This is a genomic window from Methylophaga sp. UBA3192 (assembly GCA_002363955.1).
Classification (GTDB): Bacteria; Pseudomonadota; Gammaproteobacteria; order Nitrosococcales; family Methylophagaceae; genus Methylophaga.
On the sequence record DEXE01000002.1, the window covers coordinates 173,015 to 288,357 of the forward strand.

The window sequence follows — 115,343 nt, forward strand, 5'->3', positions numbered from 1 at the left end:
ATCGTCCATGTATGAACCGGGTGCTGAGCTCTCCCTTTAACGCCATCAGTCTGAAAGCCGTGTGCGGTTAAGATCGAAGAAGCATTCTCCGGTGCGTTGATACAGGTTTCAACAATCTCTTTTATGAATAACTGAAAGGTTTTCGATGTATCTGCCTGAGCGGTTGTGAGTGTACTAAGTGCAAAAGTTAAGATACATCCAAATGCAGCATTAATGAGTTTCATGGCGTCCCTTCCTTTTATAAAATAGTTTAAATCACATAGTATTCAAAAGGTTGAATGTAATAAACCCCTAAAGCACAAAAAGAGCAAATGAAGAGCGTTGAGTTTTACAGGCTTAACCAAAACTACGATAAAAAAGCTGGTTTAATCTGCTTGCACCACTGTTCAACGCGTTGAGCAGTAAGTTCTGGTTGGCAGTCTTCATCCAGTGCCAAACCCACAAACGAACTTTTGTCTTCGGTGAGCGCTTTGGATGCTTCGAAGTCATAACCCTCCGTAGACCAGTAACCGATAACATTGGCACCTTTTGCCACCACTTTATCGTGCAGCATACCCATGGCATCCACGAACCATTCTGCGTAGGCAAACTGATCGCCCATTCCGACAAAAGCGACCGTTTTATTAGTAAAGTCCGTGGTATCAATCTCATCCCAGACATCTTGCCAGTCGGCTTGAACTTCACCATAGTCCCAGGTGGGCAGGGCAAAAATGAATTTGTCGAAATACTCAATGGCCGCTAATCCGGCATCTTTCACATCAAATAATTCGGCTTTATCCGCGCCAAAGAATTGCTTAATTTTTTTGGCGGCGTCTTCGGTATTCCCTGTTGTTGACCCGTAGACAATTGCAACCATGATGCACCTCTTGGAATAATATAAAGATGCAAATGATAATTATTGCTATTTGCGGGGTCAACTGAAAAGTTACTCAGTCCTGCTGAATGTGAACACCTTGAACCAACAACAACTTCAGTTGCTGTTGTTCGGCTATCTCATTGATAGCAATGTGCATCAGTTCATGAACATTCGCATCCAGCCTTGCTGGTAACTGAGCAATCAGAAAGCTTCCTACCTGGGCAATACGTAAAGGTTTGTGAGGCTGGACACCACTAGTCGTTAACTGTGCATCAATTTGCGCACGAACCTCATCAGTCGGTGCGGCAAACAATATTTGCCGTAAAGCCTGGGCAATCATTCGAACCGGAATATAGGAAAAATAACCGGCAATGATAAGTACCATCAGTGGATCGGCGTAGCGAGCGTAATCAGCATAAGGCGTATGAATAATCACAAATGTGGCGATAAAGCCCAACAACACAGCCGTGCTTAACCAGGTATCCATCTGCCACTGACGCTGTTCAGCGTCGACCAGCGACGTTTTCACATCCTTTTTGCGGTGCTTGATATAAGCCCAGGTAATCGCACAACCGATAACATTGACGACGCCAAACACCAGGGCCAGATCCAGATTGACCTCTCTACCTCCCTGCAACAGGCTGATCACCGCAAAGATCATTGATACAAAACATACCAGGGCGATGACTACACCTTTTACCAAAATCGCAATCGGTTCAATGGTCAGTCGGCCAAAAGGATAGTCATTGTTCGCAGGTTGATTTGCCAGCTTCAAGGCCAGCAAAGACAAGGAGGCCAACGCTAACGACAGCAATGAATACGCACTATCAAATAAAATCATCACTGAACCGCTCAGTAAGCCTAGGATAAGCCCCGATATCGAAAAGCAGGCGGCGGATATTGCCGATACCATTAATACTTTCCGTTCACTATTTTTCCGCATAACTGTTCTCCAAGTAATGGCAGGTACTTTAGAGGCAAGCGGGTATTCGACAAAATCGCTCAGCGCCAATATAGTTGGTGCTAAACAAATTTTAAAGTGGACTAGCTATGCGTATTGAACAAGTTGAAGCGTTTGTGAAAACAGCAGAATGCGGGTCCTTCGCAAACGCCGCTATCGCATTAGGAATGAGACGAAGCACCGTAAGTGCAGCGGTTTCTGCATTGGAAGATGAGTTGGCAATTCACCTTTTTCAACGCTCTGGAAACAGTTTGCAGATAACCCCCATTGCACAATCTTTATTGGCGGACAGCCAGCGTTTATTGCAATCCGCCATCCGTATCAGACAACTTAGTAATCAGCATCTGGAAGGTATCGAATCAGAGCTCCGAGTTGCACGAGATGATGCCTTGCCAGAAGTCTTCTGGCATCAGTGTATGCATGATTTACACGTCGAGTTTCCGCAAACTTCCACCTCGGTATACCTGTTACCAACACAGGAACATCACGAGTTTATTGATAATGGAATTGTCGATATAAGCTTTGGCGTTAATAACGCGGTAGATCCCAATTTTCGGCTTGGCATGATCGAACAGCGAACGGTTGTCAGTCCAGTACATCCGCTAGCGAATCTGGCCCAGGTGACAGAAAGTGATTTAAGCCAGTACACGCAGATCTGTCTTACCTTCCTGCAAAAGGGGCAATTGGTCATTCAGAACCAGATTGGCCGGCAGTATTCAGGCCTCACAATGTATGAATTAATCAGAGACGCCGTATTACGTGGCGATGGCTGGGCCATATTACCCACAACACTGATTCAAACTCACCTCAAACAGCAACAGCTCGTGAGTCTGGCGACCGAAACGGCATTATCTGCAACTTACTTTCAATGCTTATCCCGGCAGGCAAACCGCAAGGTCGCGACCTGGTTAAAAAATCGTGTCACGCATGCGTTAACCCATGAATTTAAAGGCTGGTAGGTGTAAAGAATTTATCCGCAGATTACGCTGATGGACGCAGATTATTCATCAAGATAAATAAACCACAGAGACACAGAGAACACAGAGGTTTTAAAGGAATCTATCCGTAGATTTAAAGGTTTTTTGGTAGGTTGGGTTGAATGCAATGAAACCCAACAAATAACGAAAATTCAAACCAAAATGTTGGGTTTCGCCAGCTCAACCCAACCTACCTTACTGTTAACGATCCGACCATAAATACATGCTCGCTTTTTTATTGAGCACCTGTAATTCATATGATTTTGAACTGGCCGAGCCAGCAAATCCATAACAGACGTGAAGGGGAAGCAAGTGTTCTTCTCTTGGATGGCAATAGCGTGCAAAAGGTGCTGACTGCCAATTAATAAGTCTTTTTTCTCTTTCCGTTTCAGTCAGCTTTTCATCACAACATGTTTCAAGTAACCAGTCCTCAAATGACTCGTTCATGGTTTTTGCTTCATCCGTCTCCGGCGTGAAAAAAGCCCGCATATTGTGAAAGGAAAACCCGGAACCTATCAGCAGCAAGGATTGATCACCCAACGTTTGTAGAGCCTGTCCCATTTTGATATGTAGCTCAGGGTCGAGGTTGTTGACCAGAGACAATTGAACGCAGGGGATATCCGCTTCCGGATACATGATTTTCAACGGTACAAACAGACCGTGATCAAACCCTCGGCTATCATCAAGCTTTGCTTCAATACCAGCATCCTTCAACGCTTCAGCCATTGACTGCGATAATGTCGGAGCGCCCGGACAGGGATATTGAATTTCATAGGATTCTTTGGGAAAGCCGTTGTAATCATAGATAAGCGAAGGATTTTCACCAGAAGTAATGGTTGGAGATGATTGTTCCCAATGAGCGCTGACAACGATAATTGCAGATGGTCGATCTATGGATGCGGCGATATTCTTCAAACAACTCACCATCTCCTCATGACTTTTATCGCCCAGCAGCGGCATTGGTCCACCACCATGAGATAAATATAAAGCGCGACGTTGATTGTTCATTGGCATTCCTCGCTGGTAATTAACCACAGAGACACAGAGGACACGGAGGTTTCAAAGAAGTTTATCCGCAGATTACGCAGATGAACGCAGATTTTTAATTAATATTCATCAAGACTAATTAACCACAGAGACACAGAGGGCAAAGAGATTTCAAAGAAATCTATTTATAGATTATTAGGATATTTTTGGTAAATTGGGTTGAATGCAATGAAACCCAACAATTAAGGAAAAATCAAAATTAAAGGGAAGCGCCCCCTTTTATTTCTCCTTATGCAGTGGCTTGTTATGACGCATTTGCACCAGATGTTACGCTTGATATTTTACCCTTAATGTATTTTTCCAGAGTTTGGTTGATTTGTTCAAAAGCTTCCTTGTGCTTTTGATCCTGCTCCACCGACTGCCTCAAAGCAGAAATCTCCTTTGCGGAGTGGAATTGGGCCAGAATCTCCATGAGCTTGTTGTCTCCAAGCAGGTTCTTGAACGTGCCTCGCGATGAAACTAGCGAACCATTGTGTGGCCTAATCTTATAAGTATCTTCCATGATTTTGTAGAAATTCTTCATGTGACCAAGACCATACTCGCTCAATGCCCAATAGTTTCTACAAAGCGTGGAATCTGTTTCAAACCGCTGCCCTTCGGATCGGACTAGTTTTATGCACAATCCATATTGACCAGAGTAGTAAAGAGACTGCATTTTGTAGATAAAGCGATCTCTATCAATTGGCTTTCTATTAAGGACGATGGTTTGAAGCTTGCAAAATAGCTGATAGATCTCATAGAAATTGCGCCGACGATAACTTATCGTTGGGTCAACTGGACGGAGTATTTGCCCATTGATTATCGTTTCGCAGTTCTGATTTATATGGCGCTCTCCAAAATGGTAGATGCGAATTTTCTCTCTAATCTGTTCAAGCAAGAGAATTTCTTCGGCAGTGGCATACGTATGAAAACTAAGTATCTTATTAGCCAGTTCATTAAGCTCTAGCGAGCGATCCAATATTTCTTGTCCAATGACTAGAAGTCCATCCTTCACATGTGGGTCATATCGGTAAGATTCATTGAGGCATTTGTTTCGTAGCCCCAAAGCTATCGTATCTTCAGAAAGATTGCCGGACCGTATTTCGGATTGATAGAAAGACGGACTGTTATTACTATGGCGCATAATCAAGTCAAACAGTGAAAACAGCCGCTTATATGTGTCAAAAAGTGTGAGCTCAACAACTGGCCGAAGCTTTTTGCGGCGTTTTCGCTCAGGAAGGTAAGAGAACACCGTCCAAAAAACAAGCGCGGCAATGATTGAAAGCAAAATTGGAAGCAGTACGGTGCTGTCTTCGGCCCATTCTTCAAACCAATTCAAAAGACTATGTCCTATATTGCTCAGAAATCGGAAAAACTCTTCCCCTGCCTTCATGTCTGCACTTTCCGTCATTTACGACCTACATTGTGTTAATGAGATCTGCGATCTAATAATAATTTAGCAAACTCATCTATGCCCGTTAAGTAACTGAAATTATGCATTTTATATTTGGAAAACTATAACCGAAATAATTAACAGAGAATCATTCAAGAGTGATGGAAGGCTTTTCCGAAAAATTTTGGTAAGGATTTCGATGGCAAATCATCAGGAAACGAATGTAAATTAATCTTCACACCCTTGTATGAAACAGTAGTTTAAAAATTCATAATGAACTACTTAAGAACATAGACTTCAAGTATTCAATTTTAAATCTGCGCCATCTGCGAAATCTGCGGATAAATCTTTCTAACACCCAAAACTCCGTGCCCTCTGTGTCTCTGTGGTTAATTACTTTCAAAAGCCTGAATAGCCTTAGCCACATTATCCATAAGATGAACCGGATTAATCGTCCCAACCACCACACTAGCCACAGCCGGGTTAGCAAAGATCATTTCAAAGCTGGCACTGACACTGTCTTTAGTTGAATTAGCAGGCAAATGCCCACTGGCAAACGCTTTTTTGATAAAGATGGCTTTATTGAGCTGGTTGGCCGTATCAATCACGATTTGTTCGTCCTGATAGGCGAGGTTATGGGTGACCATGACGATATCGGACTGTTGCAGGGCGAGCAGGCCGCCTTCGACGGTTTTGCTGGAGATACCGGTGGCTGCAATCAGACCTTGCTGCTTAAGTTCATTGAGGGTTTCCAATGCCCGATGCTGTTCGATGATCGGTACATCGTTTCCGTCAGAGTGAATCAATACAATATCAACCATGTCTCGATTGAGTCGTTGCAGGCTTTGTTCAACACTTCTCATAATCGCATCACGGGAAAAATCGAAATGTGACTCGCCGGTAGTGGCGTCAAACTGTTCACCGGCTTTGGAGCAGATAATCCAGTCATGTGGCAGTTGAGGTAATAACTTGCCAAGGCGTTGTTCACTGTTGCCGTATGCGGGGGCAGTATCAATCAGATTAATGCCGAGATCCCATGCTTGTTGCAGTAAGGCAAGTGCGGCCTCGTCATCAGGAATAGTAAACGCTTCGGGGTATTTAACGCCTTTATCACGTCCCAGTTTTACTGTGCCGAGTCCCAGTACAGAAACATCAAGCTCGGTGCCGGGAATATTCTTTTTAGGTAACTTTTTCATTTAAGAAATGCCCGATCCCAGAGTGGTTCGGCAAGCTGGGCCAGGGGCAAAATATGCTGCTCGGAATGGGCTGTTTTTGCGGCATTTTGTTTTGCCAGGGCTTCAATAACTTTATCGGCCAGATCGGGGGCCAGGGCGAGTTTGGTCGGCCAGGCAATATGCAGATTGTTATGGCTGCTGACATAGGCGCTATCGGGACGCGCAAACCCGCTTTGTTTGGGTTCGGCGCGATTGACGTTATGAGTCGTCCACTCCAGTTCCGGCAGGATAAACCATGGCAAAATCTGTTTGAGTAGCGCCCGTGCTTCTTCAATCAAACTATCAGGATCTTTGCCGACACCTTCTTCCGCAATATTACCGCCGAGGTACCAGACGATATTGCCGGTTTTATCGGGATGGCTGCTGATGGTGGCGATCGGTTTGCTGCCACTGCCAAGACCATGAGCATAAATTTGCGGTAAAGGATTAGCCGGATCTTTGGCTTTGCAGAGCAGCATTTGCAAAGGCCGTTTCTGCATTTTGGGTTTGCTCAGTTGCAGGCTTTCTAACAATTCACCAGTTCCTTCACCAGAGGTGAGCACAAACTGCTGTGCCTGAATTTCCAGTTCATTACCAAACCGTATGGCGGTGATTTGGCCATCCTGTTTTTTCCATTCCGGTGTGCTGTCAGGTGTTTTTAAAATCGTTGCGGCATAGGGTTTGATTAAGGCTTCAAGCAAACTGCTGACATCCAGTACCGGTTCATCCAACTGGTATAACGTGCCTTTAAAACCATTATCGGCAAACAAACCGCTGCGCTCTGATTTGGGAATATTCTGCATCCGGCTTTGCAGCGCTTTGCTGGCAAAGAATGACACCATTTTGGAAGACAGACTTTGGGTGGACCAGAGCAGTTGATGTTCGGTAAACACATTGACGCTGGATAAATCAATTTCGCCTTTACCTTGCAGACAAGCTTTCCAACGGGCTGGCATGCCGCTGATGGTTTGCGCGGCGTTAGATAAAATGCCATTTAATGCATATTTGCTGCCGCCATGAATAATGCCCTGAGCACTGAGGGTTTGGGCATGGCCTATTTTCTGATTTTCCAGCAACAGACAGTGATAACCCAACTGGCTCAGCCGATTATGCAACCATAATCCGGCAATGCCGGCGCCAACAATAACGACGTCTGCTGTAATGATGTTTTGACTCATGCTTTGCTGAGTTTCTCGTCCAGTGCTTCACATAACCAGTGACCAATCAGGATATGGCCTTCCTGGACCCGGGCGGTTTCTGTGTCGGCGACACAGACACAATGATCGGCAATGGCTTTAAGCTGTCCGCCACTTTGGCCGGTAAAGGCAATGGTTGCACAACCCGCTTTTTTGGCAGTGTTAATGCCGTTAATGACATTGGCACTGTTACCGGAAGTCGATAAACCAATTGCCACATCGCCGGGTCGGGCCAGCGCCTGAATTTGCCGATCGAATACGGTTTCAAAGCTGTAATCGTTGCTGTGTGCAGTGAGAATTGAGGTGTCGGTAGTTAGCGCAATTGCGGCCAGCGGTCTGCGATCTTCTTTATAACGAATCACAAATTCCGCCGCCAGATGCTGGGCATCGGAAGCGCTGCCGCCATTGCCGAAGAACAAAACTTTATTGTCATTCAGCACGCAGTCGCTGATAAGGACCAGTAAATCATTTAATTGAGGCTCCATATCGAACAAGCTTTCAATCATCTTTTGGTGGCGCTGCAAGGTGGATTTAAATGACACGGCTTACCTCATTTCGGCTCTGGTGGTAGTATTTGTGGTTTCCTGCAAACAGTGTAACAAAACGCTGTGCGCGTTCGCACAACTCACTGCTTGGCATAGCCTTTAGATGGCCTTAATGAAAAAGAATTCCTGTTATTTGCGACAAGATTTGGCTCGGGCCTGGGCCGATAAGCCGGTATTTGATGCTGTGGCCAACATAGACGGCGAGATTTTTCGTGATAAAGAGGGCCGCCGGACCTTACGCTTTGAGCTGAATGATCGCTCGTATTTTCTGAAATACCATCAAGGTGTCGGCTGGGCGGAAATCATCAAAAATCTGCTGCAATTACGTTTACCGATTATCAGTGCCCGCAATGAATGGCAGGCGATTCACTTTCTCGAAAAGCACGGTATCGAAACCATGACGCTGGCCGGTTATGGCGAACAAGGCATTAATCCGGCGGCATTACGTTCGTTTGTAATTACTGATGATCTGGTGAATACCATGAGCCTGGAATATGTTGGTGAACAATGGCAACAACGGCCACCGGGTTTTGCCACCAAACAGGCGCTGATCCGCAAGCTGGCCAATATGGCGGGCACCATGCATAAAAACGGCATGAATCACCGTGATTTTTATCTGTGTCACTTTCTGTTGGATGAACGCTTTGCCGAGCACAATACCTTCGATGATAAAACGCCGGTTTATCTGATTGATTTGCACCGTGCGACTATTAGACATAAAACACCGAAACGCTGGCAGATTAAAGATTTGGGCAGCCTGTATTTTTCGGCTTCCAGAGTGCCTTTGACTAAACGGGACAAATTACGCTTTATGCAGATTTATTCAGGCTTACCTTTGCGTACGATGCTCAGTGAGCAGGCCGATTTATGGCGTGAGGTGGAACGTCGCGCGCAAAAGTTGCTGGCGGAATAATGGTTATGCTGAGTGCTCAAAATTTATTAAAAGAATTACCTGTCGCTTTTCCGGTTGAACTTGAGTTGGGTGGGACGAAATACCAAATCCAATCAATGTTACGTTTTCTGGCCGGACGGCGGATTGTTTTACATGCCAGCAATGACAGTGGCGAATTTGTGCTCAAAATCTTTGCCGCGCAAGGCAAAGGTCAGCAGGAATATCAACGCGAACTGAAAGCGCATCAACATTGCAGCCAGGCCGATATCGCCGTTGCGCCGATTTTGCAACATGCCGACGATCAGCAGGGCATCAGTTTTATCGTCTATGCTTTTTTACCTAAAGCGGTGACATTGAATGCTTTCTCCGAAGAAACGTTTCCGTTGACGGCCTTATTTGATTTGTTTGGCCGTTGCCATCAAAACCAGTGCTATCAGCAGGATCCGCATCTGGATAATTTTGTGTTTTCCAATAATACTTTATATCTATTGGATTTAGCCTCAGTCGTTTGCCCGAAAAAGCCGCTGAAAATGGCGACTTGCCTGAATAATCTGGCGCGGTTGATGGCACAGTTTCCGTTGGAACAGCAGGAATGGCTTTTGAACGGTTTACCTGCTTATTTCGCTGCGCGAAACATGGTGCTGGATCCTATTTTTGAGCAGCAATTACTCGGCAAAATCAAAAAAGCCCGCGACTATCGGCAAACGCATTATCTGAAAAAGCAGTTTCGATCCTGCACCATGACCCTTTATCGTAAATCGCTGATGTTTGAAGCGGCATGGCGTGGCAATTTATCTACCGCTTTAGCAGAGCAGCCGTTAACGGTATTAAATCAAGCCATGCAGGACGGAATTTCTCTGAAAAAAGGTAACTCTGCTACCGTGGTTAAAGGTGAACTGGCGGGACAACCGGTGGTGATTAAACGCTATAACATGAAAACACCATGGCATTTCTTACGACGTTGTCTGCGAAAAAGTCGCGCCAATATGTCCTGGTACAATGCCAATCTGCTGGAATTTCTGGGCATTGCCACACCGCAACCACTCGGTTTTGTCGAACAGCGTTTTTTCGGACTGCGGCAGAAAGCCTATTTTATCTGTGAGCATATTGCCGGTCGTTCGTTGGCGGACCTTTCTGACTCAGAAATTCAGCAACCTGAGATGCTCCAGCAAATCAGCGAATTGTTTGAGAAATTGCATCTGCATCGTATTTATCATGGTGATTTAAAAGCCAGCAATTTGCTGGTCGATGAACAACAAAAAATCTGGCTGATTGATCTGGATGCAATGCAGCAAATAACCAAAACTGGTTTTAAACGTTTACATAAAAAGGATCAGCAGCGATTTTTACGCAATTGGCCGGTAGGCGAAACTCGTCATCTGTTAACCAAAGCGATCAAAGCATAAAGGTAGTAATAAAGTGTTAAACGGAATGCATTTATGAAGCTGGCGGTATGCCTGTATAAATATTTTGCCTATGGCGGCCTGGCGCGTGATTTTCGGCGGATTCTGGAAATTCGCCGTGATGCCGGAGATGAAATTGATGTGTATTACATTGAATGGCAAGGCGATCCGATTCCCGGTTTTAACCAAATTCCGATTACCGTTTCAGGACTGACCAATCATGGCAAAGTACGCGATTTTTATAATAAATCGCAGCCATTAATCGCCGCCGGTAATTACGATCTGGTGATTGGTTTTAACAAGATGCCGGGCCTGGATTTGTATTACGCTGCTGATCCCTGTTATCTGGCGCGAGTCAGACAAGAACCCAGCTATATCATCAAACAGTTCTTTGGTCGGGTAAGGTTTTACGAAGCCTGGGAACGGGCCGTTTTTGGACCACAAAGCCATACGGTGTCGATGATGATCTCATCGGTACAACGCAAACTGTTTGAGCAGTATTATCAGACGCCACCGGAAAGACTGGTCGACCTGCCGCCCGGTATCGATCCAGATAGAGTGCGTCCGGATGACTGGCAAATACAACGTCAGCAATTTCGCCAGCAATTATCGTTAAATGCTGATGACTTTTTACTGCTGATGATAGGCTCCGGCTTTAAACGCAAAGGCGCTGATTTTGCCATTGAAGCCATGGCCGCTTTACCACAGGCGTTACGTGAAAAAACACATTTGTATGTGGTGGGTGAAGATAATGCCAAACCCTTTGAACAACTGGCACAAAAGCTGGATGTCGCTGAACGAACCCATTTTATGGGTGGACGCGATGATGTAGCGAAATGGCTGTTAGCGGCTGATGTGTTTTTACACCCGGCACGATCTGAAAATACCGGCACCGTGATTCTTGAAGCGATGGTGGCTGGCCTGCCCAGTATGGTCAGCAGTGCCTGTGGTTATGCCAATTATGTTGAAGACTCAAACGGTGGTGAATGTATCGACCAGCCGGAAGATACATCAGCTTTTACACAACAATTGGCTAAGATGCTTGATAAAAAACGTCTGCAGCAACTGTCACAAAATGCGTTGGATTATGCCGCCACACATGATTTGTATAGCATGCCACAGCGGGCTGCGGAGTTGATTTTAGAGCTGGCTGAGAAAAAGCGATAAAAAAATGACAAAGCCCTTATCGGGCTTTGTCATCCATTCATCAAACTTATTTGGTGACCAGAATATCTTCCATCACCAGATATTGCAGATCCGAACCATAGAACATATTCAATGCATCAGTAGGACTGCAAACCATGGGCTCACCACGACGGTTTAGTGAGGTATTGAGCACCACCGCATTGCCGGTGAGTTTTTCCATTTCTTCGATCAACTCGTAATAACGTGCATTGGTTGCACGGGTCACGATTTGTGCCCGGGCGGTACCATCTTCATGCACGACTTCCGGAATGCGGGATTTCCAGCTTTCTGCCACATCAAAGGTAAACGTCATATATGGACTTGGATGATCAGTCTGCAGAATTTCCGGCGCCACTTTATCCAGCATACTCGGGCAGAAAGGACGCCAGCGTTCACGGTATTTGATCTGGGCATTAATACGATCCGCCACTCCGGAATGGTTAGGTGAGCCCAATATGCTGCGATTACCCAACGCACGTGGTCCGAACTCCATCCGACCCTGAAACCAGGCGACCGGATTACCATCAGCCAGAATTTTTGCCGTGTCGGCACACACATCATTTAAATATTGCCAGCTGACCGGCTGTGTATAGCGTTCACAGGCTTCAATGCATTGCTGGGTGGTATAGGATGGGCCGAGATATACATGATCCATTTTTTCCACTGGCACACCAGCCAGTTGTGAAGCATAACTGGCCGCGCCAATGGCCGTACCGGCATCACTGGAAGCCGGTTGCACGAACAATTCTTTGACACCGGGTATGGCAATAATGCGCTGATTGAGTTTGACGTTTAATGCCACCCCACCGGCATAAGCGACTTTACCCGTTTCACGAATAATATCGCCCAGGTAAAAATCAATCAGATGCAAAGCACATTTTTCCAGCAATGCCTGAATGCTGGCGGCATAATCAATATAGGGCTCGTCCTTTTCATCACCTTCACGCATCGGGCCCAGCCATTCAATGAGTTCGGGGCTGAAGAAATAACCTTTACCATTTTTTTTATAGCGCCGGAAACCAACGGTATTGACCAGTTTGGTGTTGACCTTGAACTCGCCATTTTCACAATGAATCAAACGTGAGAAATCAAAACGGTTGGGATCACCATAAGGTGCCATGCCCATGACTTTAAATTCACCATCAAGCATTTCAAAACCGAGATATTCGGTCATCGCGCCATAAACACCGCCGAGTGAATCGGGATCATAGAATTCTTTGATTTTGTGTATTTTGCCGTTTTCGCCATAACCGAAAAACGTGGTGGCATATTCCCCTTTACCATCAATGCCGATAATCGCGGTTTTTTCCAGAAAACCACTCAGATGATAAGCGCTGCTGGCATGGGCCAGATGATGCTCAACCGGGACAAATTTAACGCGCTTTGAATCAATGCCTAAATCATCCAGCAGTTTCATCACGTTTTTGTGATTACGCCAGTAACGACGATTACCGGAAAATAAAGCAGTCAATGCTCTGTCAGGTGCATACCAGTGACGTTTGGCATAATGCCAGCGAGCAGGTGATTGCAGGCCAATCTGCGCATAAGGAAACGCGACGATATCTATCTCATCAGGGCGGATACCGGCCTGTTCAAGGCAGTATCTGGTGGCTTCATAAGCCATCTTGCCCTTGGCATGCTTGTCACGCAGGAAGCGTTCTTCTTCGGCAGCTGCCACCAGTTTTCCATCAATATACAAAGCAGCTGAGGCGTCGTGGTTTACCGCGCCGGAAAGGCCTAAAACGATCATAAATTATCTTCGAGTTGCGTAAAAATGTTGTTCAGTATATCAAGCGTGGAGGGCGGGAGACCATTTAACCTGTCAGAGGACCGTCATTAATCGGCGTAAACCCCTGCGGGGAGATCTGGAAACCATTTTGACGGGCCTGATTGATATCAATTTGCACCAGCTTATCCAGTGAAGACCATGCCGCTGGCGCATCACGTAGATTTTTAGGTAACCAGCGATTCGATTTCCAGTTCATGAAATGGAGATACATAAATTCCCTGTTATCTCTGTCATTGGTCAGGTGACCATCTTTCCAAAACCATTGTTGAGGATGATCTGAACTTCCATCAAGCCACTTAATTGGTGAGAGAACCGTACTAAACTGTTCCTTATATAAAACCCGTCTTTGATAAGGCGAGCTGAAAGACCACAACTTGCGTAACCACAATGGGTGATTTTTATGGCGAACAAACAACTTGGAAAATTTTGATTCATCCAGGCCGAGATGTTCGTCCATTTCCATTAATTTCTGCCAATCTGGGATTTTTCGAAAAGCTTGTCGATATTTATCCGTATTGCGGAAAATAGCGAAATGCCCTGAAAGACGGCGGTTATGTGTGCCGATAACATCATATTTTCGCAGTAAATCGTCAGTAATAAAGCTTCTTATCTGACCATAGATAATATCAATATCCCCAATAGCAAAAAAATCATAATCCTTAATATCTGATTCATGAATAAACCCTAAGGCAGGCTTCAAATCACATAATTTATAAGGGCTTGTAGGATTAAAATGGATAGCTAAACGATCACTTACCAAGCGTTTATATTCTTCAAAAGTCATAGGCACATAGCTGACATTTGAGCACTGATTTATCGGCTCACCACAGTCGGTGTAAAAAAGCCAGTGGATGCCCGGATTACGACTGCAGCTTTCGAGGTATAACTCGAACCATTCCGGCCATTGACCAAAATAGGGGATAACAATCACAATTGTCGGTTGTTTCAAAAAAGTTACCTATAAAAATGCTGATGATTAAATCGACTTCAAAAACAGTTTAATTTGTATGCTCTGGATGAACAGCTATGAGTTCTGCCAGCTTATTTTGCCAAGCTACCAGTATAAATAATATGAGATAATAACCTCTTTAAATGAAGTGTTTTCGTTTTAAACTAATTTGCTGGCATTCGTTTAAAACGTCAATTTGAATTAGGAACCGTTAGCGCCCAGATGATAAGCCTAACTTTCATTTAAACAGTGTGTAGAACCTCGAAATAATATGATGTTAATAAAATGCTGAATCGCTTAAAAAGTTTTCCTGCTGCTGAAAAAACTATTTTCGTTTTAATGAATATATGGCTAGCGGGTTTTTTTCTTTCTCCCACCGGCAAGCAACACTATCAATTCTTTATTCTATCAATCGTATTAAGTGCTTTCTGGCTGATTTTTGCTCAGAAAATTAACTACAGAAGCCTGTTAAACTCCAAAGTATTAATGTCAGCCTCATTTTATGCCTTGCTCTTCCTGATTAGTATCGCCTGGTCTAATGATCTCGGTTTTTCTGCTAAATTCAAAGACATCAAAACTTTTTTGTATTTGATTTTTTTTGCATTGGTCTTTTTGTACGTGATCAACGGCCAGTCAAAAAGGATGATTACTGTAGTCAACATTTTAATTGTTGCTGCTGTTATCAGTTTATTAATCAATTTGTTTGTTTTCTATGCAATCAATGGAGAAGACATGTCTGCCAGATTTTTTGGAATGGGCAGATTGTGGAATCCACTTTGGGCCGCAGCAATGTATGGGGCAACAGCATTAACCATACTGGCCATTTTGTTGGATAAGTTTAATCAGTTCAAGCCAGTATTCAGAGGTATGTTTTTACTCGCATATGTATTGATGTTGGGTGCGGTTGTTCTTACCCAATCCAGAACACCTATTGCAGCAACGATAATGCTCTCTTTGTTTATTGTGATGGTGTCGCAACAATCATTAAAAATAAAAATAAGTGTTATCTTAACAAGTGGAATTATTGGTGTAATAACACTGTTATATTCGCTCCCCTTTATTCAGGAACAGATGGGGAGAGGCCAGAGTTACCGGTTAGATCTTTGGTTTGGTTTTATAGAACGGGCGAAAGAACACCTTTTTCTCGGTCATGGTGGTGGGTCGAACGTACCCATTTCTTCACCCGTCGATTATGTTGATGGCTGGTATCACTATCATAGTACCTATGTTGCTTCTTTAGTTGAAATGGGGCTGGCGGGACTTTTTTTGCATCTGCTCCTCATCGTCACCACCTTGTCTGCTGCATGGAAAATGCGGAATATTTTTATTGTTAAAGTTGCCGCGATAGTCTTTATCTATACCTGTATTTTAGGTATCACATTTGGTCATGGCATATTGACGCGGATGAATTCACAATGGCTGATTTTCTGGATGCCGTTACTGGTTATTGCTATCTATGAAATCAGCAGCAATAAAATGTCAGTTCGGAATGACTCTCCGGATGTCCAATAAGAACGTAGCAGCTGATTTGTCTTAAGCGTTTAACAGGCGTGAAATCCGGGAATTAGACCAAAATGCCTGTTTAACAGCCGAGTCGGAGAATAAGGTTTCCAGTCTGCTATTAATGGCTTGTTTGTTGGCTATTGAGGTTTCGACGTTAGCTGTTTTGATTAAAGCATCGCTCAGTGCATCAATGTCTCTGAATTTAAATAACTGACCAATTCCATCAATGATTTCAGCGCCACCGCCACAATCGGTGCAAATTATGGGCAAGTCTGCTGCCATGGCTTCAAGAAGCACCATTCCGAAAGGCTCGCGGTCTGAACTCAAAGCAAATACATCGAATGCCTTAAAGTAGCGTCTGGCTTCAGCAACCGAACCAAGAAACAAAACATGGTTATCAATATCGAGTGCTAGCACTAGTGTTTTAAGTTCTGCTTCCAGTTTTCCTTTACCAATTAAACAAAGCTTTGCATTCTCTGGAAGAGAGGGTAAGGCTTTTGCAAATCCACGGATTAGGGTTTGTGGATCCTTGTCAGGGTGAATGCGACCGACACTTCCCACTATCCAATCATCCATAGAAAGATTGAGTTTTGCTCTGGCCTCAGGTTTTGGCAAAAGCTCACTTTGTACTAACTCAACATCAATACGATTGTAGAGCGTTTGGATCTTTTCTTCCGGCCAATCCGGCAAATGACCTCGGATTTCATCTCGCACTGCATTGGAAACTGCTAATAATGTTAAACGTGATTTAAAAAAGTTGACTAAAAAACGACGTCCGGGACGATCAAAGTCACCAAAAGAATGTCGGATACTCAAGATGGGCAAATGAGTCGCCAGAGCTGCGATGTAAGTTGGTTTCGCTCGGTGTGCGATGCAGGCAACAAAGTTGTATTGCTTGGCAAGCTGATGGATTTTTCTGATGATGCCAAGCTTGAGCCCACTTAATTGTTTGCTTTTGTAATTAAGGAATATCACTTCATCAGAACAGGCTTTTTCTGCCACGAGCGGATCGGGTTCACCTGATAAAAATACGGTAATCACTTTATAAGGTGTGTCTTTAAAAAGCACGGCATATTGGCGCGCGCAATCCAGAAAGGGGTCGTAGTAACTGTGACAGATATGCAGAATGTACGGGGTTTGCTTAGTGTTTTCGATGCTGGTCATAGTCTACGTTTCCGCTAATGCGTGCGTTGCTTGCGAGGCGTCAGTTTACGCCAGAGTTTTTTATCTTTGGCACGAAGCTTCTCGACTTGCAGATAGGCTTTAAAAAAATACAAACGATCCTTTAAAGTCCAGCGGTGATCTGCATGACGATTAAAACTGGATAAATCCCGTTTCATCGCCAGTTTTGAACTGAAACGCCAGCGCAGTTTTTCCAGATCAATCAGACGAATCTTCCATTTGCCTTTTTTGTTTAACTTAACAAACACGTGCTTGGGGTAAAAACAATTATGCACGTAATGTGAGCGGTGCAGCTTACGTGTCAGTTTGGCAAGCTTGCGAATAAGTTGATAGCGTTTTTCCTTGGTCAGCTGTGTCGGGTCAAGGTTATCCAGAGAGGTGTAGTTATCCAGCGCTTTGGTGATTAAAACGGCACGGTCATCTTGTTTGCCAAAATACAATGGGTTTAACGTGGGGATTTTCAGTTTTTTCAGTTGCTGAATATTTTCCAGCTCTTTTTGAAACGTGGGGATTCCTTTGAACGGATGCCGCCAGGTCCGGCTGTAGTAATTTTGCTGGCGTTTCACAAAAACCTTGGTTATGCCTTTACGGGTATCAAACTCCGTACGTGTCACGCCACTCCAGCCACCGCGTGCTTCATTAGGTGCATCAAACCAGTTTTTGGGTAAAGACCAAACGCGTTCAAAAGATAAAGCTCTGCGACTCGACCAATAAACACGATTGATAAAAGCGCTGGTTTTTTTATTGAAAATAGCCATCTTTCAACTCGTTGATGACTGCAGTTGTCGTAAAACCTGTTCAGGCTGGATATCTTGCATACATTTATGATGCCCTTCGGGGCAGGTGCGTTGAAAACACGGACCACAGTCCACGGGAATTTGCAGAATCGTGGCATTATCCGATAAGGGGGGCGTAAATGCCGGTGACGTTGGTCCATAAATAGCAATAAGCGGTTTTTGCAATGCAGCAGCGATATGCATTAATCCGGAATCATTACTGACCACCTGGTCGGCTGTGGCAATCAAATCAATGGCTTCACCCAACTGGGTTTTGCCGCACAAATTAATGACATTCTGTTTATCGGTAATGCCTGCGACAATTTGTTCACCTGTCACCGCATCGGCTTTGGAGCCCATAATCAATACTTGCCAGCCTTGCTGAGTAAGCAGCTCCCCTAAAGCAGCGTAATGCGATGTCGGCCATTGTTTGGCCGGACCAAACTCTGCGCCAGGACATAAAACCAAGCGTTTTTGCTCAGCCAATTTAGCTGGATTTAACTCACTGGAAACGGCTTCTGCAATCATTTTAGGTGGCAGAAAGTCGGGTGCTATATGTGCTTGGGAAGCAGGATGAGCCAACGCAACAAAGCGTTGCACCATAAGTGGTAATCTTTGTTTATTCAGTTTGCGGGGATCATTAAGTAGGCCATAGCGCATCTCGCCTAACCAGCCTGTGCGTTGTGGAATATTGGCAAACCAGGGGATTAGCGCTGATTTCCAGGAATTAGGCAACACAATGGATTGATCATAGTTCCTGTGACGCAGACCGAGACCAATCTGGCGCCGCTGTTTCCAGCCGAACACACCATGCGTTACCGGCATTTTTATCGCTTCACGGATTTCGGGCATACGGGCCAGTAATGGACGAGTCCATTCAGGTGCCAGCACATCAATATGAGATTGCGGATGTTGCTGTTTAAGTGCAGCAAATAACGACTGTGCCATTACCATGTCACCGACCCATGAAGGGCCAATGATCAGGATGTCGTGTTTAACGGACATAAATGATTAATGCAGCGTGCTGTGCGCCAGATAAATAAATATCACGCCAGCCGCAATTAATGAGATCTGCTGTAGTGTCTCTGAAGGTTTCACTTTGCTGTGCAAGCCAGGAATCAAATCAGCCACCGCGATATAAACAAAGCTGGAGGCTGCCACCACCAGAATGTAGGGCAAAAGATGCTGCATATCGGCCAGCAGGAAGTAGGCCAGAACGGCACCCACCACGGTTCCCAGACTGGAAAGCATATTGAAATAAAGTGCTTTGCGGCGCGTATAGCCACTGTGCAACAGGATCACAAAATCGCCCAGTTCCTGAGGGATTTCATGTGCTGCGATTGCCAGCGCGGTAACAATGCCCAGATGCACATCCGTTAAAAAAGCTGCAGCAATCAATACACCATCGACAAAATTATGAATGCCATCACCGATAAGAATTAACGCTCCTGCGGCTTTCTTAGGTTCTTCATGTTGGTGGTTATGATGATCTTCACCAAGTTCTGGAATGTTCTCATGGCCATGATGGCTATGGCAATGTCGCCATAACACCATTTTTTCCAGCAAAAAAAAGCTTAACAAACCAATGAGTAATGTCAGTCCAAGATGATGGGGATCGACAAAATATTCATGCTCAATCGCATGGGGAAGTAGCCCTAAAAACGATGCACCAAGCAATGCTCCAATTGCAAAGCTAACCAGATGGGGCACAGCATAATGACGGGTTTGAGTCGGTAATAGCAGAAAGCTTGAAGCAATTATGACACTTAGTAAGCCGCCGAGAATACTGAAGATGATTATCCAGAGTAATAAGTCCATATGCACCTGAAACAGAAAATGAATGCGCAAATCATACCTTATTCAGCCGCTATCCATATAAGCGACGCCATTCGCCCGGTGACGCCATCGCGTCTAAAGGAGAAAAAACGGTCTTTTTCGCTATAGGTACAATAATCCCCACCATAGATTGCGGTAACACCCTGCGCAGATAGGCGTTGTCTGGCAAGCAGATAAATATCGGCCAAAAAACGATCTGAATGTGTTGCAGTAAAAGCGGATTCTGCATTGCCATCACTGGCCATAAAAGCCGATTTTACTTCCGGTCCAACTTCAAAAGCCTGCGGACCAATCGCTGGCCCTAGCCAGACAATAATTTCTGATAATGGCATATTGAATTGAGCCAGCGTATTTTCAATGATTCCGGCTTGCAAGCCACGCCAACCTGCATGAATCGCAGCCACCTGCGAACCCGATTTATCAGTCATTAAAACCGGTAGACAATCTGCCGTCATGATGGCACAGACGGTATTTGCCGAATCACAGAAAATCGCATCGGCTTCAACATTGACTTGCCATTGATTTGCCTCAATAACATTGCTGCTATGAGTCTGTTTCAGCCATAACGGTGTAGCAGGCAGTGATGCGGACTGAATTAAGCGCTGTCGATTAGCAATCACTAAAGCGGGCTCATCACCGACATGATCGCCTAAATTGAGCGAATCAAAGGGAGCTCTGCTCTGCCCACCGTTTCGGGTAGTGGTTATTGCTTTAATATGCTTTGGAGCCGGCCAGTTTACCGTTAGAACAGAATCAGCCATCACAGCGCGGCACGTGCAGATAATCACGCCAGGCGGAAAACAAATTTTCGTCACTGGCTGCACAGGTAGAACGTGGCGTTAAACTTCGACTGAAAACGGCCTCGTTATCCAGAGTACAGGCAAAGGCACCTGCTTCTTTAATAATCAGCTGGGCCGCCGCATAATCCCAAATCTGCTGGCGACCATGCAGATACAGTTGAGCTCGGCCCGCCGCCAGCCAGCACAATTCCAGAGCAATAGACCCCAGGCTGCGTTGCGAACCATAAGGTTTTTCATCAACCAGCCTTTGGCAAAGCGATTTGGGTAAACGCTTAAAATCAATGATAGCCAGGGTCTGATTCAGTGCAAGGCCTGAGATCTCAGCATTAAGCCGCTGACCATTCAACCATGCACCAGCCCCTTTTTTAGCCGAAAAACATTCATTCATCACCGGGTCATAAACCACCCCGAGCGTGACCTCACCTTTTTCAATTAATGCCAGAGAAATGGAAAAGAAAGGCATGCCGGAGGCAAAGTTACTGGTGCCATCAATGGGATCCAGACACCATAAGGCTTCTCCGCTGTTCAACAGTTCAGCCTGCTCGTTTACGGTCATTTCTTCGCCGAGTAATTTAATCTCGGGAAAATCCCGCTGTAAAACCTCGGTCATTTTCTGCTGCATCAATTTGTCAGCGACGGTGACCACACTGCCATCGTGCTTATATTGACGACTGACAGTCGTAAATAAAGGCATCAAATGTTGCTGAACGGTCTCAGTCAGACATTGCTGCAGTTGGGCGAGGTCGGTATCCATGGATAAAAAGTATATCAGCGATTTAAGGATAATTATTCAAACTCTGCGATGCAGTCTGTAAACTGCTGATTCATTTTGTCAGTTGAAGCTTTTTTATGCGTGTTCCACGATTTTATTGCGCCTGTCTGGTGCCTGCGACATCACCAATGCTTTTACCGGATGAAGTGTTTCGCCATGCCGTACAAGTATTGCGGATGAAACCCGGCGCATTATTGAACTTGTTTGATGGACAGGGGCTTGAGTATCAGGCGCAACTGGAGCAGGTGGACAAACGTCAGGCCACTGTCATTCTTCAGCAGCCAATAACAACCGATAACGAATCTCCCCTGGATATTCTGTTGATGCAAGGCATTTCACGCGGAGAACGGATGGATTATGCCATACAAAAAGCCGTCGAACTGGGTGTAAAACGTATTATGCCTGTGGTGACGGAGCGTTGTAATGTACAACTTTCGGGCGATCGCGCCGAGAAAAGATTGAATCACTGGCAAGGTGTGATGATCAGTGCCTGTGAGCAAAGTGGTCGGAGTTATTTGCCGGAATTATTGCCAATTACTGCATTTAATGATGCTCTGGAAAATACCGATGATAAATGCAAACTGGTTTTGGCACCGGAGGCCAAACAGGGGTTTTCCAGTATGACTAAAGCCAGCCGCATTGCATTACTGATTGGACCAGAAGGCGGTTTAAGTGATGACGAAATTGCGCGGGCGAATGATGCCGGGTTTACCGGTATTTGTCTTGGTCCAAGAATATTAAGAACCGAAACCGCCTCTGCAGCCGCATTGGCCATGGTACAGGCTGGCTGGGGAGACATAGGATGAATGACGGTACTATCGTATTGCTGATTCTGGCCGTGATTGGCTGGTTATGGTGGGATAGCCGTGGGGTTGCGGAACATGCCAGTCGTGTTGCCAGTCAATACTGTCAGTCGATGGGGGTCAGTTTTCTCAATGATACGGTGGCCTGGAAAAAAATCCGTCTCAGGCGTGGTTCGAACGGCAGAATGCAATTTGAACGAACCTATTTTTTTGAGTTTGCCAGCGATATGCAACAGCGTTATCGTGGTGAAGTCGTTATGTTGGGAAAACGCGTGAAGTCGATCCAGCTGGATCCACACCGTTTCAGTTAAGTCATCAGAGGAAGAGGGTATGACAAACAAGCTTGCATTGGTCGTTGATGATTCACGTGTTGCCCGCATGATGTTATGCAAACTTTTGCAATCCTCTGGATTTGAAGTCGTCGAACAGGGCAGTGCCGACGATGCTTTGGCCTGGCTGGAAACCACGCAGCAGTCACCGTTAATTATCTTTATGGATTTGATGATGCCGGGAATGGATGGCCTCACTGCTACCCGCCAGATCAAAAACGATTTACGCTGGCAAGCAATTCCGGTGGTACTTTGCACCAGCAATGACAGTGAAGCCGATAAATTATCAGCCCATGACAGTGGTGTGCTGGCTTTATTATCGAAACCACCCGAAGCCCGGCAGCTGCAAATGATACTTAATGATTTACGTACTCCAGCAATAACGGGTGAAGCGGAACAATCAGTGGTACCTGCGCCTGCTGCTGACATTTCAGCAGCTTTAACAATGGATGAGGTGATGGCTCAGCTTGAGCAACAGGTATTACCTTCCTGGCTGCAGCAGTCACAAGATTCAGCGGAGCAGATCAGTCAGCAAATCGCCGAAAATATCGTCAGACAACTCATCGATGAAAGACTTAACGGATTATCCGAAAGGCTTTCAGCAGAAATAACAGAGCAGATAAGTGTGGGTGTGCAAGACAAGGTAGACCAACAATTGGCCACCCAGGCCATGCAAATGCAGACCGTACTGTCCGAAAAAGCCGCCGATGCTGCCGAAACAGCCATGCAAAACCTGAATCAGTCCAATCATTGGCAACAACAGGTGGCTTCTCAGACAGAGCATTGGCTGACCCGTCAGCAGCAGGATATTCAGCAACAATTGATGACCGCATTGCAACCGGAAATTGAAAAGGTGATTGCCGAACAGCTGGCAGCTGTTCCGGACTCAACCGCGCCAGCGCTGGAAACACTTCAGCAAGCATTGGCGCAACTGCAGCTCGTGCAGGATCAACTGGTTAAACGGCAGCGTATGACCAATGCATTACTGATGGTGGCACTGGCTGCCGGTGTATTGGCGCTGCTGCAAATCAATTTGTTTTAATGTGGTGTCGCCAAAAACGGTTTAAAAAAGTATGACCATTCAGGAGGCTCTGCAATGGGCCAGAGTTCAGCTGGATGTCAGTCCAACCCTGCGTAAGGATATCGAAAGCCTGTTATGTCATGTGCTGGGTTGTCAGCCGTTACGTTTAATCAGCTATCCCGAACAAACGCTTACGGCTGACGAGCAGCAGCAATTCGTTTCACTGATTGAAAAGCGCCGGCAAGGTGTACCGGTTGCGCATTTAACCGGTGTTCGTGGATTTTGGTCATTGGAAGTTGCCGTTAATCAACACACTTTGATACCGCGCCCTGATACCGAGTTGCTGGTGTCTTTGGCATTGGAAAAAATCCAGCCGGGGATGCGGGTGGCGGATCTTGGAACCGGCAGTGGCGCTATTGCCTTGGCCATTAAAGCTGAGCGTAATGATATCTGGATGCTGGCAAGCGATTATTCGCTGCAGGCATTAACTATGGCTAAATATAATGCTGAAAAAAATCAGCTTGCCGTGCAGTTTGTTTGCGGGCAGTGGCTGGAGTTAATGCACTCTTCAAGTCTGGATATCATCGTATCCAACCCTCCCTATATCCGTTCAGATGACCCACATTTAACCAAGGGTGATTTGCGGTTTGAACCATTGACTGCATTGGCTTCCGGGGAGGATGGTTTGCAGGATATCCGGCAACTGGTTCAACAGGCCGCCAGGGTGTTAAAGCCCGAGGGTTGGTTAATGATTGAACATGGTTATGATCAGTCTTCTGCTGTACAAGGTTTGTTTCAGCAATACGGGTTTAATGAGATACAAGCGTTTCAGGATTATGGGCAGCAGGATCGGGTAGTGATTGGCAAACGTGGCTAACGCTCGGCAAGCCTCGAATTGAGGTAACATACTGCAGATGAATGACGAACAATTACTGCGTTACAGCCGCCATATTTTATTGCCTGATTTTGATATCACCGGCCAACAGCGTGTTTTGGATAGCCGGGTGCTGGTAATCGGTTTGGGGGGGCTGGGATCACCAGTCGCTTTATATCTGGCCGCTGCCGGAGTCGGGCATCTGGTGCTGGTGGATGATGATAAGGTTGAGCTGACCAATCTGCAGCGGCAGATCGTGCATCGTCAGTCAACAGTGGGTAAGAGTAAAACCAGCTCTGCCGCGGCCACTTTGCAAAATTTGAATGACACGATTAAGGTTGAGACCATCGATCACCGCTTGAGTGAGTCCGAGCTCATCGAGCAAGCTGATCTGGCTGATGTGATCGTGGATTGTACCGATAATTTCAGTAGTCGTTTTTTACTGAATCGGGCCAGTAAAAAAACCAGAACGCCGATGGTTTCAGCGGCGGCCATCCGTTGGGAAGGACAAATTTCGGTATATGATGCTCGACAAGCTGACGCACCGTGTTATCGTTGCTTGTACGACGATAATGGTGGTGATATTCAACAAAGCTGTGCAGAGAGCGGGGTGCTCTCTCCATTGCTGGGAATGATGGGGTCGATTCAAGCGATTGAAACGCTCAAATTGCTCGCCAATACGGGTTTTTCGCTCAGTGGTCGTTTGATCATGGTAGATGCTCTGGCCATGCAGATACGGGAAATAAAATTAAAACAGGATCCGGCCTGCCCGGTATGTCACGATAATGAGAATAGCTAAATGACAGTTAAAACGACCATACGTTTACCTCGCACATTGGTGAATGAGCTATTACATCAAGCGCAACTTTCACCCAGCCAGGAAATCTCCGGGTTAATTGGTTGTCATGGGCAACGCTGTATGTGTTATCCGATAGACAGTGTTAAAACGGATGCCAGCGTTTTATTTGCCTTGAGTGCCAGTGAACAGCTGGCCGCACTGAAAGAAATGAAAGAACGCAATCAGGAGCTGTTTGCTATTTATCACTCCCATCCTGATGCGCCTGCCTTACCGTCGGTCATCGATGATGATGTGGCCGATTATCCACAGGCTTTGTATCTGATAATTTCATTGAATACACGTGGTGTTCTGGAAATGCGGGGCTTTCAAAAGCAGGGACAGAACATCGAAGAGGTAAATTTGATTATATGAGTAAACTGGACGCATCAACATTACAAACGGCAGCGCAACAGGCGCTGGATGTGGCTAAAAAGCTGGGCGCTACAGCCGCTGAAGTTGGCATCAGCCAAAGCCTGGGCTTATCAGTCAATGTACGTCAGGCTGAAATTGAAACCCTGGAACACAATAAAGATACCGGATTGGGTGTGACGGTGTATCTGGGGCAAAGTAAAGCATCTGCCAGTACATCTGATTTGCGGCCGGAAGCCATCCATGAAACGGTAGCGATGGCCTGCAGTATTGCCAAACATACTCAGGAAGACAAATTTGCCGGTTTAGCCGACGCAGAATTAATGGCCACCGCATTTCCGGACCTGCACTTGTACTATCCCTGGGCGTTATCTCCGGAACAAGCCATTGCATTGGCAATGGAATGTGAGCAGGCGGGACGTGATTTTGATCCACTGATAAGCAATTCAGAAGGCGCCAGTGTGTCATCGCACGAAGGTCAGCGAATTTATGCCAACAGTCACGGTTTTATCGGTCAGACGCAATCTACCCGTCATAGTTTGTCGTGCACATTAATTGCTCGTGATGCGGAGGGAATGCAGCGCGACTATTGGTACGATGTGGCGCGTGACAGTCAGGATTTGGCTTCGGCCATTTCTGTTGGTCAAAAAGCCGCCGAGCAGACATTGAAGCGTCTGAATGCCCGTGAAATCGAAACTGGCCATTATCCCGTGATTTTTGCCAGTGAAATTGCCTCCTCTTTGTTTGGTCAGCTGGTTGGCGGTATTCGTGGAAGTGCTTTATACCGTAAATCCAGTTTTCTGCTGGATAAACTGGGCGAGCAAATTTTTCCATCGTTTATCCATATTCACGAACAGCCGCATTTATTTAAAGCCTTAGGCAGTTCAGCTTTTGACGCCGAAGGTGTCGCAACGCAGAATCGTGACATTATCCGCGATGGTATTTTACAAGGCTATGTTCTGGATAGTTACTCAGCCCGACGTCTGAACATGACGACCACCGCCAATGCTGGGGGTGTGCATAACCTGACAGTGGATAGTAACGATTTGTCATTTAAAGACATGCTGAAAGCGATGGATAAGGGCGTGATTGTCACTGAAACCATGGGCATGGGTGTCAATATTGTTAACGGAGATTATTCGCAGGGTGCGGCGGGTTTCTGGGTGGAAAATGGTGAAATTCAGTACGCTATTGACGAATTTACTATCGCCGGTCAGTTGCAGGATATGTTTAAAGGCATTCAGGCCGTGGCGAATGATGTGGATTTACGCAGTAATATCCGTAGCGGCTCGGTCTGGATCGATAAAATGATGGTGGCCGCGTAAAACCAGTCACAACAGATGCGGTAAATGAGAGATTAACAAGTTCCTAGCTCTGCATGCTATCCCGGACAAACTGCGTGATATCTGTCAGATAGGCGACGGCAAATATTGAACCCAACATCTGTCGCAGATTTTTGATGCGATGCGCGCTATGACTGCGTAGTGCATTGATCTGGCGGATTAAATCCAGTTCATCATGGAGCCAGTCGGTTTTATTATTGACCAGCTGACAATGAAAGACGTAATGATGTTGAGAGCTGAACAGTCGGTGCAGTAGCAGGTTTTTGGCCTCTGTCGATTGCAGCTCATGCTCACAGATTATCTGCCATGGCTGCTGCCCGGAGCGGTAACAATACAATCCCATGGCCTGGGTCACCATGTTTTCAGTGTTGACGGTTTTCAGCTGCAGGGTAATCCGTGGAATCGCATTGGAGATGACCTGCCATAGTTTTTTGTCAGTTTCATCTATTACCTCGGAGTACCCTGCAACGGCTTGCAAAACGCGTTTTTGCTGAATATCCAACCCAAAAAACAGCGCTGTATCAAGCGGGGTATGGCTCAGCATATCCAGATACACGCGGCTATGCTGCATTTGAATTAGATCATCTTCCCGACGCGCTAATGAATGTTGGTTATCGTTGATCGCTTTTTCAAAAAACTGATTCACGGCCCATGGGCATTGTGTCACCAGTCGCTGCAATCCCAGCTCGGTCTGTCCGGCAAATTTTTGTACGCGTTTCACTTCATAGGGAACGCTGCGTAAATTTAACTGTGGTCGCTGTGCCTGCCAACGAGTGAAATGCAATGTCACACGACTGCCAATGGTCACCGGCAAATCAGCATCAACCGATAAAGACAAACCGTTGATAGAAACTTCGTTGGTTTGTGAAACAATCTCCTGGCTGTTTAAAAACAGGTTAACCGGTGTGAGCACCGTATAGCGGCTCTGTTGTCGTTGAATATAGGGCTTCAGATTGCTGACCGGAGGTAGCATACTCGTCTGACCTGACTGGTCGATATCAATACTGTCGGCAGCAAGTGATGTATCGTCATGGTGTAACTGATCCAGACAGGCTGTAATATCGGTTATATGCAGCAGACGTTTTAAACTGGATACCTTTCCGGAAAAATCGACCGCCATACGCGGATCGACCTGAGCAATCATGTCGAAATTCGGATGGTAATCTGCTTCATTGATTTTCAGCGGGATCATGCTGAAATGTAATAACTGCGTGTCAGCTGACCATGGCCAGCATTGTTTTAGGCGTTGCAGTTCATTAAGACCGATAATGCTCATGCGGTCTGCAGTCAATGCAAAAATGCCACTGGTAAATTGATTTTGTTCAATCTGCGAGAGCAGTATTTTTATTTGCTTGAGTAAGTTGGGTGTATGGATAAAAATCTGGTCACAAAGGGTACTGCTGTGAAGTGCAGTAACAACGGGTTTATTATTTTGTTCACCTATCCAGCAAAGCAGGCTGGGTATCTGTCGGCTGTATAAACGTAATAGTGAATTCTGGGTCAGGTTGAGAATTTCATTAGTCAGATCGGTGGAACTGTGTTTTTGCTTATTGCTGAGCCAGTTTTGCCAGGCTTGTCTGACATCATTACCAACAGAATCATTGAATCGTAATACAGCAAATGTACGCTGTTCATCCTGCTCCAGACGGATAATATCGAATGCAATCAGCGTGGATTCAGGGCTTTTCGCATCAGGAAAGTGTTCGAACCCCACCTCGACCGTATCGTTTTTTTCCAGTGTGGCTACCCGTTTCATACTGACGCGTATAGCATCAGTACTGACATCCAGTGTCATCGCATGATAACTCAGCTCAGCATTGCGGATCGTGACGGGCAACGTCAGTAACACCCGCTGTGCCAGCCGCCTTAACGACTGATCAAGACGGATAAGTAAAACGCCATTATCTTCAACTTCGAAAGCTGGTGGTGTTTGTTGCTGGAACTGACGAACAGCTTGTATCAATGCTTCATAAACCCCAACAGTATAATGCCCCTCCATCCGGTCAATTAACTGTTTCAGGATAAGATAGCTGCGGTCATCCAGATAATGGGTGACACCACCGAATTCATAAGGCTGGCATTCTCCAGTCACCTTGCCGCGTAAATCAATAATGCGTTGACAGGGTTTTTGTAAACGTTGACGTTCCAGTTGTGCCAGAAAGGTTTGGTTTTGAGATTTGCTGCTTTCCGTCGCCATTGGGCTGGTTAATTTAATTCACTGGGCGTTTTGGCTTTAATGCTTAGCGCATGAATGGCTGAAGGTAATAGTTCAGCTGCAGCGTCATAAACAAGCCGATGCCGTTTGATTAGTGAGAGCCCGGCAAAAGCTTCACTGACAATAAAAACCGTGAAATGACCACCGCCAGTATTGCCGGCATGACCAGCATGCAAATGACTGTCATCGGTAATTTGTAACTGTGTGGGTTGCAGCTTCAGTAAAGCCTGTTCCAGCTTTTGTTGGGTAGTGGCGCTCATGGAAAAACCTTACGAAACGGTTTGACGGTGACTTTGCTGTACACATCGGCTTCGACATAAGGATCTGCTCCAGCCCAGATTTGGGCACTGCGCCAGTCGTCAAACTCTGCGACCACAAGACTACCGCTGAATCCGGCTTCACCGGGATCTTCGCTATCAATAACGGGATGTGGACCCGCCAGCACTAAACGGCCTTCGTTTTGTAATTCCTGTAGACGGGCAACATGAGCAGGTCGTGCAGCCAGGCGTCGCTGCAAGCTATCGGGTTTATCTTCGCTGATGATGGCATATAACATCAGGATGCATCCTTCGAATTGGTATTGTCATTAATATGGCGAGACAGATAGATGGCCTGCCCGGCAATAAACACTACCGTAATGATTAATGATCCGAATAGTTTGAAGTTCACCCAGGTTTCTTCTGAGTAGTTATAGGCAATATAGATATTAAGAAAGCCGGAAAACACAAAAAACAGGATCCAGGCAGTATTTAATCGTGACCAGACCACCGTTGGCAACTGCAAGTGCGCGGCCATCAGACGTTCGAGTAATGTTTTATCAGTAAATATACGGGCGCCAAGAAAGGCTAAAGCAAACAACCAGTTCACCGCGGTCGGTTTCCACATCACAAATTCCGGATTTTGTAACCAGATGGTTGCCCCACCCAGCACCATGACCAGAATAAGCGTGATCATGTGCTGTCTTTCGACTTTGCCATGGCGTAACTGGCCCCATAGCACCTGTATCAGGGTGGCTACCATCATAACTGCTGTTGCAGCATAGATACCGGCAACCTCATACTCCTGACCATTCCAATGGTAGACGCCGCCACCGAATTTATAGGCAATGAAAAACAGAATAATGGGCAGAAAATCAGTAAATAGTTTCATCTTTTTTTTCAGTTATTACAGTGATGGCACATTCTAACGTAAAATCAATACCATGACGCACTATGACCTGCATTGCCATTCCACCGCCTCTGATGGCGCACTTTCACCTCAAGCACTTGTTGAACGAGCCATTCAGCAAGGTGTGGATGTGCTGGCGCTTACTGATCATGATGGGACAGAAGGCATTGTAGCAGCGCTTCGGGCGGCTGAAGAGCAACCATTAACGCTGATCCCCGGGGTGGAGATTTCGGTCAGCTGGTATAGCAGTACTATCCATATTATCGGGCTTAACATTGATATTGATAACGCAAAATTGCAAACCGGTTTAGCCAAAATCCGCGATTATCGCCAGCAACGAGCTGAAGAAATTGCGCACCGATTGGAAAAATCCGGCATTTCAGGTGCTTTGGAGGGCGCCGCTCAATATGCTTCAAAGACCATGCTGGGACGCATGCATTTTGCGCAGTTTCTGGTCGAACAAGGTCATGCGTCTGATACAAAAGACGTGTTCAAACGCTTTCTGGTTAGAGGCAAGCCCGGATACGTTCCGGGTCAGTGGACAGATCTGGAGTCCGCCGTTGAGTGGATAACCGGTGCGGGTGGCCAGGCGGCTATTGCCCATCCGTTGCGTTATAAAATGACGGCCAGCAAGCTGCGTCGATTGATTGATAATTTTAAAACCGCGGGCGGTCAGGCGATAGAAGTCAGCTCCGGACATCAACATCCCGATCAATTAAGAAATGTTGCGGCGCTCGCCAAACAATATGATTTGCTCGCTTCCTGCGGTTCTGACTTTCATAGTCCGGATCAAAGCTGGAGCGAACTCGGACGTTTTCTTCCACTGCCTGCTTCATGCAAACCGGTATGGACGTTGTGGCAGTAAAACAGGCACAGCACATGGATTATGGTATATCTGTCCTTAAATTAACTAAGAAGGTTTCAACGATTTCACATGAGTCAGTATTTTCAAATTCATCCGGATAATCCGCAACCTCGTTTAATAAAACAAGCCTGTCAGATCATTATGAGTGGCGGCCTGGTGGTCTATCCGACTGATTCGGGCTATGCACTGGGATGTTACTTGGGCGATAAAGCGGCGATGGATCGTATCCGTCGATTGCGTCAATTGGATGATGATCATAATTTCACGCTGGTCTGTAGAGATTTATCCGAACTGTCGGTCTATGCCAAATTTAATAATGCGGTATTTCGTTTGATTAAGGCACATACCCCTGGCCCTTATACCTTTGTATTGCCGGCCACCAAGGAAGTGCCTCGAAGATTGCAACATCCGAAACGCAAAACCATTGGTTTGCGGATACCCGTAAACAATATTGCCCTCGCTTTATTGGAAGAGCTCAATGAACCTTTAATGAGTTCAACGCTTATTCTTCCGGGTGACACCATGCCGATGACAGAGGCAGATGAGATCGCGGATCAGTTGAGTAAACACGTCGATTTAATTATTGATGGCGGTGCCTGTGGCCATGAGCCAACCACGGTTATCGAGTTTATCAATGATTTGCCAGAAGTGGTTCGTGTCGGTATGGGCGATCCAGCACCGTTTGAGGTGGAATGATCGTTTATCTGCTGGTCATTATTATTATTGCAGTCGCTATCTGGATTATCGGGCTGCAAAATGCCGAAGCTGATTGGGGCGGGCCTTCTGTTAACTGGTTAGATGGCTGGACGCGTCTTATCTGTCGATATATTCAGCGTTTGCCAGAACAAAAAATTAATTTACCAGAAACGGGGCCGGCGATAGTGGTGGCCAATCATGTGTCAGGTGCCGATCCATTGTTGTTAATCTCCGCCAGCAAAAGACCATTACGCTTTTTGATTGCGCGTGAAGAATATGAACGACCTTTGGTTAGCTGGGTGTTTAAAAAAGCGGGTTGTATTCCTGTTGATCGCAATGGTCGTCCGGAACAGGCTTTAAGGCAGGCATTAAGGGCCTTACAGAAAGGCGAAGTGATCGCATTGTTTCCCCACGGAAAAATACATCTGGATAGTGATCCTCCCAGAAAAATCAAAGGCGGTGTAGGCCGTCTGGCGAGCTGGTCAGCTGCGCCGGTGTTTCCGGTTCGTATTGATGGGGTGACTGCTGAAGGTAAAGTGTTTACCGCGCCTTTTGTGCCGAGTCGGGTACAGCTGACAATGACACCAGCATTAATCTGCTCACCTGAATCTATGCTGCAATGCCTGCAGGATATTAGTGTGGCGATTGAGACGCCTGTTAATAGTAAACATCCATAGCGAGATGTTTGGTTAATTGACTATAATCAAAATTAATTCAACAGCTTAGTTGTTTTTCAATATGGTCATCTTTTTCTGATGACGTTCACTTGATTTCTGATTCGATACCCCCCATTTTGTAATTAACTTATTTTTTACAGGGATATTACGACGATGCAAATCGATAAACTCACCAGCAAATTTCAGGAAGCACTGGGGGCGGCACAAAGTCTGGCCGTTGGCCGTGATCACCAGGTAATAGAGCCTGCTCATTTATTGTTGGCATTATTGAACCAGCAGGGGGGAACGGTAAAACCATTATTGGCGCAAAGTGGTGTCAATGTGCCAGCCTATCAGGCGGATCTTGAAGCCCAGTTAAAGCGTTTCCCTCAGGTTGAGGGCGGCAATGGTGATATTCGTATTTCATCTGATTTGAACCGCTTGTTAAATCAAACCGATAAGCTGGCGCAGCAACGTCAGGATCAATTTATTTCCAGTGAACTGCTGATTTTGGCTGCAGTTGAAGAAAAAAATCAGACCGGTGAGTTGCTCCGTAAACATGGTGCTAACAAAACCAATATTAATAACGTGATTGATAAAATTCGTGGGGGCGAACGCGTGACTGATCAAAATGCTGAAGAACAACGGCAGGCGTTGGAAAAATACACTATCGATCTGACGGCCCGTGCCGAAAGCGGCAAACTGGACCCGGTCATTGGTCGGGATGATGAGATACGTCGCACTATTCAGGTTTTGCAACGCCGCACCAAAAATAATCCGGTGTTAATAGGTGAGCCGGGTGTCGGAAAAACCGCGATTGTTGAAGGTCTGGCTCAGCGTATCGTCAATGGCGAAGTGCCGGAAGGCATGAAACACAAACGCGTTTTGTCACTGGATATGGGGTCCCTGATCGCGGGTGCCAAATTCCGTGGAGAATTCGAAGAACGCCTAAAGGCAGTGTTGAGTGATCTATCTAAACAGGAAGGACAGATCATTTTGTTTATTGATGAAATTCATACCATGGTCGGTGCCGGTAAAGCCGAAGGTTCAATGGATGCGGGCAATATGCTGAAACCAGCTTTAGCGCGGGGCGAATTACATTGTATCGGTGCCACCACGCTGGATGAATATCGTCAATATGTTGAGAAAGATGCCGCCCTTGAACGCCGGTTTCAGAAAGTGCTGGTGGGAGAGCCCAGTGTTGAATCAACCATTGCTATTTTACGTGGCCTGAGTGAACGCTATGAAGTGCATCATGGCGTAGATATTACTGATCCGGCTATTGTTGCTGCAGCCACCTTATCGCATCGTTATATCACCGACCGGAATTTGCCGGATAAAGCCATTGATTTGATTGATGAAGCGGCCAGTCGGATTCGTATGGAGATTGATTCCAAACCGGAGGTTTTGGATCGGTTGGAAAGACGTTTAATCCAATTAAAAATTGAACGTGTTGCCTTGCAGAAAGAGTCGGATGAAGCCTCCAAAAAACGCTTGGATACGCTGGAAACCGAGATGAAAAAGCTGGCGCGCGAATATACCGATCTGGAAGAAGTCTGGAAGTCGGAAAAAGCCGCTTTACATGGCAGTCAGCACATCAAGGAAGAGCTGGAAAAGGCACGTCTGGAGCTGGAATCGGCCAACCGAAGCGGTAATCTGGAAAAAATGTCCGAGCTGCAATACGGCCGTATTCCGGCATTGGAAAAGCAGCTGGATATTGCCACTCAGGCGGAAATGCAGGAATTCACGCTGCTGAGAAACAAGGTTGGTGAAGAAGAAATCGCCGAAGTGGTTTCCAAATGGACCGGTATTCCGGTTTCCAAAATGCTGGAAGGTGAGCGCGATAAATTACTGAAAATGGATGAAGCGTTGCACGAGCGGGTAATTGGTCAGGACGAAGCGGTGAATTCGGTTGCGAATGCTATCCGCCGCAGCCGTGCCGGTTTATCAGATCCGAATCGTCCGAATGGTTCTTTCCTGTTTTTGGGGCCTACGGGTGTCGGTAAAACCGAACTATGTAAATCTTTGGCAACCTTCCTGTTTGATACCGAAGAAGCCATGGTGCGCATAGATATGTCCGAGTTTATGGAAAAACATTCGGTGGCGCGTCTGGTGGGCGCACCTCCCGGTTATGTGGGGTATGAAGAAGGCGGTTATCTGACCGAAGCCGTGCGACGTAAACCCTATTCAGTCATTCTGCTGGATGAGGTCGAAAAAGCCCATCCGGATGTATTTAATATCCTGCTGCAGGTACTGGATGATGGTCGTTTGACTGATGGTCAGGGGCGCACCGTGGATTTCAGAAATACGGTGATTGTCATGACATCCAATCTCGGATCCAATGTGATTCAGGAAATGGCCGGTGAAGATAATTACGAGACAATGAAAAATGCCGTCATGGAAATTGTCGGACAACATTTCCGTCCGGAATTTATTAACCGTGTGGATGATGTTGTGGTATTTCATCCGCTGCAAAAATCGCAAATTCGTGCCATTGCCGATATCCAACTGGAACATTTGCGTGCACGTCTGGCAGAAAAAGAGATGGGACTGGAACTATCTGATGCGGCGTTGGATATGCTCTCCGAAGCCGGGTTTGATCCGGTTTACGGTGCGCGCCCATTGAAACGGGTGATTCAGCATGAACTGGAGAACCCGCTGGCTCAGGCTTTATTATCAGGTCGTTTCGTGGCAGGGCAAGTGATCAAAGTGGATGTCCAGGATGAGGAGCTGGTTTTTACCAGTGAGTTGAGACACTAAGTGAAACCTGGCGAATACCGGGTTGGCGAAATATTTCACAGCCCGGTATTTTTTATTCAACGTTCAGTTTTCTGTTGGAAAAATTAAAAAGCCCGGATTGTTCAGGCAGTAAACCTTAATAATCATCACTTATTCCGGGAAGGTAATTCCTGTAAAGCATTACAAGTCACTGATATAATGCCAAACTTTTCTCCCAATTCTCATAAGGCCCCAACTCATGTCTGATTTCGGCAAGTTTGTCGATGCCTTCACGCCAGCGGAAGTCGCGGAAAAAGTTAAAACCGTCGGTGTTGACAAGGCCAATATGTCACTCATTCCATTGGTCATTCTGTCGCTGATGGCGGGTGCGTTTATCTCGTTTGCTGCGATGTATTACACGGTAGTGATGACCGATGCCGGTGATGCCTATGGTTTGGCCAGGTTAGTCGGTGGGCTGGTTTTTGCGTTGGGCTTTATTCTGGTGGTCATTGCCGGGGCTGAATTATTTACCGGTAATACGCTGGTGGTGATGGCTTACGCCAAGGGACAGGTGAGTTTCAAATCCCTCATGCGGAACTGGGGCATTGTGTATGTCGGTAACCTGATCGGGGCGCTGGTGACAGTTTATCTGGTGTATTTATCGGGGTATTTGACCGATGGTGATTATGGAGTGGGGGTCACAGCGATAAAATCCGGTTTAGTTAAAGTCGATCACTCTGTCACCGAAGCCTTTGTCCGGGGGTTATTCTGCAATGTACTGGTCTGTTTAGGCAGCTGGATGGTTTATGCCTCTCGCAGTGTGACGGATAAGGTGATGGCCGTGTTATTCCCTATTTCAGGCTTCGTGGCTATGGGGTTTGAACACTGCGTCGCCAATATGTACATGATTCCAATTGCGATGATTGCGGCAACTGATCAAGCCATTGTGGCGGCAGGACATTTTGATGCGGCACAGCTGGCCACATTGGATTTTGCGGGTTTGATGGGTAATCTTATCCCGGTCACCCTGGGCAATATTGTCGGGGGAGCAGGCTTTGTGGCGATGGCCTATTATCTTGTTTATGTTTACGCACGGCCAAATCGCTAGAAATCAGGTGCACTGTTTATACAGTGCACCTTTCAGCATGATTACCAGGACTTATAAGGTAAAAATTTACCGTCCAGTGTAATCACAATCCGATCCCCTTTGGGATCGGGTTTTTTCTCGATATTCATCGCAAAGTCAATCGCGCTGACAATGCCGTCACCGCATTTTTCATGGACAATTTCTTTAATGGTCGGCCCATAAACCGACATCATTTCATAAAGACGATAAAGCAATGGATCGGTGGGCACGGTTTGCTCCCATTGTTTGTTAGGATACTTTTGCAAAGCCAGCTCGACTTCAGTACCCAGGTCCATTACCTGACATAGTTTTTTGGCTGTTTCGACTGGCATACTGTTCATGCCGAGACAGGCGGATGCCGTCCATTCCGGTGACATGCCAATGGCTTCACCGATTTTTTCCCAAGTCATTTCTTTAGTCTCTTTTGCCACCATGATGGCTTGCGTCATAGCAAGTTTATTCATTGTTACTCCAGGATGTCTGTTTGTATTTGGATAAAAAACCTGACACCCATAACAGATGCCAGGCCAACGAGGAAATTAATTCATTTTTTCTGAAAATTCGGCAGTAGGTGCACCGGTTTTGTAATGCGTCGCGTACAACATCCCACCAGTCAGTACCAGACCGCCAACCAGATTACCGAAGATAACCGGGATTTCGTTCCACAATAACCAGTCAGCGATAGTGATATCCGCACCCATCAGCATTCCCATAGGGAACAGGAACATATTGACTACGGCATGTTCGAACACCAATCCAAAAAACACTGCAATCGGTAGCCACATGGCCACCACTTTGCCGGCAACTGAATTGGATAACATGGCGCCAACCACACCCGTTGAAACCATCCAGTTACATAGAATGCCGGCGACAAAGACGGTTAACCAACCCGCGCCACCATGTGCTGCAAATCCTAAGGTTCGTGCTTCGGCTGCCTTGGCAATCGCCTGACCTGCGGCGCCCGGTTCAGTGGTGAATGCAAATGTCCAGGCGATGCCTACTAATAAAGCGGTGGTTAATGCACCTAAGAGATTACCCAAACCGACCAGCAGCCAGTTTTTCATCATCCCTTTGAATGTACAGCCGCGTCTTTTATCCAATAACGCTAATGGAACGAGGGCAAATACACCGGTCAACAAGTCAAAACCGAGTAAATTCAATAAGACAAAGCCAACAGGGAAAACTAGAGCACCAACAATCGGCAAACCCGTCTGAACGGCAGTGGTGACAGCAAATGCGACGGCCAGAGTTAAAATAGCTCCTGCCATATAGGATCGTATCAGTACGTCCCGGGTAGCCATTTTGAGCTTGGCTTCACCGGCATCGACCATTTTTTTGGTAAATTCACTTGGTATGAGATAAGACATAAAAACTCCAGATAGAATTGATGTAAACAGGTAAGCAGTTTGCATGTTTTATGCCTAACTTTATTTGTTTAACAATATCAATTGCTTATTGTTTTTATGTGCTACTTAAGATAGGGTGTTTGCACCAATTTGTATCGGATGAACGAAATGCATGCACAAGCATGAAGCGCAGTATCAGGAATACTATTGGTTTAATGAAGAATCAGTCCAGACAACGGTATCAAGCAAATCGGGCTGTGGCCGACCGATATAATATCCCTGTGCAAAATCAACCCCATAACCTCTGAGCAGCGCCAGTATGTCTGTGTTTTCAACAAATTCTGCAGTGGTTTTCCGGTTCAGTCCTTTGGCGACATCTACCAAGGCTTTGACAAAAAGCTGATCATCGGCATTTTTATCGAGATTTTTAATGAATATGCCATCAATTTTGATGATATCGACAGGCAGTTCACGCATGTAGTTAAATGACGAAAATCCAACTCCGAAATCATCCAGTGAAAATTGACATCCCAATGCTTTAATGGCGTGCATCATCGCTTTGGCCTGTTGCAGGTTGGAGACGGCAACGGTTTCGGTGATTTCGAAAATGATGCCTTTGGGATCCACAGCATAGTCAGTGATGGCATCTTCCAGAAGCGGCAATAATATCGAGGTATCAATCACCATCCCTGATAAATTGATTGCAAAGGTGACTTTTCGTCCGAGTTTTTGTAATGCGCCTAATTGTTTTAGCGCATGCCTGATAACGTAATGATCGATTTGCTGAATCAAACCGACTTGCTCGGCAATCTGAATAAATTTACCGGGTAGTCGCATCTCACCCGTCTGCGGATCCCGCATACGGATCAATACTTCGTAATGTTCTATTTTGTCGGATTGCAATTCGAGAATGGGCTGATAAAACAACACAAACAGATCCTGTTCAAGCGCCTGTTCAATCCGATGTTTCCATAAAACTCGAGCCTGGAGTTGCTCACGCGTGCGATCGTCAACCGAGAATGTATGGAAACTGCCTTTGCCAATCGCTTTAGCCTGATACATTGCCAAATCCGCAAACCCCATCAACTCATGGATACTGGCGTCCTGCAATGGAAAATGCACAATGCCGATACTGGTTGAGACTTTATGATGAACCATACCGTATTCAAGCTGAATGGTGCTTAGTTCATTGATTATTTTCTTTGCCAGAGTAATGGCACCCTCAGCATCACTTTCCGGCATTAATATTGCGAACTCATCTCCACCCAACCGGGCAACGAGATCGGTAAAACGAGTGACCCGTTTGAGCGACCGGGCCACCAGAATCAGCAGTTCATCCCCTGCGCGGTGACCACTGGTATCGTTAATATCTTTGAATTGATCCAAATCGAGATACAGCAAAGTATTGCGATGCTGATAACGAATCGCCATCCGCAAGGATTTTTCAAACTCCTCAATAAATTTTCTGCGATTGCATAAGTCGGTCAGCGGATCATGTTCGGCCATCCAGACGATACGTTTTTCAGCCTCTTTTTTATCAGTCATATCCAGGCCAACCGATAAAATTACGGCTTGTTGATTGTCGTGCTCCAATCGTGAATGCAACCAGGAAATCTGGCGGATAAGCCCGCTTTTATCAATGAGTTCGGCATCCTGTTGTGCAATACGCTGATGGCCCGCCAGTAATTCATTAAAATGGATATTGGCCTCAGTCCAGTGACTGGCAGGAAACATTCTGGCGACATTGGAATTGAGAACTTCAGTTTTGCTATATCCCGTTATTTTTTCGCCATAGTCATTAAACAGCGAAATTTCAAACTGTTTGTTGATGGTTATAACGATTAACTGGGCGGTATCGAGCAGGCTTTTAATGAAGTCACGATCTTTGCGCAGCTCACGATTTTTAATCTGTACCTGTTGGTTACGTAGCCGCCTGTGCTGATCAAGATGATCCAGCACATTTATCAGCTGGTGTGTAAGATGAGACAGGTCAACGACTTCCTGATCGAGGCTGCTGCTGATGTTTTCTGATAATAACTGGCGGGCTTGCTGATATTTTTTTGCTGACAGTAATGGTAATGCCAGCGATATCTGTTCAATCTTTGTTAAAGGTTGGGAGAGTCGGTGTAATACCCACCACGTTAATGCCATTGAAAAGCCTGTAATAAGCAAAAATGGCAGTAGATAAATGCGGGTGATCTGTGACGCTTCAAAATGACCATGCTGAAAGTGTAAATAGCCAATCAGTATCAGAATAATAAGCCCGGTCAAATAGCTGCCTAAAAAAATACTCAGAGCGGTTTTCCACTGAAGTTGGCGTTTTGACATCCTGGCCATTTTAATCACGTCCATGGGAAGTATTATGCCGACGATTATGGCATATCAATTAGCTGAAAAAATATAGACTACTTAACGTTGTTCACCACGAGAAACCCGATTCAATACCCAATCTAAACCACTGGCCGGCAATACGCGTTTGAGATAGGCAAATAAGTAGGTCGGAAAGGTAACGTAGTAACGTATTTTAGGTCGGTTTGATTCAATTGCATGTACTAATTTATCAACAACAGCTTTTGCTGGAAGGGTGAAAGGTGCTGTTGGCCCAGGCGTTAACAGACGCCTTTCCATCGCGTTATAGTTGCTCAGATGAGCACTGTTATTTTTATCAATATGCTGTTGAAATTTTACAAAGGCATTTTGCCGGAAGTGACTGGTTATCGGTCCGGGCTCAATGAGAGAAATATCTATCCCCGTGCCTTTCAACTCTAATCTTAGCGTGTCAGCCAGGCCTTCTATGGCAAACTTACTGGCATTGTATGCACCACGATAAGGTAGAGCGATTAAACCTAATACCGAGCTGTTATAGATAATTCTGCCAAATCCCTGCTGTCGCATTTGTCTGATAACAAGGTTGGTCAGCTCCTGCGTACCAAACACATTGGTTTCAAATTGATCTCGCATTGCTTCACGTGATAGATCTTCCACTGCGCCGGGTTGGCCATAGGCGGCATTGTTGAATAACACATCGATTCGCCCATCGAAGGCTTTTAACGCCGATTCAACCATCTGCCGGATAGCTGCGCTGTTATTCAAATCGCATAACAAACTACTGATGCCGGCTTCACAGAGCATAGATTGATCTGCAGGTTTCCTTACAGTAGCGATCACATGGTAGCCACGGCGGTGTAATATTTGAGCGGCTGCCAAACCAATGCCACTTGAACATCCGGTGATCAAAATATTACGACGTGTCATATTTGGCTTGTTTTTTGACATATAAGCAATCAGAGTATGGTTAAATTATAACGGCTAAACATTTAAGCATATTGACCGCTAAATGCTATAGACCGAATCATTAAGGTGGGCAAAACGCAGGTATGTTACAAGGAAACGACATTGGTCAGGCCGATTACGAACGGTTTAGACTTTTTTTGGAACAAGCCTGCGGCATTGTGTTAGGTGATGGTAAGCAATATTTAATTGTCAGCCGCCTCACTAAACTATTACGCGATGAGAACATTCCGTCGGTAGCCGATCTGCTAAACGCCATTCAACGTGGTCATCCACGTCATTTACGTGATTCGGTCATCGACGCGATGACGACCAATGAAACCTCATGGTTCAGAGATGGTGGACCATTTGAAGTCTTTGAAAAGATGACTCTGGCTGACCTGGAAACCCGGATTACTTCACCCTGTAAAATCTGGTCGGCGGCCTGCTCTTCAGGCCAGGAACCCTACACCATCAGCATGATTTTGAGTGAATACACACGCAAGAAACCAGACAGTCGCCTGAAAAGTACGCAGATCATTGCGACCGATATTTCTAACAGTATGCTTGCTTTGGCCCGGCGAGGTGTTTATGAGGAACATGCGTTGGTCAGGGGACTTTCTGCGGCAAGACGCCAACAGTTTTTCAAACAGCTCGAAGGACGCTGGCAAATTACTGATGAAATAAAACAGCGGGTGCAATTCAGAGAACAGAACCTGTTACAGAACTACACTGGTCTCGGCCGCTTTGATGTGATCTTCTGTCGTAATGTGTTGATTTACTTCTCAATGCAACGCAAGACGGACATCCTGACCCGACTGGCCCAGGCAATGAATCCGGGCGGATACCTGTTTTTAGGGGCATCTGAGACTATTAGCGGCTATACCGAAGCATTTGACCTGCAACGCACGCCGCATGGTGTGGTATATCGTCGCCGTTAACTTTCCGTTTTATCTGTTACAGACTTCACCATTGTCGGTTCGGCAGTTTTCGCTGTAGAGGATGTTTCCGGTTTTTCGCACCACCCCAACCAACTTCCGATATATTGCAATACTGTTCTGATTAACCGCCATAAACGCGGCAGTAGCCATATCATTAACACGATAAAAATAACAAGCGCGGCCAGGAACCAGATTGGATAAGTAAGCGCTGTCCACAGGCCGGCAATCACCAGCAAGTCTTCCGTTACGGAGGCACCCCAGTTACTGAATGGCTCTGGTGAGGTGTTGATCAGTAATCGACTACCCGCTTTAGTGGCATGTGTGGCTGCAGCCAGACTGCCTCCCAGCAGACCCGCTGTAAGTTCGATTGCGGGGCTGACATCTCCTACAGCACTGGCCGCCAACATGGCTCCTGCCGGAATACGGATAAAGGTATGCAGGGTATCCCAGCCGGTATCGACCCCCGGAACTTTATCAGCAAAAAACTCTACGCAATACATGACAGCGGCGGCGGTCATCACTAATGGATCGCTGAGTACCTGTAACTCATCCGGTAAGACAATATGACCTGTTGATCCCATATAACCGAGCATAAAAACGGCAGCATACAGGTTGATGCCACTGGCCCAGGCGGCCCCCATACTCAGTGCAATAATACTCACAGCATCCATTTAAGACTCCTGTTTGTTATAGTGGCGAGGGTCTGGATAATCAGACCTTGGAGTTTATGTGGAGTAATTTGGATGATAACCCGAACAGAGCTGCTCGCCTATCTTGATGAGTTACTGGAACCATCAAGATTTCAGGACTATTGTCCAAACGGATTACAGGTCGAAGGTAAACAGCAGATTAACATCCTGGTGACCGGTGTCACGGCAAGTCAGGCTTTATTGGATGCAGCAGTAGCCAATAATGCTGATGCAATACTGGTACATCATGGCTATTTCTGGCGTGGTGAAGCGCCAGCGGTTACCGGGCTCAAATACCAGCGCTTAAAAACCTTGTTAACCCGGGATATTAATCTGTTTGCCTACCATCTACCTTTAGATGCGCATGCAGAGCTTGGTAACAACGCGCAGTTAGCCAAAATACTGGATCTTGAAGTTGATGGTCGTATTTCAGGAACCGGAGAACCCGCTATTGGGTTGTGCGGTTGTTTAAAAGTGGCGCAATCGTTAAGTGAATTTTCATCGTTTATTGCCAACCGGCTTGGACGTGAGCCCACAACGATTGCCGGCCATAATCGCGATATCAATACCCTTGGTTGGTGTACAGGAGCCGCACAAGGTTATATTCAGCAGGCGGCAGAGTTAGGTCTGGATGCCTTTATCAGCGGGGAAGCCTCAGAACAAACCACGCATCTAGCCCGGGAGCTTGGAATTCATTACATTGCCGCGGGGCATCATGCCACTGAACGATATGGCGCCAAGGCCTTAGGTGAGCATCTTGCGGAGCACTTTGATTTGCAACATCATTTTATCGATATTGATAATCCGGTTTAATGGATAAACGAACTGCCATCAGGATGGTAACCAATATGAATGACTATATAGACAGGCTTAAGCATTTCTTCCAGGTTCAGCTCTGGCAGGAAACTGCCGAAAGTGCCAGTAAAATGAAACGTGTGTTTCGCCACTTTGTACGAGTGGCATACGTGATGGTCAGGCAATTATCGACCGGCGAATTAAATTTACGGGCAATGAGTCTGGTGTTTACCACTTTACTGTCTTTGGTCCCGTTAATTGCTGTGGCCTTCTCAGTGCTTAAAGCATTTGGAGTGCATAATCAGATAGAACCCGTCTTGTTGAATTTCATGGCGCCACTTGGTGAACGTGGTGCAGAAATGACCTCCAACATTATTGGTTTCGTGGAAAATGTCAAAGTCGGTGTACTCGGATCAATTGGTCTGGGTATGTTGTTTTACACGATTATTGCATTAGTGCAGAAAGTTGAAAGTGCATTTAATTATGTCTGGCGAGTGAAACGGCCGAGGACCCTGGCAAGGCGTTTTACCGATTATTTAAGTGTCGTCATGATTGGACCCGTGCTGGTATTTTCGGCTTTAGGCCTTGCTGCGACCGTAATGAATCATGATGTGGTTCAGACATTACAATCGATAGAACCATTCGGTACGTTGTTACTGATAATGAGCAAGTTATTACCCTATTTCATGATTGTGCTTGCCTTTACCTTTCTCTACACTTTTATTCCTAATACCAAGGTGAAACTTGGGCCTGCACTTGGTGGTGCAATGGTAGCCGGTGCATTATGGATTGGTCTGGGAACCTTGTTTGCCACCTTTGTTGCTTCATCATCAAATTACACGGCAATTTATTCCAGTTTTGCTATTCTGTTTTTCTTTATGATCTGGCTTTATCTCGGCTGGTATATTCTACTGACTGGATCGCAGGTCGCCTTTTATCTGCAGCATCCTAAATTTGTCTTGATGGGTGGAAAAACACTGGTTTTGAGCCCGCGTTTACGCGAGAAAAAAGGTTTGTGGTTAATGACAATTATGGCTCGTCGGTTTTGTGAGCAACAGCCAGCATATACCGTCACTGAGCTGGAGCAGCTGACAGCATTAAGCAGTGAAAACCTGATGGATTTACTCAGTATGTTAGAGAAAGGTGGTTTTCTGGTGGAAGTGGCTGGCGATAAAATTTCCTATACATTGGCTGGCGATGTCAGCAAAATCCGTGTCAGTGACATATTGGCCAGTTTACGGAGTGCTGAAGAAGTCGGTATTTCAAAATTACAACAACATACTGAGCCGGGTATCGAAGCATTCTTTACCGAAATAAGTGAGGCACAGGAAAACGTTTTGGATGATTTGAGTTTGCGTGATTTAGCCACAGGTAAAAATAAAGCATGATTGGGAGCAATGCTTTTCGGGGCAAGCATATTCTGCTGGGTATTACTGGCAGTATCGCCGCTTATAAAGCGGCAGATCTGGTGCGTAGATTAAAAGAACACGGGGCTGAGGTCAGGGTGATGATGAGTCATGGGGCGACGCAATTCATCACACCGCTCACCATGCAGACTGTCAGTGGTCATCCGGTGTCGTTGAATTTCTTTGATGCTGATGAAGAAGCGGCAATGGGGCATATTAAACTGGCGCGCTGGGCAGACTGGATAGTGATTGCTCCCGCGACCGCAGATTGTCTGGCAAAACTGACGCATGGCCATGCTGATGATTTGATCTCAACGGTCTGTCTTGCCTCTGAAGCGCCGCTGATACTGGCGCCAGCCATGAATAATAAGATGTGGTCACACCCTGCTACGCAGCAGAATTATCAGCTGTTAAAACAACGCGGCGTTGAGTTTTTTGGCCCGGAAAGCGGTGATCAGGCCTGTGGTGAACAGGGCGAAGGCCGGTTGATGGCGGTTGATGCAATTGTGTCTCTGCTGCTGACAAAACTTCAACCTGGCCCGCTCAGTGGAACACAGTTATTAATTACGGCAGGTCCTACTTATGAACCTATTGATCCTGTGCGCTTCATTGCCAACCGTAGTTCAGGAAAAATGGGGTATGCATTGGCGCAAGCGGCAGTGGAAGCCGGGGCAAATGTTACGCTGATTTCCGGGCCAGTGGCTCTGGGGACGCCGGATGGGGTGAATCGTGTGGATGTGGAAACAGCTCAGCAGATGTATGACGCCGTTATGCAGTATCTAACCCAAACGATAATTTTTATCGGTTGTGCCGCAGTGGCTGATTATCGCCCCGCACATCAGGCACAGGCAAAATTAAAAAAATCGACTAATAATGATTTAACACTGCAACTTCAATTGAATCCCGATATTATTAATACGGTTGCTAACAGTGATAACCGACCTGAACTGGTCGTCGGTTTTGCTGCAGAAACAGACGATTTGCAACAATATGCACAGCAGAAATTACAGCAAAAACGTCTGGATTTAATTGCAGCGAATCGAGTGGGCGATAGACTGGCTTTTGGTCAGGAGAATAATGCGCTGGAAATTTTCTGGGAGGGTGGCCATAAGTCTTTGACCGAAGCTCCGAAACTTGAAATTGCACGCGAACTTATAAAAGTAATAACAGAGCGCTACCATGCAAAAAATTCAATTTAAAATACTTGACCCGAGATTGGGCAAGTCGATCGAGCTTCCTGATTATGCGACAGAGGGATCGGCAGGCATGGACTTGCGGGCCTGCCTCGACGAAAACCTGACGTTACATCCTGGTGAAACTATCCTGATCCCTACAGGGATTGCCATTCATATTGATGATCCTGCTTTAGCTGCGATGATTTTACCGCGTTCAGGTTTGGGTCATAAACATGGCATCGTGCTGGGTAATCTGGTGGGCCTGATTGATAGTGATTATCAGGGGCAGATTTTTGTTTCCTGTTGGAATCGCGGTGATACCCCATTTGAAATAGTTGTGGGTGAACGTATCGCACAGATGCTGTTTGTTCCAATCATTCAGGTTGGTTTTGAACAGGTTACCGAATTCACTGCCAGCGAGCGCGGCAGTGGTGGTTTTGGTCATACTGGCAGAAACTGAGCACAACGGTGCTGTTAACCTTGCAAAATCTGAAAATCTTTCGCAGAAGGCTAAGCTCTCTGGCCATTTTGCTGATAATTTTGATTTTGGTTTCAGGATTGGCGGTAGCAATCTGGATCAATGATTATCAAAAACAAACTGCTTTAACAGCATTTAATCAAAAACAAACTGAAAAATTGGCGCTGGCTGCATCCGGGCTTACCGATCTGTTGCAAGTCTGGCAGCAGCGTTTTGTTGGGATGTCCGCAGCAGATGCAGAAGATCCGGTTGCCTATGGTTGGACTGATGCATCGAACGCGTGTGTATTTTCCACCATACCTTCTGCTCCGACATCCGAAGCCTGTATTCCCGTCAGTTTTGGTACGATTAACAGTCTTCGTCAGGCAGAAAAACAGGGTATAGCTGATATAGCGGTTATGCAGCCAAACACACCCCAGGCGCATATTTTGCTGGCTAAAAAGCTGGATGATAATGCTGGATATCTGGTGGTAACACTGCAGACAACAGAACTGGAGAATAAACTCAGAGAACGCTATTTAACAATTGGTTCAGGAAATCTGGCTTTACAGCAGGGCGCTCAAAACTGGTTAACACTGCTGGAGCAGGGCGAAAGTAAATTTCAGCAATCCAGTCGTATTTATACACAGGCTCTGCCGGGTGCCTATTGGCGATTAGCTTTCTGGCCGGCTGATCGAGTGCCTAAATCAGCTGCCTGGCCTGCATTAGCCATGTTAAGCATTATTATCTTTGTCTTAAGCTGGCTGGTTATAAACAGATTCAGTACGTTAAGACCTAAAAAACACGCACAGATCGGAGCTCGGCCCAGGCCTGTTGAATATGTGGAAAATGAGGTCAATATTGATAACACACCAACACCTGCAGTGATCCGGGTCGCGGCACCTAAAATCAGTAAAACAGAAGCCGTTGACAGAGTCAGACCCGTTGACATCAAACCCGTTATTTTTAAAGCCTATGATATTCGCGGTATTGTGGGTACCCAGCTCAGTGAACCTATCATGCGGGTATTGGGACTGGCGATAGGCACCGAGGCGCAACACCAGGAGCAGACAAGAATTATCGTAGGGCGTGACGGACGGCTTTCCAGTGAAAGTTTTAGCGATGCGTTAATTGAAGGCATTCTGGCCAGTGGCTGTGATGTTACTGATATAGGTGCTGTACCAACGCCATTGGTTTACTTTGCTTCTCAGCATATGCAAACACATTGCGGCGTAGTCGTTACCGGCAGCCATAATCCACAAGGCTACAACGGTCTGAAAATTGTCATAAATGATAAGACCCTGTCAGGCGATGCGATTCAAGGGATTTATCACCGAATACAGAACTCTCGTTTGTATGATGGAGAAGGACAGCTGCGTCAGGCCGATATCATTGACAGTTATATTGAAAAAGTGAAACAGGTGATCACTTTATCCCGTCCACTGAAGGTGGGGGTGGATTGTGGTAACGGTATTGCCGGACGTGTTGTTCCGAAATTGTTAACAGCGCTAGGCTGCGATGTTCATGAACTGTATTGCAATGTTGACGGCCATTTCCCTAATCACCATCCTAATCCGGCTAACCCGCAGAATATGCAGGATATTTCCAAACTGGTCCGTGATAAACATCTTGACATTGGTCTGGCATTTGATGGGGATGGTGATCGGCTGGGTGTGGTCAACGGCGAAGGTGAAATTATCTGGCCGGATCGGCTTTTGATGTTATTTGCCAGCGATATCCTTAAACGTCATAAAGGTTCAACTATTATTTACGACGTTAAAAGCAGCGGATTATTGGAGCAGGTTATTACTAAAGCGGGTGGTAAAGCCATGATGTGCCCATCCGGGCACTCGTTAATTCGTGCCGAAATGTTAAAGCATGAAGCCAAATTGGCTGGAGAGTTGAGCGGGCATATCTTTTTTGCCGATAACTGGTATGGTTTTGATGATGCCTTATTTGCCGCTGGCCGTTTACTGGCACTGATTGCCGATGACCCTCAACGTCGTGGAGCAACCGAAATTTTTGCTGCGCAACCGCAGAGTTTCAACACTCCAGAAATTTTAATTGATTTAGATACGGCAGAATGCCGTCGGTTTATGACACAATTTATCAAGAATGCGCAGTTTGATGATGCTGACGTTATTACAATTGATGGTGTACGCGTTAATTTTGGCAAAGGCTGGGGCCTTGTGAGAGCCTCGAATACGGTGCCGGGTTTAACATTGCGATTTGAGGCAGAAACAGAAGAAGATTTGGAACAGATAAAGCAGCAATTCATTCAGCAGATGTTGCAGGTGAAACCTAATCTAAGTCTGAATTTTTAAACTTATGGTATTTACGGCATAAATTAATTCAAGTTGGTCGTTATTTTGCATAAGTAACAATAATAAAAAATTCCCGGGTTATAACGCGCGGGACAAGGAAGAAATTTTTAATGAGTTTGAATACACAAAAAGCGTCACATATTGCTCAGGTTCTCACTGAGGCGTTGCCCTATATCCAACGTTTTTCCGGTAAAACACTGGTCATCAAATATGGTGGTAATGCCATGATTGATGAAACATTGAAAAATAGTTTTGCACGCGATGTGGTGTTACTGAAAGCCGTTGGTATTAATCCGGTCATTGTGCATGGCGGTGGCCCACAAATCGGCCAACTATTGGCAAAAATCGGCAAAGAATCTGAATTTATCAACGGCATGCGGGTGACTGATACCGAGACCATGGATATTGTGGAAATGGTGCTTGGCGGTCAGGTGAACAAAAGCATTGTTAACCTGATCAATAATCATGGTGGACGCGCTGTTGGCCTCACAGGCAAAGACGGCAGTTTGATATTTGCCGAAAAAATGAAATTTGCTTCACCAGAGGACATCACCATTGATGCGCCAGAAATTATTGATCTGGGCTTTGTCGGACGTGTGACCAGTATTGATACCAGTGTCATTGATATGTTGATTCATAGTGATTTCATTCCGGTCATTGCCCCAATTGGTGTGGGCAAGGATGGACAATCCTATAATATCAATGCCGATCTGGTTGCCGGCAAGATTGCTGAGGTTTTGCAGGCTGAAAAGTTGATCCTATTGACAAACACGCCCGGGCTACTGGATGCTGACGGAAATTTGCTCACGGGCTTGAATGCAAAACAAGTCAATGATTTAATTGCGGAAGGTGTCATTTACGGTGGAATGTTGCCTAAAATCGGTTGTGCATTAGATGCAGTTCAAGCAGGGGTGACCAGTTCACACATCATCGATGGTCGTGTACAGCATGCTGTCTTGTTGGAAATGTTTACGGATGAGGGTGTTGGTACGCTGATTCGTGGAGGCGGTCGATGACAGAAAAAAAATCTACACGCGCCCTGAATAAACAGTCGCGTCATCAAGCCATACTGGAAGCATTGGCAACGCAACTGGAACTCCATCCCGGTCAACGCATTACCACAGCACAGCTAGCTGAAAGTTTAGAGGTTTCTGAAGCGGCGCTCTACCGCCATTTCCCCAGTAAAGCAAGAATGTTTGAAGGGCTTATCGAGTTTTCAGAAGATACGGTCTTTGGCCTTATCCGCAGAATCCTTGATGAAGATGATAATGCAGTTTCCCGATGTGAAAAAATTATGGCGCTGATACTGGGGTTCAGCGCAAAAAACCCGGGTATCAGTAGTGTACTCGTTGGAACTGCATTAACCGGCGAAACGGAGCGGCTCCGCCAACGAGTCAGTCAATTTTTTGACCGGCTGGAAACACAGTTCCGGCAAATTCTGCGTGAAAGGGAACTAACGTTGACTCAGGCTGGCGGACGACCCGTTAATGAGACGGCTAATCTATTACTCAGTATTGTTGAGGGGCGTCTTCAGCAGTTTGTTCGTAGTGGATTCCGTCAGTCACCACTTCAGGGGTGGGAGCAACAATGGCAACTCATCAACCCGATACTCAGGACATACGCATGATCAATGTGGTGGTGTTAGGTCTTTCAATACCCAGTCTGATTAATGTGGCTGGCAATGAAGATCTGAATATTACTGTGATTGATCCCGACACAATTGATTCAGCTGTTTTGGAAATAAAAGCGGCTAACACTGACATTACCGTGTTGGAACAACACCATGATCGAATAAATACAGATATTTTATGTCTGATTCTGGCAACGAATCTTCCGCAAAATCAGACCATTATTCTTTCAGATCAAACGCCGGATTTTGAACAGCTCAAAGCAACTGGGTTCAGAGCGAGGGGCTACATAACACCTTCACAACATGACAAGTTAGTTAAAGCCATTCGTGCTGTACATGATGGCGAGGCTTGGCTACCAAGACGTTTAGTTGCCGATATGCTTAACCATTTTGCTGCTGGGGATTTAGGATAATAATAACCACTAATCAATTAAAAAATCTTATCTGGCTGAAATTTTGCATAAATAAATGAAAAATTTTTTTCAAAATTATTCAATATTTAGTACCAACGTACAGTAGATCGCTGGTCATTGTCGTGGGAGACTATCTGCAAAGTTGGTCAGCGTATTTCTTGGTGGCCTAGGAAGCAGCATTTCATCGGAGAAGCATTATGGCTACAGAAGCCGGTATTATTTCAGCCTTAATTGGTACTGCAACTGCTACAGCAGTCGATGGGACAGTTAGAAATTTACAGGTTGGTGACAAGGTTTACCCCAACGAGATTATTACAACCGGTCTGGCTGGCGCTATTGAAATAGAATTTCCTGATGGTAGCGTGATGGACTTGGGGCGTAACTCTCAAGCTGTTCTTGACACCGAAACATTTGAACTTGATATTGCAGAATCAGAGAGCCCAGCACCTTTAGCAGATGACCTGGATGATATCGAAGCTATTCAACAAGCGTTATTAGCTGGCGAGGATCCAACACAGATTGCTGACCCGACGGCTGCTGGTCCTGGTGCGCAACCTGCTAGTGAAGGTGGAAGCGATGCGGTTCAAGTGGACTATCTTGCTCCACGAGTTACCCCGCAAGCGGGATTTGAAACGATTGGCCCCAGCATTATTTTTACAACCCCGGAAGAAGAGCAGCTACTTAATCTGGTTGGAACGGACTCTGGTGATGGTACGGACTCACCAAATCCGCCGCCACCACCTGAATCCTCAATCTCAATCCTTTCTCCGGATCAACTCAATTTTGCTGAGAAAAACTTAAGTTCCGGTACCGATCCTGATGGCAGTTTATTGACAAAAACAGGAATGTTTACGGTGAGCGCATCTTCAGGTGTGGAGTCCCTGAGCATTGGGGGAGAACCCATTATTCAGGATGGCAATATCGTAAACAACCTTCCAACGCTCACAAGCGGAGCTGGTAATACACTGAGTATCACGGATATTACGCTTAATCCGAATGGCACTTATACAGTTAATTATAGTTATACACTGAATAACGCAGTCGGTCATGCTCAACCAGACAATGACAATGACAATGAATTAAGCAACAGTTTTGAAATTGTTGTAACCGATGCTAATGGTTTAAGTGACTCTGCTAATGTCGACGTATCCATTACGGATGACGCCCCATTAGTTTCTGCTACACAGCCTGAAATGGGCTTTGAGATGCAGATCACTAATTTGGGTTCCATATCTGCTGGTTACGACAACAGCTATGGTTATTATGTTAAAGGGGAAAACGGTCAGCCTACCACCGGTGTCGTGCTGTTTGCTAATGTGAAACAGAATATTTCCTCCACTGTTCAGGTTGAGGGTGTTAACCCGGAAGATATTGGATTTTTTATTATTTCCAACGGTGGCCGGTTGAACTCAGAGTTGGAAAATGGAGCAGAAGTCACCTTTGAACAGCTACCGAATGGGAGCTGGCAAGCAGTGACAAGTGATGGTGTCGCATTAATAAGTAATTTCGACAAAGCACCTGCATTATTTGATAACTCGGAATTAAACCTGAATAACTATCAATACTTAAACAGTAATGAAAATCCTGGAAATCAGAACTGGGAGGATGTTATTGGTGGTGGTGATCAAGATAATAATGACGTCAACATTAACGTAGAGTTTATAAAATCCAAAGGCTTAACAGTAAACGAAAATTTACTGGCTGATGGTGATGATGCAACTGCAGCCATTGCGACCCTTGATATAAGTAATTACTTTTCGACACAGTATGGGGCCGATGGGGCAGGGAGTTCTGAATATTCTTTAAATATCGATACCAGTGTAGCCACCGGTTTAAATGATACCGAAACCGGAGAAATGGTGTCTTTACGCTATCAAAATGATGATCCCCAATCCGGTGTGGTTGAAGGATTTATTAACGATGGCTCTGATACGTTGGTCGTCTTTACATTATCCATTGATCAGACTGGCCTGGTAACGCTTGAGCAGTTAAGGGCCGTGTTTCATGACGATCCTACCGACTCATTGCAGTTACTCACACCGGCAACCATTAATCCGGGAGCCATTGATGCGGTACTGACCGTCACTGATAGCGATGGTGATACGGCAGATGCCAGTATTGATCTTGGCGTTATCATTGCCTTTAATGACGATGGCCCTTCTGCTACAGATTATGTTGGACAGGAGACTGCCTCTGGAGAATCAACTTCAGGACAATTCAGCTTTAATGTTGGGGCCGATGGCGGTGGATTAAGTGCTATCAATGGCACGGTTCTTATCTTTGGTAATGATGGCTGGTCTCAATCAGTCGACACAGAATTTGGCTTTATTCGCGTAACCGAACAAGGCGACTACCAATATCAATCGACGTCAGGCGTCGAGCAACCTGCTATTGAAACCATTCAACTAACCGTGACAGATGGGGATGGCGACACAACAACTTTTGCAGCTGAATATTCGATTCTGCCGGCAATTGCTGAAACACCAATCTCATTACAAATGAGCATTGGTAGTGAAACATTAATTGAAAGCTCAACTAACTTTATTGTCAATGGCAGCTTTGAGGATATAAATGGCATTGATGCCAATGGAAATATCGTTTCAGGCGTCGCTGAAGGAAGCCTGGCGGGCAGTGGTCAACTGGTGTCAATGCAATCGATTACCGGCTGGCAACTCGTTGATGATTCAATGCCTCCGATGGAGCCGCATTCCGGTGGACATGGTAAGTTAGGTACAACCGATGGCAGCCACTATATGGACTTGGGGGCCACACCCGGCAACAGTGCAATATATCAACAAATATCCGGTTTAGTGGACGGTTTGGAGTATACGTTAAGCTTCGATTATCTTGATAAAGCATTAAAAATGGCTAATAACGCCGACTCGGGCGCTATGCAAGTCATTTGGAATGGCGAAGTGATTGCAACGATTGATGGCGATAATCTTACATGGCAATCGGTTAACTTTACCGTCATTGGCGGAAGCTTTGATGGCAGTAACACGTTAGTTTTCAATGAAATTGGTTCATCAACTGATAACCATGGTATTGCCATTGATAATGTCGCGTTAACACCAAATATCGAAAATGCTTACTATCAGTATGATTTAAGTATTCTGGCATCAGCTGCTTTTGATACGGATGGTAATGCTGGTGTTGTTAAAATTGATGCAACTAAATTGTTTGCCCTAGGTGTCGACATTCTGGGTTACGATCCTGTGATCAGCTTTCCAAACAGAACATTTGAAATCGAAGTTGAAAATGATCAACCACTGACATTAACGTTGGTTTCTGATAACCCGTTAACCCCTGAGATAATCAATTCTATTGAGGGTTCTTTAACCTTTGTGTCAGATGACGGTACAGTCGTGGATATTTCATCTACTGCCTACGCTGAGTTGGCAGGAAGCGATGCCAATGATGAATTACTCGGAACAGATGCAGATGAATTAATTATCGGTGGAGCAGGCGATGATATTTTAACCGGCGGTGAAGGCAAAGATATTTTTGTCTGGAATGCCGGGGACGACGGTGTCGCTGGAACCCCTGCGAATGATACGGTTACGGATTTTAATATTGCAGAAGGTGATGTTCTGGATTTTTCAGACATCCTTGTCGGCGAAGAGTCGGGTAATCTAACGGATTATATTTCGATTACTGAAGATGGTTCGGATATTGTGATTGAACTCAAACCTGACGCGAGTGATGTAACACAGACGATTACGCTTGAGGGTAAATCACTCGCTGATTTAGGCGTCGGTGGCTTTGATGCCTCAACGCAACAGGCTGAAATTATCAATAAACTGGTGCAGGATGGCCATGTGAATGTAGATAGCTAACCTTAACCAGCAGCTGTTTTAAACAATAAAAAAACCCGCGTTAAGCGGGTTTTTTTATGGGTTTAAGGTTTTTACCAACAATCATTTGCAGGGGTTCTTTGACCAACTTCATTGAGTGTCATGGTGCCACAACGGTCACCTGCCTGACCACCTTTTGGGATGGCCCTTAATGTGTATGCATTTGCACCTACATTTTGCAGATCAAGGTCATAGAATTTGGGATTACCTTGTTTTGGGGATTCATCAAAAGGTAATGTTGCAGTAGTCGCACCAGCATAGGTAAAACGTTCAGTGTAATAACGTTCCATATAACTGGAGAGCTCTAGTAAATCAGCTTGAGCATTCGATCTTCGAGTTTCTCTAACCTGCTCCTGATAGGATGGATAAGCAATTGCAGCGATGATAGCAATGATTGCAACAGTAATCATTAATTCAACCAGGGTAAATCCACCGACAAACTTATTTTTCATTGGTATTCCTAAATCATTTACGCATCATTTCTGTTGAGCCATATAGTCGTTACTATTTTTAATATACCATCCGCATCTGTATTGATCTCATATTCGAATCTATATAGTAAATGAATCATTAAGATGAGCTGCTACCGAATCTGTTCGTTGAAAAGAAGCCATTGCACACACAACAGCGCTCATTAATTAAAACCAATTTTGTAAATAGTACATTCATTTGGCTTGCTCCAATTTACCTGAATTGAAAATCAAGTTGCCGCCATGATTGTCTGCCTTCAAAACCGGGGCCCGGGTTTTCAACGGTGACTTCAATTTGACCGGAAGAACCACTGGTATATTTGTATTCACGTTGCCCACCAGCTTCTGAAGCGATACTAGGTGTAGGAATGATGCCTACTTCAGATTTTTTACCGCTTGCTGGTACGTCGACCCTGTCAGGGTCTGGATTGCCATCTGCATCCAGGTCACAATTTGCAATGCATATATAGTCAGCTCTATCAAAATTACCATCATCATTCGTATCAAAAGGCGAGTATTGTAGTCTTGCTCCAGAGATGAAATCCAACTCCATCAACCAGCTGGTTCCGCCATCCAGACACGGATCGTCTGAGGGTAGCAGAGTAGTAAAGATAACTTTTCCGTTCCGAATAATGGCATTACTAACTTGTCGTTCACCGAGGTTACTTGCTGCCCCAGGACTTATTAAGTCAATAAACCAGCCCTTTTTATTAGCCCAATCAATTTTTGTATCAGAAGTGACCCGGTAATCAGAACCGGAAACTCTTACTTCAGCATTGATCGTTTGTTGCAATAAATTATTACGAACTATTGGTGTTAAGGTCTCTTCAGCTTTATCCCAAATAGCATAAAAACTTTGCGTTATCTGCCCAGTTGCACTGTTATCACCTACTTCAAAATATTTCCCTGTACCAAACATTACCAGAAATCCCTTCGATGTTGGGTGACGCACAATTTGTGGGCGTGTGGTGATAGGCTGGACTTTATTTTTGTCCAATCCTTCACAATCATTTCCAAAGCAAGCTCTAAAAAGTGGAGCGGGGTCAGCTTCAGTGCCAAAGGCAAATCCCCAATTTTCGGTTTCAGGATCACTCACATCAATTTTCCACATATTGCCAAACAAATCTCCGGCATAAATGAAATCAACAATGGAATCCCCATCGACGTCTATAGCTGCGGGAGAGGCAAAGCCATTTGGACGATCATTATCAGTGGGATCTTCTTCAGTGCCATTTTTTGTATCAAACTTGGCAATAAATTCTCCATCAAAAAGATCGACTAAATACAGTACCGCGTTGCCAGTTGCACTATCATTTGAATTACCATCGCCATTGTTATCAAATGTGTTGTTATACCCCCCGCTAAACAGAGCAGCCCATTGACCATTCTGTAACCTCACAATGCTGGGTTGACCAAAGGTATAACCCATATCAACACTGTCACCATCAGTTTGATCGGTGTATTCCCAAAGCACCTTATTCGCTATTGTGCTTTCATCGGAAGATGAAACATTGGGGTTAGTCACATCTAAAGCAAAAATTCCTTGTCCCCCAGCACCTAGCCCAGAGACTAATATTGATTTCCAGGCATTTCCATTACTATCAAAGGCATCGACAATAGTTGGGCTACCATCTACATAATATCTATGGGTGTAATCTGGGTCAGTGAGCAGTGATAGACGTTCATATACTGCTCCAGGTACATAACTGAAAATTTCAGCACCTGTATTAGCGTTAAAGGCATGGAGCATGCCATCATTTGCACCAACATAAACGACAGGTAACCTTGATTTATTATCTTCACGGAACGTTGAGTAAGGTTTAGCGTTTTCATCTGCACCTGAGCCCCAATTATCCGGATAACGTTGTATTGGAGCGGCTACTAATGCCGGATTAGAGTTTATGATATCGCCTAACAGATAGTTACGATTGCGAAATTCACCATTGTTACTGATTTCATTGCTTTGATCGCCTCTGAGATAGTTCAGTATATTTTCATCATCACCCAGTAACGCTTGTTGTTCCTCGCTAATACCAGACCAACGAAATGGTTTTCCACTAGCTCCATCATAAGTGATGATTTTTCTATCATTCGCTTCGGGAATAAGGGTTCTGGCATCCCATTCAGCTGGCATTATCAAATTACCCAGATTTTCTCCGGGTGTTGTATTTATAGCAAATGAGAGTAGCTGGCCGCTCCAGTCCCGGCTATCAAACCGGGCCTGAAACACGCGACTGTTACTAGATATGGAGCCTGAATTGAGGGCAACAGACGAGGCCGAAGATTCCTCCCGATCCTGGATGGCGAATAAAACATTTTCCAGTTCTTTTGCAAAGGTGTCAGGATCTGCTGCACTAAAAAACCCCCCACGAGCATTGACGGCGGCATGTAAAAAATCATCCTGTCTTGCGATACACGATGCGCCAGTACAGTTTGATGAACCATAGTCTGGATCGCCCCAATCTATTGATGTACCTGCTTCAATAGCAGCAAAAGCGTCATCGGGATCAATGGACCCAGATACACCTAGCCCGACAGTAAAGGTTGTCATGTGTTGCCAAAATGCTGTATCAGTGTTGTTTGTCGGAACCCTGTTATCGAGATCCGTCCGAAGATCACGCTTCCAGTAATACATCGCGACATCAGCTAAAGTGTTGCTGATATTATCCTGAAACGGATCAACTGGTGAGTAAGAAAAGTCTGGTTCACCAGTTTCTGGATTGGTATTGGTGGTTGAGTTATCAGTCGTGCCATCATTATTATCTGCTCTCGCGCCTGTTGCTGCATTTCCCGAACCACCGGATGCAGCCCCGTCCGACATAAGAATCGAATAACTTTGACGGCAAATTAAATCTTCACCATTTAATTCTCCTGGAGTAGTGCTCCAGGGCCCACGCTGATCCGTTCTGGAAAAATATTCTCCCGCCCCCTGTAAAGCACGTCTTAAAGGCGTACCTTGAGCAGGGATATCGATCTCGTATAATCTGCTGTAGAAATCTTCTTTACTATCAATAAAAGCTCGAACCCCTGAGATTACTGCACCAGTCGTTTCGCCATCGATAGAGGTGTTGCCTTTGTTGATTGCGCCAAAACCTACCCGTAAAGAGTCTGGTTGTGAAGAGAATGCCCTGCCTATACCTGCGCGGGAAGCAAAGATACGATTGCGGTGGTAGGTGTACCAATTGGCAAAATTTTCAATTTCCTGTGCATAGGTACACACACCACCACTGCATTCTTCTCTGTTTTCACGACCTTCACCGCTGTAGGTTGGTGTACTGGCGCGGATTTCAGTCCGGGTGTAATTATCGACATCCCATAAAGGACCATCTTCATTAATTATCTCCGCATTAATATCAGTGATTGCAGGACCAACATAGGTGGAATAAACCGCAGGATAAAATGTTCTGGTTTGGCTGTTATGACTATTGGTTCGGTTATCTATCCAACGGGCTGACTGGGTATTGTCAGCTATTAAATTGCGTGTACCGAACTCAGGAAATAAGGGGCGGTTGGGCGCATTTGCAGGATCGGCGCTGGGCATTTCATTACCTTCATCATCCACCCACGGCCGATATCTTATAGCTGGGTTGTAATACAGGGTATTTACAAGAGCAGAACGATAAGCAAGTCCCATAATGCTGTCAGCAGTAAAGCTGGGCACGCGAGTAGCGTTTGAATAATCCCCGTCACCATGCAAACCACTTACTCTTGGGTACACCCACATCTGATAATTGGTACAACAACTTTGAGAAAATAAGTTGGTCAGCGCGTCTGGCATGGTTTCAAATTGCATGGAACCAGAGTCGTCGAGTAAAAACATTACATTAGGCGCAACCGAACCACCAAGATAAAGCGGAACATTACTGAGATTCAAAGGGGCACTGTGGGTGCTGGTAGAGCCAAGCAGCAAAAAACCAAACAATAACTGCAGAAACGTAGACTTGTTCATGATTAAAACCTCTTAGCCATAGTGCTTTGCAGCAAGACGCGTGATTGATTGCTACCACCAGTACCGCGTGCGGTTATTCGATAATATACCCGGCCAGTTGATGGCCCGCCCCCTGTGCCGACAACCAGATCGTCAGTGACAAATTGTTGATATTCGATAATATATCTTGGTGTGGTAATGGTTGATGTACCGGAATTTGTTTCAAATGTAATCGCAGTGGGAAAGGGAATTGCATTAGCTGCCCACCAGGCTGCATCACGTTCATGCCACCAGCTTTCAGCATTACCATCATCAGGATCCATTACGTCAGCTACCCAGATATTGCCGGAGCCGGTATTGTTTGGATCAGGTTCAACAGTTAAACCTGAAATCCATGCCTCTGCGCCACGTAATGCTATTTCTGTTGCTTGAAAAGCAATTTCAACGTCCATGGTATTAGCCGCCATTTTTTCGGCCATCGAACTGGTTCGCATTGCAGCAAGGCCAATCATCGTCATGATGACTAATATGACTAAACTTACAATAAGGGCAGCCCCGGTTTGATTTTTCATTTACTGTTCCTGCTATGAAACACGATTACGTAAGGTGACTGTTCGGGTAAATACGCGTCTTAGGCGTCGATCAGCAGGTGTAACGGTAGCCCCTTCCAGGTTATAAGATTGGGCGCCATCCACCGTAAGATTATTTTCCACGCTGACCATCACTAAACTGATACGAACACTGACAACGTTGTTCCAGTTGCCAACTTGATTTGCTGTTTGATATGCGTCAGCAGAGCCATTACCAGAAGTATCTACACCATAACGAACTTGCATTGAATCAATGCCTTCAATTAATTCAACAGCATTGTCGTTCCCAGTTTTGCGATAGAGAGAGGGCACATTGTCAGGATTGTTCGAGATAAAAAAGCTGTTGGTGGAAATTTTGTTAACCCAACCTGAACCAAAGTTATAACCTAATGTTTCGGTTGCATTTCCAGGCGTACCAGCCCCTGTAGCATGCTCTATAGTGCCGGCAGTGGGATCAGAAGTAATTTGAAAAATTGACCCAGCAACACAGTCATGAGCTAATACGATATCTCCAGCTTCCAGTCCATTATTGTTGCTAACTGTGATGGCAGCACTGCCCGGTGTGCCGGTTGTAGGATGTGAGACCACTCGCAATTCAGGCGGCTCAATAGTGCGTATGGTGAGAATATCTGAGCCACTTACAGAACTATTGGTACTGGCATCACGCGGTGGAGTCCATGAATTTGCTCCAGTTGCTTCTTGCCCTTCAATGGGGGTAGTGATATCCCATAAATAAGTATTAGGGGTATTCAGCATATTATTAATATTGAGAGCAGAACGTGTTGCACAGCCAAGATAGCCTGCACGTTCTATAGACTGCGTAAGAACTTTCATAGCGTAGCGGCCATTTTCCTGCAGTCGGGATTGAGCATCCTGAACACGATAAACCTGCCGGTTATTGACAAATAATTCGATAACACCTGCAACGAGAATCAACCCTAGGACAATAGCGACCATCAATTCTACTAATGATAAGCCTTGTTGTTTTTTTAGATGACTCATCAAATAGCTCCACTAAGCGTAAAGCAAGAAGTGTTATTGCCTAACTCACAACTCGAATCAGTGTCAATCTGAGTTTCCGTCCACCCTATGGTAATGTCACAAATAAACTCGCTATTGGGATTAAATGCCCCACAAGCTATTTGTCCCGTCCCATTGGGTAAATATTGAGAAAGTTTATTTCGCCACTCCACAATATCCGCATCCGCCATGTCACTGGTACTGCTGGGTGGCTCAGCATCAATATCTATTGCATAGTTTCCATTTTGGGCCGCATCACGGTTGGCCCGCATCATATCCAGCATATCTGCAGCCAAAAGCGCGGCCTGTGTACGAAACTCGGCAGTTTGATTGTGTTTTAAAGAAGTAATTTGTAAATGGGCCATACCAAGTAATCCAACAGCAAGAACAAATACGGCAATCATTACTTCGAGTAATGTGAAACCACGTTGTTGTTTCATGGACATACTCCCCCCTGGGCAATTCTAGCCCTGCCGCCCGGACTGATAGTGATGTTCCTTTGAATTGCTCCAGGAATACACAAACTGAATGTACCTATACCAAGCCCACCCCCTGCAGAAATGATTTCTCCAGAAGGCAAAAAAGTTAATCCGACTAGAAAAGCCCCGCCTGTCCTGATAGTGATATTGTTCCCCAACGCTTGTTGCTCCATTAACAAGCAATCCTGACCATCGACACTACAGTCTTTTATGTTCAAGTTTGCATTAGGAATTTGTAGATCTCCATTCCAGTCGGTAAAAATACGCCATCCATCCTCCCAAACGCTATTTGTGTTACTTAGACGACGCATACTGACCCGAACACCACGATTAATGGCTTCAGAACGAGCGACTTGTAGGGAAGACAGGAGATTATTTGCCTGAGTAGCGGCACGGTTTTCACGAATCATGGAGTTAAAGCTCGGGGCGGCAATTGCTACCAAGATGATGACCACGACCAAGGTAATCATTAATTCGATCAATGTGAAACCATTATTTGCCGCAAACTTTTTCACTTTGGTGACGCTCCTTGTAGGTATTCGGTTTTAACGCTAAAAGCATTGTGGGTCAAGCACTTATGCTGGTTCATCACTATCTATTTTTTAAATACGTGAGCCAGTTGGCAAATGTATCGTCCATGCCAAAGTTTTCTTCAATCTACACATTAGTAAAAAGGGAATTATATCAGTTGTATCTGACTGATTATGCCGAGTGGCAATAGCTTGCCGCTTTGGTTTATTGAGTTTGTCGAAGAATGGTTAAGTTGTTGATAAGTAATGTAAATAATTTGTGGCATGCTTGATGCTTATCCAAGTGAAAGTGAATGTTTGTTGTGGAGAAACAGCATGCCGATAAATTTTGATTCTGCCCTTGGTATTCATGCCGATGCATTGCGAATTCGCACCCAGCGTGCAGAAATGCTGGCAACCAATCTGGTGAATGCGGACACGCCAAACTTTAAAGCGAAGGATATGGATTTTCAAACGGCATTGCAGATGGCGGCATCCGGGCAAAAATCTGCCGCTTTGAACACCACCCATCAAAAACACCTTGCCGGTAACGGTGAAAATCCATTTGAGGCGGCAACGTTATACCGCACAACACTTCAGGATTCATTAGATGGCAATACGGTCGATGAGCAGGTAGAGCAGGCACAGTTTATGCAAAACGCTGTTCAATATCAGGCTAGCCTGGAATTTTTAGGTTCGCGCTTTCAGGGGCTGACCAAGGCGATCAAAGGAGAATAATCTGCCATGTCATTATTTAATATTTTCGATATAGCAGGTAGCGGCATGAGTGCACAGTCACTGCGGCTTAATACCACAGCCAGTAATCTGGCTAATGCAGATAGTGTCAGCAGCAGCGTGAATGAAACGTATCGTACCCGGCAACCCGTTTTTGCCACGGTCTTGGATGATGCTCAACAAGGTTATAAATCAGGTTCTGTTCAGGTTCTTGGCGTTACGGAAAGTCAGGCACCGGTGCGTCAGGAATACAATCCTTCACACCCATTGGCTGATGAAAATGGTTACGTTTATCACTCTAATGTGGATGCCATTGCAGAAATGGCAAATATGATGTCGGCATCTCGTTCGTATCAGAACAATGTTGAGATTGCCAACACTTCCAAACAATTGCTGCTGCAGACTCTGCAGCTTGGCAAATAACGCAGGGAGTCATTGAAATGGCAATAAATGGTGTAAATGAAAATCCCTATGCTTTTCTCAACAGTACAAACAAGACAAGTTCAACTGAAGAGGAAAAGGATCCCGGCAAGTTGCAGATGGAGGATTTTATGTCCTTGATGACGACGCAGCTGATGAATCAGGATCCACTCAAACCAATGGAGAGTGGTGATTTTCTCGGGCAAATCGCTTCTTTCAGCACAGTGAGTGGTATCAGTGATTTACAGGATTCATTTGCCAGTTTTGCTAAGGCAATGCAATCTGACCAGGCCTTACAAGGTTCTTCATTAGTTGGTCGTTCAGTGTTGGTTCCATCTTCAATTGGCGTGATGACAGCCGACTCTCCAATGCGAGGACAGATTAATGTGGCTGAGCCCGTATCTAATTTAGAAATGAAGATATATAGCGATACGGGTGAGTTGGTCAGAACCATTCCGATGGGAGCGGCATCTGGTTACACCAATTTTGAATGGGATGGTTTGAATAATGATGGTGAAGCCATGCCTGAAGGTGTTTATCAATTTATGGCAACAGGCACAGTTGATGGACAAAACACCGCCTTTGCTACTGCTGTGATGGCTAAAGTAGATAGCGTATTGGTGGGCTCTGGCGGGCAAGGCCTGACCATGAATCTGGCGGGTATCGGTTCGGTGCCATTTAGTGAAGTTCAAGAAATTATTTAAGGGGTAAGCATCATGTCATTTACTACAGCTCTAACAGGCCTTAATGCCGCCACTGCCGATTTGAATGTGAAATCAAACAATATTGCCAACATCAATACCATTGGTTTCAAAGGTTCACGAGCAGAGTTCGGTGATGTTTACGCCCTGTCAACGTTTGGTAACAGTAATACGGCTATCGGTACTGGTGTGGTACTGAATAACGTAGCTCAGCAATTCAACCAGGGAAATCTGGAAGTCACCAATAATTCACTGGATTTGGCGATAAGCGGTAATGGGCAGGGTTTTTTTGCACTTGCACCAGCTTTAGATACCCAGCAGGTTCTCTATAGCCGGGCAGGGGCTTTTAATATTAACCGCGATGGCTATATGACCAACAGTTCAGGTCAGTTTTTATTGGGGTTCCCAGTTAATGCTGATGGCAGTGTTTCATCTACAGCTTTGGGCGGAACAGATCCAATTCGTTTGCCTGTATCGGCAGGTGTGCCCCGGGCAACCACGGAAGTTGATATAGCTGCAAATCTTCCCTCGACAGCTGATGATATTGATCCCGTGGCGACACCTATCGATCCGACAGACCCTACGACTTATACCAATTCTACATCCAGCAATATTTTTGATTCTCTGGGTAATGAAAGTACGTTGACTTATTATTATCAAAAAACGGATGTTCCCAATGAATGGAATGTTCAGGTCTACATCAATGAGCCAGCTGGCAGTCAAACGATTGTGGAGTTCGGGGGCGGACAAACTACCAAAACGCTAACCTTTGAACCAGCTTTAGGCGGAGCTCTGGATGCGGGTGTCACACCAACCGAAACGTACACTTTTACCGGTTTAAGCAGTGGTGCAGTGGGTTTGACTTTTGATATTAACTTTGCCGGCACCACTCAGAACTCGGCAGCTTTTGCCGTTTTGGATACCGATCAGAATGGCTTTCCGACTGGACGGCTGACTGGGCTGGATATTGATGATAGCGGCTTGGTTCAGGCTCAATACTCTAATGGTCAAACGACCAATGTTGCCAAGATTGTGTTGGCTGACTTTCCTAATCCGCAAGGGTTAAAACAGATAGGTAATACGGCATGGGAAGCCACACTGGATTCCGGTGATGTGCGTATCGGTGAGGCGGGAACCGGCAGTTTTGGTTTGATTCAGTCGGGTGCTTTGGAAACATCCAATGTGGATTTGACTAAAGAACTGGTTGGTTTAATTACAGCTCAGCGTAATTTCCAGGCGAACTCAAAAGCGATAGAAACCAATAATGCTATCACCCAAACCATTATCAACCTGCGTTAATTTCGCCAGAGTGAATGATGTTTAATACAGAAAAAAGAGGCTAATTATGGATCGCATGCTGTTTATTTCAATGAATGCAGCCCAGCAAACCATGCTGGCGCAGGCCACCAATGCCAATAATCTGGCGAACGTCAACACCACTGGTTTTCGAGCTGATTTGGAACAGTTCCGTTCTATGCCGGTATTTGGTGAAGGTTTGCCGACACGAGTGTATTCAATGACGGAACGGCCTGCCACCGATTATCAACAAGGCAGTGTGCAATCTACCGGTCGAGAACTGGATATTTCGGTTCAAGGTGAAGGCTTTATTGCCGTGATGGGCAAAGACGGTCGTGAAGGTTATACCCGTGCCGGTGATATGCATGTCACAGAGCTTGGCCAATTAGTGACCGGCACTGGTTTGCCGGTGATGGGAGAGGGCGGCCCAATCGCCATTCCGCCGGCTGAAAAAATTGATATCGGCGCGGATGGCACCATTTCCGTTCGTCCGATTGGCGGGGCTGAAAATGAGTTAGCCGTGATTGACCGGATTAAACTGGTCAAGCCTGACCTGCAAAATGTATTCAAAGACCAGGATGGCTTAATGCGAATGGCAGATGGTACAGAAGCCCCCCTGGATGCAACTGTCAAAGTTGCATCAGGCACGATAGAAGGCAGCAATGTTAATGCCGTCGGTGCCTTAGTGAATATGATTGAGTTACAGCGCAAATATGAGATGCAAGTCAAAATGATGAGCACCGCAGAAGAAAATAGCGCCGCTTCGGCACGTATGTTGCAACTGAATGGTTAGTAACATCGCAAGCATGCTTTTAGGAGAGACCTTATGAATCAGGCATTATGGATTGCAAAAACCGGGCTTGATGCTCAGCAGACAAGAATGTCGGTCATTTCGAATAATCTGGCAAACGTTAACACCACCGGCTTTAAGCAGGATAGGGCAGTGTTTGAAGACTTGTTGTATCAGACTATTCGTCAACCTGGTGCACAAACCACTACTGATAATCAGTTGCCTTCGGGATTGATGATTGGTACCGGTGTCAGAACGGTTGCCACCGAAAAATTGCACACTCAAGGCAATATTATCCAAACGGATAATGCGTTGGATGTGGCTATTGATGGCCGTGGTTTTTTCCAGATCCTGATGCCAGATGGTGATCTTGCCTATACCCGCGATGGCACATTTCAAATTAATGCTGATGGTGATGTGGTGATGTCAAATGGATATCTGCTGGATCCGGGTATCAATATTCCAGATGATGTTCAGAGTATCACCGTAGGTGTTGATGGAACGGTCAGTGTGACTCAGCCTGGTGATAATGAGCCCACTGTCATCGGTGAAATAGAGTTGGCCGATTTTGTAAATCCTGCTGGCTTACAGGCTGTCGGTGAGAATTTATTTAAAGAAACCGGTGCCAGTGGCGTACCCATTGCCGGTACGCCGACGCTGGATGGTTTTGGGCGAGTCATTGGTGGTGCACTGGAGACTTCCAACGTTAACGTTGTGACCGAGCTGATTAATATGATCGAAACGCAACGGGCTTATGAAATGAATTCAAAAGCCATCTCTACAGCTGATCAAATGTTGCAGTACGCTAGCCAGAATCTATAGACCCATACTGAGAGCCCCGATATTAAAGTGTTTGTATGTCGGGGCTTTTTTGTGTGTGAGAATAAGGTGTTGGATTTCTCAATGTAATAATAATTCTGGCATGGACTCTGCAAGTTAATTTCTGTACATAAGCTTGTCCTGGAGATTCGTATGAAATTCATTTACCGACTATTGGGAATCACATCCGTCGTTTTGCTTTCCGCCTGTGTCAGTAATGAAGTAAAACGTGACCCGGCCTACGCGGCTGTTCGTCCCGTAGCTACAGCTCCGGCGGAACGTAATGATGGTGCAATCTTTGACACGCGCAGCAATATTGCATTGTATGAAGATTACAAAGCACGTCGTGTCGGCGATATTTTGACAGTGCGGTTGCAGGAACGGACGGATGCCGAGAAAGAAGCGACTACATCCGTTTCTAAAAGTGGCAGCAACAATATCAACAACCCAACTATTTTTGGCTCAACACCCCAATTCAGCCTTCCAAGTGGCTTACCTCTAGCAAATACGGATAACAATAATTTAGCCTTTGGCACCAGCTCAAATCACAGTTTTGATGGTGAAGGTGAAAGTGAACAAAACAACCGCCTGTCCGGTGATATCAGTGTTTCAGTGGTTGAGGTGTTATCTAACGGCAATATGATTGTCCGAGGTGAGAAGGTTGTCACCATTAATCAGGGTAATGAATATGTGCGTTTAACCGGCATGATCAGTCCTCGCGATATTGATGCTACCAATACCATTTCATCCATTCGTATTGCCGATGCCCAGATTACCTATGTTGGAGATGGAGTTTCTAATGATTCAAACACGATGGGCTGGCTCAGTCGGTTCTTCATCAGTGCGTTAATGCCTTTCTAAGAGGTTAGAGTAATGAAAACAACAATAAATACCTTATTTGCCGCTTTATTAATGTTAATGATGACGGCTACTCAGGCAGTTGAACGAATCAAAGATTTAGCCTCTATCGGCGGTGTGCGTAATAACCAACTTGTCGGATATGGGCTGGTCGTAGGGCTAAGCGGAACCGGTGATAAAACGGCTTTTACCGGTACCGGCCAGACGTTACGCAGTATGTTGCGTGAGATGGGGGTGACCTTACCGGCAGGAGTGGATCCTAAAAGCAAAAATATAGCGGCAGTTTCTGTCCATGCCGATTTGCCGCCTTTTGCCAAACCTGGGCAAACCATTGATATCACAGTGTCTTCACTTGGTGATTCCAAAAGCCTGCGAGGCGGCAGTTTAATCATGACACCGCTAAAAGGTGCTGATGGTGAAATATACGCTATGGCACAAGGTAATCTGGTGGTAGGTGGTTTTGGTGCTGAAGCAGGGGACGGATCCCGAGTGACGGTAAATATTCCCAGTGCGGGCCGTATACCCAATGGTGCTACCGTTGAGCGTACGGTACAGAACGCGTTAAATGTTGGCGATCACATTATTCTGAATCTACATCAGGCCGACTTTACTACGGCCAGTCGATTATCAGATGCCATTAATCAAACGTTGGGACGTGGGACGGCGAGCTCTATGGATGCAGCATCAGTTAGAGTTAATGCGCCGAGAGATCCGAATCAACGTATTCCATTTTTATCATTGATTGAAAATCTGGAATTAAGCCCAGGCGAGGCGGCGGCCCGTGTGGTGGTCAATTCGCGTAGTGGTACTGTCGTGATCGGACAGAATGTCCGGGTGAGTCCAGCAGCGGTTACACATGGCAGTCTATCCGTGACCATTTCAGCAGATCCAGAGGTTTCTCAACCCAATGCCTTTTCAGCAGGACAAACGGTTATCACACCGAATTACGATATTGAAATATCGGAAGAAAACAGCCGGATGTTTGTATTCAATCCGGGGGTTTCTTTGGATGAAATTGTGCGTGCAGTCAATCAGGTGGGAGCAGCGCCGGGAGATTTAGTGGCTATTTTAGAGGCCTTGAAACAGGCGGGTGCGTTACGCGCTGAGCTGGTGATTATCTGAGTTTATAGATTAAGTCATGACGATTCCTTCTGATATTCAGCAAAACGCAACGGATTTCCATGGTTTAAATCAGCTGCGTCAATCGGCAATACGTTCTGATAATGATGCAACAACATTACGTCAGGTTGCCGCTCAATTTGAATCCTTGTTTACCACAATGATGCTGAAAAGCATGCGTCAGGCTAGTCTGGCGGAGGGAATATTCGATTCCAATCACAGCAAAACCTATCGTGATATGGCCGATCAGCAGCTGGCGATGGATTTATCCAAACGTGGCGGATTAGGCCTGCAGGACGTGATTATTCGCCAACTGGGGGGCGAAGTACGATCCGATATCCCAATTGGTGGCGGGACGTTTAGTTTTGATACCGTGACGGTACGGCAAGATTTACGGCGTATGGTCAAAGAGATTCATGATAACGCTGATAAAACTTCTGAAGAAAGCATCAATAGCATTGACAGCAGTAAATTAAAAATCATGCCACAGCGTTTTAAATCGCCTGAAGACTTTGTAGAACAACTGTGGCCTTTGGCCCAGAAAGCTGCAGATAAATTGGGTACCACCGCCGATGTTATTTTGTCGCAGGCCGCATTGGAAACCGGCTGGGGTCGGTATGTGCTTAAAGATGGTGAAGGCCAATCCAGTTTTAATTTATTCAATATCAAAGCCGATAGTCGCTGGGATGGTGAGTATGTTGCGAAAAACGCGCTGGAATATCGTGATGGCAAGCCAATAACAGAACAGTCCCGCTTCCGTTCATACGAAGATTATCAGCAATCCTTTGATGATTATGTCAGTTTCCTGCAGTCACAGCCGCGTTATCAGGAAGCATTAAAACATGTCGGCCGACCGGAACGATTTGTAGAGAAATTGCATGAAGCTGGCTATGCCACCGATCCGCAATATGCTGACAAAATAAAACGCATTATGAAGGGTGATACGCTGGCACAGATTTCGCATAAATATATTCAGAATATGGGGTACTAACCCCCTGTAAAAGCTCTCAGAGGATCATCTAAATGAGCATGCTGAATATTGGTAGTTCTGCTTTATTAGCCGCGCAAACGTCACTGGCGACCACCAGTCATAACATCAGTAATGTAAATACCCCGGGGTATTCGCGTCAGCGAACCGATCAGGGCCCACAGCCAGCCAATTTTGAAGGTGGTTATTACATTGGAAATGGTGTTGGCATCACTGGTGTCGACCGTATTTTCAATCAGTTTTTAGTCAATCAACTGCGTACTTATACTTCGGCTGAGTCTCAGCAAGACGGTTTTTTGACATTTTCCAAACAGGTTGATGATCTGCTGGGTTCTTCCTCACTGAGTATCAGTGGTGGGTTGGAAGCGTTTTTCAATTCTGTTCAGGAAGTTGCTAATGATCCAACTTCAATTGCCGCCAGACAGGTGATGCTCACACAGGGTGACTTGCTGGCCAACCGTTTTAATACGATGGACAGCCAACTGGGCGAGCTGGACAGACAGATTGATAACACTCTGTCGGCGTCAGTCAAGGATATCAATGTGCTTTCTCAGGGGATAAAGGATTTAAACCAATCCATTTCTGAGTCTCTGGCTGCTGGTTACAACCCCAACGATTTGCTGGATAAACGCGATAAATTGATTGGTGACTTATCAGAATTGGTCTCGGTGAATGTGGTCGAGCAGGATAACGGAGCAGTAAATGTCTTTATCGGAAATGGGCAAGGGCTTGTTGTAGGTAATAGTCGGGTTGAACTTTCAACTATTGCCGACAATAGTACCAATCCTCCTCGTACTGCTATTGGTTATGGGCCCTCACAAATTAATATTACCCAGCAGCTTAGTGGCGGAGAAATAGGCGGTGCGATATTGGCAAGAACTGATGTCGTGGATAGTACGCGTGCCGAGCTGGATGTTTTAGCCGAATCGATCGTTACCGCCTTTAATACTGCTCACGGTAATGGTGTCGATCTAAACGGCAATGCAGGAACAGATTTTTTTGATGCTGCTGGTACGACCGCTTCTACTATCAGTATGAATATTACTGATACGCGGTTAATTGCCGCATCCTCTACCACCGATCCCGGCGTGGGTAATAATGAAAATGCTTTAGCCATGGCGGCTTTGCAGACTGATAAAACAACCGTGGTTCTTGACCCTGGTCCTCCTGTTATTTCCCGATCATTCAATGATCAATACGGCTCAATCGTTTCTCAAGTAGCGACTCGCACTAATCAAGCTTCTGTATCTCAGGAAACGCAAGCGGGACTGGTGAGTCAGATCCGCCAACGGTCTGAGAGTGTTTCAGGGGTCAATCTGGATGAAGAAGCTGCCAATCTGATCAAGTTTCAGCAAGCCTACCAAGCAGCTTCGCAAATAATCACAGTATCGAATACCGTGTTTAATTCGTTAATCAACGCATTTTAGGAGATTAACTCATGCGTATCTCCACAAATAGTATTACTCAACAAGGCCTGGAGGCCATGCTGAGGCAGCAAAATGAATTGGCCAAAACCCAATTACAGGTGTCCTCTGGAAAACGGATTCAAACTCCTTCAGACGATCCCATAGGTGCTGTCAAAATGCTGGACTTGCAAAGACAAATCGGTCTTTCGCAACAGTATCAAGACAATGCCGATGTCGCTGATAGCCGTTTGAGCACAACCGATGGAACACTAAAAAGTGCTGGCGATATTATGCAACGCATTCGTGAGCTGGCAGTTCAGGCATTGAATGATACGAATAGTGATGAATCACGTCAGGGTATTGCCGAAGAAATTAACCAATTAAATGAAACACTCGTCGCTTTGGCTAACACCACAGATTCAAATGGCGAATATCTGTTTTCCGGTTATCAATCTGATGTGCAACCATTTGATACCACAACTTATACCTATAACGGCGATGGTGGACAACGACAGTTACGGGTCAGTGATGGGTATCTGGTTGCGATCAATGAGCCAGGTGATGATTTGTTTATTACTCAGACAGTAGCTGGTCCCAATCAGGCTATATTCCAGACCATTCAGGATTTTACGACAGCTCTCTCCTCTGGAATAGTCGGAACCGCACCGAATGATGGCGATTTTCTGGCGAATATGGATTATGCGATGGATGCTTCTCTGGATGCCCGTACACGGATTGGTACTCGGCAAAATGCCGTAGAACAACAACGTGAAATCAATGACAGTTCACAATTCAGTATGACCACCACACTTTCTCAAATAGAGGATCTCGACTATGCTGAGGCAATTACACAATTAAATTTACAATCAGCGGGCTTGCAAGCTGCACAGCAAGTTTATGTCAAAGTACAGGGATTATCTTTGTTTAACTTTTTGTGAAACACTTAGACGCAACCTAATCACAGTAGATTAACTATGAAAGCAGTCATTCTTGCTGGTGGCTTGGGCACCAGAATCAGTGAAGAGTCCCACCTTAAACCTAAACCGATGATTACCATTGGGGGGAAACCCATCATCTGGCATATCATGAAACAGTACTCTCACTATGGTGTTAACGAGTTCATTATCTGTTTGGGCTATAAAGGCTATGTCGTAAAAGAATATTTTGCCAATTATTTTCTGCATATGTCAGATGTGACATTTGATATGGCTAATAATGAAATGCAAGTGCATGAAAAGCATGTTGAGCCATGGAAAATTACACTGATTGAAACAGGAGAAAACACCCAAACCGGTGGACGTCTACAGAAAGTAAAAGAATATATCGGCAATGAGACATTTTGTTTTACTTATGGTGATGGTGTCTCTGATATTAATATTCAGGAACTTATTGCCTTTCACCATGCGCATGGAAAATTAGCTACCGTCACCGCTATTCAGCCTCCAGGCAGATACGGTGCATTAAATCTAAATAATGAAATTGTGGATCGTTTTCAAGAAAAGCCCGCAGGGGATGGATCATGGATTAATGGTGGGTTTTTTGTATTAGAACCCGAAGTTATCGACTTTATTGATGGGCCTGATACCGCTTGGGAAGATGCTCCTTTAAAACAACTGGCAAACCAGCAGACGCTAATGGCTTATCGTCATACAGGGTTTTGGAAAGCGATGGATACGTTGCGGGATAAAGTTAACCTGGAAAATCTATGGCAAACGACAGCTCCATGGAAGGTTTGGGAGTAATGTTTTCGGATATTTATCGCGACAAAAAAGTATTAGTGACCGGACATACCGGATTTAAGGGAAGTTGGTTGGCGTTTTGGTTATCTCAGATGGGGGCTAACGTGTATGGCCTTGCTTTGCAGCCTGATACTGAGCCAAATCATTGGACTTTATTAAATCTTGATATACAACAAAAGCTCACTGATATCCGTGATTATCAAACCTTATCAAAAGTTATTTCAGACTGGCAGCCCGACATGGTTTTTCACTTGGCGGCTCAACCGATTGTCAGGCTCTCTTATAGTGAGCCAGTAGAGACATGGTCAACCAATGTAATGGGCACTGTTAATCTGTTAGAAGCCTGTCGACATGTACCTTCCATTAAGGCTATTGTGGTTATCACCAGTGATAAATGCTATGAGAATCATGAAAAAAAAGAGGGGTATACGGAATCGGATCGACTAGGCGGTCATGATCCTTACAGTGCTTCCAAAGCTGCAACAGAACTGGTGGTTGACAGCTACCGAAAATCTTATTTTGAGCAGCAAGATGTTTTAATAGCTTCTGCCCGAGCAGGGAATGTTATTGGTGGGGGAGACTGGTCAGTAGATAGATTGATTCCGGATGTCGTCAGAAGTGTCATGAAAAAAATTCCATTAGAAGTTCGGTCTCCAGAATCCTCAAGACCTTGGCAACATGTTTTGGATTCATTGAGTGGTTATCTCTTACTTGGACAAAAATTATGTGAGCGAGAGCAATCTAGTGCTCAGGCTTGGAATTTTGGTCCTGTCTCGGGGCAAATTGCCACAGTGAGTAATGTGCTGGAGTCAATCCATGCATACTGGCCGGCATTTACATGGCATATTGCAAAACGAGACGCACAGCATGAGACAATCTCTCTTGGGATTAATAGTGACAAAGCACGTAAGCAATTAGGTTGGACACCCGTCTGGGACTTGAATAAAGCTACAGAAAATACAGCGCTTTGGTATAAGAGTTTGCAAGAAAATGGTCGTGTGGCTACAGAAACTCAATGGCAACAATACATTAATGATGCCGACACAGCTGGTGTTTGCTGGTTGTGACGATGCAACTGATATCTCTGGATATTGCTGACGCTTTTGTGATCAAACAAACCTCGTTTAAAGATCAGCGAGGGGAGTTTTCCAGATTATTTTGTCAGAAAACATTGCAACCTATCCTTGCCCAGCGCGAAATCAAACAAGTGAACTTCAGCAGGACGACCACTAGGGGGACTGTTAGGGGGCTGCACTATCAGCATTCTTCGGCTGCGGAAATGAAGTTTATCCGTTGTATTCAAGGCGCTGTATGGGATGTTATGGTGGATTTACGGCCTGATTCACCAACTTTTCTCCAATGGCATGCGGAAGAATTGCGTCAGGAAAACAATACGATGATCGTCATTCCGGAAGGATGTGCGCACGGTTTTCAGGCATTAGTGCCAGAAAGTGAATTAATTTACTTTCATACCGCTTTCTATTCCGCAACGGCTGAAGCGGGAGTTCATGTTCAAGATCCTGATTTAGCGATCGATTGGCCTCTGCCGGTAAATAACTTGTCGGTAAGAGATTCCGAATTACCTACAGTGGCGAAGTGGTTAAAGGATTTATCTGGATGAATTGCCGGCATTGTAAAACACCATTAACACATACATTTCTGGATCTTGGCTTTGCCCCACCCTCTAACGCCTATTTAACGGCTGAGCAACTTACTCAGCCAGAAACAAAGTTTCCATTAAAACTATATGTGTGTGATCACTGTTGGTTAGTCCAGACAGAAGATGTCACGGCGGCTGATAAATTGTTTACAAATGATTACGCCTATTTTTCTTCAGTTTCTCAGGGCTGGTTATCGCATGCTGAACGTTACTGTCATCAGATTACTCAACGCCTGCAGCTGGATCAGAATAGTTTTGTCATCGAAGTCGCCGCGAACGATGGCTATTTATTAAAAAATTTCGTAGCTGCAGCGATCCCTTGTTTAGGTATTGAGCCTACTGACAGCACTGCTGACCATGCCGAAAAATTGGGGATCCCCATCCTTCGTGAATTTTTTGGTCAACAATTGGCACAACAGCTGTCTTCACAAGGGAAACAGGCTGATCTCATCATCGGTAATAACGTTTATGCACATGTACCTGATATTAATGATTTCACAGTAGGATTAAAGACCTTACTTAAAAGTGAGGGAACCATTACGTTAGAGTTTCCGCATTTGCTTCAGCTAATACAGCAACGACAGTTTGATACGGTTTACCACGAGCATTTTTCTTATCTGTCTTTGACTACGGTCTGTCAGATCTTTGACAGCGTTGGACTGCGAATTTTTGATGTGGAAACACTTCCTACTCATGGGGGGAGCTTACGTATTTATGCTTGCCATGACGGTGATAAACGTAGCACTCACTTTGCTGTCAGAAAATTATTAGAGGAAGAAAAAACATTTGGTTTAACCAGCTTGCATACCTATACCGGATTCCAATGCTATGCCGATCATATTAAACAGGCTTTACTTGACTTTTTAACAGAGCAAAAGCATTTAAATAAATCGGTAGTAGCTTATGGAGCCGCAGCGAAAGGCAATACTTTGCTTAATTATGCTGGTGCCTCAACCGACTTACTACCTTTGGTTGTTGATGCTGCCGCCTCAAAACAGGGTAAGTTTTTGCCAGGATCGCATATTCCGATTTTAGCACCCGATCAAATCACCTTAGAAAAACCAGATTTTGTATTGATTTTGCCATGGAATATTGCTGATGAGGTGATGCAACAGCAGGGGCATATTCGGCAATGGGGCGGAAAGTTTGTCACGGCTATTCCGCAATTGAAGGTTCTACCATGAAAATATTGTTAACTGGTGCTACAGGTTTTATCGGAAAGCATTTCGTCGTTCAGGCGCTTCGACAGGGACATGAGATTACCGTTATTACGCGCGATAAATCAATTGTTCTAGAGAACGACTGGGGAAATCAGGTCGCTATTATTGAAGCGGATATTGAACGTGCTGAGATCACATGGCCGGACTCAATAGCTAAGCATGATGCTCTTGTTCATCTTGCATGGAGTGGACTGTCTAATTACCAGGATAGTGTACATCTAGAGCGGGTTTTACCAGCACATAAACGGTTTTTACTGAATATGATTGAAACTGGGATTAAACACATTCTGATCACCGGAACATGTCTTGAATATGGCAAACAGGAAGGACAACTTGAGGAATCTATGCCGATATTTCCTGATAATCCCTATGCCCAGGCAAAAAACCAACTCAGACAATGGTTAGAGTCCATGCAAAAACAGTTTTCCTTCTCGCTCCAATGGTGTCGTTTATTTTATATGTATGGCTCAGGTCAAAATCCGAAAAGTCTGCTATCTCAGTTAGAACGAGCGATAGAAAATGGTGAGCCCGTTTTTAATATGTCTGGTGGTCAACAGTTAAGAGATTATTTACCTGTTGAGACAGTGGCGCAATATTTGCTTAAAGTGCTGGAGCAGAAGGATTGTAACGGGATCGTCAATATCTGTAGTGGTGAGCCGATAACGGTTTTAACGTTAGTGAAACAGTTTATAAATGCTCGTCAAAGTGAAATAGAGCTTAATCTGGGGTATTACCCATATCCGGATTATGAAGCAATGGCATTTTGGGGGGACCCGGATAAGCTAAAGCAATGCACGAGAAGCTGATAAAGATGAATGGTCATGGAAGCTGAGAAGAAAACCAGAATGGATTTGTATGATTTAACGCTTACATATAAAACGAAGAGTTTTTTATTAAACGAACTTTATCATTTTCCTGAGTTTGTTGGATGAGCTGGTGAAGTTTAATAACCCCAGGAAACTACTCATGATATTAAGGAGATAAAGGGTCAGCCTTTATTGAATAAAACCAGACGAAGGTGATTACTACAAAGCTTCTTCATACTGGCTGGAATAAAATCAATATTTTTGTAAACGGGTAGGTCAAAAAGGGTTATGCAAAAAATGCATTAATTTCGTTTTTTGATTTGAGCATTTTGCTGGACGCGCCAAATGGTCATATGCAATTTAAAGGTAAAAGAAGCATGGAAAAGACACCACTGGAACAATTTAAACAAGACATTACTGACCGTGTCAGTCAATACCCTGAAAACAAGCCCTTACAATCTGCTTCACAGGAATTTTTTAATCAGATTGGTATTGGAAAGGCCGATTACTTTTATAATTTTACCTGGCTCGGAGTGCCCGTAATTCAAACGCCTCAGGATTTATATGCTTTGCAAGAGATGATTTGGAAAGTCAAACCTGATCTGATTATCGAAACAGGTATTGCCTGGGGGGGGACACTAATCCACAGCGCATCCATGCTGGCGCTTCTGGAAGGATGTGATGAAATAGATAAAGGCCATGTGTTGGGAATAGATATTGAAATCAGACCACACAATAAAGCCGTTTTGACCAATCATCCATTAAGTAAAAAAATTACTATGCTTGAAGGGTCCAGCATTGATGAGGACATCATTGCTCAGGTAAAAGATTTTGCAAAAGACTACAAAAGAATTCTGGTTTGTCTGGACAGTAATCACACACATGATCATGTACTGGCTGAACTTGAGGCATATGCACCATTAGTCAGTCGGGGAAGTTATTGCATGGTAGCAGATACAATAATAGAAGATTCCCCTGATCATATGTCTTCAAAACGTCCCTGGGGTAAGGGGAATAATCCCAAAACGGCTGTTTGGAGCTACCTGAAAAAACTCCAAACGGAAGTGGTTACCGCAGCTGATGGTGAAAGACTTTCATTTGAAATGGATAAAGAATTAGAGCACAAGTTGGTGTTGACGTTATCACCAGATGGTTATCTGTTTAGAAAGTAGACGCTCATTAGAAAACATAGATACCACCCAGGAAAAAACAATGACAACGATTAAGCAGGACGGAACATTAACGATCGGCATCACCAGCTATAATTATGGTCGTTATATTGCTGATGCCATTGAGTCAGTTATCAATCAGACTTCACCTCATTGGAAGTTAATGATTTATGACAATGGTTCAACTGACAATACCTTTGAGGTGGTTGAGCCATACCTGAAAGATCCTCGTGTGTCGTTGTTTGTACATAAAAAGAACATCGGGGCATCAGCAAATAGTCTTTATGCGATAAGACATGCTGATAGCCAGTACTTTTCCTTTTTACAGGCCGATGACTTCCTTGAGCATACTTTCGTTGAAGATGCACTTTTTCAGTTTAAAAATCATCCAGAATCCCCTTTTGTTTTTTTCAACTGGCAGCAATACATAGAGCAAACAAAGACCAGGCACGGTCATAACCGTTCCCCCTTCTCGTCAGATCGTTCAGGTCCTACCTACATCGGACCGTTTCTTACAGTGTTTAATTTTGTTCCTCTACACATGGCGGCATTCAGAACGGAATGCTTGCAATATGGCTATGAGGCTGTCGCTGCATCACCTTTAAAGCAAGTGCTTGAGCAATTTCTACTGAAACTGCTGGAGGATGTCTATGGTATAGGATGCTATACCGGCACTATCGGTGGGGTATGGCGTCGTCATGATGAGCAAATTACGACGTTGCACATGCAGAACTATGTCGCTTATCTGGAAGAGCCGGTTGAACGGCAATGGTATATCAAACAATCACCCAGCCCGAACTATATAAAAGTCTTTATGGCACTTGCCACGACCATATACAGACTTACTCCTGGGAGCCTATTAAGCACCGCTGAATGGATGACCCATACCGAGGGGCAGCGTTATGCTGAAGGTTTTGGTGTGCCAGTTGATGAAAAGAGAGAGCAGATTAAACGAGTGGTACTCGTTGTCGTACTTAAAGTGACGACATATTGTTCGATGACTCTTTATGAGATTAGTGAATTAATCAGCTGGATAAAATCGTTAGGTCATGAATTTACAGAAACCTCGCTTAAACAGTTATTGCTAGAGATTATGTCAACGGAAGGAGAGGCGTTAATTAACCTTTCTGAAATTGAGCAGATCTGCCAATTTTGTTTTAAGCAGGCACTACCTCAACAAATTAACCCTAGAACTGAAGTGATGAATGAGTTGATATTCAGTCAACTTTTTCCAATACAAAAACAAACGGGCATGCCTTTATTGACAATAGCGCAGTCAATGCTGGACAAAAAGAAAGATCTTTTCACCTCCTTTGAAGACAGAGAACTTTTTTTAATTTCAGTATGTAAAGCCGCTTTTGATGCAATTAAGCAGCGTTGTAAAAATGCCATCAACCACGATGATGAAGCTGAAATTAAACATTTACGAAGTGTTCTGCTTGATCACAAACGAATTGATCAACATAAAACACTGGCACTTCAACTGCGAGCAGAAATTTCTGAATGGCAACTGGATAAGGACTATCAACGTTGGATAAATAATCACGCTTTATTGGAAATTGACGCTCAGCTTCATGCTGAAAGAATGATGGGCTGGTCAATGCAGCCAAAATTTCATTTGTATATGTTTATGTTTGAAGGCGAGCAAACACTTTTAGCAAATACCATTGATTCGCTGTCAAAACAGTTCTATCACAATTGGAGGCTAACCGTCATTGCTGATGGGCCAGCACCAGATGCCATGTTTGAGGAATTGGGTGTTTTAGAATGGATAAGTTTCCCAGACGGGCAGGACCCATACAGTTTTCTGAATCATGTGATAATGCAGCAGCCGGATGGCTGGACAATGTTTGTTCCGGCTGGTGTTCAGTTTGAAGCGCATACCTTTTTGAGTTTGGGTGATTATATTGAGCAATACCCGCAGCAAAAAATATTCTACACAGATGATGATTTGGTTTCGGTAGATGGGGTAAGGCACTCCCCACGGTTTAAGCCAGACTTTAGTCTGGATATGTTGAGAAGTACAGACTACATTGGTGTGGTGCTCTGTGAGGCTAGCCTCTTCAAAAGTCTGGGCGGTTTTGACATGCTTCCGGCACATGAAAATTATGGTCTGACATTAAAAGCATTTGAATTATCAGGCCCGACAGCGATAGGTCATATCAGTGATGTATTGCTTCATCTTCCTGAATCCATTCAAGGCCAAGCTAACCAACCCACTATGATGATGGCTGTAGAGCAACATTTACAGCGCTTGGGAGTCAAGGCTTACCTCGAACCAGGACTTGTTCAAAATAGTGTTCGGGTTGAATATGAATGGCCTTCATTACCGTTGGTATCTATCATTATTCCTACAAAGGATAAGATAGAATTTCTACGACCTTGTATTGACTCGTTACTGCAGAAAACAACTTATTCAAACTATGAACTGATTATTGTCGACAACCAAAGTGAAGACCCGGACATTCAGGACTACTTTGCTATGCTTAAAGAGCATCATGGTGAAAAGATCAGTGTGCTCAAATACCCTCATCCATTTAACTACGCGGCAATCAGTAACCTCGCAGCAAAGGCGTCTAAAGGCGATTATCTACTCTTTTTAAATAACGATACGGAAGTATTGCATGCCGAATGGTTAGAGAGAATGATCCGCCATGCACAACGGCCGGAAGTCGGTATTGTTGGGGCTCGCCTGGTGTTTCCAGAGACCCGTGTAGTACAGCACGCAGGGGTTGTTCTTGGCATGGACACCATTGCAGATCATCTTTTCTGGAATGTTTTGGACATCCAGGAACCTGGTTATATGGATCGCGCACATTTGGATCAAAACTTTTCAGCAGTAACGGCTGCATGTTTAGTGATTCGAAAATCATTATACGAAGACGTCGGTGGAATGGATGAGGAAAACCTGACCGTTTACTACAATGATGTTGATTTATGTCTAAAGGTCCGGGAAAAAGAATATTTAGTAACGTGGACCCCCTTTGCTGTATTAGTGCATCACGGAAGTGTCAGTCAGAAAAGTGAATTTGCATCAAGAGCTGACGAGACGACCCAGAGGATCATGAATGAAAGATCATTTATGCTGAAAAAATGGTTGCCCCAGTTAGCGAATGATCCTTTCTATAACCGGAATCTGAGTCTGTCTTCCAGAGAAATGCAAATTGAAGCGCAAATGCCGACTAACTGGGATACTAATTTTCATGACAGAGAACGGATTCTCGGGTTGCCATTACCGGGGGGTAGTGGTGATTACAGGGTGATTCAACCATTCAGTGCTCTTAGTCATGCCGCTTTGGCACAATGTGAATTTTATCGTTTTAATCAAAATATTCCCAAGCCTATAGCCATTTCAGAATATGCTCGAATTGCTCCGGATTCCGTATTGTTCCATGCAGCGCTAAATGATCTTCAATTAAAGCAACTTGAACAACTAAAAGAATTTATGCCCGATGTGTTCCGCATATATAGTATTGATGACTTATTAACTAATGTTCCAGAGCAAAGTCCGGCTGCTAAAGAAATAAAGCGTCACTTTGCTGACGCCAAATCGAGAATGCGCCGTGCCTTGGAACGCTGTGATCGTTTAATCGTATCAACACAACCTCTGGCAGAACTTTGTTTGGGAATGATTGACGATATAAGGGTGGTTCCAAACCGGTTACCTAAAGAACCATGGCTATCCGTTACTTCATTATCAAACCAAAGCGATAAGCCCCGAGTGGGCTGGGCTGGCGCTCAGCAACATCAGGGGGATCTTGCGATTATGTGTGAGGTTGTCAAAGCCACGGCGGATGAAGTGGACTGGATATTTATGGGTATGTGTCCAGAAGATATTAAGCCTTATGTGCATGAATATCACGATTTTGTCCCAATTGCCGATTACCCGGCAAAACTTGCCAGCCTGAATCTGGATCTGGCGGTAGCACCACTGGAAATCCATCCGTTTAATGAATCGAAAAGTAATCTTCGTTTGTTGGAATATGGTGTTCTAGGCTGGCCCGTCATCTGTACCGATATTTATCCTTATAGGACTAATAACCCACCGGTTATTTACGTGCAAAATCAGGTAGATGAGTGGGTAGCGGCAATCCGGCAAATATTGGCCGACAAAGCGGCATTAGTTGATGCCGGATCAGCATTAAAGGCTTGGGTGCTGGAGCACTATATGCTGGAAGATCATTTGGATGAGTGGTTAAGTGCGTTGGCAAGAGATTGATGATTATTTTAAAGGGCCTTATTGGCCCTTTATTTTATTGGGTTTAGACATACTGCATTGAAAAAATAAAGATTATTGGCACGAACACTGCTTAGTTGATTTTATACCTGTTCGGAACACCGGCAGGTTCTGAATAGAATCGCTCAATTAGGGAGAGTGTTATGGCACTAATCGTCAATAGTAATCTGGCATCTTTGAATGCTCAGCGTAACCTGAGCACTTCACAAAATGATCTGAATACAGCTTTACAGCGTTTATCCTCTGGTTTGCGAGTTAACAGCGCCAAAGATGATGCTGCAGGTCTTTTTGTCGCTCAACAACTTACTCGAGATATTCGGGGAACCAATCAAGCCGTTCGAAATGCGGCAGATGGTATTTCTTTGGGACAGACAGCAGAGGGTGCGTTAGGCCAGGTTGCCAATAACCTGCAGCGGATTCGTGAAATTGCTATACAGGCATCAAACGCCACGGTGGGTGATCGTAGCGGTTTACAAAAAGAAGTCGATCAGTTGACTCAGGAAATTTCCCGTATCGTTCAAACCACTGAATTTAGTGGAACCAAACTGCTCAGTGGCGCAACTTCTCTGGTCTTCCAGGTGGGCGCTAGTGGTTCAACAAATAATCAGGTAACTTTGGATACGGTTAATATTACCGGTATTGGTGGTTATTCTCTGGACCTTACTGCAACCGGTACAATTAACGTGAGTGATGCAGCAAATGCATCTGCTGCTTTATCAGGATTATCAACTGATATTGATACAGTAAATCAGACTCGTGCAACTTATGGTGCTTTGCAGAATCGGTTTGAAGCCGTTATTTCAAATCTACAGAACTATGCCGAGAATTTGACGGCTGCGCGTAGTCGGATTGAAGATGCTGATTTTGCTGCTGAAACCGCAAGATTGACAAGAGCGCAAATACTGCAGCAGGCTGGTACCTCAATTCTGGCTCAGGCAAACAGTTTGCCACAAAGTGCATTAACCTTGTTACAGGGCTAAATTTGATGAGTTCAAATCGTCCGGAAAAATAAGCTATTGCTGCCTATCGAGTTTTTTGAAAAAAAGATTAAAGAAAAATAATCGCTGGTCGCTAAACATTTCGGAGGCGGTAAATACTGGGTTTTCCACAGTCTGTCCGCCATGTTTAGTGGGGCAAAATGCCCTTAAAAGCCTAGGAGAATTCTCATGGCGCTTATTGTAAACTCGAATCTGGCATCTTTAAATGCACAGCGTAATCTTGAATCATCACAAGGCAGTCTGAACCAATCACTGCAACGTTTATCATCTGGTCTGCGTATTAACAGCGCAAAAGATGATGCAGCAGGTCTTTTCATTGCTGAACAGCTGACTCGTGATATCCGTGGTACTAATCAGGCTGTCCGTAACGCCTCTGATGGTATTTCTCTTGGCCAAACCGCTGAGGGTGCATTAGGTGAAATTGGTAATAACTTACAGCGTATCCGTGAGTTGGCGGTGCAATCAGCTAACGCCACGACTGGCAACCGTACCGGTATTCAGGCTGAGGTGGATCAGTTAACTCAGGAAATCTCACGTATCATTCAGACCACTGAATTTGCTGGTAATGGTCTGCTAAGTGCGGCAACGTCATTGACCTTCCAGGTTGGTGCCAGCGGTGCTGCATCTAACCAACTTTCAGTATCAACCGTAACTATGACAGCGATAGCGGGTTACAATGCCAGCCTGACTGCCACTGGTACTGTTAATGTGTTAAGTGCTGCGAGTTCATCTGCTGCACTTTCCGCCTTAGGCGCAGCATTAGATACCGTTAACCAGTCACGTGCTACATATGGTGCGCTGCAAAATCGTTTTGAAGCGGTTATTTCTAACCTGCAAAACTACGCAGAAAACCTGACGGCTGCACGAAGCCGTATCCAAGATGCTGACTTTGCTGCTGAAACTGCTAACCTGACGCGTTCACAGATTTTGCAACAGGCTGGTGTTTCAATTCTGGCGCAGGCGAATACACTGCCTCAGACAGCACTTTCATTACTCGGATAAGTTACCGGGTGGGCTTCCCGGCAGTTAGCCGGGAAGCGATTACCCGATATTCTTGGAGGATGAAGGAATGACTACAAACGATTTCACGGTTAAAACTGATTCGTTGTCATTACAAACTTCTGGCAATATTCAGCAGGACACTAATGTTCCTGCTGAAGTTGTTTCAGGGCTTGGTACAACACAACGGGTTAATTCTCTATCTCAACCGAATACACTCTCCAATCAATTGGCAGCGACGGAAGAGCAATTGGTAGCGATTCAGGAACGAGTAGTTGAGCTTAATAGCTACATGCAGAATCTGAATCGCTCTTTACAATTTTCAGTGGATGATCAAAGTGGTGATACTGTGATCAAGGTAATTGATTCGGAGACGGATGAACTTATCAGACAGATCCCTGCTGAAGAATTATTAGTAGTCCGCAGCTCTCTGGAAGAGTATCGCGGTATGCTATTGGAAATGAGAGTTTGATTGGCGTGTAATTTGCTTAAAATCACACACTAATCGGGAGCATTATCATGGCTACAATACAAGCACCAGGCATCGGGTCTGGTCTAGATGTAAACGACATTGTCACTAAGTTGATGGAAATTGAACGTCAGCCAATCGACAACTTAACGACGAAAAAGTCATTTGTTAATGCCCAGATAAGTGCTTATGGCTCATTGAAAAGTAAAGTCTCCGATTTCCAGACAGCGATGTCCAATCTTAACTCACCTGAGAAATTTCAAGTCTATCAGGCTACCAGCGGAAGCGAGTCTGTTTTTACCAGTTCCGTTTCAAGTGGGGCCGTTGCGGGAAACTACAATATTGAAGTAGTGAGTCTGGCAGAAAGGGACAAAATTGCCACCAAAGCCTATACCGATTCCAATACCGTTGTTGGAGAAGGTACGATCAATATCAGTATCGGAGCCGAGAGTTTCGAACTGACTATTGATGGCACCAATAACACGTTGGCTGGTATCCGGGATGCTATTAATAACGCGACCGACAATAGTGGTGTTTCGGCTACAATCGTTACCGGTGATGAAGGTGCTCGTTTAGTTCTGTCTTCAAGAGAAACTGGAGTCGACAATGCTTTACGGATAAGTGTGACAGATAGTGACGGTAACAATACCGATGAAACTGGGTTATCGGCTTTAGCCTATAATCCGGAAGGTGGTGTTGAATTCCGTCCGCCAATCTCGTCAGCACAAAATGCTCTGGTCAGGATTGATGGCTTTGATGTCAGCAGCAATTCCAATACGATTACCGGTGCTATTGATGGGGTTACCATCAATGCTGCTTCAGTGGGCTCTTCAACCCTGAGTGTTACAAGGAATGACGAACAAATTCTGGAAGCGGTAGAGGCATTCGCTCAGGCTTTTAATGATTTGCGCTCTGAAATTAACAAACAACGTAGCGGTCAACTGGAAGCGGATAGCACCCTTTTATCATTGGAAAGGCAAATTTTTGATGTTCTGAATGCTGGTTCATCAATTGACGGCTCCTCTTTTAGCTATCTGATAGAAGCGGGTGTCTCGATCAATAAACAGGGTGTTATGGAGGTTGATTCGGATCGCATCACAGATATTATGAATACCGATTTTGAATCTTTTACTAATTTGTTTGCCTCAGAGAATGGTGGTTTTGCTGCTAAACTGTCAACTCTGGCCAATGGTTGGTTAGCCAGTGATGGTCTTATCGATTCCCGTGAAGACGGGTTAAAAACTCAAGTTGAAGGGATTGATGACCAGATTTTAAGGATGGAAGATAGGCTGATTTCTGTAGAGGCAAGGATAAGAGCACAATTCACTGCATTGGATACATTAGTCAGCAACTTAAATAATACGTCGAGCTTTTTAACGCAGCAATTAGCTTCTTTGAATAATAAAAATAATTAATACAGAGCGAAATTAGGATGATGCAAAACATGATCAATAAAAAAGCACTGGAAGGTTATGGGCGGGGTTCCGTAGAGTCCGAAGTAAACTTTGCCTCCCCTCATCGTATTATTCAAATGTTGATGGAAGGCGCATTATCAAAAATCGCTACGGCCAAAGGCTGTATTGCTCGTAACGATATTTCTGAAAAAAGTCGTCAGATCACTTGGGGAATGAATATTATCCAGGGACTGCGAACCAGCCTGGATGCGCAAAAAGGTGGAGAGGTTGCGGCTAATCTTGACTCACTTTATGAATATATGGGCCGAAGATTGCTGGAAGCCAATGTAAAGAATGATGTTGCCATTCTGGATGAAGTCAGTAGCTTGCTGATGGAAGTTAAAGCAGGATGGGATAATATTCCCGCCGAGTTTCATTAATCTTTTATGTCAAATTCAGACGATAAAATTGAAATGTTGCAACAGGCCTTGGAACTCACTCAGAACATGCTGAATTTGTCTAAACAGCATAACTGGGAAGCACTTGATCCTATCGAAAAAGAAAGACAACTTTTGCTAGAAGCACTATTTCCCTTAGCCGATAGCTCTGTTGAAATCGAAAAGATGTCAACAGACTTACAAAGGCTCATTGATACTAATAATGAGCTTATTGCGCATTGCCAAAAAGGGAAACAGTCTCTTCAGCTGCAAATGCGTGACGCAAAATTCACCCAAAAAGCCGTAACTGCTTATCAATCCAATTAGTTAGCGTACTTAATTCTGATAAAGTTCCCAAATTTAGTGTCATTTTTTTGACAACTAACCGTAAAGTGCTTAACTTGATTTCACAAATCCTTGTAGTGATACCGTCAGGTACGGAGTGAGCTTGTCTTCAGGAGCAGTTATGAATGCGTGTAATATCTTGGTGATAGATATTGACCCCCAACGCCGAGAAACGCTTTCCACGCTTATTGCGTTTTTGAATTGCCACGCAGTGGTGGTGAAGGACATGGAAAGTTGGTTTGATAGCATTGATGATTTAAATGATATTGCGTTGGCGCTGGTTGGTGATTGTGGAGGGAGCAGCCAGACCAAACAATTACTTCGTGAACTGGTCAATCATGAAGCAAGAGTTCCGGTTTTCACCCTTGATTATCCTCAAAATGTTACTGGCGAATTCCCCGGTACCATCGGCGCATTGCATTATCCTGTTAAGTATCCTCAGTTAAGTAATGCCTTACAGCAAGCTTCGGTTTATAAAAATCAGGCTCAAAATACAGTTGAAACCGAACCATTGTTTCGCTCCTTGGTTGGAAACAGTGTAAAAATGAAGCGGGTTCAGAAAATGATTCAGCAGGTGTCAGATTCTGAAGCAAATGTATTGATTCTGGGGGAATCCGGGACGGGTAAGGAAGTGGTTGCCCGCAATTTACATTACTTTTCTTCCCGTCGGGAAAAACCTTTTGTGCCAGTAAACTGTGGCGCGATCCCCGGTGAGCTTCTTGAAAGTGAACTGTTCGGACATGAAAAAGGCGCTTTTACTGGCGCGATAACGGCCCGAAAAGGACGTTTTGAAATGGCCGAAGGTGGCACCCTGTTTCTTGATGAAATTGGGGATATGCCATTACCCATGCAGGTCAAGCTGTTGCGGGTATTACAGGAAAGAACGTTTGAACGGGTTGGTAGTAATAAAACGCAAAAAGCCAATGTCAGAGTCATTGCGGCAACTCACCGTAATTTAGAAACCCATATTGATGATGGTCGTTTCCGAGAGGACTTGTTTTATCGTTTAAACGTCTTTCCGATTGATATGCCAGCGTTACGTGAACGACCAGAAGATATCCCATTACTGATTCATGAGCTGACCCAGCGCATAGAACATGAAAACCGTGGGGCTGTGAGATTTACCCCGGCGGCAATCGCTTCGTTATGTCGTTACAGCTGGCCCGGAAATGTTCGAGAGCTTGCTAATGTGGTGGAAAGGCTGGTGATTTTATATCCCTATGGCACAGTTGATTTTGATGATCTGCCAGAAAAATATCAAATTGACGGCGAACCTCTGACGGAAGTTGTTACCGCGGCTATTTCTGCTCGGCCTGAAACATCAGCTGCACTAAAGGTGGTTGTCAAAGAGAATGCAGCCAGTGATTCTGTTGCACCATTAAATGGAGCAAGTCATTCCGATAATGGGGCAATTAAAATGGAGGCGCTTCCGGAAGACGGATTGGATTTAAGGGAGCATCTGGCCAATTTGGAATATCTGCTTATCAAACAAGCATTGGATGAAGCGGCCGGGGTTGTTGCCCATGCAGCCAGCAGGCTCAAAATGCGCCGAACAACATTAGTGGAGAAGATGCGCAAATATGGTATTCAACGTGATGTTGAAATCACCTGATATAGGTGCCTGAATTTTGACTCCGAAATAAAATAATTAAATATAAGTCATTGATATTTAATAGTTAAAAAACAGGGCATGTATTTTGCAGAAACACTATCGGAAACCCTTTAGTGGAGCAAAATAGATGAACCTGAAATGGCCTGAATCCTCTTCCCAGAGTGAACGCCCTGCAACCAAGTCAACACACTCAACGAAACGGCCCATGGCTGCTATCGCTGAAAATCATCCTGTTTGGACACCACCAGTAAGTCATAAAAAAACATCAGCTTCAGAGAGCCGTATTGCGGATCGTCTCAGTAGCTTGTTAGCAGTCATTCCCGGTGGTGTAGTGGTGATTGACGGTACGGGTTTGGTTCAGGACTGTAATCAGGTGGCTATTAATCTGCTTGGCGAACCATTAACTGGTCAACGTTGGATTGATGTCATCAAACGGGCTTTTAAACCACGTGAGGATGATGGGCATGATGTCTCGCTGGCTGATGGCCGTCTGGTGCATATTTCTACCAGTCCATTAGATAAAGAACCGGGACAAATTATCCTGCTTCAGGAGGTCACAGAAACGCGTCAACTGCAGCGTAAAGTGGCGCATTTGCAGCGTTTGTCTGCAATGGGTGAAATGGCAGCACGCCTGGCCCATCAAATCCGCACCCCTTTATCCTCCGCCACATTGTATCTTGCACCGCTACTCAAGCCCGAAACTGAAAAAACGACGCAACTGAAATTCGCCCGCCGTTTACATGACAGTTTGAGCCATATGGAACAGCTGGTTCGCAATATGCTGGCATTCTCGCGTGGCGATATGAATAGTACGGCACCGGTCAGTGTGAGTGAATTAGTCGATGAACTGGTTCAGCAGTTTATCGCGCAGCCCGAAAGTGAATCCTTGAATGTACAGGTGAGTAATCTGGTCAACGATGGCTATGTATATGGCAGTCAGCCGGCATTGGTCAGTGCATTGAACAACTTACTGAATAATGCACGCCAGGCCTGTGGTGAGACAGGAAAAATTACGATTCACGCCGAGTATGCTGAAGAAGATCAGCAGCAGTTTATTGAAATCAGTATTGAAGATAATGGTGACGGAATCGCAGAGGCTGATTATGAGAAGATTCTGCAACCCTTTTATACCACGCGTTCAGCAGGAACCGGTCTGGGCTTGGCAGTTGTGCAATCGGTTGCCCGGGCACATAAAGGTATGTTGTGGCTGGATAGTGAGCCAGGCGTTGGCAGTACATTTTGTCTTCGACTGCCAGTTTACCGTCCTATGAATACCCCCCAGGAAACAATGCAAACAGGAGTGAAATCATGACGCAGTCAATGATTATGGTGGTTGAAGATGATGCAAATTTACGTATTGCTTTATGCGATACGCTGGAACTTGCAGGCTATCAGGTCACGGCGACTGACCACGGCCAGAAAGCTTTGGATAAGCTGGCAAATGAACCCATAGGATTGTTACTCAGTGATTTGCAGATGCAACCAATGGATGGACATACCCTGTTGAAAAAAGCGCGCGCCATGCTGCCTTCTCTGCCAGTGGTGCTGATGACCGCTTATGGTTCAGTACAAAGTGCCGTAGAAGCCATGCATGAAGGTGCCTGTGATTATCTGATGAAACCATTTGAAGCCGATGATTTGCTGCAACGCGTACAGCGTTATGTACGCACATTACCAGCCAGTGATGATATGGTGGCTGCCGCTAAATCCTCTGTGGATTTACAATCGTTGGCAAGACGCGTGGCTGAAACCGATGCCACGGTGTTAATCAATGGCGAGAGCGGTACCGGTAAAGAAGTTCTGGCACGCTTTATCCATCGCCACTCACCTCGTAAAGACGGACCCTTTGTGGCGATTAACTGTGCTGCGATCCCTGAATCCATGCTCGAAGCAACATTGTTTGGCTATGAGAAAGGGGCATTTACCGGCGCAGCTCAAGCGTATGCCGGTAAATTTGAACAGGCAAATCAAGGCACGATTTTATTGGATGAAATTACCGAAATGGATATTTCATTACAGGCTAAATTATTGCGGGTGTTGCAAGAGCGGGAAGTAGAGCGCCTGGGAGGAAGAAAAACCTTATCGCTGGATGTACGTGTACTGGCAACCACTAACCGCACACTTCGTGAAGAAGTAAAGGCCGGTCGTTTCCGCGAAGACTTGTTTTATCGATTAAACGTTTTTCCTTTGCAGTTATTACCTTTGCGCGAACGACCGGAAGATATTGTGCCATTGGCTCAGCAGTTACTTGAGCGTCATTGTCAGCACAGTGGAAAGGTGGCGCCCCATTTTGATAATGAAGCACAAATCAAATTGTCCCGGCACAGCTGGCGAGGCAATGTGCGTGAACTGGATAATGTTATTCAGCGCGCTTTGATTTTACAGCGAGGCGCAGTAATCAAGGCCGAAGACCTTGCCTACGAAACCCTGGCCGGAACTCAGCAAAGCAATACTGAAGTAACCCCTGTACCAGTGATGGTGGACGATAATTCTGATGCACTGACGGTTAATGCGGATGATTTACGCAGTCATGAACAGCGTCATATTCTCGACATGCTGGCCAAACATCGGGGCAGCAGACGTGAAACTGCAAAAGAACTGGGTATCAGCGAACGCACGTTACGCTACAAGATTTCTCGTTTTCGTGAACAGGGGGTTGCCATTCCCGGAAAATTTGGCAAGAAGTCTGCATAAATAAACCAAGCTCAACCAAGTCACACAAAGCGAGAAGATTCTTATGATAAAAGCGATTGATCCCAACCAGCTGCTGACACAAATGCGGGCTATGCAAACTCAGGCAAATCAAGCCATGCCCATGCCGGCAGAGCAAAATTTGTCCAGCGGACGAGTTGATTTTGCCGATTTGATGAAAAATGCTGTTGATAAGGTGAATGAGACACAACAAACTGCGAGTCAGTTAAGAACCGCTTTTGAGTTGGGTGATCCCAGTGTGAATTTAACTGACGTTATGATTGCTTCACAAAAATCCAGTGTGGCTTTCGATGCAACTATCCAGGTGCGTAATAAGCTTATCGAGGCTTATCAGGAAGTCATGAGAATGTCGATTTAATGTTGCTGGTTAAACTGAAGAGCTGAAACATGGAAAACGTACCTGCTACAAAAACGAATACATTTGCTGCCAATTCTCCTCTGGCGGTGATGCAAAACAATATTTCCCGCCAGCCGGTGACCAAACAAATCATGTTTTTATTAGCCATTGCCGCGAGTATTGCTGTGGGTGGTTACGTATTTATGTGGTCGCAGACACCTTCCTATCAGGTGTTGTTTTCAGGAATGGAGGCGCAGGAGTCATCTGAAGTTGCCAATGTATTGCAGCAGATGAAAATCGATTATAAGCTGGATCCAACGTCAGGCGCATTACTGGTTCCGGCGTCAGAAGTTCAGGGCTTGCGTTTACGTCTGGCGGCGGAAGGTTTGCCACGTAGCTCAGCACAGGGCATGGAGATTCTGAGCCAGGAACAGGGTTTTGGCACCAGTCAGTTTATTGAGCAGGCTCGCTATCAACGCGCGATGGAGCAGGAGCTTGCCCGTTCGGTGGCTGAATTACAGAATGTCAGAAGTGCCCGGGTGCATCTGGCAATTCCAAAACAATCTGTCTTTGTTCGTGAACGTAAACCGCCCACCGCGTCAGTAGTGCTGAATATGTATGCTGGCAGAACCTTGGAACGAGGTCATATTGCCGCTATTACGCATATGGTGGCTGCCAGCGTTCCGAATATGAAAAGCTCGGATGTTACTGTAGTCGATCAGCGCGGTAATTTGCTTAGTCAGCCAGAACGCAATAGCAGCATGGCATTGAGTGATACGCAGCTGGAGTTCACCCAAAAGCTTGAACAGTTATATATCAGTCGTATTGAAGATATCCTGACACCGATCGTGGGGATGAATGGTGTCCGTGCGCAGGTCGTTGCTGATGTTGACTTTACCGTGACTGAACAAACTCAGGAGAGTTACAACCCGGATTTGGCAGCATTACGCAGTGAACAGCTTGCCGAAGAAGAACGCGTTGGAGGACTGGGCCCTATGGGGGTACCTGGAGCCCTAACCAACCAACCTCCTGGTGGTGGAGTCGCTCCGGAACAGGCAGTGCAGGAAAATGTTGGGGAAGATGGTGAAGTGGTCACCAACACGGTAACACCTGGCTCCAGCACGAAACGCAGTACCCGCAACTTCGAACTGGATCGTACGATCAGCCATAGTCGCCTGGCACCTGGCAGTATTCGTAAGTTGAGTGTTGCTGTGCTGGTTGATGAACCCGCAACCACAGATGCTGAAGGTAATATGGTGAGTACGCCGTTGAATGATGCTCAAATGGCGCGGATTAATACCCTGGTTATGGATGCTATCGGTTTCAATATGGCACGTGGTGATAGTTTAAATGTAGTCAGTGCTCCGTTTGTTACACCGGTTGAAGCTGAACCTTTGCCCAGTATTCCTTTGTGGGAACAACCATGGTTTTGGGAGGTTGGTAAGCAAGTACTGGGAGCCTTGGTTGTATTATTCCTGATTTTTGGGTTGATACGGCCAGCCTTCAGGGATCTGAATAAATCCCCAGATAAACAGTTAGCGAATCAAACCGGTGAAAACGCGGAAGGCATGTCGGCAGAACAGGTTTTGGCAGCAAGTAGTAAAAATGGAGAGGATATTGCTAAACTGACGACTGGTTCTGAGCGCGTTGAACAGCATTTGACTAATATTCGTAGCTTAGTACAGCAGGACCCTGCGCTGGTAGCGCAAGTGGTAAAAAACTGGGCAGCGAGTGATGCATAATGGCCGAACAACCCCGTAAATTAACAGGTACTGAAAAAGCTGCTGTTTTTCTTCGCTCGATAGGTGAGGAAGATGCTGCTCAAGTACTAAAACATATGGGACCAAAAGAGGTTCAGAAAATCGGTCAGGCCATGGCGACATTAAGCAATGTGACGCGTGGTGAAGTTGAAACTGTTTTAGGCAGTTTTGTCACTACTGTTGAGCAGGAGACCGGCCTTGGCATTGGGTCCCATGATTATGTTCGGAAAATGCTGGTCGGCGCGTTGGGTGAAGAACGGGCTGGTGGCTTGCTCGACAGGATCCTTTCCGGTGGTAACACGAACGGTCTTGAACAATTAAAATGGATGGATGCACGCGCTATCTATGAAGTCATCCGTCTGGAGCATCCCCAAATAGTGGCGATAGTATGTTCCTTCCTGGATTCAGATCAGGCGGCACAGGTTCTTGGAATGTTTCCTGAACGGGATCAGGCAGCCATTCTGCTTCGCGTTGCAACCCTGGATGGCGTACAACCTGCAGCACTGAACGAACTCAATGAGATCCTGGAAAAACAATTCAGTGGCAATGCTGGTGGACAAACGGCCACAGTGGGTGGTCCGAAAACGGCGGCGGATATTCTGAACTTTGTTGAGGGTAGTCGTGAAGCGGCCATAATGGAAAAGATCAAAGAGGCAGAACCGGATCTGGGTCAGAATATCGAAGATCTGATGTTTGTCTTTGATAATCTGATTGATGTCGATGATCGCGGTATGCAGACGCTGATGCGTGAAATTCAAACCGATCAATTACAGCTAGCACTTAAAGGTGCTGACGAAAATCTTAAAGAGAAGTTTCTTAAAAACATGTCTCAGCGTGCGGCGGAAATGCTACGTGATGATCTCGAAGCCATGGGACCAGTGCGTGTCAGTGATGTCGAGGCCGCACAAAAATCCATTCTGGCTACCGCGCGGATGCTGTCCGATAAAGGTGATATTGCATTAGGTAGCGGCGGTGGTGGTGATGACTTCATCTGATGATCTTTATACGACCGAACATGCCAACGTTTTATCTGCCGAAGAGTTAGCCAACGCGTATGAGCGGTGGGAGGTTCCACGCGTTGTCTCGGTTTCTGATGTAGAAGCTGAAAATGCAAGCCCGCTTACGGTTGAAGCTATAGAAGCCGTTCAACAGGCTGCCCAGGAAGAAGGTTTTAAACTGGGATATGATGAAGGTTATCAGCAAGGCCATGAGGCTGGTATCAAAGCGGGTGAAGCCGATATTCAGCAGCAATCACAACATTGGAAAACCTTAATAGACAGTCTTCATGCACCACTTAAAGCTGTTGACGCCCTTGTCGAGCAGGATTTGCTTGCCATGCTTAGTCTGCTGACCCGACAAATCATTTATCAAGAGATCCGCCAGCAACCGGAGCTTGTCATCACAGCTGTCAGAGAGGCATTGGCTGTATTACCGGTCAGTGATCGCCAGCTTAAGGTCTATCTGAATCCCGAAGATATGGAGCTGGTCAAAAATGGCCTGAAACTGGATGAGGATGCCGGCTGGCAGTGGTATGAAGATCCGCTGTTGACTCGCGGAGGAGTAAAGTTGGTCACTGCGGATACCACGATTGATGCCACGGTTGAAACACGACTCAACAATTTGATTTCACGGTTATTGAGTCAAGACAATCACTATGAATCCTCCTGAACCCAATAATCGTGCTTTAGCGTTGCAACAGCAGTTGCAACAACATCACGCGCGATTAGCAGCCGATCAAGAGACTCCGATTACAGTTGAAGGACGTTTAACCCGTATGGTGGGGTTGACCCTGGAAGCGGTTGGATTTCAAGCATCCGTTGGCAGCCGATGTGAAATTTATGCCCCGGGACGTGAACCGGTTGAAGCTGAAGTGGTTGGTTTTCATGACGAAACGCTTTATCTGATGCCGACTGGCAACATTCGTGGTCTGGTACCTAATGCACGTGTCAGACCGATTCGCAGTGATTCCCAGGTTCCGGTAGGCGAAGCCTTATTGGGCCGGGTCGTTGATGGTGCCGGAAAGCCACTGGATGGTCGCGGACCATTGAATGTAAAAGATAAAGCTCCCCTGCATGGAAAAATCGTCAATCCGTTATCACGCGCCCCGGTCAGACAGCATCTGGATGTCGGTGTCAGGGCAATCAACGCGTTAATGACCGTTGGCCGTGGACAAAGGATGGGTCTGTTTGCCGGCAGTGGTGTGGGCAAAAGTGTATTGCTGGGTATGATGACCCGTTTTACCGAAGCCGATGTGATCGTCGTGGGGTTAATTGGCGAACGGGGACGTGAAGTAAAAGAATTTATAGAAGATATTCTTGGTGAAGAAGGTTTGAAACGTGCCGTAGTAGTAGCTTCACCAGCAGATCATTCACCATTGATGCGTTTGCATGGTGCCATGTTGGCTACCAGTATTGCGGAATATTTTCGGGATCAGGGCAAACAGGTTTTATTGCTGATGGATTCACTGACGCGTTTTGCACAGGCGCAGCGGGAAATTGCACTTGCGGTAGGTGAACCGCCAGCCACTAAAGGTTACCCACCTTCAGTGTTTTCATTATTGCCGCAACTGGTTGAGCGAGCCGGCAGTGGTGAAGTAGGTGGCGGTGCAATTACCGCGATATACACCGTCCTGACTGAAGGTGATGATCAACAGGATCCGGTGGCTGATGCGGCCCGTGCCATTCTGGATGGGCATATTGTATTATCCAGACAATTAGCTGAAGCCGGTCATTATCCTGCTATTGATGTTGAAGCATCGATCAGCCGGGTCATGCCGCAGGTGGTGGATGCCAAACATTTACAGCTGGCGCAGCAATTCAAGCAGATTTATGCCACTTACCGACAAAATCAGGATCTTATTACTATTGGAGCCTATCAGGCTGGCAGTGATCGACATATTGATGAAGCAATTAATCGTTATCCGGCTTTATCAGCAATGTTGAAACAGGATATGCATGTGGCGCATGATTGGAATAACAGCATTCAGGCATTACAAAAACTGTCTTTTGGACAAATGAGTAATCAACCACAGTTAAATGGACAGCTGATGCAAGCGGAACAACGCAATTTCTAATTGCTTTTAACTTTTCTTATACGGGGTTTATGAGCACATGACACGGGCAACTAAACTAAACCCAGTGATTGAAATGGCTGGCCGTGAGACGGATAAGGCCATGCAAGACTTGGTTCAGGCCAATAACGTATTAGATCAGGAAAGACATCAGCTCAATGACTTATTGCGATATCGTGAAGAATATCTGCAACAGTTTCGACAAGGCGATGCGCTACAGATGAGCGCACGCAAAGCCATTGATTTACGAAATTTTCTGGCTCAGTTAGATCAGGCTATACGCTTACAACAGAGTCAGGTTGAACGCTGTTTTGTTCAGACACAAAAACAACAACAGCGATGGCTGGAAGCCAGAAATAAACAACGTTCAATCGAATCCCTCAAAGATCGCTACCAAAACGAAGCCGAACAACGACAGCAAAAACTGGAACAGCGGTTGGCAGATGAACATACTGCTATGCTCTGGGCGCGCAGACATAAATAAACACTGGCATAGTCTCTGCATCAACCTTTAAAAAGCGGAAAATTCCGTGCAGCTTGGAATTTTGATAGGTTTGCCAATGGATAACGTGTTGCCTCCAAGTTTTTTTTTGTCAAAAACAGTATTTGAAAAGCCATAATTATGATGCATACAAAAACAACGCTGGATTGCGGAGTGCAGCTCACCATTACTCAACTGGAGCTTTGGTATTTGCATTGTCTGAAACTATTGCTTGCTGGAGACAGTATCTATATCGATGTCAGTCGATTACAAAAAATTGACACCGCAGCTCTGCAATTGTTGTATCAATTTTATCAACAGGCACAACATTACGGTATTCAGGTAGTTTGGTCAGATATGAGTGAGAACTTTCAGGATGCAGTCAACTTATCAGGATTAATGTTTACAATGGAAAACCAGCAGTCATCAGACGAATCAGGCAATGGAGAAAAACTAGGATGGCCAGCATATTAGTAGTGGATGATTCGCCTTCGTTAAGACAAATGCTGCAAATTATTTTGCAGAATTCCGATCATGAGGTGTTGTGCGCAGAAGATGGTAAACAGGCGCTTGAAATGGTGTCTGAAGTGCAGTTCGATTTGATATTAAGTGACTTTAATATGCCACAGCTAAGTGGGCCGGAATTCATTGTGCTGCTTCGCCAACTACCGCAATACCGGTTTACTCCCGTGCTGCTGTTAACGACCGAAACAGATGAAGATAAAAAACAAATTGGACGCAGCGCCGGGGCCAGCGGATGGTTGAAAAAACCGTTTGACCCTGAGCAGTTGGTCCTGACGGTTAATTCACTGTTGAATTAAATCTGATATCAATGAAACCTTCATTATCTTCTGCAACAGCCGCTTTTCAAGAAGAAGCGCTGGAGACATTGCAGCAAATAGAACAATGGACAGTATCCTCATTACAGGAGGTATCGGCCTACAATGAGCCGCAAGAAACGCGCAGATTACTGCACTCTTTGAAAGGTACGGCAGCCAGTTTTGGTCATGATGTTATGGCGCAGGTCTGCCATGCCATAGAGAGTTTTTTGGAAGATAAACAGCAACTCAGTGTGCAGGATAGTGAAACGTTGTTAACAGCAATTGACTATTGCCGCCAAAGCTTAAATGAACCTGAATTAAGTCCGCAGTTGCAGAACGGAAATCTGGCAGATTGTATCGCTATGCTGAAGAGTCAGGTGCAGCGTACTCAAGAACCATCAAATGCCAGGCTCCCTCAGGAAATAAATGGTTCAGTTTGGCAAATTGATTTTGCACCGCACCGGCAGTTTTTTGAAAACGGTCATGATCCTTTACGTATTATCAGGGCATTACGTAATTTGGGGCCTGTTAAAGTCTCGGTATTCACTGATAAATTGCCGGATTTTGCTGATTTTGATCCATTTCAATGTTATCTGCGCTGGCAGATCACCCTTAAAGCAGAACTGGATTATAAAAAGCTGGCGACTCAATTCGAATGGGTAAAACATCTGTGTGATTTAACCATAGATTTACTGGCTTTACCCCAAACCAACCGGCTCATTGAGCCAAATCGTTACAAACTGAATGAAGCGGATCTGGATTCATTACTCACTGTTTCTCAAACGCTGCAGTCGCAGTTATATAAAGCTATTGCGTTGACAGACCAGTTAAATCATACGGATAAGGTTCGTTTGTCGCGTCGTAATCATGCGATGAAGCGCCAGCAGCAACTGTTACAGCAACAGCTGTTACAGATTACGATGCGCCCTTTGGCTGATGCTTTTGCCAGATTGCCTCGGATGGCTTTTGATCTGGGACAAAAAACCAATAAACCCGTACAACTGCATATGCATATTGCAGCCATTGAACTGGATAGTCTGATCATCAATTCATTGATGGATCCCTTGATGCACCTGTTACGCAATGCGCTGGCGCATGGAATTGAATCCGCTGAACAGCGTCAACAGTCCGGCAAACCCGTTAATGGGCAGATTCATATATCCGCCGAGCAAATCGATGAGCAGTTATTAATCCGTTTCAGTGATGATGGAGCGGGACTGTCCGAGCAACAGATTCTGGCAAAAGCCAGGCAAATGGGCATTAACATTCAGAACTCAATAAAGAACAGTCAGCAACTCAGCGAGTGGATTTTTCGTGCGGGTTTTTCAACGGCTAAATCGGCCGATGCTATTTCCGGGAGAGGTATCGGGCTGGATGTGGTCAAGCAGCACGTTACCGATTTGGGCGGCAGTATTGAGTTGGTCTCTGCTCAGGGAAAAGGCTGTTGCTTTACGATGAATATTCCTGTTCAGCGTTCTCTGGTTGATGTTCAGCTGGTCAGCGTTTCCGGGCAGACAGTTGCATTGCCGTTAATCAATTTAATCGATAGTTATGCTTTTGATAGCAACAGAGTGATTTGGCAGCATGGCAAGCAGTGGTTTATTACGGATGATAGTCGTCAAATTCCCTTGTTCGATCTCGGTAAGTTTCTGCAATTGGCACCTGAGCCTGAAGATGATGAGGCGACCTTTATCATCGTATTGAATGCGGAAAACCATTTTTTTGCCGTGCAAGTGGAGCGTCTGGCAGAACAGGCGCAGTTGTTAATCAAATCCTTGCGTCCACACTATCGTCATCTGAGTGGCGTTAAAGGGGTTGCCATATTGCCTGAGGGAAGTTTGGCTTTATTGCTCGAGCCCGGCAGATTGTTGATGTCATTCTCAAACCTTGGTGAAAGCTGAAATGACCAGCGAAGTGCATTTAAATCAGGATATTTACCAGTTGATGGTGATCAGTCACCAAAAGTTCATGGTGCCAGTCCATAGTATTGTCAGTGTGTTCGCACTGGAGGATATACTTCAATTGCCACATACACCCGATTGGCTGTCAGGCGTGGCACATATTCGTAATGCAATTGTACCGGTCGTCAATCTGAATGAACTGATAGGTTCCGCTGAGCCAGCGATTCAATCGGCTTATCCGTTACTTGTGTTATTGCGCCATCCTCGGGACTCACAGCGCTGGTTGGCGCTTTGTGTAACAGATCTCAGTAGCGTTTTGCTCAAGGAAGATCTGCATAAAATGTCATCAAGCTCAGCGGTTCATCCTTGTTTGAAGGCTGTGTTGGACAATCATTCACAAAAAATCCATTGGCTTGATATCAGTAAATTATTTGAGCAATTGATTAAGGAACAAGCGTAAGGGATGTCTGAGCAAGGAGCCAAGCGCATCATTGCGGTGATGAACCAAACGCATGATGTTGGGAAGACCACGGTCACTGCAAATTTAGGTGTTATCCTGGCAGAAATGGGCTATCGGGTTTTAATGCTGGATTTGGATCCCCAGTCTGATTTAAGCCGACAGTTCGGTGTGCCTGAAACGCAACCAGGAATGGATGCCCTGTTAAGTGATAATGCTTTGGCAAGCGAGCTATTACTGCCCTTAACTGAGCATCTATCGCTTATTGCATCCGGTCCGGAGCTGCTTTTGTACGAGCAACAAACACCCTCGGCAAAACTCGGTATGCAACTGAAGCAATTACTTACTTCGACAATACAGGCAGATGCAGATATTATTCTAATTGACTGTGCAGCCTTATCGGGGTTGTTAGGGACCAATGCGGTGTTAGCGGCTACAGATATGTTAATTCCGGTTTCTGCAGGACACGGAGCACTACGCGGTATGATAAAAATGTTACCCGTATTGCAACGGGTGTCGAAGTTGAGAGCAGAGTCATTAAGATTATGGCTGTGTTTAAATAGATTACCGGATGGCAGTGATTTTGCTTACCAGTTTGGTCATTTATTAACGCAGTATTTTCCGAAGCGAGTGCTGAAAACGGTGATATACGATAACGAGTCTGCCAATCCGGCAGATTATCAATCTCTGGCAAACGATTTGCTGTTGGGAAGAGCAGATTAATGGCTGAAAATGCGCTACGACAAAATCTGGTCAGTGAATCAGCTGATTTGGCTGAGCATGATATCACGCTGGTTGAACATAATTTTGCTACGCTGATGGGGTTCAGCGACGCTTTGGCTGAGCGCTTTTATCAGCGCTTATTTGCTGAATACCCTGAGACCACGACTTTATTCAAATCAGTAACAATTGAAGGACAGCATAAAAAGTTACTGGCTTCCATGGTTATGCTGATTAAGCATTTACGTGACTCAGCAATAATTGAGGATTACCTGCAGGGATTAGGTGTTCGTCATCAACAATATGGTGTCGAAGCTTCGCATTACGAGATGTTTATTGAAAACTGGTTATCGGTGATTTCTGAGTTTTCTGAGCAGGAATGGAATGAACCGTTACAGCAAGCCTGGCGCAACATTCTTGAGTATGTCGCCGAGTTGATGCAAACACCCGTCACGCAGGTTACAGACCCTGAAGCGGTTAATCAGACAAATCAAAACTCCACTGCGGAGTGTGCACTTACATCGCTAGCTGTAGCTCAAACTGCAACTCCAATGGTGATGATGGATTTGAATTTGGTGGTTCGTTATCTCAATGCGGCCGCTGAAAGTTTGTTAAATAAACACCAAGCCAGTCTTGAACATTTTTTCCCTAATATCAGTTTTGACAGTATTACCGGGGCTTCTCTACAACATTTTGCCGAAAAAACACCCTTTCCAATCGACTGGTTCAGTAACTTTGAGCAGTTACCGAGAAGCATTGATTTGCATTATGCGGATCTCGATTTGAGAGTGACAATTTCTGTGTTGTATAAAAATGATGAACCGGAAGGTTTTTTGCTTGAGTGTTATCCGCAAACTGCGGCAGTAAGTCAACATCCGGAAGACCCCAAAACATCGTCAACCACTGGTGTCTCAACAATACACAGTAATCTTTTAACGTCACTTGAAAAAGTCCTTAATGAAGTACAAACACAAAACGGTCATTTGACGGGGATGTTGCAGGAAATAGATGACGCTGTATTTGAAACCAGTTTGCTGGCTTTAAACTGTACAGTGGAAGCGGCAAAACTTGGTGATGAAGCACGTCAACTACGCGACTTTTCAATGGAGATCCGCGTCCTGAATCAGCAGTTGAGTCAATTGCTGCAACCATTAAAGGTTCAATCCGGACTACAGCAGCAACAGTTAACCAAAAGTATTGAGCTTGCCCGGCAACTGGAAATGGAGCTGACTCAAAACCTTCTGGTTAAGGAGAGCCAGAATCGCCATTCAATTGAACAAATCAGTCACCAATTATCTCAACAGACACAAGCCTTAACGCATCTTATCCATGCGATTTCCTCAAAGGCTGGTCCATGAATCTGCAAGTTTGGCACAGCCATTGCTTTTCATTACTTAAACAGCCTGTATGAGCTGGTAAATCAGTGTTTAAGGAAACGACATAATGCAACAGCTGACCCTTCCCTCCCTCAATGTTGTGAACAACAGTAATGCGGATAAATCTGTTAAATCAGCTGTAAACAACAAGGATAATGATGCTTTTGCGTCTGAACTGGATCGTAGGGTGAATGACCACCAACAATCTGCAAAGGATAAAACAGCTAAAGCCGATTCCAAAATAGATTCAAAACAAACGGAAAAAAACGATAAAGCGGAAAAGTCCGAATCGAAAGACGGCAAAAAGTTGCCGCTGGAAAAAACTGACAAAAGCACTGCAAAGACAGAAAAAGAAACAGATAAGATTGATTCGGAAGAAGCTGCAGAAACCAGTGATGAAGCTAAACATCCACTTATATTGTCGGTCACGCCAGTTACAGATGAAGCTGGTGGCAAAAAAATCTCTGCTCAACAGGGTCTGGTCAATAAAACAAATCTCCCTCAGATAACGGATGTAACTGCTGATAAAAAAACCTCTGATTTAGTTGCGTCGGTAATAAAGCCGACTGCCCAAGGCATTGGCGTACAGACAGGCAAATCAAATAATGCGGATAGTCCTGCTACTACAATCCGTGCGGATATACTGCAAGCCATACAAAAACAAGGTGGTGAAGGCGAAGCGGTTGCTACCGAAAAATTTAAATCGATGATGCAAAACGCGAGTAAAATGCCTCAGCAAACGAATGCTGCGAGTGCCGAAGCTATTGCCTCCATGCGTCAGGTAGAGCCATTAACAGAGAAAGGTCCTGCTTCCACCTTGAGTAATCCTTTAGTGTTCACTGCAACGACGGGAACAGCGACACCTGTGGCAGGCGTGGCCAGCGCAGGAAGTCCGGCTTTATCATTGGATATTCAGCCACAATTGAATAATGCGGCGTGGGCCAGAGTGATGAGTAGTCGAGTGGTGTGGATGGCGCGTGAAGGTGTGCAGCAAGCGGAACTGAGGCTGAATCCGGCTCATCTGGGACCGGTAGAGGTCAGACTGAGCATGCAAAATGAACAGACAAGTGTTACGTTTGTCGCCTCAAATGCCGCCGCCAGAGATGCCCTGGAGCAGGCACTACCAAGATTGCGCGAGAGTTTCAGTGACAATGGATTGGCGCTTAATCATGCTGAAGTCAGTCATCAGGATCAGTCCTCGCAAAGTTCTGAGCAGGATGAGCAATTACAAGATGGTAATAATACGGCTCAAGTTATCATTGAAATGGACGATATGGATGATGAGGCAGCGCTCACTTCTGCTGATTCAACAGATAATAGTGTTGGTGTCAGTGTGTTTGCCTGATAATTATAATAATAGACTTAGATTGGAGAGACCGACGTGTTTAAGTTAGAGAATTATTCGCTTAGAAAACGCATGTACATTGTTGCTGGTTTTGGCATTATCGGTTTAGTGCTGCTGGCGAGTTTGATGTTCTACATGGAGCTTAATGCTGTTACCTCAATGCAACAGCTTAAAGTGGTTGCTGGATTTGTGGTTATTGGCAGTGTATTAATCATGTTCCTTGCTCATGTTATCGGGCGTTTTGGAGATAAGCGAGCGACAACTCTGGTTAACGGCATTCAGAACATTAAAAAAGGCGATCTCACCCAAAAAATTGCTATATCTGGGAAAAGTGATTTTAGCTGGATGGCTTTTGAATTAGACAGTGCCCGAAAAAACGTCGCTAATCTGGTACACACACTGACCGGCGGTGTCAGCCAGCTGAATACAGCAACACAAAACATGACTGTTATCAGTAAAGAAACGGTGACCGGTGTATTGAAACAGCAGGAAGAAACCGACCAGGTTGCAACAGCAATGAATGAAATGACCGCGTCAGTTCAGGAGGTTGCACGGACGGCGACCAATGCAGCCGAGGCGGCGCGTAATGCTGACAATGAAGCCAAGGCCGGTAAGCAAGTCGTGCTGGAAACAATGCAATCAATTGATACCTTGGCCAGTGAAGTCGAAAAAGCGGCAGATACCTTAAGCGAACTAGAAGCGGATATCGGCAACATTGGTGCCATTGTTGATGTGATTCGCGGCATTACCGAGCAAACCAATCTTTTAGCGCTGAATGCTGCGATTGAAGCTGCACGTGCGGGTGAACATGGCCGTGGTTTTGCTGTTGTAGCGGATGAAGTTCGGACTCTGGCTGCCAGAACACAATCTTCAACACATGAAATTGAAGAAATGGTTGAACGATTACAGCAGGGAGCACGCGCTGCGGTAAAAGTGATGAATGAAAGTCGCGAAAGTGCCAAGACCAGTGTTGAAAAAGCGGCAAGTGCCGGTTCTGCTTTGGATACGATTACTGCGATGATTTCTACCATGGATGAAATGAGTACACAGATTTCCAATGCGGCAAATGAACAGAGCTCAGTAGCCGAAGATATCAATCGTGGTATTGTGAATATCAGTCAGATTGCTGACCACACTGCAGATGGTGCCAGAGCGACTTCCGAAGCGGTAGATACGCTTAGCAGTCTGTCTTCTCAATTGCAGGATGCTTCCGCTAAATTTAAAGTTTAGTCTCTATAACTCCGGCTATTGGCATAAAAAAGCCCGCTTAAATGCGGGCTTTTTTATGCGGGTTTCCATCACAGCAGTTTTTTGATCAGCAAGCCCCCAGAGCTCATCGCAATTCGTTTTCTATCTCGGTCAATTTTTGTATGGGGTCAGCGGCACTGGTAATCGGTCGACCGATAACAAGATAATGACTGCCTGCCTTGATGGCTTGCGCGGGTGTCATGATACGATGTTGATCACCTTTAGTGCTTCCTGACGGACGAATCCCCGGCGTCACTAGTTGAAACTGGCTCCCCAGCTCAGCTTTTAACATGGCTGTTTCGTGTGCTGAGCAGACAACACCATCCAATCCATTATCTGCAGCCATTACGGCGAGACGTAATACCGTTTCTGGGATAGTGCCCTGTAAACCAATTGCTTCGAAAGTTTGTTGATCCATACTGGTGAGCAATGTAACGCCTATTAATAAAGGAGCGTCATGATGGCTGCCAATGGCTTCCCGGGCTGCAGACATCATCGCCGGTCCACCCAGGGTATGCACATTCATCATCCAGACACCTAAATCGGCTGCAGCAGCGCAGGCTTTGCCAACGGTGTTAGGAATGTCGTGATATTTCAAATCCAGAAATATATCGAAACCTTCCTGCTGCAGATTTTTGACAATTTCCGGGCCACTTCGGGTGAACAATTCCTTGCCGACTTTAAGCTTACACCGCGCTGGATCCAGTTGTTCAGCCATAGCAAGTGCTGAATTTGCATCAGGGTAATCCAAAGCGACAATGATATTTGATTGAGTCATGCTGATTTCCACTAAAATTTCAATGCAGATCCTACCTTAACTGGCCGTCTTTTGCGTCTGATTTCACTCCAACCTTGATGATAATGCTATCCTGTGCGCCAATTTTTGATGGGTTGATTCAATGAAATTTGTTACCTCAGCACAAGACGGACTGGCCAGGCGCGGACAATTGAGTTTTGCCAGAGGCAATATACAAACGCCGGCGTTTATGCCCGTCGGGACCTATGGTTCGGTAAAAGCCATGACGCCAGAAGAGGTCAAAGCTACAGGCGCTGAAATTATTCTGGGTAACACCTTTCATCTGATGTTGCGCCCCGGCACGGATATTATTCAGCAGCATGGTGATCTGCATGATTTTATGCGCTGGGATAAACCCATCTTGACCGATTCAGGTGGCTTTCAGGTTTTTAGTCTTGGAGATTTGCGCAAAATCACAGAGCAAGGTGTACATTTTCGTTCACCGGTCAGTGGCGATAAAGTCTTTATGGGACCCGAAGAATCGATGGCAGTGCAGCGGGCACTGGGAAGTGACATTGTAATGATTTTTGATGAATGTACACCTTATCCAGCTGATGAAAAAACGGCTGCCAGTTCCATGCGGTTATCGCTTCGATGGGCCGAACGAAGCAAGGCTGCTCATGGGGATAACCCTTCGGCATTATTCGGGATTGTTCAGGGCGGTATGCATGAAGCCTTACGCGATGAATCCTTGGCAGGACTGACGGAAATAGGCTTCGATGGTTATGCCATTGGCGGTTTGTCAGTTGGCGAACCAAAAGAAGATATGCTAAGAATTCTTGAGCATCTGAGTGATAAAATGCCGGCTGATAAGCCCCGTTATCTTATGGGGGTCGGAAGACCTGAAGATTTGGTTGAGGCGGTGTGCCTGGGTGTGGATATGTTTGATTGTGTGATGCCAACCCGTAACGCCCGCAATGGGCATTTGTTTGTTCATGAGGGCGTGATCAAGATCCGTAACAGTCGTCATAAAACAGACACAGGTCCATTGGACCCATATTGTGATTGTTATACCTGCAAGAACTATAGTCGTGCCTATCTGCATCATTTAGATCGTACTGGTGAAATGCTGGGGCCTCGTCTGAATACCATTCATAACCTGCATTATTATCAACGCTTGATGCAGCAACTCAGGGGGGCGATTGAATCGGGCTCTTTGCAACAGTTCCGCGAGTCTTTTTATGCAATGCGACAACAACGTCCCCAATGATAGTAATTGGCTATCAGACAGAAGTTGGCTGTGGCATAATCACTGTCTTTTATTTATCAGTTTAGAGGAAATACGATGGATTTTCTGATTTCACCTGCTTTTGCTGAAGCGGCATCACAATCTGGATCACCAGGTTTGTTGGACTTTGCTTTCCCGATCATCTTGTTGGTGTTGTTTTATGTGATGTTGATTCGTCCCCAGCAAAAACGAGCTAAAGCTCATCGCACAATGCAACAAGCGCTGGCTAAAGGCGATGAAGTGGTTACAGATGGTGGCTTGATGGGAAAAATTAACGAAATTAACGACAATGCTATCAACCTGCAAATTGCTGAGACGGTTGAGGTTAAAGTACGTCGTGAATCAATCAATTCAGTGCTTCCTAAAGGCACATTGAAAAAACTGTAAATATGAAGGGGCTGCCGGAGAGCAGCCTTTTTGATATCTGGATCTTAAAATGAACCGATACCCCCTCTGGAAAAATCTCTTGGTTGTGGTCGTCATAGTCACGGCCATTATCTACGCAATGCCAAATCTTTTTGGTGATGACCCTGCTGTACAGGTTTCCGCTGGAAGACTAAACAGTGTTGATTTGCAATTAGTCAATGAAATCGAATCCACACTGAAACAAGCCGATATTCCCTATAAAGGCGTTGTGCTGGAAGAAAATCGTTTATTAATTCGTTTCAGTGATGCGAATGAACAGCTCAAGGCCCGTGAGCTTATTCAACAAAGCCTGAGTGATGATGATTATATTGTCGCGTTGAATTTAGCGCCCAATACACCGCAAATTCTGCGCTCGATGGGTGCGAAACCCATGAATCTCGGTCTTGACTTACGTGGTGGTGTGCATTTCCTGATGGAAGTGGATATGGACACAGTGTTGAAGCAAACACTTGAAAGCTACGCCAGCGATATTCGTATTTTGCTTCGTGACAAGACGATTCGTTATACGCAGGTGAATGTGAATGGTGATGTGTTGACCTTCGGGTTCCGCCAGGAAGCTGATCGTGATGCAGCTGTCAGTGAAATCAATCGCGAACACAATGAACTTATTGCCGTAATTGATGAAAATGCGGATCGTCCAACGGTGGCCATTCAGTTGAATGAAGCAACGGTGCGTGAAACGCAAACATTGGCTTTACAACAGAATATTACCACTCTGCGCAACCGTATTAACGAGCTGGGCGTGGCTGAACCGACAGTTCAACAGCAAGGACAAGAGCGTATTGTTGTACAGCTTCCAGGGGTTCAGGATACGGCTCAGGCGAAAAAGATCCTGGGTGCTACGGCAACACTGGAATTTCGTTTAGTGGATTTTGAAAATGATGTTCAAGATGCTTTGAATGGTCGTGTTCCCGCAAACTCAGAACTGTTTTATCATCGTGATGGCAGACCTTATCTGTTAAACAAGCGGGTAATGCTGACTGGCGAACATGTCATCAATGCTGCTTCAACGATAGATGGTCAATCCGGATCGCCAGCCGTTTCTGTGACACTGGATGGTCAAGGTGCGCGTATCTTCAGCAATATTACCCGTGACAATATCGGCAATCCGATGTCGGTTGTCTTTATTGAATCTAAAATTGAAACCCAGATCATAGATGGTGAAGAGGTCAGTGTAAGGCGTCAGCTTCCTGAGATTATCAGCGTTGCCACTATCCGTGACCAGTTAGGTAAAAAGTTTCAGATTACGGGTTTGGATAGCACCACTGAAGCACGTGATCTTGCCTTATTACTGCGTGCAGGTGCCTTGGCTGCGCCGATTGATATTGTTGAAGAGCGAACTGTTGGTCCTAGTTTAGGGCAAGAAAATATTGATCAGGGTTTTGCCTCTGTGATGATTGGTTTTGCGCTTGTTCTGGTATTCATGATTATCTGGTATCGGGTATTTGGTGCTGTGGCCAATCTGGCCTTGGCTGCCAACCTGGTGTTAATTGTGGCTTTGTTATCCATGTTACAGGCAACGCTTACCATGCCTGGTATTGCCGGGATCGTTTTGACGGTGGGTATGGCTGTAGATGCCAACGTACTTATTTTTGAGCGTATCCGTGAAGAATTACGATCCGGTAACAGCCCGCGAGCCAGTATTGATGCGGGGTATTCAAAAGCGTTCTCAACGATTGCCGATGCGAATATTACGACATTGATCGCTGCAATTGTGTTGTTTGGATTCGGAACAGGGACAATTAAAGGGTTTGCCGTTACTCTCTCTCTGGGCATATTGACATCGATGTTTACTGCAATTGTTGGTACTCGCATGGTCGTTAACCTTATCTATGGTCGTCAACAACGACCAAAACTGTCTATTTAATTAAGGCTTGTGTCATGCATCTATTAAGCAAAGAAACAAACATTAATTTTGTTGGTATACGTAAGTTTGCCTTAGCATTTTCGGCTATCCTGTTACTGATTTCAGTTTATTCGATTGTCACTAACAGCTTGAATTTCGGTATCGATTTTACCGGCGGCACCATGATTGAAGTCGGTTATCCACAACCTGTCGATTTAGGTGAGATTCGTACTACATTGGAACAGGGCGGTTTTGAGGACGCTTTGGTGCAGAATTTTGGCTCATTAACCGAAGTACTTATACGTCTTCCGGTGATTGAGACGGAAAATATGGCTGAACTCAGTAATAAAGTTGTTGCGCTATTACAGTCTGAGCAAACTGATGCATTAGAAGTAAGAAGGGTAGAATTTGTCGGCCCTCAAGTGGGTGAAGAGCTTACTGAGGATGGTGGTCTGGCAATGGTTTATGCCTTGATTGGTATTCTGATCTATGTGGCTCTGCGTTTTGAATATCGTTTTGCAATAGCTTCAGTTCTTGCTCTGGTTCACGATGTCATAATAACTGTCGGTATCTTCTCGTTATTCCGACTGGATTTCGATCTCACTGTACTGGCCGCTATACTTGCTGTTATTGGTTATTCACTGAACGATACTATCGTTGTATTTGACCGGATTCGAGAAAGCTTTCTAAAGATGCGTAAAGCGGAACCGCTTGAAGTGATTAATACCTCGATAAATGCAACACTCGGCAGAACAATCATGACATCGATGACCACCTTACTCGTTGTGTTTGCTTTGTTTATTTTTGGTGGCGAAGTAATTCATGCTTTTGCGACCGCTTTATTGATTGGAATCTTGGTGGGTACTTATTCTTCAATCTATGTGGCGGGTACGGCCGTGTTATTGATGGGTGTCACCAAAACAGATTTGATGCCGCCGGAGAAAGATGAGGATAACGAGATTAATCCTGATGGAAGCCAGGTTTAGTAAAATGAGGCCCGTGATACGGGCCTTTTTTATTGGTACCTTTTAACAGGAAGCTCTTCAATGAAATCAGTCCGGGTAATTCGGGCTTTTTCCATGGATACAACATTATCCGGAATAATGTTCATTGGATCATTTTGTTTGTCTTCATGATGGGTTTCCACTTTTAGAATGCGTAAACCTTCATAGTTACTTTGGTAACTCATGAACGTGGCAAACTCTTCCAAACCTTGCATGATTTGCCTGAGATCCAGCTCCAGTGATTTATTTTTCATTTGATTCACTCTGTGTCTAGTAAAACTGTTAACGACACAGCGATGTAATTCTTGAGGAAAAATAATGCTTTTATATCTGGAAGTGGTTCATATCAGCCATTATTTATATTAAATGAATTGTTAACCACAGCGGATTGTTTCTAAGTTGTTGTTATAAAAGTAAAATGTATTTTAACGATGTGGTGTGGTGGGATAAATTCCTTAATCGTTAAGGATTTTTCTGATTATCTAATCAATCAAAGTCAGTATCTTGAAGATGAATTTGTAGTGGAAGGAGAGATGGATGAATCACGTAAAAAAGTATGGCATAGTCCTGGTTTTTGTCTGGCCACAACTGGGCTTTGCAGAAGAAATCGATGTCACCATGCATTATGTGGGCCCGACAGAAGGTCAGGTTTGGCTCGGAGTACAGCAGGGAATTGAAGAGGCCAATCTGCAGGGTGGATTTTTAGGACAAAAATATCAACTTGAAGTTGTCGAGCCAGAGGCGCTTGAGACAACTGATATAGAAACGGTATTGTTATTGGCAACTGATGATGAGTTCACCATGAAAGTTGCTCAGACAGACAAGTATGCTGCTGTCCCGATAATTAACCTTAACTCGACTTCTGATAAATTGCGGGAAGCTTGTTTACCCAATTTATTTCATGTCACTCCCAGCGAGCAGATGCGTGCCGATGCTTTGGCACAGTGGCAGGAAAAAAATCCGGATAAACCTGCTAAAGCACAGAGCTGGCACCAGGATTTTGTAAAATTTGCAGCGAGACAGCTGAACAGCCGTTTTGAGAAAAATCAAGGTGAAGAAATGTCTGATGATGCTTGGGCTGGCTGGGCCGGAACTAAAATGATTGCTGATTCCGTTGTGCAAACCATGCAGTATGATGCGGCATTTATGTTGAATCACCTTAAAACCGATCTGGTTTTTGATGGCCAAAAAGGTGACAACGCAAACTTCCGAGAAAATGGTCAGTTACGCCAGATTCTATTACTCGTTGATAATGATAATAAAATCCTTGCTGAAGCACCGCTGCGTGGTTTTAAAGGCGGATTGGACAGTCTTGGCAAAGTAACCTGCAAATAAAGTTGAGAAATAATCAGGAGAACAATAAATGAAATTTAAAACACTTTTACTGAGTTCAATGATCGTGGCGAGCACTGCTGCCGTAGCTGAACCGACAAATCGCTTGTTCGCGACGAATGAAAGAGATAATACGGTAAGTGTCATTGACTCTCGCACCAATAAAGTTGAAGCCACGATTGATGTTGGCCAACGTCCACGTGGTATCGGTCTGTCACCGGATCAAAAATTGCTTTATGTTGCTATCAGTGATGATAATGCTATTGCTGTTGTTGATGTAAATACCCTGGAAGTCCTTAAAACACTGGATTCGGGCGATGATCCTGAAACCTTTGGCGTGAATCCTGTAACGGGTCATATTGTTATTTCCAACGAAGATGATGGTGAAGCAACGTTCCTGGATCCGAAAAGTAATGAAAAACTGGCTGTTGTGAAAGTCGGAATAGAGCCAGAAGGTGTTGCTGTCTCGCCTACTGGGAAATATGCATTAGTCACCAGTGAGTCCAGTAATATGGTGCATATCATTGAAACCACAAACTATAAATTAGTAGCAAATCTGGTTGTTGCAGCCCGCCCGCGTGGCCTTGCATTCAACAGCGATGGTAGTTTGGCGTACGCAACCAGCGAAATTGGCAATGAAGTTGCCATCATTGATATGGAAACGTACAAAATTATCAAAAAAGCGGCTATTGATGTTGAAAATTCCAAACCAATGGATATCAAAGTCAGCCCCGATGATAAAATGCTATATGTCACCACCGGCCGCGGCAATTCAGTGGCTTTCCTGGATGCAGAAACACTTGAATTAAAAGGTAATGTGCCAGTTGGGAAACGGGTATGGGGACTGGATCTTTCTAAAGACGGTTCCAGACTTTATACGGCTGATGGTGTTGATGGCACAGTATCAGTTGTTGATACGGCTAAACAGGAACGCATTGAAACGATTAAAGTCGGCGCTTTCCCATGGGGCGTTGCTCTGGACGACTGAGAGTAAAAGGTTAACTAAAATTAAACCCGGCAGCGTTTGGCGTCGCCGGGTTTTTTTATGGTTGAAGATATAAAAGAGACAAGAAATATTTTGTGAACCATTGCTGACGCGCTATGATGCCGCACATGAAATTTATACTGCGATTTACTGACATTTGCCTGTTCCGTTCAGGGCCAGATAGTCTTCCAGCGAATAATCAATTACTGCGATTGGTTCTATTTGCCTATTTCATCGTCAGCGTATCAATGAACCAGATTGATATGTCCATGCGAATCAGCTTATGGGTTGGGGTAACCGATCTGATTGTCTTAATGACATTCCTGTATTTTCTGCTCCGCTTCAATCATTATATGCCGCGATATCAACAGACGTTGATGGCAATGGCTGGCACAGGCAGCATATTGGGGTTGCTGGCAATGCCGTTGTTATGGGCATTTCGTCAGTATGCTGAACAGTCAGATACTGCAAACTTTATTTTATTTGCATTGATGCTGGTGATGTTCTGGAGCTTGATGGTTACAGCGCATATCATTCGTCGTGCACTTGAAATATCTGCTCCAAAAGCAGTTGCCTTGACAATTTTATATGTGGTGCTGGCTATTATATTGAATGGTCTCGTTATGTCTGGAGTTGCCTGAGTGCATATTCATATTTTAGGTATCTGCGGTACGTTTATGGGTGGACTTGCTTTATTAGCTCGTGAACGTGGGTTTACGGTTTCAGGTTCGGATGCCAATGTTTATCCCCCGATGAGTGATCAGTTAGCTGATGCCGGCATTGAGGTTATGCAGGGCTTTTTACCGGAACATCTGCAACCGGCGCCTGATATGGTTGTCATGGGCAATGCAATGTCGCGTGGAAATACTGCTGTAGAATATGTGCTCAATCAGGGGTTACCTTATATTTCCGGGCCGCAATGGCTGGCGGAAAATATTCTTATTAATCGTTGGGTATTAGCCGTCGCAGGAACTCACGGTAAAACCACAACCAGCAGTATGCTGGCCTGGATTCTGCAATATGCCGGCATGCAACCCGGCTTTTTGATCGGCGGTGTGCCGGGTAATTTTGGTCAATCGGCGTCAACAGGAAATACACCGTTTTTTGTTATTGAAGCCGACGAATACGACACAGCGTTTTTTGATAAACGCAGCAAATTTATCCATTACCATCCGCGCACTTTAGTGATTAATAACCTGGAATTTGATCATGCGGATATCTTTGCCGATCTGGCTGCCATACAAACACAGTTTCATCATCTGATACGTACCGTGCCATCAGAGGGTTTGGTGATTACACCATATGCTATTCCTGCAATAGAGCAGACCCTTGATCGTGGCTGCTGGACACCCAGACAGTCCATGGATGGGGAGCAGGCGGACTGGCAATTACATGAAATTGCAGAAGATGGGCATCATTTCACTGTACAACACAAACAACAAAACGGCACAGTGAACTGGTCTCTACTGGGAAGGCATAATGTGAATAATGCTGTGGCGGCCATTGCTGCCGCACATCATGTTGGGGTGACCGTAGAACATGCCTGTGAAGCCCTGAACCAGTTCAAAGGTGTGAAGCGCCGATTGGAACTTCGGGGCGAATGTCGTGGCATAAAAGTATATGATGACTTTGCCCATCACCCGACAGCGATTGCCACAACCTTGCAAGGCTTGCGGGCAAATATTGGTCAGCAAAGATTGATCGCCGTATTAGAACCGCGTTCCAATACTATGAAAATGGGCGTTCATGAACTGACTTTAGCCAGCTCATTACAAGCAGCAGACGCAGTTATCCTGTATCAGGATCCCAAATTATCCTGGTCTTTAGATAACATTCAACAGCAGCTGGGTGATACCTCAGTCTTGCATCGAAGTATTGATGATGTCGTCGCTCACTTAGTCAGGCAAAGCAAACCAGGTGATCATATTGTGGTGATGAGCAATGGTGGCTTTGGTGGTATTCATCAAAAAATTCTGGATGCATTAGCCGATGACTGATCCTCGACAAATTGCACTGGCCATTACCGGTGCATCGGGTGCGCCGTATGCCAAACGTTTACTGGAGCAATTGTTGCTGCAGGGAATAACCGTGCATCTGATGATTTCCGCTGCTGGCCGGATTGTATTAGCAGATGAACTGGATTGGAAATTACCATCTCGCGCCGCAGATGCCACTAAAGTATTGGAGAAGCAGTTTAATTGCCAAGTGGATCAGATAAAACTATATGGCGAGCAGCAATGGTCTTCACCACTGGCCAGCGGTTCTCATTCAGTCCCGACGATGATTGTTTGTCCATGCACCATGGGTACACTGTCGGCTATTGCCTGTGGTGGCAGCGATAACCTGATAAATCGTGCTGCGGATGTGATGATCAAAGAGCAGCGAAAATTGATCGTGGTTCCAAGGGAAGCGCCATTTTCAGCGATTCATTTGGAAAATATGCTGAAATTATCCCGGCTTGGGGTATGCATCATGCCGCCTAATCCCGGCTTTTATTTCCGGCCGCAAACGCTAGAAGATATTGTTGATTTTGTGGTAGCCAGAATTCTTGATCAAGCCGGTATCGAACACCAATTAATGCCTCGCTGGGGCGAATAATTATCGGCCCGGATACAGGGCTAAAGATTAACTCGCGTATAATGCCCGCAGAGTCAAAATTCGGAAAATAGCATGTCAGATATTGAAATCGCCCAACAAGCAACAATGCAGAATATTACCGAGATCGCCACGCAAAAATTAGGTTTGCAGGAGGATGATCTGGACAACTATGGTCGTTATAAAGCCAAAGTCTCTCTGCAGGTGATGGACGATTTGGCAGACAAAGCCGATGGCAAATTAATTCTGGTTACTGCCATCAGCCCAACGCCGGCCGGCGAAGGCAAAACCACTACTACCATTGGACTTAGCGACGCATTAAACCGTATTGGCAAACAAGCTACGGTTTGTGTTCGTGAACCTTCCATGGGCCCATGCTTTGGTTTGAAAGGTGGCGCGGCTGGAGGCGGCTATTCGCAGGTGGTTCCGATGGAAGACATCAATCTGCACTTTACCGGTGATTTTCATGCCATCGCTGCCGCACATAATCTGTTGGCAGCAATGATTGATAACCATATTCATCATGGCAATGCCTTGCAGCTGGATACCCGTAAAATAACCTGGCAACGGGTTGTTGATATGAATGACCGGGCCTTACGTCAAATCACAATAGGAATGGGGGGGCCAGCGAACGGTTTCGTCCGGGAAGACCGTTTTGATATTGTGGTTGCCTCGGAAGTGATGGCAATCTTCTGTCTGGCAGCAACATTAAGCGAATTGAAACAACGACTGGGGAATATCCTAATTGGCTATTCAACCGATGGTACGCCGCGCTATGCCAGTGAGCTCAATGCTCACGGTGCCATGACCGCATTGCTGAAAGAAGCCATTAAGCCGAATTTGGTACAGACACTTGAGAATAATCCGGCGTTTGTACATGGTGGACCTTTCGCCAATATTGCACACGGCTGCAATTCGGTTATCGCCACTAAAATGGCGTTAAAACTGAGCGATTATGTAGTCACTGAAGCCGGCTTTGGAGCCGATCTCGGCGCTGAAAAGTTCATTAATATCAAGTGCCGTAAAGCCGGTATTCGTCCGGATTTGGCTGTAGTGGTCGCGACTGTTAAAGCTTTGAAATATCATGGCGGCATTAATGTTCCTGATCTGGCCGC

Annotated in this window: 111 protein-coding genes (2 of these 111 running past the window's edge); 78 read left to right on the plus strand and 33 right to left on the minus strand. The window is 45.2% G+C overall.

The features are described 5' to 3' along the window. The 3 genes from B2337_RS00910 to B2337_RS00920 all read right to left on the minus strand — a co-directional run. Positions 1 to 224 carry the 5' end (the start) of a hypothetical protein gene (locus tag B2337_RS00910; RefSeq protein ID WP_292360440.1) on the minus strand. It extends 283 nt beyond the left edge of the window, so only the first 224 of its 507 coding nucleotides appear in the window; it begins with the start codon at positions 222 to 224; its stop codon lies beyond the left edge, outside the window. Between the two features lie 122 nt (positions 225 to 346). Further along, the gene (locus tag B2337_RS00915) at positions 347 to 856 is read right to left on the minus strand and encodes a flavodoxin (protein WP_292414413.1); all 510 of its coding nucleotides are present in this window, start codon (positions 854 to 856) and stop codon (positions 347 to 349) included. A gap of 73 nt (positions 857 to 929) precedes the next feature. After that, a complete protein-coding gene (locus B2337_RS00920; protein ID WP_292414412.1) occupies positions 930 to 1,799 on the minus strand; it encodes a cation diffusion facilitator family transporter in 870 nt (289 codons plus the stop codon). A 107-nt stretch (positions 1,800 to 1,906) separates the two neighbouring features. On the opposite strand from B2337_RS00920, the gene B2337_RS00925 reads away from it, so the two are divergent. Further along, positions 1,907 to 2,776, plus strand: a complete 870-nt coding sequence (locus B2337_RS00925; RefSeq protein ID WP_292414411.1) for a LysR family transcriptional regulator — start codon at positions 1,907 to 1,909, stop codon at positions 2,774 to 2,776. Between the two features lie 219 nt (positions 2,777 to 2,995). On the opposite strand, the gene B2337_RS00930 is transcribed toward B2337_RS00925, so the two are convergent. From B2337_RS00930 to B2337_RS00950, 5 genes are all read right to left on the minus strand, one after another. Continuing rightward, positions 2,996 to 3,802, minus strand: coding sequence for a DODA-type extradiol aromatic ring-opening family dioxygenase (locus B2337_RS00930; RefSeq protein WP_292414410.1), 807 nt, complete (start codon positions 3,800 to 3,802; stop codon positions 2,996 to 2,998). 283 nt (positions 3,803 to 4,085) lie between these two features. Next, on the minus strand, positions 4,086 to 5,231 hold the full coding sequence (locus tag B2337_RS00935) for a hypothetical protein (RefSeq protein ID WP_292414409.1): 1,146 nt from the start codon (positions 5,229 to 5,231) through the stop codon (positions 4,086 to 4,088). A 371-nt stretch (positions 5,232 to 5,602) separates the two neighbouring features. Beyond that, positions 5,603 to 6,409, minus strand: a complete 807-nt coding sequence (locus B2337_RS00940) for an aldo/keto reductase (RefSeq protein WP_292414408.1) — start codon at positions 6,407 to 6,409, stop codon at positions 5,603 to 5,605. Continuing rightward, the gene (locus B2337_RS00945) at positions 6,406 to 7,605 is read right to left on the minus strand and encodes an FAD-dependent oxidoreductase (RefSeq protein ID WP_292414407.1); all 1,200 of its coding nucleotides are present in this window, start codon (positions 7,603 to 7,605) and stop codon (positions 6,406 to 6,408) included. Before B2337_RS00945 ends, B2337_RS00940 begins: the two co-directional genes overlap by 4 nt. Next, positions 7,602 to 8,165 carry a D-sedoheptulose-7-phosphate isomerase gene (locus B2337_RS00950; RefSeq protein WP_292414406.1) on the minus strand — a complete coding sequence of 188 codons (564 nt, stop codon included), beginning with the start codon at positions 8,163 to 8,165 and terminating at the stop codon, positions 7,602 to 7,604. The genes B2337_RS00945 and B2337_RS00950 overlap by 4 nt, the downstream gene beginning before the upstream one ends. Before the next feature lie 115 nt (positions 8,166 to 8,280). Here B2337_RS00950 and rfaP point away from each other — a divergent pair, with 115 nt between their 5' ends. From rfaP to B2337_RS00965, 3 genes are read left to right on the plus strand one after another with little or no spacing between them, the layout of a single operon-like run. Next, positions 8,281 to 9,081, plus strand: coding sequence for a lipopolysaccharide core heptose(I) kinase RfaP (gene rfaP, locus B2337_RS00955; RefSeq protein WP_292414405.1), 801 nt, complete (start codon positions 8,281 to 8,283; stop codon positions 9,079 to 9,081). 5 nt (positions 9,082 to 9,086) lie between these two features. Further along, entirely contained in the window at positions 9,087 to 10,466 is a 1,380-nt protein-coding gene (locus tag B2337_RS00960) for a lipopolysaccharide kinase InaA family protein (protein ID WP_292414403.1), read from the plus strand. A 33-nt stretch (positions 10,467 to 10,499) separates the two neighbouring features. Then, on the plus strand, positions 10,500 to 11,630 hold the full coding sequence (locus B2337_RS00965; protein ID WP_292414402.1) for a glycosyltransferase family 4 protein: 1,131 nt from the start codon (positions 10,500 to 10,502) through the stop codon (positions 11,628 to 11,630). Positions 11,631 to 11,676: 46 nt separating this feature from the next. On the opposite strand, the gene B2337_RS00970 is transcribed toward B2337_RS00965, so the two are convergent. Together B2337_RS00970 and B2337_RS00975 are read right to left on the minus strand one after the other, a co-directional pair. Continuing rightward, positions 11,677 to 13,398 (minus strand): carbamoyltransferase family protein, encoded by a 1,722-nt coding sequence (locus B2337_RS00970; RefSeq protein ID WP_292414401.1) that lies wholly within the window; start codon positions 13,396 to 13,398, stop codon positions 11,677 to 11,679. A 64-nt stretch (positions 13,399 to 13,462) separates the two neighbouring features. Beyond that, positions 13,463 to 14,386 carry a DUF6625 family protein gene (locus B2337_RS00975; RefSeq protein WP_292414400.1) on the minus strand — a complete coding sequence of 308 codons (924 nt, stop codon included), beginning with the start codon at positions 14,384 to 14,386 and terminating at the stop codon, positions 13,463 to 13,465. 732 nt (positions 14,387 to 15,118) lie between these two features. Between B2337_RS00975 and B2337_RS00980 the strand changes: the two genes are divergently transcribed. Further along, complete coding sequence (locus B2337_RS00980) at positions 15,119 to 15,898, plus strand: O-antigen ligase family protein (protein ID WP_292360412.1); 780 nt, start codon at positions 15,119 to 15,121, stop codon at positions 15,896 to 15,898. 21 nt (positions 15,899 to 15,919) lie between these two features. Here B2337_RS00980 and B2337_RS00985 read toward each other — a convergent pair whose 3' ends face one another. The 6 genes from B2337_RS00985 to B2337_RS01010 are packed head-to-tail and all read right to left on the minus strand — an operon-like array spanning position 15,920 to position 21,237. Further along, entirely contained in the window at positions 15,920 to 17,053 is a 1,134-nt protein-coding gene (locus tag B2337_RS00985) for a glycosyltransferase (protein WP_292414399.1), read from the minus strand. Positions 17,054 to 17,067: 14 nt separating this feature from the next. Then, positions 17,068 to 17,829 (minus strand): lipopolysaccharide kinase InaA family protein, encoded by a 762-nt coding sequence (locus tag B2337_RS00990; RefSeq protein ID WP_292414398.1) that lies wholly within the window; start codon positions 17,827 to 17,829, stop codon positions 17,068 to 17,070. A gap of 3 nt (positions 17,830 to 17,832) precedes the next feature. Continuing rightward, a complete protein-coding gene (waaF, locus tag B2337_RS00995; RefSeq protein WP_292414397.1) occupies positions 17,833 to 18,852 on the minus strand; it encodes a lipopolysaccharide heptosyltransferase II in 1,020 nt (339 codons plus the stop codon). Between the two features lie 6 nt (positions 18,853 to 18,858). Beyond that, positions 18,859 to 19,665 carry a ZIP family metal transporter gene (locus B2337_RS01000; protein ID WP_292360405.1) on the minus strand — a complete coding sequence of 269 codons (807 nt, stop codon included), beginning with the start codon at positions 19,663 to 19,665 and terminating at the stop codon, positions 18,859 to 18,861. Between the two features lie 38 nt (positions 19,666 to 19,703). After that, positions 19,704 to 20,444, minus strand: a complete 741-nt coding sequence (pgeF, locus tag B2337_RS01005; RefSeq protein WP_292360403.1) for a peptidoglycan editing factor PgeF — start codon at positions 20,442 to 20,444, stop codon at positions 19,704 to 19,706. Continuing rightward, positions 20,437 to 21,237 (minus strand): inositol monophosphatase family protein, encoded by an 801-nt coding sequence (locus B2337_RS01010; RefSeq protein ID WP_292360402.1) that lies wholly within the window; start codon positions 21,235 to 21,237, stop codon positions 20,437 to 20,439. Before B2337_RS01010 ends, pgeF begins: the two co-directional genes overlap by 8 nt. A gap of 95 nt (positions 21,238 to 21,332) precedes the next feature. Between B2337_RS01010 and B2337_RS01015 the strand changes: the two genes are divergently transcribed. From B2337_RS01015 to pmbA, 7 genes are read left to right on the plus strand one after another with little or no spacing between them, the layout of a single operon-like run. Next, on the plus strand, positions 21,333 to 22,061 hold the full coding sequence (locus tag B2337_RS01015; protein ID WP_292414396.1) for a 16S rRNA (uracil(1498)-N(3))-methyltransferase: 729 nt from the start codon (positions 21,333 to 21,335) through the stop codon (positions 22,059 to 22,061). After that, positions 22,058 to 22,369 carry a DUF3301 domain-containing protein gene (locus B2337_RS01020; protein WP_292360399.1) on the plus strand — a complete coding sequence of 104 codons (312 nt, stop codon included), beginning with the start codon at positions 22,058 to 22,060 and terminating at the stop codon, positions 22,367 to 22,369. The genes B2337_RS01015 and B2337_RS01020 overlap by 4 nt, the downstream gene beginning before the upstream one ends. A gap of 19 nt (positions 22,370 to 22,388) precedes the next feature. Next, the gene (locus B2337_RS01025) at positions 22,389 to 23,429 is read left to right on the plus strand and encodes a response regulator (protein ID WP_292414395.1); all 1,041 of its coding nucleotides are present in this window, start codon (positions 22,389 to 22,391) and stop codon (positions 23,427 to 23,429) included. Positions 23,430 to 23,460: 31 nt separating this feature from the next. Beyond that, complete coding sequence (gene prmC / locus B2337_RS01030) at positions 23,461 to 24,285, plus strand: peptide chain release factor N(5)-glutamine methyltransferase (protein ID WP_292414394.1); 825 nt, start codon at positions 23,461 to 23,463, stop codon at positions 24,283 to 24,285. A 37-nt stretch (positions 24,286 to 24,322) separates the two neighbouring features. Next, complete coding sequence (locus B2337_RS01035; RefSeq protein WP_292414393.1) at positions 24,323 to 25,081, plus strand: HesA/MoeB/ThiF family protein; 759 nt, start codon at positions 24,323 to 24,325, stop codon at positions 25,079 to 25,081. Then, positions 25,082 to 25,492, plus strand: coding sequence for a M67 family metallopeptidase (locus tag B2337_RS01040; protein WP_292360393.1), 411 nt, complete (start codon positions 25,082 to 25,084; stop codon positions 25,490 to 25,492). After that, a complete protein-coding gene (pmbA, locus tag B2337_RS01045; RefSeq protein ID WP_292360392.1) occupies positions 25,489 to 26,814 on the plus strand; it encodes a metalloprotease PmbA in 1,326 nt (441 codons plus the stop codon). Before B2337_RS01040 ends, pmbA begins: the two co-directional genes overlap by 4 nt. A gap of 43 nt (positions 26,815 to 26,857) precedes the next feature. Here the strand turns inward: pmbA and B2337_RS01050 are convergent, their stop codons facing one another. The 4 genes from B2337_RS01050 to B2337_RS01065 are packed head-to-tail and all read right to left on the minus strand — an operon-like array spanning position 26,858 to position 30,196. Further along, the gene (locus B2337_RS01050) at positions 26,858 to 29,029 is read right to left on the minus strand and encodes a PilZ domain-containing protein (protein ID WP_292414392.1); all 2,172 of its coding nucleotides are present in this window, start codon (positions 29,027 to 29,029) and stop codon (positions 26,858 to 26,860) included. Positions 29,030 to 29,037: 8 nt separating this feature from the next. Beyond that, positions 29,038 to 29,307: a BolA family protein gene (locus B2337_RS01055; protein WP_292360390.1), complete on the minus strand. Its 270-nt coding sequence runs from the start codon at positions 29,305 to 29,307 to the stop codon at positions 29,038 to 29,040. Next, positions 29,304 to 29,603 carry a YciI family protein gene (locus B2337_RS01060; RefSeq protein WP_292414391.1) on the minus strand — a complete coding sequence of 100 codons (300 nt, stop codon included), beginning with the start codon at positions 29,601 to 29,603 and terminating at the stop codon, positions 29,304 to 29,306. The genes B2337_RS01055 and B2337_RS01060 overlap by 4 nt, the downstream gene beginning before the upstream one ends. After that, a complete protein-coding gene (locus B2337_RS01065; protein ID WP_292360388.1) occupies positions 29,603 to 30,196 on the minus strand; it encodes a septation protein A in 594 nt (197 codons plus the stop codon). The genes B2337_RS01060 and B2337_RS01065 overlap by 1 nt, the downstream gene beginning before the upstream one ends. Before the next feature lie 52 nt (positions 30,197 to 30,248). On the opposite strand from B2337_RS01065, the gene B2337_RS01070 reads away from it, so the two are divergent. The 5 genes from B2337_RS01070 (at position 30,249) to B2337_RS01090 (ending at position 36,257) form a co-directional block, all read left to right on the plus strand. Beyond that, a complete protein-coding gene (locus tag B2337_RS01070; RefSeq protein WP_292360387.1) occupies positions 30,249 to 31,079 on the plus strand; it encodes a PHP domain-containing protein in 831 nt (276 codons plus the stop codon). Between the two features lie 69 nt (positions 31,080 to 31,148). Next, on the plus strand, positions 31,149 to 31,775 hold the full coding sequence (locus B2337_RS01075) for an L-threonylcarbamoyladenylate synthase (protein ID WP_292360386.1): 627 nt from the start codon (positions 31,149 to 31,151) through the stop codon (positions 31,773 to 31,775). Further along, positions 31,772 to 32,452, plus strand: a complete 681-nt coding sequence (locus tag B2337_RS01080) for a lysophospholipid acyltransferase family protein (protein WP_292360384.1) — start codon at positions 31,772 to 31,774, stop codon at positions 32,450 to 32,452. The genes B2337_RS01075 and B2337_RS01080 overlap by 4 nt, the downstream gene beginning before the upstream one ends. Positions 32,453 to 32,605: 153 nt before the next feature. Next, positions 32,606 to 35,191: an ATP-dependent chaperone ClpB gene (clpB, locus tag B2337_RS01085; RefSeq protein ID WP_292360383.1), complete on the plus strand. Its 2,586-nt coding sequence runs from the start codon at positions 32,606 to 32,608 to the stop codon at positions 35,189 to 35,191. A gap of 217 nt (positions 35,192 to 35,408) precedes the next feature. Beyond that, on the plus strand, positions 35,409 to 36,257 hold the full coding sequence (locus B2337_RS01090; protein ID WP_292360381.1) for a formate/nitrite transporter family protein: 849 nt from the start codon (positions 35,409 to 35,411) through the stop codon (positions 36,255 to 36,257). Positions 36,258 to 36,298: 41 nt separating this feature from the next. Here the strand turns inward: B2337_RS01090 and cynS are convergent, their stop codons facing one another. From cynS to B2337_RS01110, 4 genes are all read right to left on the minus strand, one after another. Beyond that, positions 36,299 to 36,739 (minus strand): cyanase, encoded by a 441-nt coding sequence (cynS, locus tag B2337_RS01095; protein WP_292360379.1) that lies wholly within the window; start codon positions 36,737 to 36,739, stop codon positions 36,299 to 36,301. A 75-nt stretch (positions 36,740 to 36,814) separates the two neighbouring features. Then, on the minus strand, positions 36,815 to 37,642 hold the full coding sequence (locus tag B2337_RS01100) for a formate/nitrite transporter family protein (protein WP_292360378.1): 828 nt from the start codon (positions 37,640 to 37,642) through the stop codon (positions 36,815 to 36,817). Between the two features lie 183 nt (positions 37,643 to 37,825). Beyond that, positions 37,826 to 39,973, minus strand: a complete 2,148-nt coding sequence (locus B2337_RS01105; protein WP_292414390.1) for a putative bifunctional diguanylate cyclase/phosphodiesterase — start codon at positions 39,971 to 39,973, stop codon at positions 37,826 to 37,828. A gap of 57 nt (positions 39,974 to 40,030) precedes the next feature. Next, the gene (locus tag B2337_RS01110; RefSeq protein WP_292360376.1) at positions 40,031 to 40,897 is read right to left on the minus strand and encodes an SDR family NAD(P)-dependent oxidoreductase; all 867 of its coding nucleotides are present in this window, start codon (positions 40,895 to 40,897) and stop codon (positions 40,031 to 40,033) included. Between the two features lie 101 nt (positions 40,898 to 40,998). Here B2337_RS01110 and B2337_RS01115 point away from each other — a divergent pair, with 101 nt between their 5' ends. After that, positions 40,999 to 41,832 carry a CheR family methyltransferase gene (locus B2337_RS01115; protein ID WP_292360375.1) on the plus strand — a complete coding sequence of 278 codons (834 nt, stop codon included), beginning with the start codon at positions 40,999 to 41,001 and terminating at the stop codon, positions 41,830 to 41,832. Here the strand turns inward: B2337_RS01115 and B2337_RS01120 are convergent. Beyond that, positions 41,829 to 42,503: a DUF4126 domain-containing protein gene (locus B2337_RS01120; RefSeq protein WP_292360373.1), complete on the minus strand. Its 675-nt coding sequence runs from the start codon at positions 42,501 to 42,503 to the stop codon at positions 41,829 to 41,831. The two genes, B2337_RS01115 and B2337_RS01120, sit on opposite strands and share 4 nt — an antisense overlap. A 72-nt stretch (positions 42,504 to 42,575) precedes the next feature. Between B2337_RS01120 and B2337_RS01125 the strand changes: the two genes are divergently transcribed. From B2337_RS01125 to B2337_RS01165, 9 genes are all read left to right on the plus strand, one after another. Beyond that, positions 42,576 to 43,334: a Nif3-like dinuclear metal center hexameric protein gene (locus B2337_RS01125; protein ID WP_292360371.1), complete on the plus strand. Its 759-nt coding sequence runs from the start codon at positions 42,576 to 42,578 to the stop codon at positions 43,332 to 43,334. Positions 43,335 to 43,369: 35 nt separating this feature from the next. Continuing rightward, on the plus strand, positions 43,370 to 44,704 hold the full coding sequence (locus B2337_RS01130; RefSeq protein WP_292360369.1) for a YhjD/YihY/BrkB family envelope integrity protein: 1,335 nt from the start codon (positions 43,370 to 43,372) through the stop codon (positions 44,702 to 44,704). Beyond that, positions 44,701 to 45,921: a bifunctional phosphopantothenoylcysteine decarboxylase/phosphopantothenate--cysteine ligase CoaBC gene (coaBC, locus tag B2337_RS01135; protein ID WP_292360368.1), complete on the plus strand. Its 1,221-nt coding sequence runs from the start codon at positions 44,701 to 44,703 to the stop codon at positions 45,919 to 45,921. Before B2337_RS01130 ends, coaBC begins: the two co-directional genes overlap by 4 nt. Continuing rightward, entirely contained in the window at positions 45,902 to 46,357 is a 456-nt protein-coding gene (gene dut / locus B2337_RS01140) for a dUTP diphosphatase (RefSeq protein ID WP_292360367.1), read from the plus strand. Before coaBC ends, dut begins: the two co-directional genes overlap by 20 nt. 20 nt (positions 46,358 to 46,377) lie before the next feature. After that, entirely contained in the window at positions 46,378 to 48,678 is a 2,301-nt protein-coding gene (locus tag B2337_RS01145; protein WP_292360364.1) for a phosphomannomutase/phosphoglucomutase, read from the plus strand. A 110-nt stretch (positions 48,679 to 48,788) separates the two neighbouring features. Beyond that, positions 48,789 to 49,694, plus strand: coding sequence for an acetylglutamate kinase (argB, locus tag B2337_RS01150; protein WP_292360362.1), 906 nt, complete (start codon positions 48,789 to 48,791; stop codon positions 49,692 to 49,694). Next, positions 49,691 to 50,305: a nucleoid occlusion factor SlmA gene (gene slmA / locus B2337_RS01155; protein ID WP_292360360.1), complete on the plus strand. Its 615-nt coding sequence runs from the start codon at positions 49,691 to 49,693 to the stop codon at positions 50,303 to 50,305. Before argB ends, slmA begins: the two co-directional genes overlap by 4 nt. Next, complete coding sequence (locus B2337_RS01160) at positions 50,266 to 50,721, plus strand: hypothetical protein (RefSeq protein WP_292360358.1); 456 nt, start codon at positions 50,266 to 50,268, stop codon at positions 50,719 to 50,721. Before slmA ends, B2337_RS01160 begins: the two co-directional genes overlap by 40 nt. A gap of 197 nt (positions 50,722 to 50,918) precedes the next feature. Continuing rightward, positions 50,919 to 54,557, plus strand: a complete 3,639-nt coding sequence (locus B2337_RS01165) for a retention module-containing protein (protein ID WP_292414389.1) — start codon at positions 50,919 to 50,921, stop codon at positions 54,555 to 54,557. A 71-nt stretch (positions 54,558 to 54,628) separates the two neighbouring features. Here B2337_RS01165 and B2337_RS01170 read toward each other — a convergent pair whose 3' ends face one another. The 6 genes from B2337_RS01170 to B2337_RS01195 all read right to left on the minus strand — a co-directional run bounded on the left by B2337_RS01170 (position 54,629) and on the right by B2337_RS01195 (position 61,577). Continuing rightward, positions 54,629 to 55,027, minus strand: a complete 399-nt coding sequence (locus tag B2337_RS01170) for a type IV pilin protein (RefSeq protein WP_292414388.1) — start codon at positions 55,025 to 55,027, stop codon at positions 54,629 to 54,631. A 232-nt stretch (positions 55,028 to 55,259) separates the two neighbouring features. After that, on the minus strand, positions 55,260 to 58,994 hold the full coding sequence (locus tag B2337_RS01175; RefSeq protein WP_292742476.1) for a pilus assembly protein: 3,735 nt from the start codon (positions 58,992 to 58,994) through the stop codon (positions 55,260 to 55,262). A 2-nt stretch (positions 58,995 to 58,996) separates the two neighbouring features. Beyond that, positions 58,997 to 59,545: a pilus assembly PilX family protein gene (locus tag B2337_RS01180; RefSeq protein WP_292360349.1), complete on the minus strand. Its 549-nt coding sequence runs from the start codon at positions 59,543 to 59,545 to the stop codon at positions 58,997 to 58,999. A gap of 12 nt (positions 59,546 to 59,557) precedes the next feature. Further along, positions 59,558 to 60,565, minus strand: a complete 1,008-nt coding sequence (locus tag B2337_RS01185; RefSeq protein WP_292360347.1) for a PilW family protein — start codon at positions 60,563 to 60,565, stop codon at positions 59,558 to 59,560. Next, on the minus strand, positions 60,565 to 61,023 hold the full coding sequence (gene pilV, locus B2337_RS01190; protein ID WP_292360345.1) for a type IV pilus modification protein PilV: 459 nt from the start codon (positions 61,021 to 61,023) through the stop codon (positions 60,565 to 60,567). The genes B2337_RS01185 and pilV overlap by 1 nt, the downstream gene beginning before the upstream one ends. Then, positions 61,020 to 61,577 carry a GspH/FimT family pseudopilin gene (locus tag B2337_RS01195; protein ID WP_292414386.1) on the minus strand — a complete coding sequence of 186 codons (558 nt, stop codon included), beginning with the start codon at positions 61,575 to 61,577 and terminating at the stop codon, positions 61,020 to 61,022. Before B2337_RS01195 ends, pilV begins: the two co-directional genes overlap by 4 nt. A gap of 330 nt (positions 61,578 to 61,907) precedes the next feature. Between B2337_RS01195 and flgB the strand changes: the two genes are divergently transcribed. The 41 genes from flgB to B2337_RS01400 all read left to right on the plus strand — a co-directional run bounded on the left by flgB (position 61,908) and on the right by B2337_RS01400 (position 103,998). After that, positions 61,908 to 62,309 (plus strand): flagellar basal body rod protein FlgB, encoded by a 402-nt coding sequence (gene flgB, locus B2337_RS01200; protein ID WP_292360341.1) that lies wholly within the window; start codon positions 61,908 to 61,910, stop codon positions 62,307 to 62,309. Positions 62,310 to 62,315: 6 nt separating this feature from the next. Further along, positions 62,316 to 62,729 carry a flagellar basal body rod protein FlgC gene (flgC, locus tag B2337_RS01205; protein ID WP_292360339.1) on the plus strand — a complete coding sequence of 138 codons (414 nt, stop codon included), beginning with the start codon at positions 62,316 to 62,318 and terminating at the stop codon, positions 62,727 to 62,729. 17 nt (positions 62,730 to 62,746) lie between these two features. Continuing rightward, the gene (locus B2337_RS01210; RefSeq protein ID WP_292360337.1) at positions 62,747 to 63,430 is read left to right on the plus strand and encodes a flagellar hook assembly protein FlgD; all 684 of its coding nucleotides are present in this window, start codon (positions 62,747 to 62,749) and stop codon (positions 63,428 to 63,430) included. Positions 63,431 to 63,442: 12 nt separating this feature from the next. Next, the gene (gene flgE, locus B2337_RS01215; protein WP_292414385.1) at positions 63,443 to 64,726 is read left to right on the plus strand and encodes a flagellar hook protein FlgE; all 1,284 of its coding nucleotides are present in this window, start codon (positions 63,443 to 63,445) and stop codon (positions 64,724 to 64,726) included. A 46-nt stretch (positions 64,727 to 64,772) separates the two neighbouring features. Beyond that, entirely contained in the window at positions 64,773 to 65,516 is a 744-nt protein-coding gene (gene flgF / locus B2337_RS01220) for a flagellar basal-body rod protein FlgF (protein WP_292360332.1), read from the plus strand. Between the two features lie 33 nt (positions 65,517 to 65,549). Next, a complete protein-coding gene (gene flgG, locus B2337_RS01225) occupies positions 65,550 to 66,335 on the plus strand; it encodes a flagellar basal-body rod protein FlgG (protein WP_292360330.1) in 786 nt (261 codons plus the stop codon). A 150-nt stretch (positions 66,336 to 66,485) separates the two neighbouring features. Then, entirely contained in the window at positions 66,486 to 67,193 is a 708-nt protein-coding gene (gene flgH / locus B2337_RS01230) for a flagellar basal body L-ring protein FlgH (protein WP_292414384.1), read from the plus strand. A 12-nt stretch (positions 67,194 to 67,205) separates the two neighbouring features. Beyond that, positions 67,206 to 68,312, plus strand: coding sequence for a flagellar basal body P-ring protein FlgI (locus B2337_RS01235; protein WP_292414382.1), 1,107 nt, complete (start codon positions 67,206 to 67,208; stop codon positions 68,310 to 68,312). Between the two features lie 16 nt (positions 68,313 to 68,328). Further along, positions 68,329 to 69,300, plus strand: a complete 972-nt coding sequence (gene flgJ, locus B2337_RS01240) for a flagellar assembly peptidoglycan hydrolase FlgJ (protein WP_292360325.1) — start codon at positions 68,329 to 68,331, stop codon at positions 69,298 to 69,300. 32 nt (positions 69,301 to 69,332) lie between these two features. Further along, positions 69,333 to 70,724 carry a flagellar hook-associated protein FlgK gene (gene flgK / locus B2337_RS01245; RefSeq protein ID WP_292414381.1) on the plus strand — a complete coding sequence of 464 codons (1,392 nt, stop codon included), beginning with the start codon at positions 69,333 to 69,335 and terminating at the stop codon, positions 70,722 to 70,724. A gap of 11 nt (positions 70,725 to 70,735) precedes the next feature. Then, positions 70,736 to 71,641, plus strand: coding sequence for a flagellar hook-associated protein FlgL (gene flgL, locus B2337_RS01250; protein ID WP_292414380.1), 906 nt, complete (start codon positions 70,736 to 70,738; stop codon positions 71,639 to 71,641). A gap of 36 nt (positions 71,642 to 71,677) precedes the next feature. Continuing rightward, positions 71,678 to 72,445 (plus strand): glucose-1-phosphate cytidylyltransferase, encoded by a 768-nt coding sequence (gene rfbF, locus B2337_RS01255; RefSeq protein WP_292414379.1) that lies wholly within the window; start codon positions 71,678 to 71,680, stop codon positions 72,443 to 72,445. Then, positions 72,409 to 73,509, plus strand: coding sequence for a CDP-glucose 4,6-dehydratase (gene rfbG, locus B2337_RS01260; RefSeq protein ID WP_292414378.1), 1,101 nt, complete (start codon positions 72,409 to 72,411; stop codon positions 73,507 to 73,509). Before rfbF ends, rfbG begins: the two co-directional genes overlap by 37 nt. 2 nt (positions 73,510 to 73,511) lie before the next feature. Then, positions 73,512 to 74,063, plus strand: coding sequence for a dTDP-4-dehydrorhamnose 3,5-epimerase family protein (locus B2337_RS01265; protein ID WP_292414377.1), 552 nt, complete (start codon positions 73,512 to 73,514; stop codon positions 74,061 to 74,063). Next, positions 74,060 to 75,286, plus strand: coding sequence for a class I SAM-dependent methyltransferase (locus tag B2337_RS01270; RefSeq protein WP_292742477.1), 1,227 nt, complete (start codon positions 74,060 to 74,062; stop codon positions 75,284 to 75,286). Before B2337_RS01265 ends, B2337_RS01270 begins: the two co-directional genes overlap by 4 nt. Continuing rightward, positions 75,283 to 76,128 carry an NAD-dependent epimerase/dehydratase family protein gene (locus tag B2337_RS01275; protein ID WP_292742478.1) on the plus strand — a complete coding sequence of 282 codons (846 nt, stop codon included), beginning with the start codon at positions 75,283 to 75,285 and terminating at the stop codon, positions 76,126 to 76,128. Before B2337_RS01270 ends, B2337_RS01275 begins: the two co-directional genes overlap by 4 nt. A 353-nt stretch (positions 76,129 to 76,481) precedes the next feature. Next, positions 76,482 to 77,300 (plus strand): cephalosporin hydroxylase family protein, encoded by an 819-nt coding sequence (locus B2337_RS01280; RefSeq protein WP_292742479.1) that lies wholly within the window; start codon positions 76,482 to 76,484, stop codon positions 77,298 to 77,300. A 40-nt stretch (positions 77,301 to 77,340) separates the two neighbouring features. After that, positions 77,341 to 81,516: a glycosyltransferase gene (locus B2337_RS01285; RefSeq protein WP_292742480.1), complete on the plus strand. Its 4,176-nt coding sequence runs from the start codon at positions 77,341 to 77,343 to the stop codon at positions 81,514 to 81,516. Positions 81,517 to 81,677: 161 nt separating this feature from the next. After that, positions 81,678 to 82,514 (plus strand): flagellin, encoded by an 837-nt coding sequence (locus tag B2337_RS01290; RefSeq protein ID WP_292414373.1) that lies wholly within the window; start codon positions 81,678 to 81,680, stop codon positions 82,512 to 82,514. A gap of 186 nt (positions 82,515 to 82,700) precedes the next feature. Continuing rightward, positions 82,701 to 83,534, plus strand: coding sequence for a flagellin (locus tag B2337_RS01295; protein ID WP_292414372.1), 834 nt, complete (start codon positions 82,701 to 82,703; stop codon positions 83,532 to 83,534). Positions 83,535 to 83,601: 67 nt separating this feature from the next. After that, positions 83,602 to 84,003, plus strand: coding sequence for a flagellar protein FlaG (locus B2337_RS01300; protein ID WP_292414371.1), 402 nt, complete (start codon positions 83,602 to 83,604; stop codon positions 84,001 to 84,003). Positions 84,004 to 84,050: 47 nt separating this feature from the next. Then, positions 84,051 to 85,415 carry a flagellar filament capping protein FliD gene (gene fliD / locus B2337_RS01305; RefSeq protein WP_292414370.1) on the plus strand — a complete coding sequence of 455 codons (1,365 nt, stop codon included), beginning with the start codon at positions 84,051 to 84,053 and terminating at the stop codon, positions 85,413 to 85,415. A gap of 29 nt (positions 85,416 to 85,444) precedes the next feature. Further along, entirely contained in the window at positions 85,445 to 85,834 is a 390-nt protein-coding gene (gene fliS / locus B2337_RS01310; RefSeq protein WP_292414369.1) for a flagellar export chaperone FliS, read from the plus strand. 6 nt (positions 85,835 to 85,840) lie between these two features. After that, positions 85,841 to 86,158, plus strand: coding sequence for a flagellar protein FliT (locus tag B2337_RS01315; protein ID WP_292414368.1), 318 nt, complete (start codon positions 85,841 to 85,843; stop codon positions 86,156 to 86,158). A 139-nt stretch (positions 86,159 to 86,297) separates the two neighbouring features. After that, complete coding sequence (locus B2337_RS01320; RefSeq protein WP_292414367.1) at positions 86,298 to 87,788, plus strand: sigma-54 dependent transcriptional regulator; 1,491 nt, start codon at positions 86,298 to 86,300, stop codon at positions 87,786 to 87,788. Between the two features lie 127 nt (positions 87,789 to 87,915). Next, complete coding sequence (locus tag B2337_RS01325) at positions 87,916 to 89,100, plus strand: sensor histidine kinase (protein WP_292414366.1); 1,185 nt, start codon at positions 87,916 to 87,918, stop codon at positions 89,098 to 89,100. Beyond that, positions 89,097 to 90,482 carry a sigma-54-dependent transcriptional regulator gene (locus B2337_RS01330; RefSeq protein WP_292414365.1) on the plus strand — a complete coding sequence of 462 codons (1,386 nt, stop codon included), beginning with the start codon at positions 89,097 to 89,099 and terminating at the stop codon, positions 90,480 to 90,482. The genes B2337_RS01325 and B2337_RS01330 overlap by 4 nt, the downstream gene beginning before the upstream one ends. 43 nt (positions 90,483 to 90,525) lie before the next feature. Beyond that, positions 90,526 to 90,858 (plus strand): flagellar hook-basal body complex protein FliE, encoded by a 333-nt coding sequence (fliE, locus tag B2337_RS01335; protein ID WP_292360300.1) that lies wholly within the window; start codon positions 90,526 to 90,528, stop codon positions 90,856 to 90,858. Between the two features lie 29 nt (positions 90,859 to 90,887). Then, positions 90,888 to 92,579, plus strand: coding sequence for a flagellar basal-body MS-ring/collar protein FliF (gene fliF, locus B2337_RS01340; RefSeq protein ID WP_292360298.1), 1,692 nt, complete (start codon positions 90,888 to 90,890; stop codon positions 92,577 to 92,579). Next, on the plus strand, positions 92,579 to 93,592 hold the full coding sequence (gene fliG / locus B2337_RS01345) for a flagellar motor switch protein FliG (protein WP_292360297.1): 1,014 nt from the start codon (positions 92,579 to 92,581) through the stop codon (positions 93,590 to 93,592). Before fliF ends, fliG begins: the two co-directional genes overlap by 1 nt. After that, positions 93,579 to 94,265 (plus strand): flagellar assembly protein FliH, encoded by a 687-nt coding sequence (locus B2337_RS01350; RefSeq protein WP_292414364.1) that lies wholly within the window; start codon positions 93,579 to 93,581, stop codon positions 94,263 to 94,265. Before fliG ends, B2337_RS01350 begins: the two co-directional genes overlap by 14 nt. Further along, positions 94,252 to 95,670, plus strand: coding sequence for a flagellar protein export ATPase FliI (fliI, locus tag B2337_RS01355; protein ID WP_292414363.1), 1,419 nt, complete (start codon positions 94,252 to 94,254; stop codon positions 95,668 to 95,670). Before B2337_RS01350 ends, fliI begins: the two co-directional genes overlap by 14 nt. 37 nt (positions 95,671 to 95,707) lie before the next feature. After that, positions 95,708 to 96,151: a flagellar export protein FliJ gene (fliJ, locus tag B2337_RS01360; RefSeq protein ID WP_292414362.1), complete on the plus strand. Its 444-nt coding sequence runs from the start codon at positions 95,708 to 95,710 to the stop codon at positions 96,149 to 96,151. A 138-nt stretch (positions 96,152 to 96,289) separates the two neighbouring features. Further along, a complete protein-coding gene (locus tag B2337_RS01365) occupies positions 96,290 to 96,622 on the plus strand; it encodes an STAS domain-containing protein (RefSeq protein ID WP_292397442.1) in 333 nt (110 codons plus the stop codon). Then, entirely contained in the window at positions 96,607 to 96,969 is a 363-nt protein-coding gene (locus B2337_RS01370; protein ID WP_292360287.1) for a response regulator, read from the plus strand. Before B2337_RS01365 ends, B2337_RS01370 begins: the two co-directional genes overlap by 16 nt. An 11-nt stretch (positions 96,970 to 96,980) precedes the next feature. Further along, a complete protein-coding gene (locus tag B2337_RS01375) occupies positions 96,981 to 98,870 on the plus strand; it encodes a chemotaxis protein CheA (protein WP_292414361.1) in 1,890 nt (629 codons plus the stop codon). Between the two features lies 1 nt (position 98,871). Continuing rightward, on the plus strand, positions 98,872 to 99,330 hold the full coding sequence (locus tag B2337_RS01380; protein WP_292414360.1) for a chemotaxis protein CheW: 459 nt from the start codon (positions 98,872 to 98,874) through the stop codon (positions 99,328 to 99,330). A 3-nt stretch (positions 99,331 to 99,333) separates the two neighbouring features. Further along, positions 99,334 to 100,050 (plus strand): ParA family protein, encoded by a 717-nt coding sequence (locus tag B2337_RS01385; protein WP_292414358.1) that lies wholly within the window; start codon positions 99,334 to 99,336, stop codon positions 100,048 to 100,050. Next, the gene (locus B2337_RS01390) at positions 100,050 to 101,405 is read left to right on the plus strand and encodes a globin domain-containing protein (protein ID WP_292414356.1); all 1,356 of its coding nucleotides are present in this window, start codon (positions 100,050 to 100,052) and stop codon (positions 101,403 to 101,405) included. Before B2337_RS01385 ends, B2337_RS01390 begins: the two co-directional genes overlap by 1 nt. An 85-nt stretch (positions 101,406 to 101,490) precedes the next feature. After that, complete coding sequence (locus tag B2337_RS01395) at positions 101,491 to 102,768, plus strand: flagellar hook-length control protein FliK (RefSeq protein WP_292414355.1); 1,278 nt, start codon at positions 101,491 to 101,493, stop codon at positions 102,766 to 102,768. Positions 102,769 to 102,804: 36 nt separating this feature from the next. Next, positions 102,805 to 103,998, plus strand: coding sequence for a methyl-accepting chemotaxis protein (locus tag B2337_RS01400; RefSeq protein WP_292360275.1), 1,194 nt, complete (start codon positions 102,805 to 102,807; stop codon positions 103,996 to 103,998). Between the two features lie 103 nt (positions 103,999 to 104,101). Here the strand turns inward: B2337_RS01400 and pyrF are convergent, their stop codons facing one another. Then, a complete protein-coding gene (gene pyrF / locus B2337_RS01405; protein WP_292414354.1) occupies positions 104,102 to 104,794 on the minus strand; it encodes an orotidine-5'-phosphate decarboxylase in 693 nt (230 codons plus the stop codon). 121 nt (positions 104,795 to 104,915) lie between these two features. Between pyrF and tgt the strand changes: the two genes are divergently transcribed. From tgt to secF, 4 genes are all read left to right on the plus strand, one after another. After that, the gene (gene tgt, locus B2337_RS01410; RefSeq protein WP_292360271.1) at positions 104,916 to 106,022 is read left to right on the plus strand and encodes a tRNA guanosine(34) transglycosylase Tgt; all 1,107 of its coding nucleotides are present in this window, start codon (positions 104,916 to 104,918) and stop codon (positions 106,020 to 106,022) included. Positions 106,023 to 106,097: 75 nt separating this feature from the next. Then, on the plus strand, positions 106,098 to 106,427 hold the full coding sequence (gene yajC / locus B2337_RS01415) for a preprotein translocase subunit YajC (RefSeq protein ID WP_292414353.1): 330 nt from the start codon (positions 106,098 to 106,100) through the stop codon (positions 106,425 to 106,427). A gap of 49 nt (positions 106,428 to 106,476) precedes the next feature. Continuing rightward, on the plus strand, positions 106,477 to 108,333 hold the full coding sequence (gene secD, locus B2337_RS01420) for a protein translocase subunit SecD (RefSeq protein WP_292360267.1): 1,857 nt from the start codon (positions 106,477 to 106,479) through the stop codon (positions 108,331 to 108,333). A 14-nt stretch (positions 108,334 to 108,347) separates the two neighbouring features. After that, positions 108,348 to 109,298: a protein translocase subunit SecF gene (secF, locus tag B2337_RS01425; protein ID WP_292360265.1), complete on the plus strand. Its 951-nt coding sequence runs from the start codon at positions 108,348 to 108,350 to the stop codon at positions 109,296 to 109,298. A gap of 29 nt (positions 109,299 to 109,327) precedes the next feature. Here secF and B2337_RS01430 read toward each other — a convergent pair whose 3' ends face one another. Next, positions 109,328 to 109,570, minus strand: a complete 243-nt coding sequence (locus B2337_RS01430; protein ID WP_292414352.1) for a hypothetical protein — start codon at positions 109,568 to 109,570, stop codon at positions 109,328 to 109,330. Positions 109,571 to 109,853: 283 nt separating this feature from the next. On the opposite strand from B2337_RS01430, the gene B2337_RS01435 reads away from it, so the two are divergent. The 6 genes from B2337_RS01435 to B2337_RS01460 all read left to right on the plus strand — a co-directional run. Continuing rightward, the gene (locus B2337_RS01435; protein WP_292414351.1) at positions 109,854 to 110,651 is read left to right on the plus strand and encodes an ABC transporter substrate-binding protein; all 798 of its coding nucleotides are present in this window, start codon (positions 109,854 to 109,856) and stop codon (positions 110,649 to 110,651) included. A gap of 28 nt (positions 110,652 to 110,679) precedes the next feature. Then, positions 110,680 to 111,636 carry a PQQ-dependent catabolism-associated beta-propeller protein gene (locus B2337_RS01440; protein WP_292414350.1) on the plus strand — a complete coding sequence of 319 codons (957 nt, stop codon included), beginning with the start codon at positions 110,680 to 110,682 and terminating at the stop codon, positions 111,634 to 111,636. A gap of 125 nt (positions 111,637 to 111,761) precedes the next feature. Beyond that, positions 111,762 to 112,274, plus strand: coding sequence for a YIP1 family protein (locus B2337_RS01445; RefSeq protein ID WP_292360259.1), 513 nt, complete (start codon positions 111,762 to 111,764; stop codon positions 112,272 to 112,274). Beyond that, entirely contained in the window at positions 112,275 to 113,630 is a 1,356-nt protein-coding gene (gene mpl / locus B2337_RS01450; RefSeq protein ID WP_292414349.1) for a UDP-N-acetylmuramate:L-alanyl-gamma-D-glutamyl-meso-diaminopimelate ligase, read from the plus strand. Beyond that, entirely contained in the window at positions 113,623 to 114,231 is a 609-nt protein-coding gene (locus B2337_RS01455) for a UbiX family flavin prenyltransferase (RefSeq protein ID WP_292360255.1), read from the plus strand. Before mpl ends, B2337_RS01455 begins: the two co-directional genes overlap by 8 nt. A 72-nt stretch (positions 114,232 to 114,303) precedes the next feature. Beyond that, on the plus strand, positions 114,304 to 115,343 hold the 5' portion of the coding sequence (locus B2337_RS01460) for a formate--tetrahydrofolate ligase (RefSeq protein ID WP_292414347.1). It continues 628 nt past the right edge of the window; only the first 1,040 of its 1,668 coding nucleotides appear in the window; its start codon is at positions 114,304 to 114,306; its stop codon lies beyond the right edge, outside the window.

Excerpts from the sequence above, each read along its gene's own strand:
- B2337_RS01210 (WP_292360337.1), top strand. The coding sequence starts at position 62,747 with ATGGCAATAAATGGTGTAAATGAAAATCCCTATGCTTTTCTCAACAGT.
- flgG (WP_292360330.1), top strand. The coding sequence starts at position 65,550 with ATGAATCAGGCATTATGGATTGCAAAAACCGGGCTTGATGCTCAGCAG.
- B2337_RS01440 (WP_292414350.1), top strand. The coding sequence starts at position 110,680 with ATGAAATTTAAAACACTTTTACTGAGTTCAATGATCGTGGCGAGCACT.
- B2337_RS00920 (WP_292414412.1), bottom strand. The coding sequence starts at position 1,799 with ATGCGGAAAAATAGTGAACGGAAAGTATTAATGGTATCGGCAATATCC.
- B2337_RS00990 (WP_292414398.1), bottom strand. The coding sequence starts at position 17,829 with ATGGCTATTTTCAATAAAAAAACCAGCGCTTTTATCAATCGTGTTTAT.
- B2337_RS01235 (WP_292414382.1), top strand. The coding sequence starts at position 67,206 with ATGAAAACAACAATAAATACCTTATTTGCCGCTTTATTAATGTTAATG.
- B2337_RS01090 (WP_292360381.1), top strand. The coding sequence starts at position 35,409 with ATGTCTGATTTCGGCAAGTTTGTCGATGCCTTCACGCCAGCGGAAGTC.
- tgt (WP_292360271.1), top strand. The coding sequence starts at position 104,916 with ATGAAATTTGTTACCTCAGCACAAGACGGACTGGCCAGGCGCGGACAA.
- pgeF (WP_292360403.1), bottom strand. The coding sequence starts at position 20,444 with ATGGCTGATTCTGTTCTAACGGTAAACTGGCCGGCTCCAAAGCATATT.
- B2337_RS01385 (WP_292414358.1), top strand. The coding sequence starts at position 99,334 with ATGTCTGAGCAAGGAGCCAAGCGCATCATTGCGGTGATGAACCAAACG.
- fliD (WP_292414370.1), top strand. The coding sequence starts at position 84,051 with ATGGCTACAATACAAGCACCAGGCATCGGGTCTGGTCTAGATGTAAAC.
- fliE (WP_292360300.1), top strand. The coding sequence starts at position 90,526 with ATGATAAAAGCGATTGATCCCAACCAGCTGCTGACACAAATGCGGGCT.
- B2337_RS01110 (WP_292360376.1), bottom strand. The coding sequence starts at position 40,897 with ATGTCAAAAAACAAGCCAAATATGACACGTCGTAATATTTTGATCACC.
- B2337_RS01115 (WP_292360375.1), top strand. The coding sequence starts at position 40,999 with ATGTTACAAGGAAACGACATTGGTCAGGCCGATTACGAACGGTTTAGA.
- B2337_RS01055 (WP_292360390.1), bottom strand. The coding sequence starts at position 29,307 with ATGAGCGCCACTACCCAACAAAAGCTGGAACAGGCTTTACTGAAGCTG.
- B2337_RS01010 (WP_292360402.1), bottom strand. The coding sequence starts at position 21,237 with ATGGATACCGACCTCGCCCAACTGCAGCAATGTCTGACTGAGACCGTT.
- B2337_RS01265 (WP_292414377.1), top strand. The coding sequence starts at position 73,512 with ATGCAACTGATATCTCTGGATATTGCTGACGCTTTTGTGATCAAACAA.
- B2337_RS01320 (WP_292414367.1), top strand. The coding sequence starts at position 86,298 with ATGAATGCGTGTAATATCTTGGTGATAGATATTGACCCCCAACGCCGA.
- B2337_RS01105 (WP_292414390.1), bottom strand. The coding sequence starts at position 39,973 with ATGGACGTGATTAAAATGGCCAGGATGTCAAAACGCCAACTTCAGTGG.
- pilV (WP_292360345.1), bottom strand. The coding sequence starts at position 61,023 with ATGAAACAACAACGTGGTTTCACATTACTCGAAGTAATGATTGCCGTA.
- B2337_RS01050 (WP_292414392.1), bottom strand. The coding sequence starts at position 29,029 with ATGGCGACGGAAAGCAGCAAATCTCAAAACCAAACCTTTCTGGCACAA.
- B2337_RS01015 (WP_292414396.1), top strand. The coding sequence starts at position 21,333 with ATGCGTGTTCCACGATTTTATTGCGCCTGTCTGGTGCCTGCGACATCA.
- B2337_RS01295 (WP_292414372.1), top strand. The coding sequence starts at position 82,701 with ATGGCGCTTATTGTAAACTCGAATCTGGCATCTTTAAATGCACAGCGT.
- waaF (WP_292414397.1), bottom strand. The coding sequence starts at position 18,852 with ATGTCCGTTAAACACGACATCCTGATCATTGGCCCTTCATGGGTCGGT.
- B2337_RS01160 (WP_292360358.1), top strand. The coding sequence starts at position 50,266 with ATGGCAACTCATCAACCCGATACTCAGGACATACGCATGATCAATGTG.
- B2337_RS01395 (WP_292414355.1), top strand. The coding sequence starts at position 101,491 with ATGCAACAGCTGACCCTTCCCTCCCTCAATGTTGTGAACAACAGTAAT.
- B2337_RS01455 (WP_292360255.1), top strand. The coding sequence starts at position 113,623 with ATGACTGATCCTCGACAAATTGCACTGGCCATTACCGGTGCATCGGGT.
- B2337_RS00940 (WP_292414408.1), bottom strand. The coding sequence starts at position 6,409 with ATGAAAAAGTTACCTAAAAAGAATATTCCCGGCACCGAGCTTGATGTT.
- secD (WP_292360267.1), top strand. The coding sequence starts at position 106,477 with ATGAACCGATACCCCCTCTGGAAAAATCTCTTGGTTGTGGTCGTCATA.
- coaBC (WP_292360368.1), top strand. The coding sequence starts at position 44,701 with ATGATTGGGAGCAATGCTTTTCGGGGCAAGCATATTCTGCTGGGTATT.
- B2337_RS01430 (WP_292414352.1), bottom strand. The coding sequence starts at position 109,570 with ATGAAAAATAAATCACTGGAGCTGGATCTCAGGCAAATCATGCAAGGT.
- B2337_RS00970 (WP_292414401.1), bottom strand. The coding sequence starts at position 13,398 with ATGATCGTTTTAGGCCTTTCCGGCGCGGTAAACCACGACGCCTCAGCT.
- B2337_RS01325 (WP_292414366.1), top strand. The coding sequence starts at position 87,916 with ATGAACCTGAAATGGCCTGAATCCTCTTCCCAGAGTGAACGCCCTGCA.
- prmC (WP_292414394.1), top strand. The coding sequence starts at position 23,461 with ATGACCATTCAGGAGGCTCTGCAATGGGCCAGAGTTCAGCTGGATGTC.
- B2337_RS00915 (WP_292414413.1), bottom strand. The coding sequence starts at position 856 with ATGGTTGCAATTGTCTACGGGTCAACAACAGGGAATACCGAAGACGCC.
- B2337_RS01020 (WP_292360399.1), top strand. The coding sequence starts at position 22,058 with ATGAATGACGGTACTATCGTATTGCTGATTCTGGCCGTGATTGGCTGG.
- B2337_RS01370 (WP_292360287.1), top strand. The coding sequence starts at position 96,607 with ATGGCCAGCATATTAGTAGTGGATGATTCGCCTTCGTTAAGACAAATG.
- yajC (WP_292414353.1), top strand. The coding sequence starts at position 106,098 with ATGGATTTTCTGATTTCACCTGCTTTTGCTGAAGCGGCATCACAATCT.
- clpB (WP_292360383.1), top strand. The coding sequence starts at position 32,606 with ATGCAAATCGATAAACTCACCAGCAAATTTCAGGAAGCACTGGGGGCG.
- B2337_RS01000 (WP_292360405.1), bottom strand. The coding sequence starts at position 19,665 with ATGGACTTATTACTCTGGATAATCATCTTCAGTATTCTCGGCGGCTTA.
- fliF (WP_292360298.1), top strand. The coding sequence starts at position 90,888 with ATGGAAAACGTACCTGCTACAAAAACGAATACATTTGCTGCCAATTCT.
- flgC (WP_292360339.1), top strand. The coding sequence starts at position 62,316 with ATGTCATTATTTAATATTTTCGATATAGCAGGTAGCGGCATGAGTGCA.
- B2337_RS01445 (WP_292360259.1), top strand. The coding sequence starts at position 111,762 with ATGAAATTTATACTGCGATTTACTGACATTTGCCTGTTCCGTTCAGGG.
- flgL (WP_292414380.1), top strand. The coding sequence starts at position 70,736 with ATGCGTATCTCCACAAATAGTATTACTCAACAAGGCCTGGAGGCCATG.
- B2337_RS01185 (WP_292360347.1), bottom strand. The coding sequence starts at position 60,565 with ATGAGTCATCTAAAAAAACAACAAGGCTTATCATTAGTAGAATTGATG.
- flgJ (WP_292360325.1), top strand. The coding sequence starts at position 68,329 with ATGACGATTCCTTCTGATATTCAGCAAAACGCAACGGATTTCCATGGT.
- rfbG (WP_292414378.1), top strand. The coding sequence starts at position 72,409 with ATGGCAAACGACAGCTCCATGGAAGGTTTGGGAGTAATGTTTTCGGAT.
- B2337_RS00960 (WP_292414403.1), top strand. The coding sequence starts at position 9,087 with ATGCTGAGTGCTCAAAATTTATTAAAAGAATTACCTGTCGCTTTTCCG.
- pmbA (WP_292360392.1), top strand. The coding sequence starts at position 25,489 with ATGAGTAAACTGGACGCATCAACATTACAAACGGCAGCGCAACAGGCG.
- B2337_RS01130 (WP_292360369.1), top strand. The coding sequence starts at position 43,370 with ATGAATGACTATATAGACAGGCTTAAGCATTTCTTCCAGGTTCAGCTC.
- B2337_RS01390 (WP_292414356.1), top strand. The coding sequence starts at position 100,050 with ATGGCTGAAAATGCGCTACGACAAAATCTGGTCAGTGAATCAGCTGAT.
- B2337_RS01175 (WP_292742476.1), bottom strand. The coding sequence starts at position 58,994 with ATGAACAAGTCTACGTTTCTGCAGTTATTGTTTGGTTTTTTGCTGCTT.
- B2337_RS01290 (WP_292414373.1), top strand. The coding sequence starts at position 81,678 with ATGGCACTAATCGTCAATAGTAATCTGGCATCTTTGAATGCTCAGCGT.
- B2337_RS01040 (WP_292360393.1), top strand. The coding sequence starts at position 25,082 with ATGACAGTTAAAACGACCATACGTTTACCTCGCACATTGGTGAATGAG.
- B2337_RS00935 (WP_292414409.1), bottom strand. The coding sequence starts at position 5,231 with ATGACGGAAAGTGCAGACATGAAGGCAGGGGAAGAGTTTTTCCGATTT.
- B2337_RS00965 (WP_292414402.1), top strand. The coding sequence starts at position 10,500 with ATGAAGCTGGCGGTATGCCTGTATAAATATTTTGCCTATGGCGGCCTG.
- B2337_RS01285 (WP_292742480.1), top strand. The coding sequence starts at position 77,341 with ATGACAACGATTAAGCAGGACGGAACATTAACGATCGGCATCACCAGC.
- B2337_RS01025 (WP_292414395.1), top strand. The coding sequence starts at position 22,389 with ATGACAAACAAGCTTGCATTGGTCGTTGATGATTCACGTGTTGCCCGC.
- B2337_RS00925 (WP_292414411.1), top strand. The coding sequence starts at position 1,907 with ATGCGTATTGAACAAGTTGAAGCGTTTGTGAAAACAGCAGAATGCGGG.
- B2337_RS01120 (WP_292360373.1), bottom strand. The coding sequence starts at position 42,503 with ATGGATGCTGTGAGTATTATTGCACTGAGTATGGGGGCCGCCTGGGCC.
- rfaP (WP_292414405.1), top strand. The coding sequence starts at position 8,281 with ATGAAAAAGAATTCCTGTTATTTGCGACAAGATTTGGCTCGGGCCTGG.
- B2337_RS00985 (WP_292414399.1), bottom strand. The coding sequence starts at position 17,053 with ATGACCAGCATCGAAAACACTAAGCAAACCCCGTACATTCTGCATATC.
- B2337_RS01270 (WP_292742477.1), top strand. The coding sequence starts at position 74,060 with ATGAATTGCCGGCATTGTAAAACACCATTAACACATACATTTCTGGAT.
- rfbF (WP_292414379.1), top strand. The coding sequence starts at position 71,678 with ATGAAAGCAGTCATTCTTGCTGGTGGCTTGGGCACCAGAATCAGTGAA.
- fliS (WP_292414369.1), top strand. The coding sequence starts at position 85,445 with ATGATCAATAAAAAAGCACTGGAAGGTTATGGGCGGGGTTCCGTAGAG.
- B2337_RS01275 (WP_292742478.1), top strand. The coding sequence starts at position 75,283 with ATGAAAATATTGTTAACTGGTGCTACAGGTTTTATCGGAAAGCATTTC.
- pyrF (WP_292414354.1), bottom strand. The coding sequence starts at position 104,794 with ATGACTCAATCAAATATCATTGTCGCTTTGGATTACCCTGATGCAAAT.
- flgK (WP_292414381.1), top strand. The coding sequence starts at position 69,333 with ATGAGCATGCTGAATATTGGTAGTTCTGCTTTATTAGCCGCGCAAACG.
- B2337_RS01330 (WP_292414365.1), top strand. The coding sequence starts at position 89,097 with ATGACGCAGTCAATGATTATGGTGGTTGAAGATGATGCAAATTTACGT.
- B2337_RS01280 (WP_292742479.1), top strand. The coding sequence starts at position 76,482 with ATGCAATTTAAAGGTAAAAGAAGCATGGAAAAGACACCACTGGAACAA.
- B2337_RS01165 (WP_292414389.1), top strand. The coding sequence starts at position 50,919 with ATGGCTACAGAAGCCGGTATTATTTCAGCCTTAATTGGTACTGCAACT.
- flgE (WP_292414385.1), top strand. The coding sequence starts at position 63,443 with ATGTCATTTACTACAGCTCTAACAGGCCTTAATGCCGCCACTGCCGAT.
- B2337_RS00980 (WP_292360412.1), top strand. The coding sequence starts at position 15,119 with ATGTCTGCCAGATTTTTTGGAATGGGCAGATTGTGGAATCCACTTTGG.
- cynS (WP_292360379.1), bottom strand. The coding sequence starts at position 36,739 with ATGAATAAACTTGCTATGACGCAAGCCATCATGGTGGCAAAAGAGACT.
- B2337_RS01435 (WP_292414351.1), top strand. The coding sequence starts at position 109,854 with ATGAATCACGTAAAAAAGTATGGCATAGTCCTGGTTTTTGTCTGGCCA.
- B2337_RS01065 (WP_292360388.1), bottom strand. The coding sequence starts at position 30,196 with ATGAAACTATTTACTGATTTTCTGCCCATTATTCTGTTTTTCATTGCC.
- flgF (WP_292360332.1), top strand. The coding sequence starts at position 64,773 with ATGGATCGCATGCTGTTTATTTCAATGAATGCAGCCCAGCAAACCATG.
- B2337_RS01075 (WP_292360386.1), top strand. The coding sequence starts at position 31,149 with ATGAGTCAGTATTTTCAAATTCATCCGGATAATCCGCAACCTCGTTTA.
- slmA (WP_292360360.1), top strand. The coding sequence starts at position 49,691 with ATGACAGAAAAAAAATCTACACGCGCCCTGAATAAACAGTCGCGTCAT.
- B2337_RS00945 (WP_292414407.1), bottom strand. The coding sequence starts at position 7,605 with ATGAGTCAAAACATCATTACAGCAGACGTCGTTATTGTTGGCGCCGGC.
- B2337_RS01180 (WP_292360349.1), bottom strand. The coding sequence starts at position 59,545 with ATGAAAAATCAAACCGGGGCTGCCCTTATTGTAAGTTTAGTCATATTA.
- B2337_RS01070 (WP_292360387.1), top strand. The coding sequence starts at position 30,249 with ATGACGCACTATGACCTGCATTGCCATTCCACCGCCTCTGATGGCGCA.
- B2337_RS01080 (WP_292360384.1), top strand. The coding sequence starts at position 31,772 with ATGATCGTTTATCTGCTGGTCATTATTATTATTGCAGTCGCTATCTGG.
- B2337_RS01035 (WP_292414393.1), top strand. The coding sequence starts at position 24,323 with ATGAATGACGAACAATTACTGCGTTACAGCCGCCATATTTTATTGCCT.
- B2337_RS01300 (WP_292414371.1), top strand. The coding sequence starts at position 83,602 with ATGACTACAAACGATTTCACGGTTAAAACTGATTCGTTGTCATTACAA.
- B2337_RS01060 (WP_292414391.1), bottom strand. The coding sequence starts at position 29,603 with ATGTTATATGCCATCATCAGCGAAGATAAACCCGATAGCTTGCAGCGA.
- fliI (WP_292414363.1), top strand. The coding sequence starts at position 94,252 with ATGAATCCTCCTGAACCCAATAATCGTGCTTTAGCGTTGCAACAGCAG.
- B2337_RS01100 (WP_292360378.1), bottom strand. The coding sequence starts at position 37,642 with ATGTCTTATCTCATACCAAGTGAATTTACCAAAAAAATGGTCGATGCC.
- B2337_RS01125 (WP_292360371.1), top strand. The coding sequence starts at position 42,576 with ATGATAACCCGAACAGAGCTGCTCGCCTATCTTGATGAGTTACTGGAA.
- fliJ (WP_292414362.1), top strand. The coding sequence starts at position 95,708 with ATGACACGGGCAACTAAACTAAACCCAGTGATTGAAATGGCTGGCCGT.
- B2337_RS01380 (WP_292414360.1), top strand. The coding sequence starts at position 98,872 with ATGACCAGCGAAGTGCATTTAAATCAGGATATTTACCAGTTGATGGTG.
- flgB (WP_292360341.1), top strand. The coding sequence starts at position 61,908 with ATGCCGATAAATTTTGATTCTGCCCTTGGTATTCATGCCGATGCATTG.
- B2337_RS01375 (WP_292414361.1), top strand. The coding sequence starts at position 96,981 with ATGAAACCTTCATTATCTTCTGCAACAGCCGCTTTTCAAGAAGAAGCG.
- B2337_RS01315 (WP_292414368.1), top strand. The coding sequence starts at position 85,841 with ATGTCAAATTCAGACGATAAAATTGAAATGTTGCAACAGGCCTTGGAA.
- B2337_RS01365 (WP_292397442.1), top strand. The coding sequence starts at position 96,290 with ATGATGCATACAAAAACAACGCTGGATTGCGGAGTGCAGCTCACCATT.
- B2337_RS00930 (WP_292414410.1), bottom strand. The coding sequence starts at position 3,802 with ATGAACAATCAACGTCGCGCTTTATATTTATCTCATGGTGGTGGACCA.
- dut (WP_292360367.1), top strand. The coding sequence starts at position 45,902 with ATGCAAAAAATTCAATTTAAAATACTTGACCCGAGATTGGGCAAGTCG.
- flgH (WP_292414384.1), top strand. The coding sequence starts at position 66,486 with ATGAAATTCATTTACCGACTATTGGGAATCACATCCGTCGTTTTGCTT.
- fliG (WP_292360297.1), top strand. The coding sequence starts at position 92,579 with ATGGCCGAACAACCCCGTAAATTAACAGGTACTGAAAAAGCTGCTGTT.
- B2337_RS01350 (WP_292414364.1), top strand. The coding sequence starts at position 93,579 with ATGACTTCATCTGATGATCTTTATACGACCGAACATGCCAACGTTTTA.
- secF (WP_292360265.1), top strand. The coding sequence starts at position 108,348 with ATGCATCTATTAAGCAAAGAAACAAACATTAATTTTGTTGGTATACGT.
- argB (WP_292360362.1), top strand. The coding sequence starts at position 48,789 with ATGAGTTTGAATACACAAAAAGCGTCACATATTGCTCAGGTTCTCACT.
- B2337_RS01170 (WP_292414388.1), bottom strand. The coding sequence starts at position 55,027 with ATGAAAAATAAGTTTGTCGGTGGATTTACCCTGGTTGAATTAATGATT.